The following is a 115,343-nucleotide window of genomic DNA, read 5'->3' as shown; positions in this document are numbered from 1 at the left end:
TTGAAACTTCTGAATACTTGTCACACCGTCTCGATGAAGCCGGCGTACCGCACGTGGTCTTGAACGCCAAGAACCATGCTAAGGAAGCCGATATCGTGGCGAACGCGGGTCAACGTGGCGCCGTTACGATTGCCACCAACATGGCCGGTCGTGGGACTGATATCAAATTAGGACCTGGTGTTAAAGAACTTGGCGGTTTAGCCGTTATTGGGACTGAACGTCATGAATCACGCCGGATTGATAATCAGTTACGGGGCCGTTCAGGTCGTCAAGGTGATCCTGGTATGTCACAATTCTACTTATCCTTGGAAGATGACTTGATGTTGCGGTTCGGTTCCGAACGGATCAAGAGTTTCTTGCAACGGATGAACGTGGAAGATGACGATGCGGTTATCCAATCACGGATGATCACGCGCCAAGTTGAATCAGCGCAGAAACGGGTTGAAGGGAATAACTACGACTCCCGGAAGAACGTTTTGCAATACGATGATGTGATGCGGGCACAACGTGAAGTGATTTACGGTGAACGTCAACAAGTCATCATGGAAGACAAGTCATTGAAACCAGTCATCATGCCAATGATTAAGCGGACCGTTGAACGGACCGTTCAATTACACATGCAGGATCCAAAGAATCCGGATTACGCTGCAATCGTTGACTTTGCACAGTCTGCAATGGTTAAAGAAGACTCCATCAGTGAAGCGGACCTTAAGGGTAAGTCAGCTGAAGAAGTTGAAAAGTACTTGATGGACTTAGTCGACAAGGTTTACGCTGATAAGGCTAAACAATTGTACGACGAAGGCCAGATGTTGGAATTCGAAAAAGTTGTTATTTTACGTGTGGTTGACTCACACTGGACGGATCACATTGATGCCATGGACCAATTACGTCAGTCAATCGGTTTACGTGGTTATGGTCAGTTGAACCCACTGGTTGAATATCAACGTGATGGTTATCAGATGTTTGAAGAAACGGTTGCCGATATCGATTACGATACGACCCGTCTCTTCATGAAGTCTGAAATTCGTCAAAATATCCAACGTTAATTAACGAATAAAGCATTTTAACGAGTCTGAGACTGCGGTCCCGGGCTCGTTTTGCCAATAAATTCTATTATGAAATAAGTTGAAAGAAGGGTTCTTTGTGGAATTAAGTGAATATAAACATCTAATTGAAGAAATGCAAAGTGCCATCGCCGACTTTAGGGGGTCACTTTGACTTAGATGCCCTCAATGAAGGCATCCAGGAAAACGAGGCCCGAATGGCTGAACCTGGGTTTTGGGATGACCAAGCCGCAGCTCAAAAAGTGATCGATGACAATAACGAGCTCAAGGGAAAATACGACGCTTACAAGCAACTTGCAGATGAAGTTGGTGACCTGACCGTTGCCTACGAACTTTTGAATGAGGAACCGGATGCGGACATGCAAGCCGAGTTTGAACGTGATTTTGACAAGGCGCAGCACGACTTACAGCAATACCGGTTAAACTTACTACTCGACGGGCCCTATGACCGTAACAACGCCATTATTGAAATCCATCCTGGCGCTGGTGGAACGGAATCACAGGACTGGGGCGCAATGCTATTACGAATGTATACGCGCTGGGCGGCGAGTCACGAGTTCGGGGTCGAAACGGTCGATTATCAAGCGGGCGACGAAGCTGGAATTAAGAGCGTCACGTTGTTAATCAGTGGGCACAACGCCTACGGTTATTTGCGTTCTGAAAAGGGCGTTCATCGACTCGTGCGGATTTCACCATTCGACGCTGCTGGGCGACGGCATACCTCGTTTGCCAGTGTGGACGTGATGCCTGAATTGGACGACACGGTTGACGTGGAAATTCGGCCAGATGATTTGAAGGTCGATGTTTACCGGGCTAGTGGTGCTGGTGGACAACACGTTAATAAGACTTCGTCGGCGGTGCGAATCACGCATATTCCAACCGGAATCGTTGTCGCCAGTCAGGCACAGCGGTCGCAGTTACAAAACCGACAGACGGCGCTGAACATGTTACGTGCTAAACTTTACGAACGTGAAGAAGAAAAGAAGGCTCAGGAACGGGCTGCAATTCAAGGCAAGCAGATGGATATTGGTTGGGGCTCACAAATTCGCTCCTACGTCTTCCATCCGTATACAATGGTCAAAGATCACCGTACGAATTACGAAACGCATGATGGTCAAGCCGTGATGGACGGGGATTTAGACCCGTTTATCGATGCTTACTTACAGTGGAAATTAGCACAACGTAATCCGCATTAGTTTTGTTGAATACTGGACGTCATGGTAGTTAGTGAAGGCGTTCAGTATTTTTTACTAATTATTATTAATAATATCTTAGTATTAATACATTGATACCAAGACTTTCCCACTGTAAACAATATTGGTCTGGCCCGTTAAAAATGCTATACTAACTTCAGAGTTTAACGTTAGGAGTCACGTGCATGCAGGTATTGAAAGTCTTAGAATTATTTTTTTTACAGCCATTAGTTTGGCTGGGGCTGCTTCGCAGTTATATGACCGCACGTCGGCGGGTCAACTACGAACGGCATCATTATCGAAGTGCGATAAATGCGCAGTTCGTTGAGGTCCGCCACTTTTTAGTGGACGGTGTATTGTTAGGACTTGCGACGAGTATCATCAGCCTCTTACTCGGAATTGTCGTGGCTCCTGTTTGGGTCGTTATTTATGAGCTAATCGCAGTTATTAGTTTGATTGTCGTCCCGTTCGCGTTGCTGCCGGTGACGGTTTTCGGCTTAAGCTGGCTGATTTATTGGCTGTATAGTCCACAGTTAACGATGGTGGGCGGTGCACTGCAACGGTACGGCGTTACAACCACCAGTATGAGCGGTGGTTTACTGATTAACGGGCTTGTCTTATTGGCCGTGATTTTAGCCGTAACGGCGATCTTATTACGTTGGCACCGGAATCAGGGTGATTCACCCGAATTGCAACCAGACCAGCGGGGTAAGCGCATCGTGCGTTATCGGTGGCAACAGTTGCTCGTATTGCCGGTAGCCGTGTTAGTGCCTGGAGACTGGCTACACGCTATGTTTAGCTGGTGGCCCGTTTTTATGGTTGGTCAGCGCTCTTTCAGCTTGATTTTACTGCCACTGCTATTGGGGATGAGCGTTCGGGTGTATAAGCAATTACCAAAGGTGGCGTGGTTACGCTTGGCCAAACGGTACGGTGTTGTTGCGGCCGTTGCGCTGGTGCTTGCCATTGGCGCGCGAATTGCAGCTTTAAGTCCGCAGTGGTTACTTGTTCTCATGGGTGTAGTCGTTGTGTTAACTTGGGGAATCTTAATGCAACACCGTTATCATGACCAGCACCAAGCGTTTCGTTTTTCAGATACGGACCAAGGTGTGCGGGTTATTGGACTGCGCAAACATACTCCGGCGGACAAATTGAATATAGAACTAGGTGACGTTATTTTAGAATGTAACCGTAAACCGGTGCATAATGAGCGTCAGTTTTACGCGGCGTTGCTAGAAAATCCAACCTATGTTCACTTAAAGGTACGTAATTTACAACAAGAATTGATTATTACTGAAACGGCGATTTATAATGGCGCCCCACACGAGTTAGGGATTGTATTATTCACTGATCAGGAGGATTAACGACCATGGATAAGATTTTAGTTGTAGACGATGAGCCAGCAATTGTAACGTTGTTATCATATAACCTCAAACAAGCTGGTTATGAAGTTGTGACGGCGACGGATGGTGCGGCCGCGTTGTCATTGGGGTTAGAACAATCGTTTACGTGCATCTTATTGGATTTAATGTTGCCTAAACTAGACGGCATGGAAGTCACGAAACGGTTGCGGCAAGAAAAAGTGCGAACACCAATTATTATTGTTACTGCTAAAAGTGATGAGTTTGATAAAGTTTTTGGCTTGGAATTAGGGGCTGATGACTATATCACTAAACCATTTTCACCACGGGAAGTGTTGGCGAGAATCAAAGCAGTCATTCGACGCGCAGTTCCAACTGAACCAGCGCCAGTGGCCGTTGCGGCACCAACAAACCGGGCGATTATGGCAGTGGGCAATTTGCAAATTGATCAAAATAAGTACCGGGTCACGCGCAACGGTGAAAATATCAGTTTGACCCCCAAAGAGTTTGAACTGTTAGTTTATTTTGTGGAACGGGAAGGCCGGGTCCTCAGTCGTGATGCGATTTTAAATCACGTTTGGGGTTACGACTACGCGAGTGAGACGCGGATCGTGGATATTCATATTTCACATTTACGTGAAAAGATTGAACTTGATCCTAAAAATCCACGGTTGATCAGAACGGTCCGTGGTTTTGGGTACGAGTTCGTGGGTGATGAACATGCATAATCGTTGGCATCAGTCCATCCGATTATTAACGTTAGAAAACATTTTATTAGTTTTGATGGTGCTGGTAGTTGTCCAGCACTTTTCTCCAATTAATTGGTCGACCGGCGTTGTCGGTGGGCTTCTTTTAGTTTTAGTGCTAGTTGCGGTAGTGGAAACAAGTATCGTTTGGTTCCAGCAGCGTGAACGCCAAAAGACGATTGACCGGATGGAAGCGAAGCTACGGCAGATGAGTAGTCAGCAGTTTCCGCCACATATTTTGTTGCCACAGACAGATCCGTTATACAGCTTGTCGCAGGCGGTCAACCAGTTGGAAAGCTATCAGCGTAGTCAAACTCGGCGAGCGGAATTACAGGAAAAAGAACTGATGATGATCATGCGGTACTTACCGGTAGGGGTCATGGTGATCGATCATCATCGGCAAGTCCAGCTTTCTAATCCGGCGATGAGCGAGTTGTTGCAAGAATCGATTAATACCATTGCGCATACTTATACGAAGGATATTCAGTTGTACGCCTTGACCAAGCTGATTGAAGATACGATTACGACCCACAAAAATCAGCGGGCTTCAATCACCCTTACGCCGGCCCCAAATACGCAGGTGGTTGAAGCGACGACCGTGTATATTCAAAATAGTCGGGCGCACTTTCAAATTGTTTTAATGCTGTACGATATTACGGAAGTTTACATGATTGAACAAATGCAGGATGACTTTGTTAGTAACGCTAGCCACGAATTGAAGACGCCAATTACCGCCATTGCCGGATTTACTGAGACGTTATTGAGTGGTGCAAAGGACGATCCTGAGACCTTGGATCAATTCTTGAAAATCATTGCGGATGAAAGTCAGCGATTGATCGACCTCATCCAAGACGTGTTGTCTTTATCCCGCATTAGGGCTCAGAGCACGACCAAGTTGGTTTTTAAGAAAATTGCTATTCGACCGTTGATTGAGACGGAATTGGCCGTGTCGCAGCAAGCCATTGCGCGGCAGCATTTAACGGTCGATAATCAGGTCAATGGTGACTTTCAAGCGACGGTCGACCAGCGTAAGTTAAGCCAGATCATCAAAAACCTGTTGACTAACGCGATTAAGTATAACCGTGAAGGCGGACACGTCACGGTGAAAACGACGGCGACCGAGAACCACTGGTCACTAACCATAGTGGATACGGGAATTGGAATTAGCGCGGAAGATCAACAACGAATCTTCGAGCGCTTTTATCGGGCGAGTCCTTCCCGCTCACAGCAGGTGGTCAGTGGTACCGGCCTGGGGTTGGCCATTGTTAAAGAGTTGGTGACAGCCATGCACGGTGACATTAGTGTTGCTAGTCAGCGTGGTGTCGGTACGACGATGACGGTCACGCTACCTTTAGACGAAGTTATTTCAAAATAGCCATTACGACGAAAACTTTCTGTCGTAATGGCTATTTTTGTGTCTTCAGCAGGGACTAAATCAAAATATTTTGACATTTACATAATCTTTACAAAACGCATATCAAGCATTTACACAAACTTTGTATTATAGATTTTGAGCAATGGGTAGGAGGTATTTTGTTATGAAAAAAAGTCGGGTCATCCAATTACTAGGACTGATCTTGATTGGCGTCTTAATCGGCCTCGGTTACACCCACCGAGTACGAACGGACGCTGGCGAGTCAATCACCGCAGTTGGTTCCACCGCTTTACAACCATTAGTAGAAGCTGCGGGTGAGCAATATAGTTCCACGCGGACAGGTATTTTTATTAACGTGCAAGGCGGCGGGTCTGGTACCGGCCTTAGTCAAATTCAATCGGATGCCGTCGCAATCGGTAACTCGGATATTTTTGCTGAAGAGCAACCGGGAATCGATGCGCGCAAGCTCAAAGACCATCAAGTTGCGGTCGTTGGGATTGCACCGATCGTCAACCAATCAGTTGGCGTGACTAATTTGACACAACAACAACTCATTCAGATCTTCACGGGAAAAGTTAAAAATTGGCGTGAGGTTGGGGGCAAAAATATCCCCGTTACGTTAATTAACCGCGCACAAGGTTCGGGGACGCGTAAGACGTTTGAAACTTACGCGTTAAAGGGCCAAAAGAGTGCGGATTCACAGGAACAGGATTCATCTGGACTGGCCCGTTCAATCGTTGCTAGTACGCCCGGCGCCATTAGTTACGTCGCATTTTCGTACTTCGACAAGAGTGTTCAAGTCGTAAACGTTGACGGTGTGCAACCGACGGAAGCCAACGTGCGAACGAATCGGTGGCAGATTTGGTCCTATGAACATTTATATACGAGCAACCATCCAAATCAGTTAACAAAAAAATTTATCAATTACATTTTATCAACCGCTGTTCAAAAGAAATTAGTCAAACAGTTAGGTTATATTTCGGTCCATGATATGCAAGTACAGCGGAGTGCGGCCGGTAAAATTTCGTCAGTGAAATGAGGGGGAGCGCATGGATAAAATTCGAGAAAGTTTATTAAAAAAGTCAATTGCGACTAAGATTGAACGGCGGGGCAAAATCATCAGTTTGTTTTGCTTGGCGTTGATCGTTGGGATTGTCTTTTTAATCTTTTACTTTGTAGCATCACGGGGGTTGGCAACCTTCTTCCAAAACCACATCAACTTATGGCAATTCTTAAGTGGGACCCAGTGGAATCCAGGGACTAACGGTACGAATGGTCAGCCAGCGGTCGGGGCACTGCCAATGATTTTAGGATCGTTTCTAATTACGATTCTGTCAGCCTTGATTGCAACGCCGTTCGCAATTGGGACGGCGGTCTTCATGACCGAGATTTCACCTCGGCGGGGGGCTAAAATTTTACGGCCAGTAACGGAATTGTTAGTTGGGATTCCATCCGTTGTTTACGGGTTCATTGGCCTGCAAGTTGTCGTACCGTTCGTGCGCCATACGTTTGGCGGTAGTGGTTACGGGATTTTATCTGGGACGTTCGTCTTGTTCGTTATGATTTTACCGACCGTTACTTCAATGAGCGCTGATGCGTTGAACGCGGTACCCCGGTACTATCGGGAAGCTTCGTTAGCACTGGGTGCGACCCGCTGGCAAACGATTTATAAAGTCGTCTTGCGAGCCGCCATTCCAGGAATGCTAACCGCCATTGTCTTTGGGATGGCCCGGGCTTTTGGGGAAGCCTTGGCCGTTCAAATGGTTATCGGGAACGCAACGCTCTTACCACAAAACTTAGTTTCTCCGGCGTCCACGTTGACTAGTATCTTAACTATGGGAATCGGAAACACGGTCATGGGGTCATTACAAAATAACGCCCTGTGGTCACTGGCAATGATCCTGTTGTTAATGTCATTAGTCTTCAACTTAGTGATCCGCTACATTGGACGAAAGGGGAAATTAAACCATGAACGCTAAACGAGTTGATAAAATTGCGACGGGCATCTTATACGGTGTCGCTGGCCTGGTCGTTATTATCCTAGTGGCGCTATTAGGTTTCATTTTAGTCGAAGGGGTGCCACACATTTCGTGGCACTTCCTAACGTCACCAGCTTTGGCCTTTGAAGCGGGCGGTGGGATTGGCATTCAATTGTTCAACTCCTTTTACCTCCTATTCTTAGCCTTATTGATTTCTTTACCGATTTCGCTAGGTGCGGGGATCTACTTAAATGAATATGCGCCCCAAAATACACTGACGGGCTTGATTCGGACAACGATTGAAATCTTGAGTTCATTGCCTTCCGTTGTCGTTGGGTTATTTGGGTACTTGTTCTTCGTTGTGCAATTCAAACTGGGCTTTTCCATTTTGTCCGGCGCGTTCGCACTGACGGTCTTTAACCTCCCAATTTTGACACGGAGTATTGAAGAAGCGTTGGCCAACATTTCGGATGATCAGCGTGAAGCGGGCTACGCCTTAGGGCTATCGCGGTGGGAAACCGTAACTAAGATCGTTGTGCCGGCTGCGCTACCTAGTATTATTACCGGGGTCGTATTAAGTGCCGGTCGAATCTTTGGGGAAGCCGCGGCGTTAATCTACACTGCGGGTCAAAGTGCCCCTGCGCTAGACTTTAGTGACTGGAATCCTTTCGATATTAGTAGTCCATTAAGTCCACTCCGTCCAGCTGAAACGTTGGCGGTGCACATTTGGAAGATTAACTCTGAAGGAATTATGCCAGATGCTAAGGCCGTTTCAGCTGGTGCATCCGCCGTGCTGATCATTGCGGTACTGCTATTTAATTTCTTAGCACGTTGGCTCGGCAAACGACTCTACAAACATTTAACCGCTGAATAAAGGAGGCCTTTTTGATGGCAGATAACTCAATGACTACGGATCAACGAAATATTATGAAGTTCGATCCTAAAGACCATGAAATTGCGCTTTCGACGGAAGACTTACGGGTATTTTACGGGAAGTCCGAAGCAATTTCTGAAGGCGATTTACAGTTTGAACGTTATAAAATCAGTGCCTTGATTGGTCCATCTGGTTCCGGAAAATCGACTTACTTACGGTCGCTTAACCGGATGAATGACCGGATCGCCACGGTTAAGGGCAAGATTATGTATCGTGGGTTGGATATTAATAGTAATGATATCGATGTTTACGAGATGCGCCGCCACATCGGCATGGTGTTTCAGCGGCCCAATCCGTTTGCTAAATCGATTTATGAAAATATCGCGTTTGCGCTACGGCAGCGTGGCATGAACAAGAAGCAGGATCTAGATGAAATCGTCGAACGGTCCTTGCGCCAGGCCGCCATGTGGGACCAGGTCAAAGATGATTTGAACAAGAGTGCCCTGGCGTTATCAGGTGGTCAACAACAACGGTTATGCATTGCGCGAGCCATTGCAATCAAACCGGACATCTTATTGTTAGATGAACCGGCCAGTGCGTTAGACCCAATCTCAACGAGCCAAGTTGAAGATACCTTATTAGAATTAAAACAAAACTACACGATTATCATCGTGACGCATAATATGCAACAAGCGTCACGGATTAGTGACTATACTGCGTTTTTCAACCTTGGTAAGGTACTCGAATACGCCGAGACTGGTGACATCTTTACCAATCCGCAGGTTGATTTAACCAACGACTATATTTCCGGGAACTTTGGATAAGGAGGGCCGCCATGAGTACGATTTTGAAAACAGAAAACTTACACTTGTTCTATGGTAAGAAAGAGGCCCTCAACGGCATTGATATTGATTTCCAAGAAAAAGGTATTACGGCCTTAATTGGGCCCTCAGGTTGTGGAAAATCAACGTTTTTACGTTGCTTGAACCGGATGAATGATTTGATTCCGGGTGTTACGGTAACGGGAAACGTCGAATTTAACAACACCAATATTTATGCGCCCACGACCGATACTGTTCAATTGCGGAAGGAAATCGGCATGGTGTTTCAACAACCTAACCCGTTTCCGTTCTCAATTTACGAAAATGTCGTGTATGGCTTGCGGTTAGCAGGGGTTCGCGATAAGGAACGCTTAGATGCGGCAGTTGAAAAGAGTTTAAAACAAGCGGCCATTTGGGATGAAGTTAAGGATCGGTTACACCTCAACGCCTTAGCACTCTCTGGTGGTCAGCAGCAACGGGTGTGCATCGCCCGGGTGTTAGCCGTGGAACCAGACATTATCTTGTTAGATGAAGCCACCAGCGCGCTTGACCCGGTATCAAGTCACATGATTGAAATGACGCTATTGAATTTGCGTCACGATTACACTATCATAACTGTTACGCATAATATGCAGCAGGCTTCACGAATTTCTGATCGGACGGCGTTCTTCTTGAATGGTGAACTGATTGAAGTTAACGATACGAAACAGATTTTCATGAATCCGGTTAAACAAGAAACCAATGACTATATTTCAGGACGATTTGGTTAGGAGGATAAACCATGCGACGACTATTTGATGACGAGTTAAATGATATTGACGCTAATTTTACCGAAATGGGTATGATGGTTAGCGAAACGATTGAAAAGGCCGTTAAAGCTTTTATCGATCATGATCGAGATTTGGCCCAAGAAATTATCGACAATGATGCAAAAATCAACCAACGTGAAGTTGAGTTGGAACAAAAATCATTTGAAATGATTGCCCTGTATCAACCCGTGACTTCTGATTTACGGGAAATTGTCACGATTTTGAAGGCTGTATCAGAATTGGAACGGATGGCAGACTATGCCCGCAACATTGCGCACGCAACGATTCGGGTCAAAGGACACGTTCGGGTACCTGAGATCGAAGCCGCACTCTCTGAAATGGGGAACCGGGTTCGGTCAATGGTTGAAGAGATACTGTCCGCCTACGTTAAAAGTGATGACATCGCCGCGCGGAAAGTCGCCGCACGTGACGCTAAGGTTGGCGAGATGTTTGATAAAATCAACGCCAAGGGAATTTCAAAGATGGAACGTCATCCGGAAACGGTGATTGGGTCCACCGACTATTTGAACGTGGCCAGCTACTTGATGCGTATCGGGGCACTGGTCACAAACATTGGTGAATGGATCGTCTATCTAAATACCGGTGAAATTATTGAATTAAATCCGGAAAGCTCCAATCTAGTTTAGTTAATCGTAAATAATCTTTAAAGCCGGTTCGTCTAGTTTGCAACCGGCTTTTACAATTAGTAAGATATAATTAGACTAAACTTATTGAGGTGTCTAATTATGAAAACTAATACTAAAAGAAAATTAACTAAATCGAATAACCGCGTGATCGCCGGAGTACTTGGTGGGATTGCGGAGTATTTAAACTGGAACGCTAACGTTTTACGGGTGCTTTTTGTCTTATTGACCATTGCCTCACACGGTTTTGGGATACTACTCTATCTTGTTTTGATGACCATTATGCCAAGCAAGCCTGAAAATGCCGGGTTCTTTGAACAAATGCGGCGCGCAACTCAGGACGGGGATTCGACTCACTCGCAACCCAAGGGGCGTAAAGAGATTCATAATGTGCACGAAGAAGACGAACCGCGTCACCGCGATTAATGGAGTGATAGACCAGTGGGCTTTTGGAAACGAATTTTAATAAATACAATCTTATTCATTGCCATCGCGGGGTTCTTTCAATCGAGCTTCCACGTGGCAAACGTCTGGATCGCATTGCTAGCAAGCTTTGTATTAGCGATTTTGAACGCAGCGATTAAACCTTTTTTGGTGCTATTGTCACTGCCAATCACGCTGATTACGTTAGGCTTGTTTAGCATTGTGATCAACGGATTCATGCTTCAGATGACGTCATACGTTGTCGGGAAGGCTAACTTTGGGTTTTCCAGTTTTGGAATGGCCGTGTTAGTCTCAATCTTAATGTCACTGGCAAATGTGATTGTATCTAATTTTTTTGCGAAGAGTGGAGTCAATGGTGATTAAAGCGCTTTAAAGTGCTAAGATTAGAAGATAGGAATAATCCGTTTTCAGTCAAAAGTGTGGAGGCTTGAAAAAGTAATGCAATAGCATTACCGGACAATGCCGACCACACTTTTTTAATGACTGAACGACTTAGGAGGGATTTACTTGGCAGAAAGTGTAACCGTTGCCGATTTGGTGAAAAATACACGTTTAGACGTCTACCATGGTGCTGATTTGTTGGCTGATAAGGCTGTTACGACTAGTGATATTTCACGACCGGGACTGGCTTTAACCGGCTACTTCAACTACTATCCGCGTGAACGGGTTCAGTTATTAGGAAAAACTGAAACCGCCTATTCTAAAAATATGAGTCATGATGAACGTTTAATGATCTTTCGTAAAATGTGTCAGTTAACGACCCCAGCGTTTGTTATTTCAACGGGGCTACCAGTTCCAGATGAACTGGTTCAAGCTGGTCAGGAAAATGGTGTGCCCATTTTAGGAACCAAGATGACATCTTCACGGATCTTAAGTAATATGACGAACTACTTAGAAGGCAAACTTGCGGAACGCCAGTCCGTTCACGGCGTACTCGTTGATATTTATGGCTTAGGGGTTTTGATTACCGGTGATTCTGGCGTTGGTAAGAGTGAAACGGCGCTAGAATTGGTTAAACGTGGTCACCGACTGATTGCTGATGATCGGGTCGACGTTTACCAACAGGATGAACAAACGTTGGTCGGTGAAGCACCTAAGATCTTGAATCACTTGCTCGAAATTCGTGGTATTGGGATCATTGATGTGATGAATTTGTTCGGTGCTGGCGCTGTTCGTCAGGATACGGATATTGATCTAATTGTTCACTTAGAGAGTTGGACGCCTGATAAGCAATTTGATAGACTAGGGAATGGAGAACAGTCCCGGAAATTCTTTGACGTTGAAGTTCCGGAAATTTCAATTCCGGTTAAGACTGGGCGTAACTTAGCCATCATTATTGAAGCGGCCGCGATGAACTTCCGGTCCGAAAGTATGGGCTACGATGCCACCAAGGTCTTTGATGACAACTTAAACTCGTTGATTAAAGAAAATTCTGCGCACGATTCTCACAAGTAATAAGGAGATGGCAATAGCGTGAAAACCGTTTTAGGGGCACTCAATCCAATCGCATTACGATTGGGACCAATTGAAGTTCACTGGTATGGGGTAATTATTGCGAGTGCCGTAGTGATTGCGGTTGCGTTAGCAGTACATGAAGGTCAGAAACGTGGGATTCGTCCCGATGACATTTATGACATGATTTTGTGGGCTTTACCATTTACCTTGATTGCTGCACGACTCTATTACGTTGTGTTCCAGTGGTCGTATTACAGTCAAAATCCGGGTGAAATTATTCGGATTTGGGATGGTGGGATTGCGATTTATGGTGGCCTGATTGGGGCGGGCATTGTGGTCGTACTATTCTGCCGATCCCGTTTTGTGCCAGTTTGGTTAATGCTCGATGTCGCGGCACCGACCGTGATTATGGGGCAAGGAATTGGCCGGTGGGGTAACTTTATGAACCAAGAAGCTTTTGGCCGGATCACCAGTCTGAGCTTCTTACAGGGGTTACATTTACCTAACTGGTTGATTGAACAGATGCACATCAATGGTGCTTATCGGCAGCCAACCTTTTTATATGAATCGGTTTGGGATCTTTTAGGCTTTGTGGTCTTAATGACGACCCGCCACCGGACCGGATTATATAAACAAGGCGACGTTTTCTTAACGTATGTCGCTTGGTACTCGTTTGGCCGCTTCTTCACGGAAGGCATGCGAACCGATTCGTTAATGTTGTTTAACGTTATCCGAATCTCGCAGGCGTTATCGGTTGTCCTGTTTATAGGTAGTGTTGGTTTGATTATTTGGCGGCGACGTCATTTAGCCAATGCACGCTGGTACCTCGACGGCTCTGGTCAAAAGGTTGTTACAGAAAAATAGTAGATTAGAGGGTTATTCGAATGACAGAAAAAATTGCGGTTTTAGGTGCGGGCTCTTGGGGCAGCATCTTAGCAAACTTATTGGACGAAAACGGGAATGACGTACGGTTATGGTCAAATTCTGAAGCACAGGCTGCAGAATTAAACGATCACCATACGAATCAACATTACGTTCCAGATTTTCACTATTCAGAATCACTCACAGCATATACTGATTTAGCTGCTGCTTTAGACGGGGTTGCTGCCGTTTTGTTTGTAGTCCCAACTAAGGCAATCCGTAGCGTGGCCCAACAGGTTGCTGCTGTTTTACAACAAACGCATCAAAAGCCAATCATTATTCACGCTAGCAAGGGGCTAGAGTTAGAGACCCACAAGCGTTTGTCACAAGTGTTAGCTGAAGAAATTCCGGCTGACTTACGACAAGCCATCGTTGTCTTATCTGGTCCAAGCCATGCTGAAGAAGTGGCTAAACGCGATATTACGCTGATTACGGCTGCTAGTGAAGATACGAAAGCTGCCACGTTTGTGCAACAGCTGTTCATGAACGATTACTTCCGAATTTACACCAATAATGATGTCATTGGGGTTGAATTAGGCGCTGCTTTGAAGAACATCATTGCCTTAGGCGCAGGGGCGTTACACGGCCTCGGCTACGGTGATGATGCCAAGGCCGCTTTAATGACCCGGGGACTTGCCGAAATTAGTCGTTTAGGGGTCGCGCTAGGGGCGCAACCACTGACCTTTATCGGTTTGTCAGGTGTCGGTGACTTGATCGTAACGGCTACCAGTGTGCATTCACGTAACTGGCGTGCCGGGAACGAACTTGGTTCTGGTCAAGACTTGAAGACGGTTATTGAGACGATGGGAATGGTTATTGAAGGTATCCCATCGACAAAGGCCGCTTACGAATTAGCTCAGCAACAAAGTATTGAAATGCCAATTACTGAAGCCATTTATGATGTATTATATAATAATGCTGACATCAAGCAGGTCATTCCGCAATTGATGCGGCGTGAGGGGAAACCTGAGCTTCAATAAGTTTGGTCGTCAATAGTTAATATTTCACTATTTTAGGAGGATTATCACATGTCAAAAGTTAGAAAAGCCGTTATTCCAGCAGCTGGGTTAGGAACTCGTTTCTTACCAGCCACGAAAGCAATGCCGAAGGAAATGTTACCAATCGTCGACAAACCAACGATTCAGTTCATCGTCGACGAAGCACGCAAATCCGGAATTGAGGATATTGTGATCGTTACTGGAAAAAGTAAGCGAAGTATTGAGGACTACTATGACTCCAATCCTGAGCTTGAAGATAACTTACGTGCTAAGCACAAAGAAGAGATGCTGAAGTTAGTTCAAGAAACTACGGATATTAACTTATACTTTATCCGTCAATCACACCCACGAGGCCTCGGGGATGCCGTATTAACGGCGAAGGCCTTTGTTGGCGACGAACCATTCGTTGTCATGTTAGGTGATGACTTGATGGAAGATAAAGTTCCGTTGACGAAGCAGTTAATGAATAGCTATGATAAGACCCATGCTTCAACGTTAGCCGTTATGAAGGTTCCTCACGAGGAAGTTTCGAAGTATGGTGTCATCAATCCTGAAAGTGAAAAGGAACCCGGCCTGTACAATGTGAACAACTTTGTTGAAAAGCCAAGTCCCGAAGACGCACCTAGTGATTTAGCTATCATTGGTCGTTACTTATTGACACCAGAGATTTTTGATGTTTTGGAACATCAAAAACCTGGTAAGGGTGATGAAATCCAATTAACGGATGCCATCGATACCTTAAACAAGACGCAGCGCGTGTTTGCCCATGAATTTAAGGGGACTCGTCATGATGTTGGTTACAAGTTCGGTTACTTGAAGACCACCATTGAATACGGGTTGACTCATCCAGACGTTAAGGATGATTTACGGGCCTACATTAAAGACTTAGGTTCAAAGCTGACTAAAGAAGACAGCACAACGACTAAGCCAGTTAAAAAGAATACGAAATAATTAATCTGAGGGATCCGCGAGTAACTTTGCGGACCCCTCGTCTTTATCAACGAACTTGCCAAAACAAACTTTTCCGGTGTGTACAAACAACATAGTCGACAAATGTAAATTTTGGGGGTATATTAAGCCACATAGTAATTTAAGTGGAAGGGGTCTTTTAAAATGGCAAAGCGTTACGACGTGATTATTATTGGTGCGGGGCCGGCTGGGATGACCGCCGCCCTCTACGCTTCACGTGCCAATTTATCCGTACTGCTATTAGATCGTGGGATCTATGGCGGCCAAATGAATAATACCGCCGCAATTGAAAATTACCCGGGGTTCAAATCAGTTTTGGGACCGGATCTCGCCAAGGATATGTATGAATCGGCCACTCAGTTTGGGGCTGAATACGCATACGGGAGTGTCGAATCGGTTGAAGATCAAGGCGATATTAAGATCGTTAAAACCGACAGTGATACTTTTGAAACTAAGGCAATTGTCATTGGGACGGGCTCTGAATACCGCAAGTTAGGTGTGCCAGGTGAAGATACCTATGGTGGCCGGGGCGTTTCGTACTGCGCGGTCTGCGATGGGGCGTTCTTCAGAAATAAGCACGTCGTCGTTATCGGTGGCGGTGATTCAGCAATTGAAGAAGGTAGCTACCTGACACAATTGGCTGACAAAGTAACGGTTATTCACCGTCGGGACCAATTACGGGCCCAACAAATTTTACAAGACCGGGCGTTTGCGAACCCGAAGATGGAATTTGTTTGGAACAGCAACGTTACGGAAATTGTCGGTGACGACAAGAAGGTAACGGGCGTTAAAGTCAATAACAATAAAACTGGTGAAGACAGTGAAATTGCCGTTGACGGGGTCTTCATTTACGTGGGGATTAACCCAATTACAAAACCATTCGGTAATCTTGGGATTACGGATGAAAATGGCTGGATTGAAACGAACGACCACATGGAAACGAAAGTTCCTGGAATTTTCGCAGTCGGTGACGTTCGTAAGAAGGATCTTCGTCAAGTTGCAACCGCTGTTGGTGAAGGTGGGACTGCCGGTCAAGGCGTCTACACTTACATTAGTGCGTTAGGCGACAAAGTGAACAACTAAAATAGTTATCAAAAAGGCACTTGGATTAATTCCAAATGCCTTTTTTTGACTGGCTAAATAATTAGCGTTGATAGGGAAACAGGACGAGTTGGTGATTCGTATAAGTTGCTAAGTAAATGTCACTGACCTGGTAGTGCTTGGCGGCTAGCTGGTCATCAAGCCACTGCCGGTCGTGCTGGCTCGTTTCAAGGGCGTCCACGTTGACTTGCCCATCAACAATCATGGGGTACTTAATGGTGTCGTCACCAGCTTGCGTAATGGTCAATTGTCCGTTCTGTTCTAGCACGGCCCGTTTGACGTGGCGAATGTCGGTGATGCCCTCAGTTCGCAAGCGGAAGGTCAAGTCGTTAGCGCTCATGCCATTTCGGAGCGCGGTGGCGACGAGTAACTCCCCGTTTTTGATTAGTAGCTGCGGCTTACCGTCGATGAGTCCCTTCACGTAACGGTTGTGATGCGTTAAGAAGCGTAGGACCAATACGAGAATGGTCCAAATTAAGAGCACTAAGATGTATTGAAGCACGGTGACACTGGTACTATAGATCATGCCACCGACAATGGCCCCTAAAACGTAATTTTGAACTTGATCCAGCGCGCTGATGGGGGCAAGGTTGCTTTTACCGGATAAGTTGATTTGTAAAATAATGGTTAATAGCCCAAGGGCCAGTTTAATGGTAACGTCCCAGTAAGAAAACATTACTTTTCCTCCTTTACGTAGTTGAGTGGTTGCTGAATTGGGGTGGCCGTGGTCAGGGTGTAACTGTTACCATCTGGGTTAATGGTCACGTTATAGATTTGATCCTGAACTTTGATCAGCATTCCGCTACTGACCGTACTGGTGTTGGACCACACCGTCGTTTTTGCGACGCCCTTTTCCTTTGCCACCCGCTGCATGATCTGGGTGACCTGGGATTTTTGAGTGAAACTGGATTGGAGCGTCTGCCATTCGTTAACTTGAATGCCAACCAGTAGTAAAAGGACCAATACCATGATGATAAACAGGTCCCGGTATTTTAAATCGGTTTTATGGCGGTACCAAAGCCAACTTAAGAATGCAATAATTACAATAATGATACTAATAACTGCGAGTTGAAACAGGATATGATTGCTGTTTTGGTGGGCCAAATACCCGTATGAATAAAAAGTCATATTTGCCTCCTTGATAAACATAATTATACCAAGTTAAGACGGTGACTGAACAAAGAGACGCTTGTCAATCCCAGTCCATTCAGCAGATTTTTAATAAAGAAAGGCTTACTGGACAATATTCTTATTAAATTTTACTTTGTCGAGTGGGACAATGTTGTATACTAGTTTTGTAAGCACTAACAAATTAGAATTGGGGATGGTCTCTTTGAGTTGGCAGGATACTTATAATACCTGGAAAAACCAAGCTACACTTGAATCAAGTTTAAAGCAAGAATTGACGGCCATGGCCGGTGATAACGCGGCCTTGGAAGATGCTTTTTATCAACCGATGGAGTTTGGGACGGCAGGGATGCGTGGCGTTCTTGGCCCCGGCATTAATCGGATGAATATTTACACGGTTCGACAAGCTACGGAAGGCTTAGCGCGGTTTATGGACACGCTGCCCGCCGATGTAAAGGAACGTGGTGTAGCCATTAGTTTTGACTCCCGGCATCATTCGAAGGACTTTGCACACGAATCAGCACGGGTCTTAGGGTTGCATGGTATCAAATCGTTCGTATTCGAAAGTTTACGGCCAACCCCAGAACTGTCTTTCACGGTTCGGCATTTACACACCTATGCCGGTATCATGATTACGGCTAGTCATAATCCTAAACAATATAACGGCTATAAGATTTACGGTGAAGATGGGGGCCAAATGCCACCAAAGGAATCGGACTTAATTACGTCGTACATTCGGAAAGTCTCCGATTTATTCGCTATCGAAGTTGCGGATGAAGACCAATTATTAGGGGACCACACGGAAACCATCATTGGTGACGACGTGGATCAAGCTTACTTGGCAAAGGTCAAGGAAGTGACGATTAACCAAAAGCTGGTCGATGAAGTTGGTAAGGACATGAAGCTGGTCTTCACGCCATTACACGGAACGGGCCGGATGTTAGGCGAAAAAGCCTTGAAAAATGCCGGTTTCAAGAACTTCAGCGTGGTTAAAGAACAGGCCGTTGCGGATCCAGAGTTTTCAACGGTTAAGTTCCCGAACCCTGAATTCCCAGAAGCCTTTAAGATGGCCATTGACTTAGGCAAAAAGGAAGACGCTGACGTTTTGATCGCCGTTGACCCTGATGCTGACCGTTTAGGAACTGCGGTTCGACAACCTGACGGTGAATACGTCCTATTGACGGGGAACCAAATTGCGGCTGTCTTATTGCACTACATCTTACAAGCAAACAAAGATGCGGGGACGTTGCCTGACAACGCCGCAGCTGTGAAGTCGATCGTTTCCTCTGAATTTGCGACTAAGATTGCCAAATCTTACGGCGTGCAGATGATCAACGTTTTGACTGGGTTTAAGTACATCGCTGAACAAATCGAACATTTTGAAGCTACCGGCGAACATACTTATATGTTTGGGTTTGAAGAAAGCTACGGCTATTTGATCAAGCCATTCGTTCACGACAAGGATGCCATTCAAACCACGGTACTCTTAGCCGAAGTTGCCGCTTATTACAAGCAACAAGGGAAGAACCTTTACGATGGTTTACAAGATCTCTTTGCAGAATACGGATACTTCCGTGAAAAGACAACCTCTGAAGAGTTTGATGGGGTTGGCGGTAGCGACAAGATTGCCGCTTTGATGACGAAGTTCCGTGAAGAAGCCCCAACCGACTTTGCCGGTTATACGGTTGATTCTACCGAAGACTTCCAGAGCCAAACTGAAACGTTTGCTGATGGGCATACGGCACCAATTGCCTTGCCAGAAGCTAACGTGTTGAAGTACAAGTTGACCGACGGAACGTGGATCGCCATTCGCCCATCTGGGACCGAACCTAAGATTAAGTTCTACATCGGGACACTTGGCAAGAGTCTTGCTGAAGCTAATAATAAGTTGGCCCAGTTTGAGGCTGCTATTCAAGCGTTTATTAAAGAGTAATCGCCGCTAGTCGGCGCACAAAAATGAGCCTTAGGAAATCATCGATTTCTTAAGGCTCATTTTTTGTCTCATTTTGAGTTGATGTCAGTTAAGCTAAGCGTAGTCATTGGGATCAGCGGCTAACGGTTGGTACTGATCCATTGCGGCGTCGCGGTAGTCCCACCATTCATTCTCGTAGCCGATGAAGCCCGCTGCGGTCATCGCCGCGTCTAAAATTTGGTAGTAGTGATCTTGAAGGGGTGTTCTGGGGGCATCCCGGTGTGCGGCTGCCGTAAAATCGTCAAAGGCAGTTGGCATGGGACACTCTTTGCCCTGGGCATCGGTTAGGGTTAAGTCTAACGTGACGCCTTTTTGATGGCTAAAGTTCGGGTTAGGTTTTGCGACAAATTCGGGGTCAGGATAGACGTCAAAAAGGCGCTTTTGCGCACTCACTGGGCGGTAGGCGTCCCAAATTTTGAGGCGGAAGCCCTGGTCCTTGACGAGTTCGCTAGCCCGTGCCAATTTTTGGGCTGTCCCGGTTCGCACAATGGCGGTTGTAAAGTCGTAAACCACCTGATGGGTAAAGTTATTAGTTGTCGCGTAACGGAGCTCAACAATGATATCGGGGTCGAGCTTTTGAATGTTTGTAAACCCCATGGCTTCGGCTTGCATAACATGGCCTCCCTGTCTGTTTGATTAAGCTAATTGTAACGAAGATTCCCGTTATTTGCTGAGAAAGCGAATTCACAAGCTGACAAACTTTAAACTAGCTTTTAATAATTAGCCTTGATATGATGGATAGCGTTGCATAAAATTATTTATATCGGGGTGAAGCCTATGAGTCGGCAAACGAAACGTGCCATTTTTATTTTAGTGTTTAGTGAATTTTTAGTCTGTTTAGGAATTAGTTTAGTGATTCCAGTCATGCCGTTTATTAAGAACGAGCTTCATTTAACGGCGACTGATATGGGAATCATGAACGCGCTATTCGCGTTGGCTCAATTTGTGGCTTCCCCCATTATTGGCCGGGTCTCGGACCGCATTGGCCGCAAGCCAGTTTTGACCGCTGGCCTGATACTTTACATGGTTTCGGAGTTCCTATTTGCCCTGACCAACCAACTGTGGGTCTTTAACGTTTCCCGAATCGTGGGTGGACTCTCCGCTGCAATGGTTGTGCCCACTGCCATGGCGCTAGCGTCGGACATCACGACGAAACGGCAACGGGCCCGTGTGATTGGGTGGTTATCAGCCGCATTTAGTGGGGGCTTGATTTTAGGCCCGGGAATCGGTGGTATTCTAGCCGGAATCAGTTATAAGACGCCATTTTGGGTCGCCGGGGGCTTAGGGTTATTGAGCGCCGTTGTGTTAGTCGTCTTATTGCCGGCGGATCGTGACATTGATCCCGACCGCGAAGACATTGCGGAAAACGCAGCTGAATCCCACCATCCCATGTCACGGGCATTTTGGACATTGCCCATTATCATCCTATTTACAATGATCCTAGTTTCTTCGTTTGGGTTACAAGGATTTGAAAGTATTTATAGTATTTACGTGAACGAAGTCTTTCACTTTAGTTTAAATAACATCGCGTTAGTTTTGACACTCAACGGGTTGATCTCGCTGTTTCTACAAGTGGCGCTGTTTGATACCTTTGTCCAACGCTTTGGTGAACGGCGGGTCATCCGGGTTTGTTTTGCCGCTGCGGCAATCTGCACGATTTGGATTACCCAAGCCCATACCAAACTAGAAGTTATGGTGGCGACGTTAGTCATATTCTCCGCGTTTGACTTGTTACGACCAGCCATTACGACGCTACTAACCAAGGCTAGTGAATCCAATCAGGGATTGATCAACGGCTTGAACATGTCACTGACTAGTGTCGGCAACATTGTTGGGCCGATTATGTCCGGGATGTTATTAGACATGAATTACCATTACCCGTACATTGTTGTGGCCGTTTTCTTGATCGTGTCGTACTTGATGGCCTTCATGTTACGGTTACCGGGAAAATCTAATAAAATTAAACAAGCATAAAGCTAGAAAGATAGGGATTCAGAAAGTCTTAAATGATTTCTGAATCCCTATTTTGTATCCTTAACGCAATCCGGTAGTGCTGCCCGCAATTTGGTTGCGTCCTGAAAGGGCCTTTGTTACACTTAGGCAAAACTAACGGCGTGAAGGATGGTGGCTCATTATGGGAATGCATCAATATTTACAAAGCTTGAGTAACTTAGAAACGATTCAGCGGGCACCGGGGTTCTTTAAGTATCAGAACCATTCCGTGGCAGCCCATTCATTTAAGGTGGCGGAGACCGCCCAGTTTTTAGGCGATGTTGAAGAAAATGCTGGCCAAAAGGTGAACTGGCGCGCCTTGTATGAGAAAGCCCTCAACCATGACTATAACGAACGGTTTATCGGTGACATTAAGACGCCGGTGAAATACGCCACCCCAACACTGCGGACGATGCTGGCGGACGTGGAGCACGAACTTTCCCAAAATTTTGTGCATAATGAAATTCCGGCTGAATTTCAAGCGGCGTACTCCCGGCGGCTATCTGAAGGTAAGGACGACACGTTAGAAGGGCAGATTTTGTCCGTTGCGGATAAGATCGACTTACTGTATGAATCCTTTGGTGAGATTCAAAAGGGTAATCCAGAGCCGGTCTTTACGGATATTTACCGGGAAAGCTTGAAAACGATTGTGGCGTTTAAGCGGATGGCGAGCGTGCAATATTTCTTAAAAGCAGTGTTGCCAGAAATGTTAGCCGAACCGTTTACGAATCAGGATCATTTGCGGGCGCTGACGAGTCAGATTTTAAAGACAGACCAGCAATCCGATTAATGGCGAAAGTATGTTCGATGTGCTAAAATAAATAGCGGTTTTAAAGGGATAGGGAGCACGGCTGCCTATCTTTTTTGAAGTGTGAACTTCTAGTAACGATTATTGTAAATAAAGATGAGTCTCAAAGGAGGAGTCACGTTTGATTGATCGAGTAAATAACAACAAGTTTGACTTAGTTTCGGACTATCAACCAACTGGTGATCAACCCCAAGCTATCCAGCAGTTAACAGCTGGAATTGAAGCGGGGGAAAAAGAACAAGTTTTGATGGGTGCGACCGGGACCGGGAAAACGTTCACGATTTCGAATGTCATTGCCCAAGTTAATAAGCCAACCCTGATTCTTTCACATAACAAGACGTTGGCCGGTCAGCTTTACGGCGAATTTAAAAAGTTTTTCCCGAATAACGCGGTTGAATACTTCGTTAGTTATTACGACTATTATCAACCGGAAGCGTACGTTCCTTCGAGTGATACTTACATTGAAAAAGATTCCGCAATCAACGATGAAATTGATAAACTTCGGCATTCCGCCACTAGTTCCTTACTTGAACGAAACGACGTCATCGTGGTGGCCTCCGTCTCCAGTATTTTTGGTTTAGGGGACCCGACTGAATATAAGAACCACGTCGTTTCATTGCGGGTCGGGATGCAGATTGATCGTAACGACTTATTACGTAAATTAGTAGATATTCAATTTGATCGAAATGACATTGATTTTCAACGGGGCCGGTTCCGAGTTCACGGTGACGTGGTCGAAGTTTTCCCAGCTTCGCGGGATGACCACGCGTTACGGGTCGAGTTCTTTGGCGATGAGATCGACCGGATTCGAGAAATTGATGCGTTGACGGGTGAAGTGGTCGGCGATCGTGATCACGTGGCCATTTTCCCGGCGACCCACTTTATGACAAACGACGCGATTATGGAACACGCGATTAATGGCATCGAAAATGAATTGGATGGCCGTCTCAAGGAATTGACAACGGATGGTAAGTTGCTTGAAGCCCAACGGTTAAAGCAACGGACTACTTATGATATTGAAATGCTTAAAGAAATGGGCTACACCAGCGGGATTGAAAACTATTCACGCTTTATGGATGGGCGCAAACCTGGTGAACCACCGTACACGTTGTTAGACTTCTTCCCCAAGGATTTCTTAATGGTCGTCGATGAATCTCATGTGACGATGCCACAAGTACGCGGGATGTATAACGGTGACCGTGCCCGCAAGCAAATGTTAGTTGATTACGGGTTCCGGTTGCCGAGTGCGCTGGATAACCGGCCGCTAAAGCTTGAAGAAGTGGAACAACACATTAACCAAGTTGTTTACATGTCAGCGACGCCCGGACCATACGAAATGGACCGGACAAAGCACGTGATCCAACAAATTATCCGACCAACCGGTTTGCTAGATCCAACTATCGAAGTGCGCCCAATTATGGGCCAAATCGATGACCTTGTTGGCGAAATCAATAAACGAATTGAACGCGACGAACGGGTCTTTGTGACGACGTTAACTAAGAAAATGTCTGAAGATTTGACGGACTATCTAAAGGATTTAGGAATCAAGGTCCAGTACTTGCATAGTGACATCAAGACTTTGGAGCGGACTAAGATTATCCGGGATCTGCGATTAGGTAAGTTCGACGTGTTAGTCGGAATTAACTTGTTACGTGAAGGAATTGACGTTCCCGAAGTTTCGTTGGTTGCCATTTTGGATGCTGATAAGGAAGGCTTCCTGCGTAATGAACGGTCACTCATTCAAACGATTGGGCGGGCTGCGCGTAATGAACACGGTTCGGTTATTATGTACGCGGAGCACACGACTGATTCGATGCAGGCGGCCATTGACGAAACGGCTCGTCGGCGTAAGATTCAGATGCAGTATAATGAAGACCATCATATTACGCCACGGACGATCAAGAAGGCCATTCCGGAATTGATTGCGTCAACTAAACAGACGGAAGATAGCGGTAAGAAGGACGACTTCTTAGAAACCGACTTTGACGATATGACGCACGAACAACAACTTGATATGATTAGCAAGTTGGAAGAACAAATGAAGACCGCTGCCAAGAAACTCGACTTTGAACAAGCCGCAACTTTGCGTGATACGGTCATGGAATTGAAAGCACAGATCAGCTAGGAGGTCTTTTTTTGGCAAACGATAAGATTATCATCCACGGTGCGCGTGCCCATAATTTAAAGAACATTGACGTGACGATTCCCCGCAACAAGTTAGTGGTTATTACCGGCTTGTCCGGTTCTGGGAAAAGCTCGTTAGCCTTTGATACGCTCTACGCGGAAGGTCAACGGCGCTACGTCGAAAGTTTATCGGCGTATGCCCGCCAATTCTTAGGGCAGATGCAAAAGCCCGACGTGGATTCAATTGACGGGTTAAGCCCGGCAATTTCCATTGATCAAAAGACGACCTCAAAGAACCCGCGGTCAACCGTCGGAACGGTTACCGAAATCAATGATTACTTACGGTTACTGTGGGCACGAGTGGGTCAACCAATCTGTCCAAATGACGGGACGCCGATTGCGAGTCAAACCGTTGAACAAATGGTTGATCGGGTTCAAAAGCTGGCCGAGCGAACAAAGCTACAAATTTTATCACCGATTGTGCGCCAGAAAAAGGGCGAACACAAAAAGGTCTTTGAAAAGATCAAGCGGGAAGGCTTTGTCCGGGTTCGAGTAGACGGTGACATTCGTGACATTAGTGAAGACTTTGATTTAGATAAAAACAAACAACACACGATTGAAATTGTGATTGACCGAATCGTCGTTAAACCCGGCGACCGCTCCCGGTTGTTCGACTCGTTTGAAGCCGCGCTCCGCTTGAGTGGCGGGTACGCCATTGCCGACGTGATTGGCGGCGACCCAATTCTGTTTTCTGAACACTATGCTTGTCCGGTCTGTGGGTTTACCGTGGGGGAACTTGAACCCCGGTTATTCTCATTTAACGCCCCACAAGGCGCCTGCCCAGACTGTGAAGGCTTAGGCGTTAAACTGGAAGTTGATGAAGACTTAGTTGTTCCGGATAAGACGATGACGTTGGCGGAAGGGGCGTTGGCGCCTTGGAACCCAATCAGTTCACAGTATTATCCCGAAATGTTAAAGCAAGCTTGCGAACAGTTAAAGATTCCGTTGGACGTGCCTTACGAAGATTTATCTAAGGCTGACCAACAGACCGTCTTATACGGTTCAGATGGTAAGACGTTCCACTTCCATTATCAAAATGATTTTGGTGGGGTACGGGATGTCGACGCCGTCTTTGAAGGAGTTATCAATAACGTTGACCGGCGTTATCACGAAACGAACAGTGACTTTACCCGTGACGTGATGCGCAAGTACATGACTGAATTAACTTGTCAGACTTGTCATGGTTTTCGATTGAATCGTAAAGCCCTTTCCGTTAAGGTCGGCGGCGAACATATTGGGATGGTTTCCGACTTGGCCATCGGGAAAGAAATCGACTTCTTTAAGGGGTTGAAGTTCTCCGAACAGGACCTAGTCATTGCCCAACCAATTTTAAAAGAAATTAAGGACCGCTTATCCTTCCTGCGTAACGTGGGCTTGGCTTACTTAACGCTCAGCCGTTCAGCACGGACGCTATCCGGTGGGGAGGCGCAACGGATTCGGTTAGCAACCCAAATTGGGTCGAACTTGTCCGGAGTACTTTACATTTTGGATGAACCTTCAATTGGTTTGCACCAACGCGATAACGACCGGTTAATTAGCTCATTGAAAAAGATGCGGGACCTTGGCAATACGTTGATCGTGGTTGAACACGATGAGGACACCATGCGTGCCGCGGATTACCTGATTGACATTGGCCCTGGGGCTGGTGAAAACGGTGGTGAAGTCATGGCTGCCGGAACGCCTAAGCAGGTGGCACGTTCCCGGAAATCGTTGACGGGGCAATACTTGGCTGGCAAACGGTTTATTCCGGTACCGGCCAAGCGTCGGCCTGGAAACGGTAAAAAGATCAAGGTGACTGGCGCCGCTGAAAACAACTTGAAGGACATTACCGTAGACTTTCCACTCGGGGAGTTTGTGGTTGTGACTGGGGTTTCGGGTTCTGGTAAATCGACGTTAGTCAACGATGTGCTCAAACGGGCGTTAGCACAAAAGCTCAATCGTAATTCTGAGAAACCTGGTCAGTATAAGAGCATTAGCGGGGTTAAAAATATTGAACGGCTAGTGAATATTGACCAAAGTCCGATTGGACGGACGCCACGGAGTAATCCGGCGACCTATACCGGGGTCTTTGACAACATCCGTGATCTATTTGCGCAAACTAGCGAGGCTAAGCTACGGGGTTACCAAAAGGGCCGCTTTAGTTTCAACATTAAGGGCGGTCGTTGTGAAGCCTGTCATGGTGACGGAATTTTGAAGATTGAAATGAACTTCTTACCAGACGTCTTTGTACCGTGTGAAGTTTGTCATGGCAAGCAGTATAATTCTGAAACGCTAGAAGTTGAATATAAGGGTAAAAACATTGCCGATGTTTTACAGATGACGGCGTCCGAAGCACTCGCCTTCTTTGAACCAATTCCTAAGATTCGGCGGAAGCTACAGACCTTGGTCGATGTTGGCTTAGGCTACGTTAAACTTGGTCAGTCAGCAACGACCCTTTCCGGTGGCGAAGCCCAACGGATGAAGTTAGCGTCTGAACTGCATAAGCAACAGTCCGGTAAGAACTTCTACATTTTAGATGAACCAACGACTGGGCTGCATAGCGAAGATATTCGGCGCTTGATTGGGGTCTTAAACCGCCTTGTTGATGCGGGTAACACGGTCTTAATTATTGAACATAACTTGGACGTGGTGAAGTCGGCCGACTACTTGATCGATTTAGGACCAGAAGGTGGCGACGGTGGTGGTACCGTCGTGGCAACCGGGACTCCTGAAGAAGTTGCGGAAGAACCAAATAGTTACACGGGTCAGTATTTAAAGCCGGTCCTTGAACGCGACCGGGCACGGGAAGCAGCGGAGACGGCCAAATAATTGACTGAGTGTGCTACACTGAACTTGTAATGTAATTTTAACTAGAGGAGTGTTTTTAATGGCTAAAGTAGAAAGTTTTACGTTAGATCATACCAAAGTTTTAGCACCTTACGTTCGTAAAATTACGGTGGAACATGGTCCTAAGGGCGATGCAATCACTAACTTTGATTTACGGTTAGTTCAACCTAATAAGGCTGCCATCGATACGGCGGGTTTACACACGATTGAACATATGTTGGCCGGGTTATTGCGTGACCGGATGGACGGCGTTATCGACTGTTCACCATTCGGTTGCCGGACTGGTTTCCATTTGATTACCTGGGGTGAACACGACACGGTTGAAGTGGCTAAAGCGTTGAAGTCCTCGTTAGAATTTATTGCGGGTCCCGCTAAGTGGGAAGACGTGCAAGGCACAACCATCGACAGTTGTGGGAACTACAAGGACCACTCCCTATTTTCTGCTAAGGAATGGGCTAAATTGATTCTTTCACAAGGAATTTCATCAGACCCATTCGTCCGTAAAGTGGTTGAATAAGGGTTACTAAAATTAAAATAATAAGTGCGCTACCCAATTTTCAGTGAGTGAGAATTGGGTAGCGCACTTTTTTTGGTTGAGTAGGTTTCTAACCATATGATGCAAAAATTAATGAATAAATGTATAAATATTCGTAAATTAAGTGAATATTTGGAAAATAACGAATATTTTATAAAAATAGTTGCATAACATTAAAACGGGTGGTACGATACTGTCATTGAGAAATACGAAAATAATTATTTACGGAGGGTTATATCAATGGTCGAACAAAACGAAAAAATTATTCTTGCTTATTCTGGTGGATTAGATACATCCGTTGCAATCAGTTGGTTGAAGGACAAGGGCTACGACGTGGTCGCTTGTGGAATCGATGTTGGTGAAGGCAAAGACATGGATGCCATCAAGGACAAGGCTTTAAAGCTTGGCGCCGTTGCGTCTTACATGATTGATGCCAAACAAGAATTTGCTGAAGAATACGCCCTGATTGCCCTCCAAGGACACACGTTGTACGAAGGGGAATACCCATTAGTTTCTGCTTTATCACGGCCATTGATTGCCAAGAAGCTCGTTGACCTTGCTAAAAAGGAACACGCGGTTGCGATTGCGCATGGCTGTACTGGTAAAGGGAACGACCAAGTTCGTTTCGAAGTTGCCATTCACGCGTTGGCACCAGACATTAAGATTGAAGCACCTGTTCGTGACTGGCACTGGTCACGTGAAGAAGAAATTGATTACGCTAAGAAACATAACATTCCCGTACCAATCAACTTGGACAGCCCATACTCAATCGACGAAAACTTATGGGGCCGGGCCAACGAATGCGGCATCTTGGAAGATCCTTGGGAAGGCGCACCAGCTGATGCCTTTGATCGGACTAAGGCGCTAGCTGATACACCGGATACGCCAACAACGTTAGAAATTACGTTTGAAGCGGGGGTTCCAGTTGCCTTGGACGGCGAAGCTATGAACTTGGCCGACTTAATTATTAAATTAGACAAAATCGCTGGCGAACACGGAATTGGTCGGATCGACCACATTGAAAACCGGTTAGTCGGAATTAAATCGCGTGAAGTTTATGAAGCTCCCGCAGCGACCGTCTTATTGAAGGCCCACAAGGATTTGGAAGACTTGACCTTTGAACGGGAATTAGCGCACTTCAAACCAATCATCGAACAAAAATTAGCTGATACGATTTACAACGGCTTATGGTTCTCACCATTGATGGAAGCCATGGTTGCTTTCTTGAAGCAAACGCAACAAGTTGTTAACGGTGTTGTTCGGGTTCAACTCTTTAAAGGAAACGTGATTACGGAAGGCCGGAAGTCACCAAATTCCTTATACGATAAAGACTTAGCAACTTATACTGCGGCAGATTCATTTGATCAACAGGCTGCGGTTGGCTTTATCAAGTTATGGGGCTTACCAACCCAGGTTAATGCTCAAGTTCAGGCCAAGGTTCAAGCTGACGCCAAAGCGAAAATTAACAAGGAACACGCCTAATGAGTACGAAAAAATTATGGGGTGGCCGGTTCACTGAGACCGGTGCCAAGTACGTGGATGATTTTGGTGCGTCAATCGGATTCGATCAGTTGCTAGCTGCTGAAGACATTGCCGGCTCACTTGCACACGTTAAGATGTTAAAGAAGACGGGAATTTTACCTGCCGAAGACGTGGATAAAATTGTAGCGGGGCTTGAAACTTTAGACGAACGCTTAAAGCAGGGTAAGCTGGAATTTTCGACCGTCAACGAAGATATTCACATGAACATTGAATCATTGCTGACGGAAGAAATCGGTCCGGTAGCTGGGAAATTACACACCGCTCGTTCACGGAACGACCAAGTTGCAACGGATTTTCACCTTTACATGAAACACCAGTTGCCGAAGATTCTAGACCGGCTACACGCCCTTGAAGAAGTCTTGGTTGATAAAGCTAGTGAAAACGTCGAGACTGTGATGCCAGGGTACACCCATTTACAACACGCCCAACCAATCTCTTATGCACATTACTTGTTAGCTTATTACCAAATGTTTAAGCGTGATATGGAACGGTTCGAATTCAACATGCAGCATACGGATATTTCACCGTTGGGAGCCGCGGCTTTAGCCGGAACAACTTTCCCAATTGACCGTGAATATAGTGCTAAATTATTGGGTTTCAGTCAGGTCTATCATAATAGCCTGGATGCCGTTTCTGACCGGGACTTTGTCCTAGAATTCTTGAGTAACGCTTCAATTTTGATGATGCATCTATCGCGTTTTTGTGAGGAAATTGTCAGTTGGAGTAGTTATGAATTTAAGTACATTAGCTTAAGCGATCAATTTTCAACTGGGAGTTCAATTATGCCCCAGAAGAAGAACCCGGATATGGCCGAATTAATTCGCGGTAAGTCTGGTCGGGTCTACGGGAACTTAATGGGCTTGTTGACCGTAATGAAGGCTATTCCGTTGGCGTACAACAAAGATTTACAAGAAGACAAGGAAGGTGCCTTTGACACCGTAACGACCTTATTAACGAGCTTACACGTCTTTACGGGGATGCTGGCAACCTTGACCGTTAATGAAGATCGCATGGCACACGCGACGACTAACGATTTCTCAAATGCAACTGAATTGGCCGACTATTTAGCTAATAAGGGGATTCCATTCCGTCAGGCCCATGCAATCGTGGGCAAGCTGGTCCTCGATGGATTGAAGAAGAACCGGCCGTTGCAAGATATTCCATTAAGTGAATACCAAGAAATTTCACCGTTGATTCAAGAAGACGTTTACCATGACTTGGATGCCAAGGTAGCTGTCGAACGGCGGCATTCACTTGGTGGAACTGGTTTCGACCAAATTAAACTAGAATTAAAACGGGCGCAACAACAGCTCGATGCCTATCAATCAGTAAACAAGGACTAGGTAGTGCCCAGTCCGGTTGCCATAGATTTTGATATCAGGGACATTGTTATCAGCGTCAACCGGAATAGATCATAAACAATCGTTTTTAAGCTTTAAATTGATATTGTTTAAATCAAAAAACACCAAGGTGAAGGCATCTTGGTGTTTTCTTGTACTGTCGTGGCGCCAAATTTTAAACCATTGTTAAATCCGCTACAAAAATTGGAAACTCTTTCATCAACTGGTATGATGGAGACAAATAGTATATTGGAGATGTTGCTTATGTTTGACGATCATCGTTGGGGATTCGACTGGACAGAGTTTATGACCGGGGTCGTGTTCCTCGTTGCCGCCTATTTTGTTATGAAACAACCGAAGGCCGCACTGTTGAGTTTGGTCTTCCTATTCGCGATTGCTGCAATTATTAGTGGGATTACCACCATTGCAGGTTATACCAAGTTACGACGTGAAACGGGACTGCGGGCGAACTTTGCCCTGGTTTTTGCCATTATCGATATTTTAGTGGGATTGCTGTTCTTATTCCACGCACCAACGGGTATTTTAGTACTCGGGTACCTCTTTGCATTCTGGTTCTTGATCGACTCCATCGAGCGATTGACAGTTGCATCACACTTGAAGGTCTTCGGAATGGGCTATTACGTCCTTTCATTGATTTTTGATATTATCACGCTGGTATTAGGACTCATGCTATTATTCAGCCCAGTCGTCGCTGCCTTTACGTTTAACGTTTTGGTCAGCTTCTATTTCGCTGTCTTTGGAATCAACGCGATCTTAATTGCGTTTGCACGGCGCAATTAGATTGTTATTTAACTGAATTAACGATGGACAAACATGGGTCAGCTGGTGCTTAAACGTACTGGCTTGGCCCATTGTTTTAGGCATGCCGGCGACTAAAATTGGTCATGACACACCCGGTATGTTATACTACCAACATTATGGACTAAAGGGAGCAAAAACATGGCAGATTCGTTACAATTGGTCATTGTCTCTGGAATGAGTGGCGCTGGTAAGACAGTTGCCGTCCAGAGTTTTGAAGATCTCGGCTATTTCTGTATTGATAATATGCCGCCAGCCTTATTACCGAAATTCTCAGAATTAGTAGAAGAGTCTGGTAAGATTGAAAAAGTTGCCCTGGTGATTGATTTACGATCACGCGCTTTTTACGATGAAATTATGGATATGTTAGCAAATGTCGATAATACTGACTTTGTCTCGACTAAGATTTTGTTCTTAGATGCTTCTAACGAAGAGTTAGTCTCACGTTACAAGGAAACCCGGCGTTCCCACCCATTAGCGATGGAGGGGCGGGTTATGGACGGCGTTCGTAAGGAACGCGAACTCTTAGCACCGTTAAAAGACCGCGCGTCTTACGTAATTGATACGTCGTCACTGACGCCGCGTGAATTGCGTGAATCTATTTTTGATAAATTTGAAACGAGTCCCGATGAAACGTTCCACATTGAGATGTTATCCTTCGGGTTTAAATATGGTTTACCGATTGATGCAGATATTGTCATGGATGTCCGGTTCTTACCTAACCCATACTATGTGCCGGAGTTAAAGCACCACACCGGGTTGGAAAAGCCGGTTTCTGACTACGTGATGAATCAACCGGCAACGGAGAAATTCTACCAGCAATTCCTCGGAATGCTGGAGAGCATCATGCCTGGCTACGAAGCGGAGGGCAAAACGAGCTTGACGATTGCGATTGGCTGTACCGGTGGACAACACCGTTCGGTCGCCTTGGCTCAACGAATCGGTGAAGCCTTAGCTAAGAACTATAAGGTTCACATTAGCCACCGCGATATAGAAAAACGAAAGGAAACAGTTAATCGCTCATGAGAAAATATACGTTTAAAACTCAGCGACCAAAAATCGTCGTGATTGGCGGGGGAACTGGTTTACCAGTTGTCCTAAACGGTTTGCGTAAGCAAGCCGTTGACATCACGGCGATCGTGACGGTTGCTGATGATGGTGGGTCGTCCGGAATTATTCGGAATTACGTCAACGTTGTGCCACCTGGCGACATTCGAAACGTCATGGTTGCTTTGTCGAATTTACCACACATTTACAAAGACATTTTTCAGTACCGTTTTCAAGGTGATGACCAATTCTTTGCGGGACACGCAATTGGTAATTTGATCATCGCAGCGTTGACTGAAATGAAGTCCGGGGTGTTTGACGCGGTCCAAGAACTGTCGAGAATGATGCAAGTGGATGGCCACGTCTACCCAGCAGCTAACGAAGCTTTGACATTACACGGCAGATTTAAGGATGGCGCGGAGTTGGTTGGTGAAGCTGAAATTACGGCTGCTCATAAGTCACTGCAAAAGGTGTGGGTCACGGATAAGAACGGCGACGAGCCGACCGCCGTGCAACCAGTCATTGACGCCATCATGGAAGCGGACCAAATCGTACTTGGCCCCGGGAGCTTGTTTACAAGCATTTTACCTAACCTGATGATTAATAATATTGGGCGGGCGGTGTGCGCAACCGATGCCGAAGTTGTTTATATTTGTAATATTATGACGCAAAAAGGCGAAACCGATAATTTCTCGGACGCCGATCACGTGCGGGTCTTGAACCGGCACCTCGGAGAGAACTTTATTAACACCGTGTTAGTAAATACGGAAAAAGTTCCCGCTGATTACATGGATTTCCATAAATTTAACGAAGTTTCACGCCAAGTTAGTCACGATTTTCGTGGCTTACGGGACCAAAATTGCAAGGTGATCTCCTCGAACTTTTTAAAGTTGAGAGACAACGGTGCCTTTCATGATGGTGATCAGGTGGTCGCGGAACTGATGAATTTAGTTGGTCATTCCGATATTTTAAGATAGGGGGACCTGCGAATGTCATACGCCAGTGAAGTTAAGAAAGAACTTACCAACCTTACTGTCCATCGCGAGAATGCCAAAGCTGAACTGATGGCATTGATTCGAATGAATGGAACGATTAGCTTGGCCAATCACCATTTTATTTTGAATATTCAAACCGAAAATCCGGCCATCGCGCGGCGTATTTACCGGTTGCTCAAACAATTTTACGATGTTGCGAGTGAACTCATTGTTCGTCGTAAAATGAAACTCAATAAAAATAACTTGTACATTGTTCGCCTAAAAACGGGGACCGACATGGTGCTTGCTGATTTAGGGATTTTAAAGGACTATCAAATTGTGGAAGTTGCGCCAACGGAAGTCTTGACCGACGATGCGGCGGTTCGCTCGTATTTGCGGGGGGCCTTTTTAGCGGGCGGTTCCGTCAATAATCCGGAAACGTCACGTTATCATTTGGAGATCTATTCCCTGTATGAAGAACATAACCGGATGATTTCGGAAATGATGAATCAGTACGGACTGAATTCACGGACGACTGATCGTCGGGGTGGTTTTATCACCTATATCAAGGAAGCTGAAAAGATTGCTGACTTTTTATCGCTGATTGGTGCGACGACTGGCATGTTGAAGTTCGAAGATGTCCGGATTATGCGCGATATGCGTAATTCGGTTAACCGGTTAGTGAACTGTGAAAATGCGAATATGGATAAGGTGGCCAACGCATCTAGTAAGCAAATTGAAAATATTTTGTTGATCGACGAGACGGTTGGACTGAAACAATTACCACCAAAGTTACAGGAAGTGGCCGTAACGCGTTTGGAACACCGTGAAGTGAGTTTGAAAGAGTTGGGGACCCTTGTTCCCGGGGGCCCAATCTCGAAGTCGGGGATTAATCACCGGCTGCGGAAAATCAATCAATTCGCGGAACAGTTACAAAAAGACGCTTAACTAGAAAAAATGCTGTGACTACCAAGGGTAGTGCAGCATTTTTGATTAGAAAATGAATTTTTGATGATAAAATTGCTTGACAAAAGTAAGTGGCTAAATCTATACTGTACACATCTTATGAAATCGGAGAGACGTAATCATGCAAAAGTCAGCTAACCAACAAATGATGATGTGCTGCCCATGTTGTGAACCTAACAACATGGTTATTTGCGTTGAATTACAAGCGTCTCTAGTGCATCAAAACTAACGGCATTGAGCTCAAAACGTTATTTTTGAAACGCCTGCTTGGAATCTGACGAGATTCTAAGTGGGCGCTTTTTGTTTCCGGTCAAATTAAGGGTCAGTAAGTTGAATATATAAAAAGGGGCGAAAAAGAATGAAAAAGCGATCAGTGTTAACGGTTATCTTTAGTTTATTGTTAGTGACGGTGTTAGCGGCCTGTGGCAAGCAGAGTGGTCAAAGTACGGGCAGCGGAAAGTACGCCAGTAATCAAGTTCTAAATTTGTCTTATCCAAGTTCACTTGACTCAATTGATATTTCCAACATGTCCGGTTATGGCAGTACCGGGAATATTTTTGAAAGCTTATACCGCTTGGGCAAGAACGGTAGTATCACACCGGGCTTAGCTAAGGCGACGAAGGTTTCTAAAGACGGGAAGACCTATACCTTTACGATTCGGGATGCTAAGTGGAGCGATGGTTCCAAGATTACAGCACAGGATTTTGTTTATTCATGGAAACGTACGGTGACACCAGCCACTAAGTCGCAATACGCTTACTTATTCTCAGGTGTTCAGAATGCTGACGCAATCGTCGCTGGTAAGAAGTCGCCAAGCACGCTTGGCGTAAAGGCTGAGGGCCAGCACACGTTTATCGTCACTTTAGAGAAACCAATTAGTTACTTTAAGAAACTAATGACTTACCCACTATTTGGACCGATCAGTGAAAAAGCGGTTAAGAAGTGGGGAAGCAAATACGCGACGAAAGCTCAGTACATGCTTTACAGTGGGCCGTTTAAGTTAACCGGTTGGACGGGGACTAATAACAAGTGGCAGTTCGTTAAGAATGACCAGTACTGGGACAAAAAAGCCGTTCATTTACAAAAGATCAATTACACGGTCAATGAAAGTACAACCACCACGTTGAACCTATTCCAAGAGAAAAAATTGGATTTAACGCAGTTAGCTAGTGAACAGGTTAAGAATATGAAGAGTAACAGTGATTACACGACTTATCCATATTCCATCACCGCATTCTTGGTTTATAACTTTAATGATAGCAACGCCACGGTTAAAAAGGCGTTAAATAACGAAAAGATTCGTCAGGCCATCTCACTATCAATCAACCGGAATACGTTAGTTAAAAACGTGATTGGGGATGCCTCGACCACGTCCAAGACGTTCGTCCCAAAGGATTTAGCTAATGATCCTAAGAGTGGTAAAGACTTCTCGGATGAATCAGTCGTAAAGGATTCGACGTCTTACGATACTGCGTTAGCCAAGCAGTTATGGCAACAAGGGTTGAAAGAGACCGGATTGAAGAAGTTAACGTTACACATGTTAACGTCGAACGACGAACCTAACAAGCCGATTTCGCAGTATCTGAAGTCCGCGTTAGAAAAGAATTTGAGCGGTTTGACGGTCGATTTATCCAACATTCCAGCCAAGGTTGCTCAGAGCCGGGCCCAATCAGGTAACTTTGATATTTACCTAAGTGGTTGGGGTGCTGACTTTAACGACCCAATTTCACACTTGCAAATTATGACGTCGAACAGTGGCTATAACTACGGAAAGTACAACAGTTCAACGTATAATGCATTAGTGAAAAAGGCGCAGAATCAGGATGCGAATAACACGAATGCCCGTTGGCAAGATATGCTTCAGGCGGAACGGACGATTATGCAGGATCAAGGGATTACACCGCTCTATCAAACGGTTTATTCCTACTTGCAAAATCCGAAGGTCAAAGGGATTATTCACAACACTGCCGGCACTCAGTGGAATTATAAGTATGCGTACGTCGCCCAGTAAGTTGACGACTTACTGAGTGGGCACGGCAACGTATAAACTTTATGAGTGTCTTGTTGAAACGCTGACTTACAAGATGCGCTACTAAATGAAAAAGGATTTGAGGCCGTCGTCTCAAATCCTTTTTTGTTAATCTTGAATCCCGTTGACAACGAATTGAATCGCCCGGTGCTGACTGGCGGCAATCACGTTTTGAGCAACGATGGTCGCCATACCATCGCGTGCTTCGACGGTTGCGTTACCTAAATGTGGTGTTAGTAGTACGTTTGCCATTGATTTTAATGCTGGTTCGACGTTAGGCTCGTGTTCGTAGACGTCGAGTGCGGCACCCGCGATCTGTTTAGTTTGCAGCGCGGTAACTAGGGCAGTCTCATCAACGATTGGTCCGCGGGTGGCGTTAATGAGGTAAGCGCTTGGTTTCATGTGCTCAAAGGCAGTTGCGTTAATCAGATGGGTTGTATTTTTATTCAGTGGCAAGTGTAAGGAGACCACGTCCGATTGTGCAAGTAAATCTTCCAATGAGACGTAAGTCGCCCCCAACTGAGTTTCAACGCTGATTGGTAAGCGGTGGTGCTGGGTATAAAGAATTGGCATATCAAAAGCGTGCATGCGTTTGGCAACTTCACGACCAATTTGGCCCATGCCAACAATGCCGAGTGTCTTAGCTTGTAGGTTGTGACCTAAGAAGAAAAGTGGCGCCCAGCCCGCAAAACCAGCGGTGCGCATCAAGTGGTCACCCTCCGCAATTCGGTGGGCCAACCCAATGATAAGTCCGGCTGTCGATTCAGCGGTCGCCACCGATGAGACCCCGGGGGTGTTGGTGACTGGAATTCCTAGGGTGGCAGCGTGAGCCGTATCCACGTTGTTAGTCCCCGCGCCGAAGTTGGCGATTAACTTTAAATGGGGTGCGTGGTCTAAAATATCACGGTCAACAGTAGTTGAGAGTGGGGTGATGAGATAATCCGCATCGGCGACGTTAGCTTTCAAGGTGGCGTGATCAATCAGCTGCGTGCCCTGATACGTTTCGATTTGGAGCGCTGTTTGTTCTAGCAGTGCGGTCGCCTTAGCTGGCAGCTGACCGGCAATATAAACTTTGGTCATTAATAACAGTCCTTTTTAGTTATGATAATGTTAGTATGCGGCACTCGGTAGGTGGATACAAGTAGTGTTGAACGACAAAAAAACTGAACCAGCCTGAGCTAGTTCAGTTTAAAAATCGATTATTTTAAGTTGTTGTTTTCCATGATATCATCGATCAAACCGTAATCCTTGGCTTCTTGAGCCGTTAGATAGTTATCACGTTCCGTATCGTGGTTCAACTTTTCAACGGATTGACCGGCGTTGTCGGCTAAAATCTGGTTGATCTTCTTACGAGTCTTCAAGATTTCTTCGGCCACGATTTCAATTTCCGTTTGTTGACCTTGAGCACCACCGGATGGTTGGTGAATCAAGATTTCGGAGTTAGGTAAAGCAAAACGCTTGCCCTTTGTCCCAGACGAAGCCAAGACACTGGCCATTGAAGCAGCCATTCCCATAACGATCGTTTGAACGTCAGATTTGATGAAGTTCATCGTGTCATAGATAGCTAAGCCGGCAGTGACAACCCCACCTGGAGAGTTGATATAAAGGTAGATGTCTTTACCTGAATCTTGGGCATCTAAGAATAGTAATTGGGCAATGATGGCGTTAGCCATGTTGTCTTCAATTGGACCGGAAAGCATGATGATACGGTCTTTTAGTAGTCGTGAATAGATGTCATAGGCGCGTTCGCCGCGTGATGACTGTTCGATAACTGTCGGAACTGGATACATAACTGTTAGCCTCCTAAAGTTTCAATATAATGATTAGCTACTTGCTAATATAAATGTAGTTTACCGCTAAGGTCAGTAAAGGTCAAAAGAAAAACCTCAAAATCAAAATACCGTTTTACTGCCCAACGTGGTATACTTAGGTTTCTATCATATACGGCTAGAGATCGGGCGGACCCGGTCTCTTTTTTCGCGCGCTTTTACGTGGGCCGGCTTGATAGCTTACCTAAACCATAGCATAGCTAAATCCCCGCTGATATTCAAGTTGGGGCGCTTAAATATTAGGTGAACGCACCAGGTAGCAGACTTGTGGTTCGTTTAAAAGTTCGTTACTATATGAAAGTGGAAGCGGTATCGTTTAAAAAATGATATTTGGGTATAAAAAAAGCTGAGATATAATCTCAGCTAAGCTATGCGCCCGGAGGGAATCGAACCCCCATTTCAAGAACCGGAATCTTACGTGCGATCCATTACACTACGGGCGCCTAAACAACATATTATAGTTTAGCGGATTATGGATAAAAACACAAGGGTTTTAAATAAAAATTTATTTGGGAGGAATTATTTATGGCACTAGGCCAAGGCTTTCACCAGCAACAACGGCAATCACAAAAACTAGCCATGACTCAGCGGTTGCAGCAGTCGATTCAGATGTTGCAGTTCAACGTTGAGGAATTACGAGACTTTCTCACCCAAAAAGCCCTCGAAAACCCACTAATTGACGTCGACACTAACTGGAATGCAAACCACGCTGGGTTGGATGCAGCAAAAAACGTCACGGCTAAAAATGATTTTATTGAGCGGGTCTCAACAACTAATCAACACTCATTATTTGAATACTTATTAGATCAGATTCATTTGACGATGCGTGATACGCCCTTGCGAAAGATCGTCTTATACTTAATAGAATACGTTGATGTGAACGGGTACTTACGAATTGATGAAGCGCAAGCAAAGCAAGAGACTGGGGCATCGTCGATCGAACTACTCGACGCAGTAACGTTATTGCAGCAACTTGATCCACCGGGTGTTGGGGCACGCAGTTTGCAAGAAGCCCTGATGCTGCAAACGGAGAATGACGACCACGCGCCAAATTTAGCGTACATTATATTAGAAGAAAACTTTGAAGCTTTTGTTAATCGACACTGGGAACAGATTGCTAAACGTTACGGTGTCGGGCTAGCTGATATCTCGAGTGTTTATGACTACGTGCGGACTCTTAGTCCAGTGCCGGGGACGGCGGTTGGTCAAGAAACGACCGGTTATATTTTTCCAGACCTAGTTGTTACTAATCGTGATGGTCAATTGGCACTTCGAACAGCATCCATGGCGCAGCCGATTGTTAAGTTCCAGAGCAACTATTATCAACAAATGAGTCGCCACGGTGATCAGCAAGTCACGGAGTACCTTAAAGAAAAGAAATCTGAATATGAATGGATTGCAAGTAGCCTTGAACAACGTGAGTCGACTATCTTTCGGGTAGGGAGTGCGATCGTTGAACGCCAGGCTGATTTCTTTTTGGAACGGAGTACGGAATTAAAACCACTACTATTGCGGGACGTTGCACAGCAATTACAAGTCCATGAATCGACAATTAGTAGAAGTATTAATGGAAAGTACATTCAAACGGACTTTGGAATGTTTGAACTTAAACGTTTCTTTACCAAGGCGGTCACCAAGCGTCCCACTGACGGCCAACTAGTGTCAGCAGATAACGTTCAGCACCGAATTATTGCGCTGGTTGAACAGGAAAATAAAGAAAAACCGCTTTCAGACCAGAAAATAGTTCAGATTCTTAAGGCGGAAAATGTCGAACTTTCCCGGCGGACAGTCGCCAAATATCGGGAAAATCTTAACATTCCGTCATCATCTAAACGAAAACAGTACTTAAAGACCGAATAATAGCAATTACCTGTATTTAGACCAATCGGTTCTAACGAGTGACGCTGTTTAATTTGCAACGGCTAACCGAACCTGTTATAATTCTTGTTGTGGTAAGAGAGGTATGCAACATCGATTTCGTAGTAAATTTGAGTTGTGTGCTTTGTTTTTTGAAGTCTTTGGGTCGTTATTCGACATAGCTGGACTAGATCCGTCCCACTAGAGAGCAGGTTGGATGCCATGCATTCAGATATTCAATGGATTGAGGCAATTGCCCCAGATATGGTGGACATGCTGAGTCGTCGTTACTTGGTATTGCGTACCATTAATTGGATGGCCCCAGTTGGACGTCGGTTGTTAGCACAAACTTTAGACGTCAGCGAGCGGACGTTGCGAACTGAAACGGATACCTTACGCAAACTTGATTTGATTATGACAAGCAAGTCGGGGATGCAGGTGACGCAGCAGGGACAAGACGTTTTACTCGGACTGAGTCAGTTTATGGATGAGCTGATGGGGATTCGCCAAAAGGAACGACAGTTAGCACAACGTTTTAACATTAAACGGTGCATCATCGTTTCCGGCGACTCCGATCGACAGTTGAAAGTTATTGGGACCATGGGCGAAGAAGTGAATCAGTTATTACAGCAGTTGTTGCCAGAAGGTAAGAACATCGTTGCCGTAATGGGTGGTCACACCATGGAGCACGTTGCAAATCACTTAACTAATCGCTTAGCGAACAAGCGTGATTTGTTATTCGTGCCCGCACGTGGCGGTGTTGGTGAGTCGGTTGCGATTCAAGCTAACACGATTGCGTCACAGATGGCACAACACACTGGAGGAAAATTCCGGTCACTGTTTGTACCAGAACAGGTCAGTGAACGAACTTATGAACCGCTCCTTAAGGAACCTAGTATCCAAGAGGTGTTGGCGATTATTCGGCAAGCAAACGTTGTGGTCCATAGCATTGGCGATGCCACTGCGATGGCTCACCGGCGGAATATGTCGGAAGATCAGATAAAGGTGTTACATGGTCGCCATGCGATCGGTGAAGCCTTTGGTTACTTCTTTGATCAAGAGGGTAACGTGGTCTACCGGATTCCGCGGATTGGCTTGCAAATCGGAGAACTGGCCGATCGGGAGATTATACTCGCAATTGCGGGAGGTGCTTCTAAGGCAACCGCGATTGAGGCGTATATGAAGAACATCGCACCTAAGCAGACGTGTTTAATCACGGATGAAGGTGCAGCAAACTTGATTTTAAAGAAGTAATCTTCTATATTGAAGTTGCTTTTTAAAATAAAAATATTTTTATTTCCACAAGGAGGAAATTCTAGTATGTCTGTAAAAATTGGTATTAATGGTTTCGGACGTATCGGTCGTTTAGCATTCCGTCGTATTTTAGAACTTGGTGCAAAGTCAAGTGATATCGAAGTTGTTGCTATTAACGATTTAACTTCACCTGCATTGTTGGCTCATCTTTTGAAGTATGATTCAACTCATGGTACTTTGGACGCTGACGTTTCAGCAACCGATGATTCAATCATCGTTAACGGTAAGAAATACCGTGTTTATGCTGAACCTAAAGCACAAAATATTCCTTGGGTTAAGAATGATGGCGTTGACTTCGTCCTCGAATGTACTGGTTTCTACACTTCAAAGGCTAAGTCACAAGCTCACTTGGACGCCGGTGCTAAGCGTGTATTGATCTCTGCACCAGCTGGTTCAGACTTGAAGACTATCGTTTACAACGTTAACGATGACATCTTAAACTCAGATGACCGTATCGTTTCCGCTGGTTCATGTACTACTAACTGCCTTGCACCATTAGCATTCTTTGAAAACAAAGAATTCGGTATCAAGGTTGGTACTATGACTACGATCCATGCTTACACTTCAACTCAAATGTTGCTTGACGGCCCTGTTCGTGGTGGTAACTTCCGTGCTGCCCGCGCTGCCGGTGTAAACACTATTCCTCATTCAACTGGTGCTGCTAAAGCTCTTGGCTTAGTTATCCCAGAATTACAAGGTAAGTTACAAGGCCATGCACAACGTGTTGGTGTTGTTGACGGTTCATTAACTGAATTAGTTGCTATCTTAGACAAGAAAGTTACTGCTGACGAAGTTAACGCTGCTATCAAGAAGCATACTGAAGGTAACGAATCATTCGGTTACAACGATGACGAAATCGTTTCATCTGATGTTATCGGTACTACTTTCGGTTCAATCTTCGATCCTACCCAAACTGAAGTTACTTCCGATGGTGAAAACCAATTGGTTAAGACTGTTGCTTGGTACGATAACGAATACGGCTTCACTTGCCAAATGGTACGTACTTTATTGAAGTTCGCTACTCTCTAATATTTGATTAGATAGTCAGGACTTTAAAACCGCATACGGTTTTTGACGGCGGGGGGAGGCAAACTCCTCTTGCCGTTTTTTTATTAGTATTCACGAATTTTAGGAGGATTTAACATTGGCTAAATTAATCGTTTCAGATTTAGATGTTAAAGATAAAAAAGTTTTAATTCGTGTCGACTTTAATGTTCCTATTAAAGACGGCAAGATCGGTGATGACAACCGGATCGTTGCTGCTTTACCAACAATCAAATATGTCATCGAACATGATGGTAAAGCCATCTTGTTCTCACATTTAGGTCGGATTAAGAGTGAAGACGATAAGAAGGGCTTGAGCTTACGTCCAGTTGCTGAACGTCTCTCAAACTTATTGAACAAGCCTGTTACCTTCGTACCTGTTACTGAAGGTGAACAACTTGAAACGGCTATCAACAACATGAACGACGGTGACGTCTTAGTTGTTGAAAACACTCGTTTCGAAGACGTTGTTAACGGCGAACAAGTTAAGCGCGAATCAGGTAACGATCCTGAATTAGGCAAGTACTGGGCTTCACTTGGTGACGTTTACGTCAACGATGCCTTTGGTACTGCTCACCGTAAGCATGCTTCTAACGTTGGGATTGCTTCAAACATGGACAAAGTTGCTGCTGGTTTCTTAATGGAAAAGGAAATCAAGTTCTTAGGCGACGCCGTTGACAATCCTAAACACCCATTCGTTGCCATCTTAGGTGGGGCTAAAGTTTCCGACAAAATCGGTGTTATCGATCATTTAATCAGCAAAGCTGACAAGATCATCATCGGTGGTGGGATGACTTATACTTTCTATGCTGCTAAAGGCATGGGTATTGGTAACTCACTTGTTGAAAAAGACAAGATTGATTTAGCTAAGTCAATCATCGAAAAGGCCGGCGACAAGTTGGTCTTACCTAGTGACTCCGTTGTTGCTGAAAAGTTTGACAACGATGTTGCGCACAAGGTTGTTGATGGTGCCATTCCTGATGGTTACATGGCCTTAGACATCGGTCCTAAGTCTATTCAAGAATTCAAGGATGTCTTGAAGGATGCTAAGACGGTTGTATGGAACGGACCTATGGGTGTGTTCGAAATGAGCAACTACGCCAAGGGTACGCTTGAAGTCGGTGAATTCTTAGGAACTTTAACTGACGCAACGACTATCGTTGGTGGTGGTGACTCTACTGCCGCTGTTAAGCAACTTGGCGTTGGCGACAAGTTAACCCACATCTCTACTGGTGGCGGTGCTTCACTTGAATACCTTGAAGGTAAGGAATTACCTGGTATTGCTTCTATTTCTAACAAATAATTCTGTTCTCCGAAAGGAAGGTTTATCGTGCGTACACCTATTATTGCCGGTAACTGGAAAATGAACAAAACTGCTAGCGAAGCTTTAGCTTTCGTTAACGCAGTTAAGGATCAATTACCAGATCCATCAAAAGTTGAATCAGTTGTTGCTGCTCCAGCCCTTTTCTTACAAGAAATGGTCGAAGCTGCTAAGGGTTCTAACTTAAAGATTGCTGCTGAAAATGCTTACTTTGAAGATGCTGGTGCCTTTACTGGTGAAACTTCACCAGCTGCATTAGCTGACTTGGGTATTGACTACGTTGTGATTGGTCACTCAGAACGTCGTGGCTATTTCCACGAAACTGACGAAGACATCAACAAGAAAGCTCACGCAATCTTCAAGAACAACATGTTACCAATCATCTGCTGTGGTGAAACGTTAGAACAACGTGAAGCCGGCGAAGCAGAATCATGGGTTTCAGGCCAAATCAAGGCTGCTTTGAAGGGCTTATCTGCTGACCAAGTTAGTTCATTAGTTATTGCTTATGAACCAATCTGGGCTATCGGTACTGGTAAGACTGCTTCTAGCGACCAAGCTGAAGAAATTTGTGCCGTAGTACGTAAGACTGTTGCCGGTCTGTACTCACAAGAAGTTGCTGACAAAGTTCGTATTCAATACGGTGGTAGTGTAAAGCCTGCTAACGTTGTTGACTTAATGAGCAAAGCTGATATCGATGGTGGCTTAGTCGGTGGTGCTTCAATGGAACCAAAATCATTCTTAGAACTTGTAAACTACCAAAATAACTAATTAGTTATTGCAAGTTGGATTGCAAACTTCTACAATAAATGTGAACCAAAATTAGCAAAATTTAAGGAGAGAAATTAATGTCTATTATTACAGATATTTATGCTCGCGAAGTCTTAGACTCACGTGGTAACCCAACTGTTGAAGTTGAACTCTATACTGAAACCGGCGCATTTGGCCGTGGTATCGTTCCTTCAGGTGCCTCAACTGGTGAACACGAAGCCGTTGAATTACGTGATGGCGACAAGAGCCGTTACATGGGCAAAGGTGTTACTAAAGCCGTTGACAACGTTAACAAAATTATTGCTAAGGAAATCGTTGGTTACGATGTAACTGATCAACGTGCCATTGACCAAGCAATGATCAAATTAGATGGTACTCCTAACAAAGCTAAGTTAGGTGCTAACGCTATCTTAGGTGTTTCAATTGCCGCTGCACGTGCTGCTGCTGACGAACTTGAAATGCCATTATATAACTACCTTGGCGGTTTCAACGCCCACGTCTTACCTACTCCAATGATGAACGTTATCAATGGTGGGGCACACGCTAACAACGACGTTGACTTCCAAGAATTCATGATCATGCCTGTTGGTGCTTCTTCAGTTAAAGAAGCCGTTCGTATGGGTTCAGAAACTTTCCACAACTTGAAAGCTATCTTGAACGAACGCGGATACTCAACGGCCGTTGGTGATGAAGGTGGTTTTGCACCTGACTTGAAGAACAACGAAGAACCATTCGAAATCTTGGTTGAAGCTATCGAACGTGCCGGCTACAAGCCTGGTAAAGATATCGCAATCGCCTTCGACTGTGCTGCTTCTGAATTCTACAACACCGAAACTGGCAAGTACGACTTAAAGGGTGAAGGCGAAAATGGGAAATCATTTACTGCCGAAGAATTCGTTGACTTACTTGACAGCATCGTTGACAAGTACCCAATCGTTTCCATCGAAGATCCTTTGGATGAAAACAACTGGGAAGACTGGCAGATGGCCACTGAAAAGCTTGGTAAGAAAGTTCAAATCGTTGGTGACGACTTATTCGTTACGAACACTGACTACCTTAACAAGGGGATCAAGATGGGCGTTGCCAACTCTATCTTAATCAAAGTTAACCAAATCGGTACTTTAACTGAAACTGTTGAAGCTATCGAAATGGCTAAACAAGCTGGCTACTCTGCAGTTGTTTCTCACCGTTCTGGTGAAACTGAAGACACAACCATTGCTGACTTAGTTGTCGCAATGAACGCTGGCCAAATCAAGACTGGTTCAATGAGCCGTACTGAACGGATTGCTAAATACAACCAATTAATGCGGATTGAAGACCAACTTGAAAGCACTTCAGAATACAAAGGTATCCACGGCTTCTACAACTTAAGTGAAGCTGCTCGTGATGCAATTACTAACAAGTAATTAGTTTCTGAGTTCTTACGAAAACGTCGCTCATTGAGCGGCGTTTTTGTTTTACATAGCGTTTTAGCTTGTCAAGTATACGGACAGAAATATTGGTTGAACCATTAAAAGCCGTTACGAACCGGGTGCACGTGGTAAAATAAAAGTACGAGTTTTTAAAGGGGCCTTGAAATGGATTATTTTGAAACGCAGATCAACCAATGGGCAGATTGGGAAGCGGTCCGCAACAACGCAACAATCTTTGCACCATTAATCAAACAAATTTATTCTAGTGAAAATGAAATGTATAAATCACCAGAAACGGTGGCGGACGAGACGGCGGCTGTCTTTTCAGTTGGTTTAACGCAGATTGTTATTTTTCCGCCTAGTCACGTGATGCCTACCGCTCGTGAACGGTACCAAACGGAACGGTTTAGCTTAACGCGAATGAAGCGGCTCAAAGTAACGGCTCCTGAAATGCGCCACGCGGGCTTTATTTTTGATGCCTATCAGTTTTACTATGTCATTTATCAACCGTTAGCGGGGGTCTGCTTGGCTGATTTTGCGACCACGGCCGAACCATTAGCTAAATCGACGCTGGGGCGTCAAATTGGGACGGCATTGAATCAGATCAATGGAGAAACCGGAAGTTTTAATCATATTGATGCCCGTAAAGAAGCTGATGCAGCTGACTGGACAATTTTGGGATCAGATTTTAAGGCTGAACGGGAAGCCTTGCTAGACCAACACCCGGTCGCAACGACCGATTTTGTTCACGGTCAGTTAACGGGCACTAACTTAGTTGTTACGAGTGGTCAAGTAGGCTTTCAACATTTCGTCGATGCGCGTCAAGCACCCCGGCAAACGGAACTCGTACCACTGATTTTTGACGCTTTTCAAGGTGATTCAGATTTCTTAACCGGCTTAAAGGCAACGCTCAGTTCGGCTGATTTAGCACTGGATCTAATGCTTGGATTGCTCTGGCGTGCAGATGGGCCAGCTTATATCCAGCAATTAATGGGAAGTAAGCCAGTGACGTTGGCAACCGTGCAAGCAGCCGTTACGACGTTAGTCACTCATCACGATTAAGGAGGGAATGCAACGTGCAAAAACAGCCGAAAAGTGGTAAGCGCCATCTCGATTTTACCCGCTTAGGTGCAATTGGGCGGGGACTGCTAGTGGGGCTGCTATCTGGAATAGTCGTTAGTATCTTTCGCTTTTGCATCGAATACGGTCTAAAGTTTGTCCAGTGGGTCTACGGCCAAATTCATCAGACGCCTGGGTTGATCATTCCCTGGTTAGTCGTCAGTGTTGTTGTGGCCGTCTTTGTTGGTTTACTGGTTAAGCAGTCCCCAGATATTAAAGGGTCTGGGATTCCGCAAGTTGAGGGACAGTTAGCTGGTGAATTGGACTACGCCTGGTGGCCAGTGTTATGGCGTAAGTTTGTCGGTGGTATTTTAGGAATTGGTTCTGGCCTGTTTCTAGGACGGGAAGGCCCGTCAATTCAGCTGGGTGCTACTATTGGTCAAGGCGTTGCTGGAAAGTTAAAGCAAACCGGTGCTGATCGGCGTTCACTAATTGCCGGCGGTGCAGCGGCTGGCTTGTCCGCTGCCTTCAACGCACCGATTGCTAGTACGTTATTCGTGCTGGAAGAAGTTTATCATAACTTTTCGCCGATTATTTGGACGACCGCGCTAGCCAGTGCGATTGCTAGTAACTTTGTTTCTTTAAACTTCTTTGGGCTAGTGCCAGTTTTACACATTCCCTATGGGCAGAATTTACCACTCAGTCAATATGGTAATTTGATTGGCTTGGGAGTTTTTCTGGGAGTCTTTGGTTACCTTTATCAAAACGTCACGTTAACGATGCCGTCATGGTATGCCAAACTCCGGATTCCTAGTTGGTTAGACGGCTTGGTGCCATTTTTACTAGTAATTCCGATTGGATTATTATGGCCCCAATTACTAGGCGGCGGTAACGCGGTGATTTTGAACATTGCCTCGGTGACCCCCGCACTGCTTGGGTTAATTGGCATCTTCGTATTGCGATTCGTTTTTTCAACGATCTCATACGGGTCCGGATTACCCGGTGGTATCTTTTTACCAATCTTGTCGCTCGGTGCAATCTTGGGTGCGATTTATGCGCAGGCCATGGTTGGCCTAGGGTGGATGCCGGCGAGTTTCGTGCCAAACTTTATCATCTTTGCGATGGCGGGCTACTTTGCCGGGATTGGGAAAGCCCCGTTCACGGCCATTCTACTAATTACGGAAATGGTTGGAACGTTGCACCACTTGATGCCGTTAGCAGTCGTTTCCATGACCGCCTTTCTCGTGGTGGACCTACTAGGTGGCGCTCCGATTTATGAAGCTCTCCTAGAAAAACTGATTCGGCCCCGGTTGCCAGAACATTGTGGGATTCAGGACCGCTTAGAAGTCCCAGTGTTTGAAGGTTCTAAATTGGAAGGCCACCAAGTGCGTGATTTTAAATGGCCGGAAGAATCGTTATTAATCGCTGTTCGACGTGGAGAACGGCAAGTGATTCCCCATGGTGATACGTTGATGCGGGCTGGCGATACGTTGATTATTTTGACGGATCGTAACAATCGGGCTTGGGTCAACCATCAAATTAAGCATTTAAGCGAGGTAACACCCTGAGTGGTTTGAAAACGAAGGATTTCTGGCTAAGACTGGAAAAATGAAGCTAAATATGTTAAATTGTTATAGACATAGCGGACTCTTTTAGGAGGCACTTTTATTGTATAACTTACTGATGACGTTAATATTGATCGTTTCCGTTGTGATTATCATTGCGGTAATGATGCAACCATCCAAAACAAATGATGCCATGTCTTCATTAACTGGTGGTGCAGATGATTTATTTGCAAAGCAAAAGCCACGTGGTTTTGAAGCCTTTATGCAAAAAGTGACCGTCGTACTCGGAATTCTATTCTTTGTATTGGCGCTAGCTTTAGTATGGTACTCATCGAAGTAATTGACCGTCCTCCTGTGATTTCAGGAGGCTTTTTTTTAAGGTAGGTGTAAATGTGTTTAAACAGCCAACCCCTTTTTTCTTTGAACACGGCGACCAAGTGGTCATTTTGTTGCACGCCTATTCGGGTAGTGCGAATGATGTCCGGATGCTAGGGCGGGCCTTGGAACGGGCCAATTATACCGTTTATGCGCCACAGTTTACTGGTCACGCGACGGACGACCCCCGTGATATTTTGACGCAAGGCTCACCAGAACAATGGTGGCGTGATACGCAACAAGCAATATCATTTATTCGTCAAAAAGGCTATACTAAAATTAGTATCTTTGGGCTATCGTTAGGTGGCATTTTTGCTACCGCAGCGTTGGAACGTGATCCCTTGTTATTAGGTGGCGGCACGTTTAGCTCACCTTTATTACCAGGAGATAAAAGTAACGTTGCCGCAATGTTTGTTAAAATGAGTCGTGCACGGTTGGTTAAGGGCTCGTTTACGCCTGATGAACAACGTGCGATTTTAGCAGTCATTCCGGCGCAGGTTACCCAGCAGTTGCAGGCGATAGAGCTGTTTACAGCAACGAAAGTGACGGCGCATTTACACCAGCTCCAACGGCCATTTTTTATTGGTCAAGGTGGGCGAGATGAGTTGATCGATGCGGAAGTTGCGCGGCAGCTTCGGGCTCAGTTGACTGCTCAAGGATTGCCAGTGGACTTTCACTGGTACGCCGATAGTGGGCACGTGATTACGGTCAATTCTGCGCACCATCAGCTCGAACAAGATGTCTTAACGTATTTAAAAACTATATTTAATAAATGAGGTAAATAATGTCAGAAGCAAACTTACAAGAACAAATCCTGACTTTTTTGCAAGCTCATCCCGACCGCAGTTATAGCGTCGAACAATTAACGGATGAGTTGCATTTTACAGGTGCAACCGCCTTTACATTTTTAGTAAAGGAACTTGCGAATATGGAACGTAAAAAGTTGGTCAGCACCGATGATCACGATCACTTTAAGATCGTTCAAGAGACCAAGACCGTTGAAGGTTCCTTCCACGGTAATGACAAGGGCTTTGGTTTCGTGCGTTACGATCCAGATCTGCCCGACATCTACATCAATCCTGACAACACCATGTTCGCCTTCACGGGTGACGACGTTGCGGTTGAGATTATTCGGCCAGCCAAGCCGGGTTCTGATCGTGGGCCTGAAGGCAAAATCACCAGCATTGTGAAGCGGAATTATTCACAAATCGTTGGGGCGTTTAAGCCGTCGACGGATACGCCTGGATTTATTGGGACCGTTGAAATTAAGGAAAAGAAGCTTTCCAAATATCAATTACTAGTCACTGAACAAGGCCTTCACCCAACTGAAGGTGAAGTAATTATTGCTGAAGTGTCTGCCTATCCTGATGCTCAGCACCCAACGCGTATCGTCGGAATTGCTAAACAGGTCATTGGGAGTGTTGATGATCCTGGGATGGACGTCTTACAAGTGGTCTACCAACACGACGTACCATCAGTTTTCCCAGAAGAGGTCACTGATGAAGCCAACCGGATCCCAGACTACGTGACTGAAGAAGATAAAAAGGGTCGCGTGGATATCACCGACCAGCCGTTAGTGACGATTGATGGCGCCGAATCCAAAGACTTGGATGACGCCGTGGTGGCTTGGAAGTTAGATAATGGGAACTACCATTTAGGCGTTCACATTGCTGACGTTAGTCATTACGTTACTGAAAACTCTGAACTCGATCGCGAAGCTTACAAGCGCGGGACGTCAGTTTATTTGACTGACCGCGTTGTCCCAATGTTGCCACGGCGTTTATCGAACGGAATCTGTTCATTGAACCCGGACGTTGAACGTTTGGCAATGAGTTGTGAAATGGAAATCACGCCAGATGGCGAAATCATCAACCATAAAATTTTCCAGAGTGTGATCAAGTCACACGCCCGGATGACTTATGATGCGGTTAACCAGATTTTGGAAGCTCACGATCCTAAGACCCGTGAAAAGTACGCGGACCTCGTCGACATGTTCGACGTTATGGGCGACTTGCACCGAGTTTTATACAAGCATCGTCGGCACCGTGGTGCAATCGATTTTGATGACAATGAAGCGAAGATCATCGTGGACGAAACCGGTCACCCAATTGACATTCAATTGCGTGTACGGGGCTTAGCCGAACGGATGATTGAAAGTTTCATGTTAGCAGCCAATGAAACGGTTGCTAAGCACTACAGCTTACTCAAGGTACCGTTTATCTACCGGGTGCACGAAACGCCTGATAGTGACCGGATGCACAGCTTCTTCGAATTTGTAACGACCTTTGGGGTTAACGTCACGGGTTCATCTAAAGACGTTAAGCCAAAGATGTTGCAAGACGTTTTGAAGAAGGTTGCGGGTAAACCGGAAGAAGCCATGGTTTCCGTAATGATGTTGCGGAGCATGAAGCAGGCGCGTTATGCGGACCAATCCTTAGGTCACTTTGGGTTAGCCGCACCATACTACACCCACTTTACGTCACCAATTCGGCGTTATCCGGATATGATGGTGCACCGTTTGATTCGGCATTACGCTGAAAACGGCACTGGCGACGAAGCGCGTGCGAAGTATCAAGATAACTTACCAACGATTGCTGAAACGACTTCAGATCACGAACGTCGGGGGATTGCGACGGAACGGGACGTTGACTCCATGAAGAAGGCCGAATACATGGCTGACCACGTGGGCGAACGTTTCGATGCTGTCATCGACTCCGTTATGAAGTTTGGGTTGTTCGTTGAGTTGGAAAACACCGTTGAAGGGCTAGTCCACATTAGTGTGATGGACGATGATTACTACGAGTACGTTGAACAACAACTCGCCTTAGTCGGTCGCAAGACGAAGCGGACGTTCCGGATTGGACAACCAGTTAAGGTTCAATTGATGCGGGTCGACAAAGATCAGCGTGAAATTGACTTTAAGCTATTGAATCCAGAAGAAGCGCCTAAGACGGACTTATTACCAAAGCGGGAACACCATGATAATTATCGTGGAAACAACCGTCGCGGTGGTAACGGCAGCTATAACCGCAACAATAATAATCGTAATGGCAATGGTAACGGCGGCAATCGCAACGGTGGGAACCATAGTAATGGTAATCACCGCAATGGGAATAGTAACAACCGCAATAACCATCGCAGCAATAATAACAATAGTAATAACAGCCACCGTCGGTCAAACAACGATAACCGGCGTTAAGCTAAAAAAGTAAGGGGATGTGAGGCTGATGGCCAAACAACACGGTAAGCACCCGGATACCGCCCTCGCTCAAAACCGGAAGGCCCGGCACGACTACGCTGTTGAGGATACCTATGAAGCAGGGATTGCTTTGACGGGGACCGAAATCAAGTCAGTCCGTGATCGTCGGGTTAATTTGAAGGACGGCTTTGTCCAGATTCGCAATGGCGAAGCTTGGATGATGAATGTGCATATTAGTCCGTTTGCTGAGGGGAACCGCTTCAATGTTGACCCTTTGCGTAACCGCAAATTACTGCTCCATAAAAAGGAAATCAGTAAAATTGGGGAAGCAACTCAGACAAAGGGAATTACCGTAATTCCGTTGAAAATGTATCTCAAGCACGGCTTTGCTAAAGTCCTGATTGGGGTTGCGCATGGGAAACGGGAATACGATAAGCGTCAAGATATTAAGAAGCGTGAACAACAACGACAAATTGATCGCGTCATGAAACACTACTAATATTTTTAAAAAGTCACTCACTTTGTGGGTGGCTTTTTTAGGTTGGGTTACATTACTTCAGCAGACTATGCCATTTTAGGTTGATTATTCAGCGCTAACTTAAGAAAATAAAGTGAAGTAATTGTTCGTTTGGGGATACTTAAGGCCTTATATGAGCATCTTCATAATTCAAGTTGGCGAAATAATGCGGGTTTTACTTGGAAAATTAAAAAGATGCAATATCAGGTCGAATTCTTCGTAATCTTTTCTAAGTAATGCAATTTACTTAATAAAATTAAGAAAAGTCAGAATGATACCGCAAACATTAAAATTAAATTATAATATTATTATAGTTTGAGTTGGTGGTAACGAATGATTTATGTTATATTTTATGACATACCAATCCGGTAGAATGAATTAGGAGGTCTCACAATTGATGAAAAAATGGCAAGTTGCAATTGTCATGTTGTTAGCGGCACTGGGTAGCTGGTTTACAGTTGGCACTCAGGCGCAGGCGAAAACGTACACGATTGCGACAGATACTACCTTTGCGCCGTTTGAATTTCAGGCCAAAGGCGGTAAGTATAAAGGGATCGATATTGATATTTTGAATGCGATCTCGAAAAAAGAAAATATCAATTATAAGTTAAAAGCAATTAGCTTCGGGGCCGCCGTTCAGCAGCTAAGTGCCAACCAGGTTGACGGTGTGATTGCTGGGATGAATATCACGCCTGAACGGAAGAAGACGTTTGACTTTTCAAATGCCTACTACACTTCCGGGGTCGTTATGGCCGTAGCTAAGGATAGTAAGATCAAGCAGTTTAGCCAGTTAAAAGGTAAGACTGTCGCACTAAAGACCGGGACGGCTGGGGCGACTTACGCAAAGTCCATCCAAAACAAGTACGGGTTTAAGATTAAGTATTTCAATGATTCTAATAATATGTATAACGATGTTAAGGTTGGTAACTCAGCCGCTTGTTTTGAAGATTACCCCGTTATGTCTTACGGCATCAAAAACGGCATTGCGCTGAAGATCGTTTCTAAGCAATACGAAGCCGGTGATTACGGTTTTGCCGTTAAAAAGGGTAAGAACGCTAAGTTGTTGAAGAAGTTCAACGCCGGTTTAAAAGCCATCAAAGCGGATGGGCAATATAAGAAAATTGTCGATAAATATTTACATTCTAGTGAATCATCATTGACCGGTGAAACGGCCAGCAGTCGGACCTTTATTGGACTGTTTACCCAAAACTTAGGAACCATTGGTAGTGGGTTATGGATGACCTTGGAATTAACGGTTATTTCTATTATTTTAGCAACTGTTATGGGCTTGGCCCTCGGTGTTCTGGGTGTTATGCCGGGTAAAGTTGGTCCTGCCATTTCAAGTACGATTATCTATATTTTCCGGGGGATGCCACTAATGGTGTTGGCGTTCTTCATCTACATCGGGTTCCCAGACTTAATTGGGCACGGGTTTAAGATTCCAGCGTTCATTGCCGGGATGATAACCTTGATGCTTAACGAAGGGGCTTATACCGGCGCCTTCGTTAAGGGGGGCTTTCAAGCCGTTGATGATGGTCAGATGGAAGCGGCCCGTTCGTTAGGGCTACCGTATTGGACTGCCATGCGTAAAGTTATTATGCCGCAAGGGATTCGGATCATGATTCCGTCATTTATCAACCAATTCATTATTACGTTGAAGGATACTTCAATCCTTTCCGTTATCGGGATCGTTGAATTAACCCAAACGGGGACGTTGATCATTGCACGGAACTTCGAAGGGTTTAAGATTTGGCTCATGATTGCGATTATCTACCTTGTAATTATCACGTTATTAACTTGGCTTTCAAACTGGGTTCAAAGGAGGATCAACTAAGTATGGCTAAAGTGATCGTCAAAGATTTACACAAAAGCTACGGCGACAACGAAGTTTTAAAAGGGCTTAACTTAGAAGTCCAAGATAACGAAGTGGTTTGTATGATTGGCCCGTCTGGTTCAGGGAAAAGTACCTTCCTACGTTGTTTAAACGATTTGGAAATTCCAACCCAGGGTCAAGTCGTCATTAGTGGTTATGACTTGTCAGACAAAGGCACGAATATCAATTTAGTTCGTGAAAATATTGGGATGGTGTTCCAACATTTTAACTTGTTCCCGCATTTATCGGTCTTACAAAACATTACGTTGGCGCCGGTCCAGTTAAACAAGGAATCGAAAGTGGAAGCTGAAAAAACAGCACGTGACTTATTAGCCACGGTTGGGCTGTCAGACAAAGCGGACGCGATGCCTAAATCCTTATCTGGTGGGCAAAAGCAACGGGTTGCGATTGCCCGGGCCTTAGCAATGCATCCAAGCATCATGCTATTTGACGAACCAACCTCCGCTTTGGACCCTGAAATGGTCGGCGATGTGTTGGACGTTATGAAAAAGTTAGCTGCAAAAGGGATGACTATGATCGTGGTTACCCATGAAATGGGATTCGCAAAGGAAGTTGCGGACCGCGTCGTTTTCATGGCAGATGGTTTGATTCAAGAGAGTGGCAAACCAGATGATTTATTCGATCACCCGAAGAGTCCACGGTTACAAGACTTCTTAGAAAAAGTAATTAATGTGTAAAAAGCATATCAAAAAAACGTCGACCAACATTGGCCGACGTTTTTTAGTTTTGCGGTAATTTGTGATGAAGCGTATAGTTGCTTTCCCCAAAGTTGATTTGGAGTCCGTCACTTGATAACGCTGATGAACGGGAACGATTCGTTGGTTTTTGCCAGTGGTCGAGAATCGCTGCGATACAAATACACAGTGGTTCCGTGGAATGTTCAGTAATGGTTAACTCAAACGCTTCGCCATTACTGGTGACAACTGGGCGCATTGTCATGACCAATTCGGTCCCGTGATAAACGCGGTACGTTTCTGAATTGAGACTTCCCATAATAATCCAGCGGAGCTTCCGCACGTAGATCATTTCATGCCAAAAGCCCAGTGTTTTACTGATGGAGCCGACGTTTTGACGATTATAATACAACTCAAACTTTGGTAATAGTCCGAGTGTGGTCTGTCGGATTTCAGCAAGTAGTTCGCCACGGATAGCGTAGAGACTAAGCGCGTCCTGACGCCGTCCCCAGCGACCTACGAGTAAGTAGTGAGACTGGTTATGTTCATCACGAACGACCCGTGCGCCCTTGGCAAAGCTATTGCGGCTGAAATATAATTTACGCATTTTCAACCCTCGTTTCCCGGTGAACTATTGTTGCGCGAGCACTTCCAAAATAGCCTTACCAACCCCGTCATTGACGTTGGTATCGGTCACCCGACTGGCTAACTGTTTCACTTCATTGGTTCCGTTACCCATTGCGTAGCTGATCCCAGCAACTTTGAGCATCGAAACGTCATTGTTATTGTCGCCAATGGCCATTACGTCGGTCATTGGGGTGTTGAGCATGTTGGCATAGCGTTCAACGGCAATCCCTTTTTGGGCGTTGATATTGTTGATTTCAATATTAGACCGCGAAGACGAAGTGATCTTTAAGGATGAGTGCTTAGCTAATAATTCATCGCTTAATGGCTTGAGCTTAGCGGGCCCTTCCTGACTAAACGTAATGATTTTCATGACGTGCTTGGTCGGGTCGTTCAGTAATTCGTCGTAATTATCGACGTAGTTAATATCCATCAATTCAAGGCGGGCCGACGCTAAGGTCACGGCAATCTTAAACGACGTATCCGGATTTAAATTGGTCAGTAGGTGGGCAATTTGTTCGATTCGCTTGGCTTTATTATTCGAGTAAATACCATCATTACCAACCACTTCAAAATAGTAGCCCCGTGAAATTAACGTGTGAAAAATAGCCCGTGAAACGGTCTTAGTAATGGGAACCATGTCGAGCATTTTACCAGAAGCATCGTAAACTTCTGCGCCATTTAACGTAATTAAAGGAGCGGTAATTCCTTGAGCGGCCATGAGTGGTTGAGCTTCAGAGTAGCGACGGCCAGTGGAAACGATGAAGTGGACGCCTTGCTGCTGCGCTTGACGGATAGCATCGGCATTAAAATCCGAAACGGTCATTTCGTTGTTTAATAACGTGCCGTCCATGTCAGAAGCGATAATCGAAATCATGTTGTCACATCCTTAGTTGTCTTAATAGTTACATTTTAACATGTTTAGGAGTGAATTCAGAATTATTATCATTACCGGTTTTTAGTATGCTACAATAATGTAGAGGTGTTAAGGATGAAAGCGTTTATTCATACGGACTGGTGGGACATTTTGGAGCCCCAATTTGAGGAGCCTTATTACCAGCAGCTGCACGAATTTTTAAAAGAAGAATATCGGACGAAAAATATTCATCCGGATATGTATAATATTTTTCAAGCCTTTGAATGGACGCCGTTTGCCGACACAAAGGTCGTTATCTTAGGCCAGGACCCGTATCACGGTCCCAATCAGGCACACGGATTGAGCTTTTCCGTTTTGCCCGGGGTTGCGGTACCCCCATCGCTGGTCAATATATATAAAGAATTACAGGATGACGTTGGCTGTACGCCAGTCAATCATGGTTATCTAGAGAGTTGGGCTAAACAGGGCGTTTTACTATTGAACTCGGTCCTTACGGTTCAAAATGGCATTGCCTTTTCACATGCCAATAAAGGCTGGGAACAATTGACGGATTATGCAATTCATCAATTATCTGAACGGCCAACACCGGTAGTCTTCATTCTCTGGGGTAAAGCAGCTCGTTCCAAAATTAAGCTGATCAATACGGAAACGAACGTGGTGTTACAAGCACCACATCCAAGCCCGCTGTCCGCTTACCGGGGCTTCTTTGGTTCCAAACCATTTTCTAAGACTAACATTGCGTTAGAATCATTTGGCGAACAGCCCATTAATTGGCAACTTCCAGAACACGTCAGTATAAAAAATTAATTTTTTATTGGAGGGTCATTTCATGGATCTATTTACATCATTGGCACAAAAAATTACTGGTAAAGATCAAACCATTGTTTTCCCCGAAGGTACGGAACCCCGGATCGTCGGTGCTGCGGCACGGCTTGCTGCGGATGGATTAGTTAAACCAATTGTTTTAGGCGCTACGGACAAAGTCCAGGCGGTTGCTAAGGATTTGAAAGCCGACCTTAGCGGTGTTCAAGTGTTAGACCCAGCTACATATCCAGCCGCTGACAAGCAGGCGATGTTGGATTCATTGGTAGAGCGGCGCAAGGGTAAGAATACCCCTGAACAAGCGGCCAAGATGCTTGAAGATGAAAATTATTTTGGAACGATGCTCGTTTATATGGGCAAAGCTGACGGGATGGTGTCTGGTGCCGTTCATCCAACCGGTGACACGGTGCGCCCAGCCTTACAAATTATTAAGACTAAGCCCGGTTCACACCGGATTTCTGGTGCGTTCATCATGCAAAAAGGTGACGAACGCTACGTCTTTGCGGACTGTGCCATTAACATTGACCCAGATGCAGATACGTTAGCCGAAATTGCGACGCAAAGTGCTCACACCGCTGAAATCTTCGACATTGACCCAAAGGTTGCAATGTTGAGCTTTTCAACCAAGGGTTCGGCTAAGGGTGACATGGTCACCAAGGTTCAAGAAGCAACTGCGAAGGCCCAAGCGGCTGAACCAGATTTAGCTATCGATGGTGAACTTCAATTTGACGCTGCCTTTGTTGAAAAGGTTGGCTTACAAAAAGCGCCCGGTTCAAAAGTTGCCGGTCACGCCAACGTCTTTGTATTCCCAGAACTACAGTCCGGGAACATTGGCTACAAGATTGCCCAACGTTTCGGTGGTTTTGAAGCGGTCGGCCCAATTTTGCAAGGCTTGAACAAACCGGTCTCCGATTTATCGCGGGGTGCCAGTGAAGAAGACGTCTACAAAGTTGCCATTATTACGGCGGCGCAAGGATTAGCATAGCCAAATTAAGTAAGAGTAATTTTAAAACGGGGGAACTTCAGGACTTGTACTTTGAAGTTTCGCCCGTTTTTTTTATAATGAAAACAGTATGTTAAATGAGGAGATGGACATTTTATGAATTCGATGACGGTAACGTCCCCGGAAGAAACGATGCAACTGGGTGAACAGATTGGTCAGTTAGTGCAGCCAGGTGATCTAATTTTATTGGATGGTGACCTGGGCGCGGGCAAAACAACCTTTACAAAGGGGTTAGCTAAGAGTTTGGGAATTCCCAATAACGTTAAAAGTCCAACCTTCACCCTGATTCGCGAGTATCATCAGGGACGTTTGCCACTGTATCATATGGATGTCTATCGTTTAGAAGACGGCGGCGCGGAAGATTTAGGACTGGATGAATATTTTGATGGTGACGGTGTGAGCGTTGTGGAATGGTCTGAATTTATTGCTGATCTTTTGCCGACAACGTATTTGCGAATTGCGCTGGAACGCAACGGTGCCACTGATGATGGTCGCACGATTACGTTAACGCCGCACGGGGCGCGCTATGATCAGCTTGTGAGCCAGTTGAAAGGGTGAGCAACCATGGCAGAGGAAGTTGTGGATGTCCGACCAGCAGTGCCAAGTGACGCTGCTAAGTTGTTACAATTATTGAAGCACCTGTCCCATGAATCAAACACCTTTACGGCGGATGAGGGCTTAGGTGCCATTAGTGAGCAGGAAGAACGGCAACAAATTGAGCAAATTACCCGGACTACGACCAACATGATTTTCGTTGCGGTCTTAGATCAGCGCTTAATTGGTGTTGGGACGGTCCAAGCGACGGAAGGTTTGGTTGTTACTGAGGGCGAGATTGGGGTCGCCGTACTTAAAGAATTTTGGGGGATGGGGCTTGGTGCCGCGTTAGTCGAAGAGTTGATTAATTGGGCGCAGGATTTCAGTACTTTAAAGCGACTTGTTTTGACGGTGCAACTCCGCAATGGCCGCGCTATCTCTTTGTACGAACACCTAGGATTCGAGAAGAGCACGCCGAAACCGTACGACGTGCTCGATCCAACGGGTGAAAAAGTCCCCGCCATCGACATGGTATTGCCGGTCTAGATCGTCTTTTAGGTATAACTGATTTTATAAAAAAACGTGTGTCAAATCGCAAATAATCGCAGTTTGACACACGTTTTTAAGTTAGTCGCTTCGGCGGACAGAACCGTCTCCCTTAGCAAACCAAGGCTGTCCGGCGCAGCGGCTAATTTGGAAATAATGACTATAGTTATTCTAGTATTGATAGTAATTTCATACGCTTTAATCGTTTAGCCTTGGACGCGTACGAACGGTTTAAGCTGTTCAGTACCGAACTGCTGAGCTTCAGTTAACAAGATGTTAGCGCAGGCTAAGCTGTCGTCCAAGGCGTTGTGGTGGTGTTGAAGCTCGATATTGAGCGCATCACACATCGTGTCTAATTTGTGGTTTGGGAGTTCAGGGTAGAAACGTTTACTCGTTTTGACCGTATCCATGGACAGGTACTCCGGCGCGCCAATACCGTAGTGCGCCAGTGTTTGGCGAAGTACGCCAGTATCGAACGGCGCGTTGTGAGCGATCACCAACCGGTCCCGTTGGAAAAACGGCGCGATGTGGTCCCATACTTCTGGAAACTTGGGGGCCGAAGCAACGTCAGTTTCGTGAATTCCGTGGATTTGGACGTTCCGCCAGAAAAAGTCACTTTCAGGCTTGATCAGGGTGTAAAATTCATCCGTGACCTGACTATTGCGGACAATCGTAAGCGCTAGGGAACAAGCACTGTCCCGCTTGGCATTCGCAGTTTCAAAATCCATTGCGACAAAGTTCAAAGGTGCCACCACCGTTTCTAAAGAATTAAGTTAATCCTACTAAGGGATTGGTTGAATTTCAAGTTTGCGATTCGATTATAGGCGAATATCTAATTCAACGGGACAGTGGTCGGAACCATAGACGTCGTTTAAGATGCGCGCGTTTAGTAACCGGTCCTCAAGTTGGTTTGACGTGATGAAGTAATCGATCCGCCACCCCGAATTATTATCACGTGCGTGGAACCGGTAGCTCCACCAAGAATAAATTTCAGTTTGGTCCGGGTAAAAGTGCCGGAAAGTATCGGTGTAGCCGTTCGCCAACAGACGATCGAACTTACCGCGTTCTTCATCGGTGAAACCAGCGCTGTGATGATTACTCCGCCAGTTCTTTAAATCAATGTTTTCGTGAGCGACGTTGAGGTCCCCGCAGAAAATCAAGGGCTTCTTCGCGCTTAAACTATTGATGTAGGTTAAAAAGGCGTCTTCCCAGCTTTGCCGGTATTCGAGGCGTTTAAGCTCACCACCGGAATTAGGGGTGTAGCACGTTAAAACGTAGTAGTCGGGGTATTCCAGTGTGATGACCCGGCCTTCCGTATCGTGTTCGGGAACGCCGATACCGTACGTGACATTTAGTGGTTCACGTTTGGTGAAAATTGCGGTACCTGAGTAGCCTTTGCGTTCAGCGTAGTTCCAATATTGGTGGTAACCGGGGAGGTCGAGGTCAATTTGGCCCGCCTGTAATTTGGTTTCCTGAACGCAGAAAAAATCGGCGTCTAACTGGTTAAAAGCGTCGACGAAGCCGTGCTTAACGGCGGCTCGGAGACCGTTAACATTCCAAGAAATAAGTTTCAAGAGCGATTCAGACCTTTCGTAAAGAAATTGTGGACGTTATGAAGTCCGTAATATATTTATTGTACCGCATTTGCGGGATGAAAATGGAGGAACAGACATGCTAAAAATTGGGGTTATTGGTTTAGGAAACATCGCACAGAAAGCGTATTTACCAGTATTCGCTGGTATGCAAGATCAATATGAATTTCACTTAACGACCCGTAACCCGGAGAAGCGGGAGAAGTTAGCGGCTAAGTACGGGTTTCAAAATACGCACGCTAACTTGGATGAACTGATTGCGGTTCACCCGGCGGCCGTCTTCGTGCATACGCCAACGACGACCCACGCGCCCATTATTCGGCAACTCTTAGAAAACGGGATCAACGTGTACGTCGATAAACCGGTTGCGACTGATTTGCAGGATGTTCAAGCGTTGTACGATCTTGCTGCGAGTCGCCACCTGATGCTGACCTGCGGGTTTAACCGCCGTTTTGCACCGCTTAATCAACAACTCAAGGCGTTACCTGATAAACAGATGATCACGGTTGAAAAAGTTCGCACCACGGGCGGCCAAGATCCAGAGACTGCGGTGTTTGATTTGATGATCCACGCGGTTGATACTGGCCTATTCTTGTTGGATGAACCGTTGGCGGCTACGGATGGTCGCATTTTGCAGACGGAGACGGGTGCCTTAGGACAGGGGTATCTCACTGCGCAGACGAGTCGCGAACAGCTCCAAGTCGTCACGAATATGTATGGTGGCGTTAACCTTGAACAGGCGACGGTTCAGACAATTCACGGCCGGGCTACGGTTAATGATTTAAGTACTTTGACGCAGTATCAGACGGCACAAACGCAAACAACGGCTTTTCCTGACTGGGAGCCAACGTTGGAAAAACGCGGCTTTGCACCCCTGATTCGGGCGTTTCTGACTGCGGTTACTACCCACGGCGTTAACCCGGTTGACCCAACGTCTGCCATTACTAGTCACGCGGTGTGTCGTCATTTATTAAGCCGTTAAAAAGTGCTAAAATTAGATATTGACTGGCGCAATTGGTGGTGTATCTGATGACCGCCAGCGCAGTCTTAAATTTAAATAATTATTAAATGAAACATGAAAGGAACTTCCACCATGACCAAAGATGTCTTGGCCACTTTTCCAGCCATTGAAATTAAAAAGAATGAAGCCCTTAGTCACTATACGAACACTAAAACTGGCGGTCCCGCTGATTACGTTGCGTTTCCAAAGTCCATCAGTGAAGCAAAGGCGCTGATCGAATATGCCAATGCCGAAAGCATGCCACTAACGGTGATTGGAAACGCCAGTAATTTGATCGTTAAAGATGGCGGTATCCGTGGCTTGACCATGATTCTTACTAAGATGAACCAGATTCATGCGAGTGAGAATCACGTGGTAGCCGAAGCTGGTGCGGCGATGATTGAAACGACCAAGGTCGCGTGTCACGCTAGCCTTTCAGGGCTCGAATTCGCCGCTGGAATTCCGGGAAGTGTCGGTGGCGCGATCTTTATGAATGCCGGTGCTTACGGTGGTGAAATTAGCGAAGTCGTTGAAGAAATAACTGTTTTGACGCGCGAAGGCCAGTTGAAGACTTTATCCAATGCTGACTTGGACTTCGGGTACCGTCACAGTACGGTTCAGGATTACGATGATACGGTCGTTACCGCAACGTTTGCCTTAACGCCGGGCAAGCAAGATACGATTCAAGCCCAGATGGACAAGTTAAATACGCTACGGGCGGCTAAACAACCCTTAGAATGGCCCTCTTGCGGGAGTGTCTTCAAGCGCCCAACCGGGTACTTTACGGGTAAACTGATTCACGATGCCGGGTTACAGGGGCATCGTATCGGTGGCGCCGAAGTGTCAAAGAAGCACGCGGGCTTTATTATTAACGTGGACCACGCAACTGCTACGGACTATATGGATATGATCCATTACGTTCAAAAGGTTGTTTTTGAGAAGTTTGGTGTCCATCTTCAAACCGAAGTTCGGATTATTGGAGAAGACGTCACGAAGTAAGTTTTTGTCAATTGAACAAGGGGGGCAACCACGTGCCGATTATAGAATTAGTGATTTTATTGGCATGTTTAGTGCTGCTGTCGAACGTGTTGAGCCACTATCTAGTCGCAATCCCGGTCAGTTTAATTCAAGTCGGGCTGGGTCTAGGAGTGGCTTTATTGCTAAATATACAGGTTAACCTGCAAACGGATTGGTTCATGCTGGTCTTCATTGCACCGATGCTGTATAACGACGGCCGCCAATTTCCAAAACAAGAATTATGGGAACTACGCGGGGCGATTTTTGCCAATGCAATCGTACTCGTCTTTATTACAACGATTTTAGGCGGATTTTTAATTCACGTTTTAATTCCGTCGATTCCGCTAGCTGTTAGTATTGCGTTGGCCGCCATCTTGTCGCCAACCGATCCAGTGGCGGTCCAGTCGATTTCAGAAGGGGTCAAGCTCCCGAAAGAAATCTTGCATTTAGTTAGTGGTGAAAGTTTGATCAACGATGCCAGCGGGCTGATTGGCTTTAAGTACGCATTAGCAGCGGCCGTCACTGGCAGTTTTGTTTTGAGTCAAGCCGTGGGCGACTTTTTCTACATTAGTTTAGTGGGACTAGCCGTGGGATTAGCGTTAATTACGTTGATTCAGGTCGTACGCGATATTTTACGGCGTGAAGGAATCAACGATACGGTCTTTAACGTCGTTTTACAGATTTTAACGCCGTTCGCCATTTACTTTGTCGCTGAAGAATGGTTTCACGCTTCCGGCGTGGTCGCCGTCGTTGCGGCGGGCGTTTTGTCGCACATCCAAAACTCGCATGCCGACGAAGACACACCGGAATTACGGTTAGTTACCGAAAAAGTGTGGAACGTTATCGTTTACTTATTGAACGGAATCGTCTTCTTAATCTTAGGAATTGAACTGCCCGTCGCGACTCAAGCAACGATCAAAGGGTCACACACCAACACGTTCCACGCCATTTTTGACGTGTTGATCGTGTGGGCGATTTTACTTTTGATCCGGGTCGCGTGGACCTACGTTTACATGTTGTTTAACTGGTTACGAGATCATAACAAATCGAAGCCGAGTCTTCGGATCGCCACTTTGTCTGGGTTATCCGGGGTTCGGGGCGCCATCACGATGGCCGGGGTCTTTACGATTCCAACGGTGATTGCGAGTGGCGGGGCGTTTCCTGAACGGGCCTTAGTGCTGTTCATTGCGGCCGGCGTGATCATCGTGAGTCTGGTGGCTGCCGCCGGAATCTTACCGTTAATGGCTTCCCGCTCATTACCATTCATGACGCGGGGGTCTAGTTTAGATGACGACGATGCGGTGTTGGCAAACGGCCCTGATGAGCCGGATGAGGACGCGGGTGATCAGCCGGACCAAATTGGTTATAAGCAAGCCCGAATCTACGTTTTACAGTTGGCAGTTCAAAACATTGAAGAACACCGCCGACCTGAAAATCAACGCGCGGCTTATGATTTGATCCTTGACCAACAGTTTCAGATTCGCCGCTTAGAGGTGGCATCGCAAACCGCTGATCAGTTAGCCCCTATGCTGACTGATGAGATGCAATTACGATTAGTCGCTTTGACTGGTGAACGTCAGGCCGTCGAAGAAATGCTAGCTAATAAAGAAACGTCGAAGTTGGCGGCACAGGCTTACTTACGGCGAATCGATCACCGTGAACAACGGTTAGAGCGGGCGACGCATCGTGCGGGTCTCCCAACGTTGCGGTCACTACGTGTGCTGGTATACCGCTGGATGCAAGATTTACGCCTCTGGTTATCGCCAGCGGATAGTGACAAATTACGTGCTGAACAGTTAGAGATTCAGCGGGTCGCGTCCAAGGCGGCCATCAAAGCGCTGTCTCAATATTTAAAGCAGACGACCGTCGATGAACAACAATTTGATCGGCAGGCCTTGTATCACCTGATCGTTCATTATCGTAATCGAATCGAAAGTGCGAAAGCGGATCATAGTTTGTCACGGGCAGATTATGAGCGCCAGCTGCAAACCTTGCGCATTAAAAGTTTGGGTGCTGAACGTGCGGGCGTTCAACACTTGTTAGAGAGTGGCCGGATCAATTTACGGACGGCTGCCAAGTTACGTCAATTCATCAATTATTCCGAAAACCTGTTAATGCTTAACGACATTGATGCTAACGATGAATAATTACATTAAAATGTTGTAAAAGAGTAGTTCTAGGTTATAATGATGTAGAGTAGTGTTAATAGTAAATGGTTATGCCTGCCAATTAATCATGGGCTTTAAAGAACTGTTTTAGGAAAGAATTTGCGGGGGGACGTAACATGACTGAATCAGAGATCCACGAACAATTCGTGGAGACTTACATGCACATTTTGAAATATATTGGGGACTTTGTGTCGGTACCAACTCGGCCGTACAAGATAACATTTGAAGCTTATATCGTCATGCGTATGATTGCGACTAGTGAAGAACCGTTAACGTTGGTTAAAATTGCCAATCGACAACGGGTTTCGCGAAGCGCCATCGCCCGTCAAATCAACGTACTATTAGACTTAAAGTATATCGATCAGACGACTAACGCTCATGATCGCCGTATCAAGTATCTATCACTGACACCAACCGGCTCCCGCGTTGAGCAATCAATCACGGCGGCATCGGACGAACGGTTTCACCAATGGATGCAAGTTTACGGGGAAAAGCGTGCGGGCGATACCTTACGCTATATCACGGACGCTGAGAAAAAGGCGACTAAACTAGGCTTTAGCGGCTTCAGCGGGTTACACGATAAGCGTGGCCGGCATGCTGAGTATACCGATCCAAAGGTAAATAACTAAGTCAATTTAAAATAGCAAGTGCTTTGCCAGGATGGCAGAGCACTTGCTATTTTTGATTAGTCGTAACGCTGGTAAAGCGCCACGTTGCGTATATTAATAGTTGTAAGCACCACATAATCAGTACGAATGCGAGCATCTTAGGGGACCACATGTCGACTAATTGATCCACGATGTACTGGGGTGTAATTAGTAGGTAAATCGAATGCAAGCGTAAGAAACGGCCGACGTAAACGCCGATGCCTGCAAACAGGAAGAGGACCACGCTAATGAGCTCGCGACTAACTGGTAATTTAGTGAGGTGTAGTCGGCGAGTACATTCCTGTGCGACTTGGTCAACACCCCAAGTTCCAACAATGATGGAGACCATCATCGGTCCAATGAGGTAGGCAAATTCACGCCACATTTCAAGGTTGAACCGCAACATGCCATTGACGCCGTATGGGTGTAGCAGACTGAGATGGAATAAGTCCGTCATCAGGTACGGGGCGTTGGGATAGAATAGTAACCAAATGACGCCGAGCACCCAGAAGGTCCAGTTACTTCGCCGCTTGGTTAGCCAAAAGCTGAGTTCAATCGGCACGTAGGCCAAGACAGTATTCAACAGTAAGAAGCGAAAAGAGTTATGCAATTCAAGCGCTGCAAAACCGATAAAGGTCCAGTAAACTAACCGAATCAGCCAGCGCTGAGTTCTAGTCATTTGATCACCACGCTTTCAACATTAATTTTAACAGAAATATTAAATAAACTATATTAAATAACTACCGAATTAATATTAATTCAAAATATAATCGAATTCCCGTTCTTGTTTGAAATCAGGCAACGTGAGGGGGAACGCCGTGCTATAATGTGAAAGTAAATAATTTTCATAAGGAGGAGGATCATGAACTTCAACTGGAGCGCTTTATTGACAGTGCAAAACTTTGTCCGGCTCCTTGACATTCTTGCGGTCTGGTTTGTGATTTATGAGTTGATCGTATTGCTGCGGGGAACCAAGGCCGTTCAACTCTTCCGGGGAATCGTTGTTATTGCGATCGTTAAGGCTGTGAGTGTGTTTATCGGCCTTGATACGGTTTCATGGATCATGGACCAAATCATTAATTGGGCCGTTATTGCAATCGTCATTATTTTCCAGCCCGAAATTCGACGAGGGTTGGAGCATTTAGGGCGTGGCTCGATTTTTATGCGTGGCAAGCGTCAAAATGAAGACGAAGAACGGATGATTACCGAATTGGATAAAGCCATTCAGTACATGGCTAAGCGTCGAATTGGGGCCCTGATGTCCATTAAGTTGGACACTGGGTTGGAAGATTATATTGAGACTGGGATTGCCCTTGATGCAGATATCACCGGCGAATTACTGATCAACATTTTTATCCCGAATACCCCGCTACATGACGGGGCGGTGATTATCCAAGATAATCAAATTAAGGTGGCTGCAGCTTATTTACCGTTATCGGAAAGTAATCTCATTCCCAAAGAATTAGGAACGCGTCACCGGGCTGCCGTGGGTATTAGTGAAGTAACGGATGCCTTGACGATCGTTATTTCTGAGGAGACTGGTGAGGTTTCGCTCACGAAGGATAACGAATTGATGCGGGGGATGACGCGTGAAAATTATTTGCGTTATTTCCGTCAAGTCTTGCTTACACCAGAAGATCAAACTCATCAAAATGCGATTCAAAATTGGTTTGCACGCATTTTCGGAGGGGGTCCTCGTAAATGAAAAAATTCATGGATAGTGCCTGGGCAATGCGCCTGTTAGCGTTAGTTTGTGCCTTAGTTCTATTTGCATACGTTAACTCACTAAAGTCTTCTCATAATACGAGTATTTTAACAAATAGCTCGTCTAAGACCACGTTAACTTCGAATCGAAAAGTGACCATTAATGCGCCACTGGAACTAAACGTCAACAGCACCAAGTACTTTGTGACCGGCTACCCAGAAAACGTTAAAGTAACGATCGAGGGGCCGGCAGCGTTGGTGACGACGACTGCGAACACCCAGAATTTTAAGGTGTACGCCAATTTATCTGATTTGTCAGTAGGACGTCACAGCGTTAAAGTTCAAGTTGATGGGCTTAATAAGGAACTTAGCTATTCGTTGAATCAGAAATATATCCATATTAATATTCAACCCCGACGAACGGCGACGTATAAAGTCCGCGCTGACTTTAACAAGTCAAACGTTGCGGCGGGATATGAAGCTGGGACTGCTCGGTTAGGCACTTCGTCCGTTAAAGTGACGGGGGCCGTTAGTGAGGTTAGCCGCGTTGCGAAGGTCGTTGCGGTCGTGAATACCGTGAAGAATTTGCAAAAGTCGGTGAACCAACAGGCGATGATTGAAGCCTTAGATGCTAATGGACAGACGTTAAATGTTGTCTTAACGCCATCGACGACTTCGGTTTATATTCCAATCAAGCAGGCGGCGACAACGAAAGATGTGCCGGTTGACTTGAAAGCCAGTGGTAAGACGTCGGCGGACACCAGCTATTCGTTCTCAACGGATACGAAGTCGGTGACCGTCACGGGAACTAAGGCGGCGCTGGCTAAGTTGTCGTCGTTACCGGTTGATGTCGATGTCTCAGACGTGACGTCGAATACGGAAAAGACGGTCAAAGTTTCAACGGACGATGAAGATGATATTTCGTCGGTTAGTCCGACATCCATTAAAGTTAAAATTACAGTTAAAAGTAACTGATTATTCTGAAATGAGGTAAATTAACAATGAAATATTTTGGTACTGATGGGGTTCGTGGGATTGCAAACTCAGGTTTGACTCCTGAATTAGCTTTTCGTTTAGGTCGTGCTGGCGGTTACGTGTTAACCGAACACGCTGAAAACAAGGAAACCCAACCACGGGTTCTAGTTGCCCGTGATACACGGATTTCTGGGCAGATGTTAGAAGAAGCGTTAGTTGCTGGACTATTATCCGCTGGGATTGAAGTATTGCGCTTAGGCGTGATTACAACGCCCGGAGTAGCTTACTTAGTTCGGATTCAAGACGCCGATGCCGGGGTCATGATTTCTGCATCCCACAACCCGGTTGAAGATAACGGGATTAAATTCTTTGGTGGTGACGGCTTTAAGTTGTCAGACGCGAAGGAAGAAGAAATTGAAGCGTTACTTGAACAACCAACTGATGATTTGCCACGGCCAGCTGCCGAAGGGTTGGGAACGGTTGCCGACTTCCCAGAAGGTAACTTGAAGTATTCTCAATTCTTGGAACAAACTATTCCAGACGACTTGAGCGGGATTCATTTGGCCGTTGACGGTGCGAACGGCTCAACGAGTAATTTAGTTTCACGGATCTTTGCTGATTTAAACGTGGACTTTGAAACGATGGCGACTTCACCAGACGGTTTAAACATCAACAAGGGCGTGGGTTCAACCCATCCCGAAGCTTTATCGAAGTTCGTTGTTGAAAAGGGCGCCCAAGTTGGGTTGGCTTTTGACGGTGACGGTGACCGGTGTATCGCAGTTGATGAATTAGGAAACATTATCGATGGCGATAAGATCATGTATATTTGTGGGAAGTTCCTCAGCGAACGCGGCAAGTTGAAGAAGGATACCGTTGTGACGACTGTAATGAGTAACATCGGTTTATACAAAGCCTTAGAGACTGCCGGTTTACACAGTGAAAAGACCCAAGTTGGGGACCGTTACGTGGTTGAAGAAATGTTGAAAGACGGCTTTAACCTTGGTGGCGAACAATCTGGTCACGTGGTCTTCCTTGATTTCAATACGACCGGTGACGGGATGTTAACTGGGATCCAACTCTTACACGTGATGAAAGAAACTGGTAAGAAGTTATCTGAATTAGCTGGAGAAGTAACCACTTATCCACAAAAATTAGTTAACGTTAAGGTCCAAGATAAGAAGGCTGCTTTGAACAACGAAAAGATTCAAAGCATCATCAAAGAAGTCGAAACGGAAATGGCCGGTGAAGGTCGCGTCTTAGTTCGGCCTTCAGGGACCCAAGATCTACTCCGTGTTATGGCAGAAGCCAAAACCGAAGAATTAGTTAGCGCTTACGTTGACCGTATCGTTGACGTGGTTAAAACCGAAGTTGGGGTTGACTAGTTACTTGGTAGAAATCCATTAAATCATAAAAATTGCCGCCTGACAGAATGCTGTTGGGCGGCAATTTTTTAGTATCAGCTAAAGATTGAAGGCTGAATTTAGACTTTTCAACCTTTAGGTCAGTTAGAACGTGTTCGGGGATGGCGGTACCAACCAATCCCCAGAGCAATGAGGGTCAGGCAGAGTCCGATGACTGTCAGGATAATTGCCTCTTGTTCATCGGTTTGCGGCAACCGATGCAGGTTAGCGGCTGCTAATCCCCGTGACCGAACGTTAGCAAGCTGGGTCGCGCGAACCGGGTCATTGGCGGCTTGTGCTTGTTGAATGTGGCGGTCGAGCGTTTTTAGCGCTGGACTCGCGCTGCTTTGGCTAGTCGGTTGAGCCAATGTCTGCGTCAGAGCAGTGTCAAGCTGTTCAACTGCTGGGTCGTCGCTAACCGGCGTCAAGGTAGCTGGTTGATCCGGCACTTTGATTGTCGTGGTGCTTTGGGTTCGCTTAGTTGGCGCGTCTAAAATTTTATCCGCTGTTTTTGACTCAGTTTCTTTTACAACCGTTTCTTTTCCTTGAGTTGATTCGTCTGGTTCTTTAGTCGTTTCTTTTTCCGGGGCAGGTGTTTCCGGTGTTACTAAGTCTTCTTTTTCGGGATCGGGTTCAGTGGCAGTTTCTTTGTCTTCATCTTCAGGATCGGGTTCAGTGGCAGTTTCTTTGTCTTCATCTTCAGGATCGGGTTCAGTAACGGTTTCTTTGTCCTCATCTTCAGGATCGGGTTCAGCAATGATGTCTTCGTCTTCTTCCTCGGGATCGGGTTCAGTAATGATGTCTTCGTCTTCTTCTTCAGGTTCCTGCTCGTTACCTGAATTGTCTTGTAAGTCCCACCGATGGCTTTCGGCTTGGATCAAAACGTTGTTGGCAATTAGGTTACCATCCATATTTTGATTAGCCACTAAATTTCCGTGTGGGAGTAAGACACTCCCTTGTGAAGTAGCGTTGACGGTCAGGGTTCCCGTCACGGCTTGCTGACCGTTGTGGAAATTCCAAAGTAAGTGGTTATCGCCAAAGTCGTCAGCGTCCTTATTACTTCGCTCCGTCCCATCTTGGTAGATGATTTTGATAGGACTATTCACAACGTAGTCCGCGGCGCCGGTATCAACGTTGAAGATGACGGTGGGACCGTTGGGGGTGTCTGATAAACCTTCGATAATCAGTGGTCGTGATAAGCTGAGTACTTCTGGCGTTAAGTTGATTACGATTTGACCATTTACGGAGCCCAGTTTTGACACGTCGATGACCCGGTTGTTTTCATCCGTAAAGTCAGCGTTGCTAAACTGCGCCTGCGGGGACGTTTGACTGAGCGTGAGGTTTAGCTGAGATAAGGCTGCAAACTCGGCGTCAAAATCAAGGTAGACTTGACCAGGTTGATCCTGATAAACCTCATCCGCAACTAAGTGGCCAATATGGACGTTGCTAATTAGGGGCCGTTTTGGGTCACTGATGTCGATGGGGATGGTTTCACCAAAAATCACTTTATTACAGCGAGTTGGCCCTGCGGAAACGAAACAACTTCCGGTAATCATTTTGATGTTTTGCAAGTAGGTAATATCGCGGTCCAGCAACTCGAGTTTATTAGTTGTTCCGAAGTCAACGTGCCCAGTTAGTGTTTGGACGGCCAAGTTACCCGCGGTGTGCGTTTTAAGTTCCGCTGCCCGGGCAAAGATGTGAAATTGCGACGCAACGCCTAAAACGTTTTGTAAGTTGGGGTGGTCCTCATAGACCGTACCGCCACTTTGAATGGTCGGTTGTTCAGTCGCTGATGGTTGTACTTGTTCGGTTGCGGGCTGTTCAGAACTGTCAGTGGCCAGTACGGTGGCTGGCATTAAGCTGATTCCGCTAGCAAAGGCGAACGTCGCTACCAAGATTCGGAAGACGTGCCGAGCTGCAGTCCAGTAGTTTTGCTGAAGTTGTCGTTGCATGTCAATACACCTCGCTTGTTGGGTGGGCATCTAACTACAGGGTATCATTAAAGTATGGGGTAAAACCGCCTTTCTATCAGAAGGAGTGTGAACGTGTGTGATTACATTCACATATCTTATCAGCCCAATCATATATAAGCACTGTTTAAATGTCAATATTAATGATAACTATTAGTTTTAATTCATGAATAATCTCCATGTTAATTGATAACAATTACTTTTTAAAAATAAATAGGATTATATTTTTATGTTTATATGTAATAACCTAGATGTGAAATAGGAAGCTTATCGGTTGCGAGCGTCTGTTTAAACCGTAGACAAATATCAGAAATTTGTTGAAGTAGCTACCAGCCTTGAAATATAAGTAATTTAATTGGTATATGGATAAACTAACGTGTATACCAATGCAAATTATTGTTGACAATTATCCCTTACAAAGTTAAAGTTAACTTGTTTCTAGGAAATATACCAATGGGAGGATAGACTAGACCAATTTTCAATTGGTTCAATTGGAATAGCGCCAGGACTTTAGGTTTTAAAGTTGACGAGGATGACGTTTATCGACAATCGACGGGTGACGTCAGGGACTGCACTCTACAGGGTAATTACAAAAACCAGTTGTGAGACTGATGACAGATATTTTACCCACGCAGCTAGAAACAATTCAAAACAGTAAAGGAAGATTATTTTATGTGTGGAATTGTTGGAGTTACCGGTAAAGACAGCGCAGTATCAATTTTATTGAATGGTTTGGAAAAACTAGAATATCGTGGTTACGATTCAGCTGGTATTTATGTTAATGACCAGGACGGCCATGATTACTTAGTTAAGGAAAAGGGCCGGATTGACGACTTGCGCAAAGAAGTCGGGGCCAACGTACACGGTTCAACTGGTATTGGTCACACCCGGTGGGCAACGCATGGTGCACCAAGTGTTGCAAACGCGCATCCCCAAGTTTCAGCGGATGGCCGTTTCTACTTGGTTCATAACGGTGTGATCGAAAACTTCCAAGATTTGAAGAGTCAGTACTTAAGTGACGTTACTTTCAAGTCTCAAACGGATACCGAAGTTATCGTGCAATTGGTTGACCGCTTCGTCACCAAGGAAAACTTATCCACGCTGGATGCCTTCCGCAAGACATTAGGCTTGTTAGGCCGTTCATCATACGGATTCTTGTTGATGGATAAGGAAGATCCTGATACGTTGTACGTGGCTAAAAATAAGAGCCCGTTGCTAATTGGGGTTGGCAAGGGCTTCAACGTTGTCTGCTCAGACAGTTTAGCTATGCTTGACCAAACGAAGGATTACATGGAATTACACGATGGGGAAATCGTTGTGGTTAAGCCAGACGAAATCAAGATCACAAACCAACAGGGTCAATCCGTTGAACGGGACACGTTCCACGTTGATATTGATGCTGCTCAAGCAGATAAGGGTACTTATCCCTTCTATATGTTGAAAGAAATTGATGAACAACCAAACGTGATGCGTAAGTTGTCACAAGTTTATTTGAATGATGACGGCCAACCAATCATTAACCAAGAACTCTTGGATGCCATTAAAGCAGCTGATCGGTTATACATCGTGGCAGCCGGAACGAGTTACCACGCTGGTTTAGTCGGTGCGAAGTTATTTGAATCCTTAGCTAACGTGCCAACTGAAGTTCACGTTTCATCCGAATTTGCCTACAACCAACCATTGTTGTCAGATCATCCGTTCTTTATCTTCTTGACTCAGTCCGGTGAAACTGCCGACAGTCGGGAAGTCTTACTGAACGTTAACGAACAGAAATTCCCAAGCTTGACGATTACCAACGTGCCTAACTCAACGTTGTCACGTGAAGCAACCTACACGTTGTTGCTACATGCGGGTCCTGAAATCGCGGTAGCCTCAACGAAGGCTTATACGGCTCAGATTGCTTTGGAAGCTATTTTGGCTAAAGCGTTAGGTGATGCCGACAACCAATCAGCAGCAAAAGACTTTAACGTTAAGAAGCAGCTGGCCTTGGTTGCTAACGGGATGCAAGGGTTAGTTGACGAGAAGAAGTCCTTCGAAGCCATTGCTAAGGCCGATTTATTGCATACGCCAAACGCGTTCTACATTGGCCGGGGCTTAGACTACGCGGTTTCATTGGAAACGGCGTTGAAGTTGAAGGAAATCTCATACGTTCAGGCGGAAGGATTTGCTTCTGGTGAATTAAAGCATGGGACGATTGCGTTAATCGAAAAGGATACCCCAGTTATTGGGATCATTACGCAAGCCAACACTGCAGCGTTGACGCGGTCAAACTTACAAGAAGTTGCCGCTCGGGGTGCCAAGACGATTACGATCGTGAGTGAAGGCTTGGCTAAAGATGGTGATACAATCGTGTTACCAGCCGTAGACGAACGGTTGACGGCATTACTTAGTGTTGTGCCTGGTCAATTACTTGCCTACTACACGAGTCTTACCAAGGGGTTAGACGTGGATAAGCCACGGAACCTTGCCAAGAGTGTCACGGTTGAATAAGCTTAGAATGTAAGTGTTCGAAAAAGTGCTTCTTAGAAACTTAACGGTTTCTGGAAGCACTTTTTCTAGTTTTAGGTGATGGTCATTTTTTGTCATCGCGCGAAAACGAGTATAATAAAGATTATCTATCACGGGAAGGTCCCGGGATAAGTGATAATGAGGGGGAACTTTTCGTGTCCATTAAGTTAATTGCGACCGATCTCAATGGCACCTTGCTGCGTGCCGACCAAAGCTTTGACCAGGCGCGTTTTAAACGGGTCCTTAACGGTTTAAAACGGTTAAATATCCCACTGGTGTTGTCTTCTGGAAACCAGTATGCGCACTTACAACAGCTGTTTGCGGATGTCCTCGCAGATAACCTTGTCATGGTGGCGGAAAATGGTGCGTCGATCTATGCGCGGGGTCAGCAAATTTTTGATGGTAGTTTGACCGCTGAGCAGCAGCATCATTTTGTGACTGTCGATCGGTTCCAGGACTTATTCAAACACGCTTATTTGATTTTAGTCGGTAGCCACGGTTCCTATACGGAAAATGGTGCGCCCGAAAAGTTAGTGGCGATGGCACGTCAATTTTATGATCATTTACAGTTAGTCGAAAATCTGGATACGGTGGACGATCGTATTAAGAAGATCAGTGTGTCGACAATGCCAGCCGCGGCCGCAACGTTAGTTGAACAACTCAACGCGTACTTTGATGGCCAACTGCGCGCACATGACAGCGGGTACGGTGTGGTCGATCTTGTGGGACAACACGTTGGCAAATTACCAGCAATTCAGTTTTTAGCCCAACGCTGGGGGTTAAATGCTGATGAGGTGATGGCGTTTGGCGACGGGGCCAATGACGTGCCGTTGCTTAAATACGCAACGCACAGTTATGCCATGGTCAACGCGCCGGCGGAAGTGCAGGCGGTGGCCAATCACGTGACTGCGCTGGATAACGAACACGCCGGGGTGCTTGCAACTATTGAAGAACTAGTCTTGGGAAAAACAAATTAATCCAGCTATTAAGTCGATATCAAGTGGTTCTAGTGAACGAATGGGGAATATCCATCCGTCAACTAGAACCACTTTTTTTAGTCAGTTTCTTTTCGTTAGGCCGAAAAAGCGATAAATTTCAAGCAAATTGGGGGAAATGGGTCAGCGTTTCAGTTTGACTGTGGTTAAATTAACTGATGAGAGCAGGTTAGTGAAAAACGAACTATTGCTAGTAAAAACATTGCATAGCCTTAACGGTAACCGTTGACAATGGGGGAACTTGTTTTGAGACAACGCTGGTCATGAGTTGGAAAGATTGATTGCAAGGCTTTGAGTGGGGGCTAAAATGAACATGTTTAAGGCGGAATGGAAGTACCTAATTAAGCACAAGTTGATGCTAATGGTCATTATCGTAATTGGGTTTATTCCGTCCATTTACGCGGTGACCTTTTTGAAATCAATGTGGGACCCGTACGGTAAGCTTCAGGATTTACCGGTAGCGGTGGTCAATCATGATCAGGCCGTTACGTCGCAAGGACAACATCTAAATGTTGGTCACCAGTTAACTGAAAATTTAAAGCAATCTGATGGCATGGATTTCAAACCGGTCAAGTCAACGGCGGTGGCAAAACGTGGTTTGAGGAATGGCAAATACTACATGGTCGTCACTATCCCGCAAAACTTTTCACATAATGCCACGACTTTAATGGCAAAACGCCCTCAGAAGATGGTCTTACACTACGAAACGAGTGCTGGGCATAATTTTACGGCGTCAAAAATGACGGCGTCAGCGGCTCAAAGCGCCGCCGCCAGTGTCTCAGAACAAATCACTAAAACGTATGCAAAGACGTTATTCAATAGTTTGAAACAACTCGGAACGGGGATGCGGACGGCTGGTAAAAATAATCAAAAGCTTGCCCAGGGGAGTCAGCAAGCGAAGCAGGCCAATCAAAAACTCACAACGGGCTTGAATACCTTGGCCAAAAGTACCCTGACTTTAAATAACGGCGCGCAGACGCTTAATCAGGGCTTAGATCAGTACATGACGGGGGTGGCCCAAGTTAGGAGTGGTAGCCAGCAAGTGACGACCGGACTGGATACCCTACTCAGTAACAGCCAACAATTAGCGAGTGGTGTTCAAGGCTTAAATGAGGGCGGGCAGCAGTTGGCTAGCGGTGTTCAAACCTATACGACGGGCGTCCAAACGTTGAATCGCGGGATGCAAGCGTACGTTGGCGGTGTCACTAGTGTTAATCAAGGGGCACAACGGCTCCAAGCGGGGCTGACCACTTTGAATCAAAAGACTGGCACGCTTCAAAGCGGTAGTGCGCAGTTAGTGTCGGCCAGTTCAGATTTAACGACTGGTCTGCAGGCTTTAAGCGCGGGCAGTGGTGACTTAGCGACCAGCTTGGCAGCGGCTTCCAAGGGCTTGGCGGGGACTAGTTCGCAGCGGGCTGCGTTAACTGACCAACTGGAAAGATTGGCGACAATCGTGACTCAGAATAATAGCAGTTCTGAGCAGTTGACCCAAGTTAAAGCGGCGAGTGACCAGTTGCAGACGGCTTTAACCACGTTACAAAGCGACCAAGATAACGCGCAGGCCACGTTGCAAGCGAAGGTGGCCGCGGCCGCGGATGCCCAAAAATTAACCGCAACGCAAAAAAACGCCATGGTGGCGGCCGTCAGCGCTAGTCCAGTAATTTCGACTAAGGCGCTTACCGATGCGACAACCCAACTGGCAACCGTGTTAGCGCGTGTTCAGAGCAGTCCAGCGAGTGCCGTAAACCAACAACTGGCCGCCATTAAGCAAACGGTGACCGCAATGGGAGATGGACAACAGCAGTTAGCAACCGGACTTGCAGGGATGACCACGGGTGCGCAGACCTTAACGACTAAGCTACAAGCAGCGGTTAGTGGAATGGCTGCCTTAAATAATGGTCTCACGGCGTTACAAAGCGCAACGCCGGCATTCGCAAGTGGCATCACCCAGTTGCGTAACGGGGCCGGGACGCTTGCGAATGGCACGGCCCAATTAACGGCAACCGGCACGCAGTTAACGGCTGGTGCGCAGGCACTTGACGCTTCCGGTGGTCAGTTGAACCATGGCGCGGCCAGTTTGAGTTCCGGGATTGCCACGCTCAACGGTAAGGTCCCCAGTTTGACAAGTGGGGTCGCTCAATTGGCGAGTGGGTCACAACAGGTCACCGGTGGTTTACAAACCTTAAATGATAAGGGGAATCAGTTAACGACGGGTGCTGGTTTACTGACTAACGGTACGACCCAGTTAGCTGGTGGCAGTCAGCAGTTGGCCAGCGGGTCGCAACAGTTAGGTATTGGTTTGACAAAAGTCGCGGCGGGTAATCAGACGTTGGCCACTAAGTTAACGCAGGCCGGACGACGGGCTAAGGTTGATCCGACTAAGCTGACCTATGACCAGGTCGCTAAGCCAACTACGACGAGCCACACTGAGCGGGACCGCGCTAAAAATAACGGGACCGGGATGGCGCCGTACATGATGTCGGTCTCACTATTCGTTGGTGCACTGGCCTTCAATATGATGTTTGACACGTATACACCGCGCCGTTATCCGCGCACTGGCGCTGGGTGGTGGCTAAGCAAGGCGTCCGTCTTAGATGGTTTTGCGCTTTTTGAGAGTTTGCTAATTGTGACCTTTTTGATGGTGATCGACGGGTTAGCGCCAATCCACATGTGGGCGACGTTTGGCATGGTGCTATGTATCGCGTTAGCCTTTATGAGTATCGTGTACTGGCTAAACCTTGTTTTAGGAAAAGTCGGCTCGTTTTTCAGCATGATCTTACTCGTTTTACAACTAGGTGGTTCGGGTGGGACTTACCCGATTGAATTATCGAACAGTTTCTTCCAGGCCATTCACCCGTGGTTACCCATGACGTACGCGGTGAATGGGTTGCGGGAAGTGCTGATGATTGGAAATACGGCGGTGCCCGAAATGATCATCCTATTCCTGATAGCGGTGATCTTTTCAGGGCTCTGCATGCTATTCTTTGCGCGCCGGCGTGGCCGGTTACAGCGGATTGATTTTGATGAACAGGTTGTTGCGGAATCCGAGTCGGACCAGGAAGAACCTGAATCAGCTGACCAGTCAGAAAAAAAGCAGTAGACCAATAAACCAGTAAGTCCCGCACAGTTCATGGCCGTGCGGGACTTACTGGTTTATTTTAGACCGTTAAACGTCGTAGATATTTGAGAATTGGTAGGCGGTCTGATAAGTGATTGGAACGTTTGGTTCAATGATGATGCTCCCAAATTCACGGTGGTGAATCGCGTCGGGTAAAACTTGGGGCTGTAATGAAAGCCCTAGTTGTGAGCGCATTGGTTTACCGCCATTTAGCCGGTAACGGTCGTCGCGGTAGTTGGTAGCACTGGAGACCACGATTGCGGGTGCATTCGTGCGGAGCGTGACTTTACGCCCGCTGACCCGATCAAATAGTTCAACCTGAGGATACGGCGTCTTGTTTAAGACGAAGCCGTGGCGCAGGCCGCCCTTAATTTTGGCAATTTGGGGACCGATTTCAGTTGGTTCCCGGAAATCAAACGGACTGTCCGTGACCCACGGGAGTTTACCAGTTGGGATGTTGTGTTTATTGAGCGCAGCGTATTCATCGGCATTGATTTTAAGGATGTCATGGTTAATTAAGCTTTCGGCGTTGCCGCTTAAATTGAAGTAGGTGTGGTTGGTTGGGTTAAAGAGGGTTTCCTTATCACTTTTACCCGTATAACTAATCGTAAACTTACCATTATTGTCTAAGATAAAGTCGGCGGTGATGGTCATCGTCCCGGGATAGCCGTTTTCGCCATCGAGGGTAATGTATTGCATGACGAGGCCGACTTGTTCACTAGTCTGGAGTTTCCGTTCCAAGAACCAGGGTTCGAACGCAATCTGGGGCATGTTACCGCCGTTCAAATGGTTTTCCCCAGCGTTTTGAGTCAATTCATAATTGCGCCACTTGGCATTCTTGATCACGCCGGCGACCCGGGCGATGGTGGCACCAAAAAATGACTGGTAGGTAATGTAGTCTTCGCCTTCGTCAAAACCTAAGACAACGTTTGCATAATTGCCGTCTTTATCGTGTGTCTTGATAGCCGTGACCGTGGCGCCCCAGTCCATCACCGTGACACTCATGTGGTGATTGTTCACTAATGTGTAATAGTTGATACCGTTTGCTTGATGTTCGATTATTTTCATACGCTCATCCACTCCAATGCATGCCTAACAATTAACTTGTTAACTTAAGTATATTTCATTAGCCGTGATAAAGCGAACGTTTGCCCGGCAAACGAACGAATAAGTCAGTATAATTGTGTGATAAATCACAAATGAAATCAGACTTAATTTTGACTTAAGCTTGTACGGTCTTGCTTGACGCTTTTTGACTTCTCTAGTACCATATAGCAGTTAGTTATGCTCGAGTATTAGTATATAAATCGCAGAATATATAGGAAGTATCAAAATGACAGCTGATTATAAAATTAAGGTTCAAAATGTGACCAAGGAGTTTGACCTATTCAAAACTCGTTCTGATCAATTAAAAGCGTTCTTCTCGATTTCTAACCGGCCAATCCCAGAATTCTGGGCGTTAAAGGGAATTTCACTTGAAGTGGAACCGGGCGAAACGCTGGGATTAATCGGGGTTAATGGTTCTGGTAAATCCACTTTGTCTAACATTATTTCTGGGGTGATTCCACAAACGACCGGTGTGGTTGACGTGCGTGGGGATACTTCGATCGTCGCTATCAATTCAGGACTACGGGGCCAATTGACCGGGATGGAAAACATCCGGCTCAAGGCGTTGATGATGGGGATGACAAATCATGAAATTGACTCGATGTTAGACGACATCATTGCCTTTGCTGACATTGGCGACTTCGTTTATCAACCAGTCAAAAGTTATTCTTCCGGGATGAAGTCACGGTTAGGGTTCGCAATTGCGGTCCATATCAATCCAGATATTTTGATTATTGACGAAGCGCTATCCGTTGGTGATGATACCTTCTATCAAAAGTGTGTGGAAAAGATTCAACAATTCAAAGAAGCCGGCAAGACGATCATCTTTGTCAGCCATTCATTGAAGCAAATTGAAATGATGTGTGACCGGGTCGCTTGGATCCAGTACGGTGATTTGAAACAAATCGGGTCAACCGCAGAAGTGGTCGGCGAATACCGGAAGTTTATCAAGTGGTTCAAAGCACTCTCGAAAAAAGATAAGAAAAAGTATCAAAACGAAGCTAAGAAAAAACAAAAGGCGTTTGATATTGAAGCGTACGAGAAACAAGTCGTGGCTGAACGGCAACAAGAAAATGCTGAAGATCACCACGTTGCCAGGGAAGTCCACAAGGATTTTTATGGCAGTGTGATTTCAGAAACCATGTCTTGGGGCAACCGAATCCTGACGACGGTGGTTGGGGTTGCAGTGGTGTTCTTAATGCTAGTCAACGTTTCGGGACACTCATTGACGAGTGTGGTTCAGCACCCGTCACATATTTGGCACCCAACGACGACGCTCAAGGGGCCGGGCGTCACCAAGTCCGTTAAATAAACAAAGCAACCTTAATCAACTGGATTTATCCAGATGACTAAGGTTGCTTTTTAGTTAGTTTTTAGTGGATGCGCGGTCAGTCATTAACTGAACGACGCGGTCGCTAGCCGTTCCTTTTTCCCACGACGTAAACTTGGTTTGAAAGGCACGCATTTTAGCTGTGTATTCGGGGTAAGCCCCGTCGGCTAAGAAACGTTGAATCGCTGTTAAAAATTCTGGTTCCGTTGTTACGATGGGGCCGGGAACTTCTTGGTAGTCGAAGTAAAACCCACGGATATCATCTTGGTAGTGCGCTAGGTCGTACGGATAAAATAACATCGGCCGATCCAAGATGGCAAAGTCAAACATCACGGATGAATAGTCTGTGATTAACAGGTCACTAATCAAGTAGAGGTCGTCAATGTCTTCGCTCACGCAGAGGCGGACTTGGTCTTCAAAGCCAGTAATGTCGATCGACTCAGCAACCAAGTAGTGGGGCCGGATGATGAGCACGTCGTCGGGTCCCAATTGCTTGGTCAGTTCACTCAAACGGAAGGGTAGGTCCATCTTGTACATGCCTTTGCGAATGAAGAAATCGTCACGCCAAGTTGGTGCGTACAAAATCACGCGTCCGTCCTGATGACCAACGATTCGTTGCTTGATCTTGCGGATGGTGTCGGTATCGTGAGCGTGCTTAACGAGCCGGTCGTTACGGGGGTAGCCGTAGTCTAAAAACTGGTGTTGAAAGTTGAACGCCCGCTTAAAAATAGCTTGTGAAAATTGGTTAGGACTAATTAGGTAGTCCCAGCGCCGGCTCTCGCTAGAGAAATTGTGGCGATACTTTTCCGTATCGATTCCCGGCATCGTCACATTTGCAATATCGATACCCAAGCGTTTCAGCGGGGTGCCGTGCCACGTCTGAATGTAGATGGTTCCGCGATTTTTCTTTAACCAGTACGGCATGCGGGCGTTAAAGACCCAAAAATTTGCCACGGGGGCAATTGTCAGCCATTTAGCGGAAAACCGTGAGACGAAGGTGATTTGCGGAAAATCCTGACGAGCCTGTTCGATGAAGCGGTGTTTAACGCCCCAAACGAGTCGCCAATCGGGATGGGCTTTTTGTAACGCTTCATAGATTGATAACGGGTTATCGGTGGGCAACTTGCCGTTAAATGCTTCGAATAAAACGAGATGCTTTTTTACCGGAGCAACGGTGGCAATCAGGTTGAATAGCCGGCGGTAGACCTGACTAATAATTTGCTTAAGTGACATTGAACTAGATCCTCACAACAATTCTATTTATTTTGGAAATTTAAGTCGTGCTTAATTTTGGTCGTAGAAATTTCGGGTGTCCGCGGCAGGTAAATGACTTCGGCGTTAGTCTGTTCACCGACGAAGTCGAATTTACCTTTCCAGTCATCTCCCATGACAAACTTGTCAATTTGGTAGAAATTGATGTCGTTTACTTTTTGATCCCAAGAGTTTTCAGGAATCACTAAGTCGACGTAGCGAATTGCTTCCAATAGCGCTTTACGTTTTTCGTAGGAGAAGTAAGCCTTCTTTTGCTTGCTTTCCCAGTTAAACTCGTCGGTGGAGAGGGCGACAATCAGATAGTCGCCCAGGGCCTTAGCACGTTTCAACAATTCAATGTGGCCATAATGTAATAAATCAAAGGTACCATACGTAATTACACGTTTCATATGAAAAAATCCTGCTATGCAAAATATAGAGAAATATAGAAAATCATTGCTGATTTCCACATTTAGAAAGATTACATATTTCCTTTCTTGTTTTTTGCTTGCTACCGTTATAACACCAGTATTCTGATATTCCACTAGGGAGTAATCGCATTGACCAACTATGACAGCTTAAGGGCTTAGCCAGCCCCGTTTAGTTTTTATTTTTAGATTAAAGCTAGTAAATTAGCAACGGCATTTTCATCACGATTGAGCACCGCACCACAACTATAACAAACATACTCATTATGTTTAGTACGGTGCCTTTCATTACCTTGTAATGTGATTTTATCGTCACCAACTTTGATATGACCACACTTTGAACAGCGTTGTGTTGAGGGATACCCTTGGTCTGCTAGAATCAGCTCTTTACCGTACCAGTCGCATTTATAAGTTAGTATCTGCCGAAAATAGCCAAACATTGACCGTTGCAAACCTTTAGAAGCAACGTGGCTCATCTGCATAGCTTTGACGGATAAGTCTTCAATCACGATTTTGTCGTAATTATTGACGAGTTTCGTCGTAAACTTTTGCATGATATCATGTTGGATCTTGACAACTTTGCGATAATCACGCTGCAATTTGGCTCTCATTGCAACGTAACGACTTCCTTTAGTTGCTTTTTTGCCGTTCACAACTCGCTTATGAGCTAACTGCTTTTGGTAAAACTTGATGCGCTGATACAACTTACGTAACCGTTTCGGCAAGGTATTAACAACGCCAGCCGTGTAATTTAAATGGCCAACGTTCACGTCAACAGCTGAATTATCACCAGTTTGTGGCTTGTTATCAAGCTCAACTTCAAAGGGAAGACTGGCCCAGTATTTCCCATTTTCACGGTAAATGCTGACCACCTTCAGTACGCCTGACAAGTCAGAGTGTTTACTAATCCTGATGTCATACCAATCTTTGATATCATGTGGTTTGTCCAATCGAAGTTTGCCAGCGACAATTTTAGCCCGGTCGGTTTTAAAACCTTGACGCGCAGCCTTTTTCGACTTGAACGCCGGTTTACCCCAGTCAGGCTGTGACTTATCAAAGAAGTTCTGCCAAGCCTGACCTAAGTCAGTAACCGCCAATTGTAAGGTACGTGCTGATAACGCATATTGCCAATCAGCTTTATTCGCAACTAGTTCATTGCGAACTGAATAAGCACTGGGACGGGGACTACTTGAATCAAGCGTATATAAGTCATACATGTCATTCCAAGTAGCCAGCCCCTCATTCCAGCAGTATCGCCGATAATCACAAAGGCTATCGAGCACCTTTTTCATGTGACGATTAGGATAAAGTCTTACTTTTTGTGTTCGAATCACCAGCATCATCACCACCCAAATTAGTGTTGTCTTTTCACTTCTCATTATAATTTAGGTAACTATTGATGTCAGTGATTTGATCATCGAGAATGATTTTTTTGGTATCAATAAGACTGATTTAGTTGGGCAAGATAAAATGCGAATTTTCACTTTTTACAACGGACAAACTGTGATGGATTATCACTAGATTTAATCATTACCAAGCTCGCCACCTCCATATTTTCTCTCTATGGGGAGCTTGATAATTTTTCTACGTAAGTTCTACATTTTTCTATGTTTTAGTTAATGATTGCTTCTTCCTATTTTATGCCAAAAGTTAGTTAATAATGCTGGACAGAATCACGTCTATTATAGCATGAAATTGACACTGGTCATGGGGACAGTACGGCGGATTTGGCGTTTCAGAAGTTAAAGCGGTTAACGACCGCGCGTGAAAAATAATACAGTTCAATAAGGATTTAAATATTGTTCAACGTCCTTATGAAAAGGTAAAAAATTAAAATCCTAATTGACCTTGAGCGAATATATGGTACTATGAATGGTATTAAATTAACGATAGTCACGTCTAGGAGATATTATGAAAAAAGTAATCACTTACGGAACATTTGATTTATTACACAAAGGTCATATTCGCTTATTAAAGCGGGCTAAAGCATTGGGTGACCACTTAACAGTTTGTGTTTCTACGGATGAATTTAATGCCATTAAAGGCAAAAAAGCTTACACGTCGTTTGAAGATCGTAAGTACATTTTAGAAGCAATCCGTTACGTTGACGAAGTGATTCCAGAACAAGGCTGGGATCAAAAAATCAAGGATGTGCAAGATCACGATATCGATACCTTTGTGATGGGTGATGACTGGGAAGGTAAGTTCGACTTCCTAAAGGATTATTGCGAAGTAATCTACTTACCGCGTACTGAAGGCATTTCGACCACTAAAATCAAGCATGATTTGGGAATGCAAGTCGATGCTGATTAAAATTTAATTTGTTACAATGAGCAACGAAAGATGATCAGGGGTTTCGTTGCCACGTTGCGCTATTAACGGGGAGGAGTCTCCCTTGTTAGTGGCGCTTTTTTTGTTACGATATAAGTTTATTTTTGATGGGGGATGTCGGAATGAAACCAGTGATTTTTTTAGTAACGGCGTTAACCGATGTTAAACAAGATGGTTTTAGCGTCAAGCTACGGGCGTTACTTGAACAGCAAGTTCCCGTACAAATCTTATTTGCGGACTTAAACTTTTTAGAACGGGCCACCTTTGACCAATTATTGGCCACCTTGGCCGTTACTAACCCAGCGTTAGTGACGGTTACCGACCTGTTTGATATCTTTGCTAATGATCAGGGGAGTCCGTTATCTGAACGGACGCGAATGCGGGTTGATCATACTAATTTGACGGTCCGCCGTCACACGTCCGCAACGGAAACCGTCGTGCGATATTTGTACGATGACCAGTTGTTAGAAGAGCAACATTTTACGGCCGACCAGCAACTGAGTTATCAAAACTTTTATCAGGATAATTTACTGACACAGGTTGTTTTTTGGGGAAAGCAACAACGTCCGGTAACTATTAGCAATTTTCAAGCGGAAGCTTTGAAGGAAACTTTATTATTGAACGCTCAGGGTGAATTAGTTTACCGGTTTATGCGCGAAGAACAGCCTGTCCAAAAAATCTTCAATGGCAAGGACGCAGCGACTTTACAAGTTGCGGACCCTGCCACACCCCAGTCTGAAGCTTTACCTAGTAAAAAGTCCCGTGAGCCGGCGGGGACGTTAACCGTGCGCAATGAACAGGCAACGATTTTTAAAGTCATGGATTACGTCGATGCGACTGACTTCAACGGCATTTATGATTTTTATCGCTATGCCCTGAAACGGTTAGGCGCTGCGGATGCTAGACTCTACGTGAGTGTCAGTCAAAACGTTGAAATGTCTGCAGTCTTGCCTAATCAGTTGATTTTTAACTATTAGAAGGGGTGATCTTGATGCGAGCAATTTTATCAGAGGTCCATTCACATGGTAATCAACAGTCGTTGACGCTTGAATTAATCGACGTCCCTTTTGTGGTGAACGACCTAGCAATGATTTTTATGGAAAACAATGCTAAAGCGTCACGGCTTGTGCCGATTAAACGGCGGGAACATCATCACGTGGTCGACGTGACGATTGCGGTGCCGGCGTTTATTTTTGAGCAGGATAATCAGCGCGAGTTTTCATGGGCCATGTACTTAACATTTAACGTTGATACTAAGCACTACCTCTTGGAAGTTGAAAGTGAATACGTTTCTGATCGGCACCAATTAACGCTGGATAGTTATTTTCAATTTAACGCGGACAGTCAAAATCACGCGTTATTTGAGATTCATACGGGTCAAAATCCAGATGAGTTTGTGGTCAACAGTATCAACCTGACAAAGGACGGGCTGACGGTTACGGGGCTTAATACGATCAATGATCAGCCGCTTGAAAATCAGTGCTTACTGCTAGAAAATGCAGCGACTGCAACGGTGACTGAGTACGAGATAGCGACAGAATTGTTGCGGGGACTATTTTCAGTAACGGTACCCATCGCTGATTTGACAGCGGCGGGGCCCTACAATCTTTACGTCGAATACGATTATCATTCTCAACACGTGCGTCAGCGCTTAGTTTTAGACCGTGAGTTGACGGGTCAAAGTGGGGCGCAGGCTTTGCCGAGTGGCCGAATTGGGCGGCTTGAACGAGTGGCTGACGGGCGGCTTCAGGTTCAAACCGACGCCCCGGTATCCTTGAAACGAAAAGTCGTTGCGCTAGGAAGTAAGGCAGAGCGTGTCAAGGCGGGGTTACACCAGCTGCACGAGAAACTAAGCAATCGCTACATGCGGTGGCTATTCAAGCAGGGACACCGACCGTTTGCCGCCACAACGATTATTTTTGAAAGCTTCGGCGGACGGCAGATCAGTGATAGTCCGTTGGCGATTTACCAGATGTTCAAGCAATTATATCCGGGATTCCACTTTGTCTGGTCCGTTGAGCGGGAGTTAGTGCCCTATTGTAAGGCCAATCACATTGCGTACGTTGTTCGCCGGACGGCGCGGTGGGCGCGAACGTTGGAGAAAGCCCAGTATTGGATTAGCAATGCGCGCTTTCCGGCCTGGGTCAAAAAGCCCAAGTACGTCACTTACATTCAGACGTGGCACGGCACGCCACTGAAAAAGTTGGGCTTAGATATTGAAAATGTCATGATGCCGGGAACGACTACTGAGGCCTATCACCGCAACTTTGTTCAAGAAGCCAACCGGTGGGACGCCCTGGTTAGCCCCAATGATTATTCGACGCAAATTTTCCGGTCGGCCTTTGGATTTAATAATCAAATCCTGAAGGTGGGGTATCCGCGCAACGATGAATTGATCAATGCGACCCCGGTGGATATTACAGCGCTGAAACAGAAGCTAAAGATTCCGTTGGATAAAAAAGTTGTCATGTACGCGCCAACTTATCGTGATAATCAGTTTGTGGAAAAGGGAAAGTATACCTTTGAGCTACCATTTAGCTTGGCTGATTTTAAGCAACGCTTTGGTGAAGATACCGTTTTGATCTTACGGATGCACTACTTAATTTCAAACGCCCTCGACGTTTCAGAATACAGCGACTTCGTCTATGATCTGTCGAGTTATCCTAATATCTCAGACTTGTACTTAGTTTCAGACCTACTGATTACGGATTATTCCAGCGTGTTTTTTGATTACGCCTACTTGAAGCGGCCAATCTTATTTTACCCGTATGATTATCAGCTGTATCAGGGTGAGCTACGCGGGTTTTACTTGGATTATGAGCACGACTTGCCAGGAACGATTGCGCATAACGAAGCCGAGCTGTTGGTAAATATTAGAAACGGCTTGCGGCAACCGGATATGAGTCAAAATGCGAAGTTTCAGGCATTTTATGAACGCTTTTGTGCAATTGACGATGGGCAGGCAGCCATTAAGGTGGTCCGTTACGTCATGCATCAGATTGAGGCTAATCAGTAAATTAAAATAATTGATTGTTTGAAAATAAAATTACTTTTAGCCACTGAGTGATCGTACCCGTTGAAAAAGGCACTAACTTTAAAATTAGATGATTTAATAAAGTGAATGTACTAACTAAGCCACGGGATTATCCGGGTCCCAAACCGCTGCAGTGGTAATCAAGTAGTCGTTTTAAACTTGTGAATGATAAAACGATATTAAATTCAGACAATTTATCTATTTATTTTGACAGGCTGTTGACAACGCTTACATTTTCGCTTATCCTTAGTTTGTAAGGTATTTAGTTACCTTCTAATCAATTCTCTTTCTCTCTTATGCCGACCACTATCTTTGGATAGTGGTTTTTTTATTGGAAAAATTGTCACAAGGTAGGAACAGGTTAAGGCATGACTAATCGCATCTTCCGTCGTCCAGGTTTAGTTTTTGACAGCTTCCGGGTGCCCCGTTATACTAAAATCTGAAGTGAGGGATTAGTTTGAAAAATCATGAAGTGTTAGATCTTATCCAAGAAATCACCCGTAATGATGGGACTTCTTACATGGAAATTGGCAATATGCTGATGAATGGGCGGGCCGAGCTGGCTGCTGAACGTGGCTTTATCAAGGAAGTTCGGATTTTACAATTAAATATTCCCCATTCAACCCACGTTGCGAAGTACGAAGCGTACGTGAATGAGACATTCACGATTCCAGACGAATCAATGGATCACTGGGATGAATGGACTAAAACCCCTGAAATGCAGGAAGAAGTTAATTTAATTTTAAAGGAAAACCACATTGGGTAATCCAGGTCGGATTTGTTAAACATCAGTCGTTACTGGTGTTTTTTATTTTCCGGCTCAGCGTGATAAACCTAAGTGATTGTTCGGCCTATCAAGAGAAAGGGACCTGTGATTGAAGAACCAACTATTACAATTTATTCAGAACCACTTTCAAACGCGCTTTCGGTTCCGAAATGCGTTTGAATCACAATTAACGATCAGTATTTTAACCCGGTTGATTTTAGAACATTCGGAAAGCTTACTACTGACCCGGCAAGATGTGGAACGACTAACGGGGTGTTCGTTGGACGACCCGGCGCTGCAACGCGAATATTTTCCTCAGCGCGCGATTACCTTATTGGAAACGGCGTTGGACGAGTTGACGAGCTTAAGTATCGTGGTGCCGCATCCTGAAGGGCGGGTACGTTACCCGCTCTTTCGCAGTGTTCAGATTGATCAGGTTTGCGAGCGCATCGTGTTCAATCTCAACTTGGATGTATTACCCCAACTGACCGATTGGGCGCACGAATTGAACCGTAAACAGGAGGAACAGAAATGAGCTTAAGTGTTACAGAAACGTTAAATGCATACCGGACCCAGCGCGCGTTTACGACGCAACCGGTGACCGATGACAGCTTTCATCAGATTATTGCGACGGCACAACAAATGCCAACGAGTCAATACTTACAGGCCTATAGCCTGATTGAAATTACCAAGCCAGAAATCCGGGCGAAGTTAGCTGAAATTATCACGATGCCAACAGTCAGTGAAAATGGCCGGTTGTTGGTGGTTGTAGCCGATCAGCATCGTAATGCTAGCTTAGCTCCAGGAACGGCTGCTAAACGGGCATTGACCGAATTTGACCGTTTTGCGGGAAGTATCGAGGACGCTACTTTGATGACGGCAGCGATGGTGATGGTTGCGGAGAGCCAAGGACTAGGAAGCGTCGTACTTGGCTCCATCAATAACGATACGCAAGCGGTGATTGACTTATTACACTTGCCAACATTAACTTTGCCGGTATTTGGGTTGCAACTGGGTTATCCAGAGGTGCGACCAGAGAAAAAGCCACGCTTAGCTTTACCGGCCATTCTCTTTAAGGACCAGTATCAGGAACCAACTAGTTATCAACGGGCGTTAACGGAATTTGATCAGCAGTTGCATGCTTATTACCAAGGACGGACGAGTCACGCACGGGATGAAAGCTTGGCCCACATGACCAACGAAGCGTTAGGTTCAGCGGCTAAACGGCACCGGTTTTTACAAATTGTCCGGCGGCAGGGATTCTTACCTGAATTGGACGATTAAGTTAAAGGGCTGTCCGCCACACCATGATGTTTTTACCTTATTCGCTTTGCTGGACAGAACCGGCGTCGCTGAGTATGGCCTGATTATCTCAAAGTAACTTTTTGAATTAATCAGGAATGACCGTACTAATTAATCGTGACTAGTTTCATTAGTCTGATTATTGAAAAAACAGGATTTAATTCCAATTTGTAATTTTTAGTCAAAAATAACGAACGAGTAACTGCGCTGATGGTAGCAGTACTCGTTCGTTATTTTTTGATAATTAGACTTAATGATGATTATTTTTCATAAGGATCGTGTTTGAACAGTTGTGCCGCTTTAACGGCCGTTTGCCAGCCCGTGTAGAGGTTGTCGCGTTCTGCAGCACTCATTTTAGGCTTGAAGACGTCACCGGTTTGGTGGATCGACTTGATTTCATCGAGGTCTTTCCAATAACCCACGGCCAAGCCGGCAAGGAAGGCGGCCCCAAGAGCAGTCGTCTCTAAATCCGCTGCCCGGTGAATCTGGACGTCTGAAATATCAGCCTGGAATTGCATCAGCCAATCGTTGCGGGTCGCACCGCCGTCGACCATTAAAATCGGCATGGCAATGTCGGCATCTTGCTTCATCGTGTCGATAACGTCGCGTGATTGGTAGGCTAATGACTGCAGGGTGGCTTTAACGAAGTCCGCCCTAGTGGAACCGCGGGTCAGTCCAAAGACGGCTCCGCGGGCGTCAGAATCCCAATACGGTGCGCCAAGTCCGGTAAAGGCTGGTACAACGTAGATTTCATTATGGTTGTGTGATTGCTTGGCAAGCGTCTCCGATTCCGGCGCGGATTTGACTAGTTGCATCCCGTCGCGTAGCCATTGAATTGCGGAACCCGCAACGAAAATCGAACCTTCCAGCGCATAACTCACGTGACCGTCAATGCCGTAAGCAATCGTGGTCAGCAGGTTATGGTCGGACAGTTGCGGTTGTTCGCCAAGGTTCATGACGGTAAAGGCACCGGTACCGTAAGTGTTTTTGACCATGCCGGGTTCAAAGGCCATTTGCCCAAATAGCGCGGCCTGTTGGTCACCAGCCATCCCGCTGATTGGGACTTGGCAGTTATAGAATAGGTAATCCTTAGTGGTTCCGTAAATTTCTGAATTAGACCGCACTGTTGGTAACATGACCTTGGGGATGTTTAAGAGGTCCAAAATCGTTTGGTCCCATTGTAAGTCGTGAATGTTAAACAGCATCGTTCGGCTTGCATTGGTGTAGTCGGTGACGTGGGTCGTTCCTCCGGTCAGCTTCCAAACGAGCCACGTGTCGATTGTTCCGAATAAGAGCTCGCCACGCTCAGCCCGTGCTTGGGCACCGTCAACGTGGTCAAGGATCCAACGAATCTTCGTGGCGGAGAAATAGGCGTCGGTGACGAGCCCAGTTCGCTGGTGGATCATCTCACCGGCACCGTTTTCAACTAGTTGGTCGGCAAGGGGCGCAGTCTGGCGTGATTGCCAAACAATCGCGTTATAAATGGGTTGTCCGGTTTCTTTGTCCCAGACGACGGTGGTTTCCCGTTGGTTAGTGATCCCGATGGCCTTGATTTGACCAGGCAAGACGCCGGATTCGATTAAAACGTCGGCAATGGTGCTAGAGACTGCGTTCCAAATTTCATTTGCATTATGTTCGACCCAGCCGGGCTGGGGAAAGTATTGGGGAAACTCGCGTTGTGAGTCAGCGAGTTTTTGGCCCGCGTGGTTAAAGATGATGGCCCGGGTACTGGTGGTGCCTTCATCAATGGCCATGATATATTCGGCAGGCATATTCAATTCCTCCAAAAATTATTTTTTTAACGAAAGTATTATGAATTGATACTAGCACGCCTACCGGATTTTGTGAATAAATATAAGTAATTTAATAAATCCTTGATAAGGATGGGTGACACGATAAATCATTTGGATTTAACTATACCAATTTGTTGAAATGGGAGTGAAAGCTTAAGGATGATTTTATGATAAAAGGTTGTTCAAATGGTTCGTAACCTAATCAAACGTAAATGTGAGAATGTTTTGATAAATAGACCAATCCGAATATAATTAGGATTCAATTTAGTAATTCTAATTTATAGGGGGTCCCGACATGCAAAAAACACGGTTCTTTTTAAAAGGTTCTGTCGCTGAAAATGTTTGGCTCAACCGGCAAGCACAGCGTGGGTATCAATTAACGGCTGTCAAAGGTATGACGTACCATTTCAAGGCCGTTGCGCATGCAGAAAAGGTATTAGCGGAATACTTACCCACCAAGACATTAACGGCGATGACCGACGTTTTTCACCCGCTGACGAGTTTCACGTTTCGTAACGGGAAGATGGCGGTGGCTTACTCACCGGTTCAACCGGCGCAGCGAATCGTCAGTGATGATAACCATTATCGCTTGGCCGTTTATCGACGTGCGCGGGAAGTTGCTCTGAATTGGATGAATGGCTGGGTCGTCGGTATTTGGCTCTTAATGTGTGTGGAGGTAGTGGCGACGACGCGGTTGACGGCAACGCCGATGCTAACGAACTTATTACTAGGATCGTTTGGCGTTGGTGCGGGACTGATCGTCGCCGCAATCGTTATTTGTGGGGTGGCGGCAGCTCGTTTTCACGGGCAGGTACGGCGATTGATTCGGGTTACCGGTGAAGATAAAGAAGCGTGGAAACCAACGATGCACGTGATCTTCAAGCACCAAAAGCAGGTTCCGGATACTGACGTGTGGGCCGATTTAGGATTGTGGCAACTGACCATGCAAAATCAGAAGGGAGAATACTACTATAATTTGCAAACGTATCTAAGCGAAGGAGAAATTAGAAACGCGATTGCAAAAATTATAAAACAAAAAGATTTTTCTGTGATGTCATGGCTTGGACTCTATCCGTTATAGGGATAGTCAGTTTATTAATTATGTGGAAATAATTTGAAAAAATTACGAAAAAGCTTGTAATTATGTTCAAAAGCGTGTATAAATACAGTCATAAGTTATTGCCCGGTAGTTCAGCGGTAGAATAATTGACTGTTAATCAAGAGGTCGCTGGTTCGATCCCAGCCCGGGCAGTTAGTGTCGTATAGTGGTAAAGCGGTATCTCATAGAGATACCGCTTTTGTCCGTTACGATTCTAAGGTAATTGTTAGGATAAAAATGGTCAAATAATCGTCACAAATAAATCAAGAAAAAAGTCCTGACAAACCTTGACTATTCTTGACTAATCTCGTATACTTACTATATAAAAGTAAGTGATAAAGTAACTTACTGTAAACTTAGGAGGAATTCATCGTGACAGTAAACTTATATTATTCAACATCCAGCAAGTCAAGCCGTAGTGCGCGTGCATGGTTGGTTGCAAACAACATTACTTTCAATGAACGCGATATTATTGCTAACCCTCTGGATCGCGATGAATTGAAACAAATCCTCCGGCTCACTGAAAATGGCTTCGAGGACATTGTTTCAACGCGTTCTAAGGCTTTCAAAGCACTGCACATTGACTTGTCTGACCTTGGCTTTAACCAATTGTTAGATTTATTAGTCGAAAAACCACAACTACTAAAGCGGCCAATCATTTATGATGGACGTCGTTTACAAATCGGCTACAACGAAGAAGATATTCGGGCATTCTTGCCACGTTCAGTGCGTAAGTCAGAATTACGCGAAATTCAACAAAAATTATACGATGACGACCAACAGGCAGTTGGGTAATCACCGTTAACGTGGGTGTCACTGTTATTTATAACGGTGGCACTTTTTTGTTGGTCTGAAATTTAAGCAAAATGGTTGGTTAAAGGTGAAACATTGCGTACAATATAATAGAAAAATACGAATTGAGAGTTAAAGGAGTTTTTGACATGAGTGAACAAGATCAAGTTGCGTGGGCGATTCAAGCCTTGAAGGATTTGCGTGCGGATGGTAACCAATACACCATTGACGGCATCATTAAGGTCCTTAGTGACCAACAGGCCGAAATTGAAAGTTTGCAGGGCTCGATGGAAGGACAATTATGGAGTCCAACTAGTTGGCATCAGGATCAAGCCGCACAACGCCAAGCTAAAAAAGAGCAATAATAGTAGCGATAGCTATTCCTAAGTATCCGCTTCGTCGGGTAGCCCTGGTGTGCTATGGGGGACGGTCCCAGCCGAAGTACGGTCTGCGACCTCGCTTCAAAGCCGACAACCCACGTCTTTGAAGCGCCCCGCAAGATTGGCGCAAAAGTCACCCGCCAATCTTGCCGACACAGCACACCAAGGCTACCCGACTGCGCTCAAAACAAACTAGTTTGTTTGAGTCTCAGGATACTGATACAGCCGTGATTTTAATTTATTAACTAAAGTTTGAAAAGCAAAAATGATTACTAATTAACTGATATAGCAACGTTAGCACCAATAAAATTGGTTGAGTTTTCCGTTTCCGGTCGTTACCAAGCATGGTTAGGTTGTTTTAAAGCAATCTTAGCGTAGCTGGCAGAGCCAGTGGGCCGTGTCGACACTGTTAGCTGGCGTTTTTTGCCAGGTTACAGTGCGGGGCGACTTGAAAGACTCGTTCTTTGAGGCTTTCAAGCGAGGCGGAAGACCGTTCTTTGTCTGCAGCCGACCCCATGGCCCACTGGCTCTGCCGGCGAAGCGCCGAAGATAGCTAAATTTTTCGGTAAGTCGTGCCATGGCAACGATTGAACTGGTTCTAGCACTTTCAATCTTTAGTTATTAATACAACCAAAAAATCTTCCTACAAGGCAGTTAGCCTTGTGGGAAGATTTTTTTAGTAACGAATTTAGTCCGCTGGCGCAGTTTGCTTCTTGTGAGCGGCTAGCTGGGTCAGGTGCTCGAACAGGATGCCTTCGCGCAACCCGTTTTGTGAGAAAATCATCCGATCGGAGTCTAAAAACCGCATGAGGGTGATGGCGGGAATCATGCCGCCGACAATAATATCGGCGCGATCCTTAGCCAGACCAGGGACTTCAGCTCGCTGAGCAGCGTCCTTGCCTAAGACTTCGTCAAAGGTCTCGTAGATTGCGGTGTCCCGCAGCCGGTAACCGTGAATGTCTTCAAAGTTTAAAAAGTCGTTTTTGCGCCGGTTGATCTTTGCCAAGGTGCGGTTGCTCCCGCCGAGACAAACCAAGGGAAGGTTTAACCCGTTGCGCAGCCACCAGACACTGTTAAACAGTTTATCCACAAAAGTCATCGTTTTAAAGAGCTCGTTAGCTGCGACCTTATCGCGCAAGTCGAACTTTTCTGATAGACTGACGGCCCCAATCGGCAAACTGATCAATTCCTTGGCTTGGCCGTTAATGATCAAGACGAGTTCACAACTACCGCCGCCCGTGTCGACCATCACACAGTTGGTCGTTGGTAGGGTGTTAACGACGCCCAGGTAATCATAATAGGCTTCGGTCGTCCCGGGAATAACATCGATGTCTAATCCGAGTTCGTTTTTGACTTGTTTCAAGAACTTCTTTTGGTTGCTAGCTTTACGCGTAGCTGCGGTCGCAACCGCGGTCAACGTTAAGTTGGGTAACTCGTCGTATACGGATTTAAATGATTTTAGTGCCGTCAGGGTACGTTCGATGGCGGCCGGCTGTAAAGTTGGCACCTCCCCGACACTTTCATTTTCGGATAGGCGCACCATTTCCTTGAGCCGGTGGGTTACGGCGTAACTACCATCCGGTTGGATCTGGGTAATCGTCATCCGACATGAGTTTGATCCGAGATCGATGACGGCAAAATTTTCCATACTACTCTTCCTCTCCGTTTAAGGGATTAGGTTCATTCTTAGGACTCATCATTGGAATGAATTGGTGACTGTTACTAGTACGTTGCGCTTCACTGTGGTCAGCTTGCGCTTCTTGTTCGGCTTCGTGAATGAAGTGGTCTTGAGAATCCAACATTTCTAAGCCCCGACCGTCAACTTTCGTGTAAGTGTTATCGGCTTGCAGTACCCGGGTCTTAACGTTGTCTTGCCACATCGTTTCAAAAATGGCCATGGCGCGCCGGCTGATTTCTGGCTGAAGCAGTGGGAAGAGTAATTCAACCCGCCGGTTAAGGTTCCGCGTCATCATGTCCGCGCTTGATAGGTAGATCTGTGGTTCGCCATCATTACTGAAATAGTAGATTCGGCTATGCTCCAACAGACGACCAATGATCGAATGCACTTCAATGTTATCAGAAACGCCCTTAATGCCCGTCTTTAAGCAGCAAATGCCTCGAATAATCAGCTGAACCTTAACGCCCGCATGGGATGCTTCGTAGAGCTTACTGATAATTTGCGGGTCGGACAGCGAGTTCATCTTCATCCGAACTAGCGACGGCTTGCCCGCTTTTGCGATGGCAATTTCATCATCAAGCTTTTCGTTGATAAAGTCGCGAATGCCGTCTGGTGAAATGTGTAGTTTGTGGAAATAAGGGGGTTCCGAATAGCCGGAAAGCATGTTGAAAATGTTGGAGGCGTCGATGCCCATGTCGGTATCAGCCGTGAACAGGCCCATGTCCGTGTAGAAGTGGGCGGTTACGTCGTTATAGTTCCCGGTCCCCATGTGCATGTAGCGTTTAATACCTTCATTTTCACGCCGAACGACTAAGGCTAACTTACAGTGCGTCTTTAGTCCAATTAAACCGTAGATGACGTGGCAGCCCATTTCTTCAAGCTTCTTGGCCCAGTGGACGTTGTTCTCTTCGTCAAACCGGGCTTTCACTTCGACTAGGACGGTCACTTGTTTGCCATTTTGTGCGGCTTGCCCGAGGTATTTGATAATCGGCGAATCCGCAGAAACCCGGTAAAGGGTCATCTTGATGGCCAAAACGTCGTGGTCTTCGGCGGCTTCGTGAATGAAGTCGACCACCGGTTTGAAGTCATCGTACGGATACTGCATCAAAACGTCGTGTTGCTTGATGATGTCAAAAATCGAGTGTTCTTGATAAACGGCCGGATAGTTTGCGTGGTACTTCGGGTAATTTAAGTCTTCGTGACCACTGACGGCCTTAACGAGTTTCGATAGAAAAGTTAAGTTCAACGGCCCGTTAATGACGTACAGCGCGCTTTCCTCGATGCCCAAAGCTTTAGATAGACGGGTCCGTTGGTGTTTACTCATGCTCTTTTCAACTTCTAGGCGCATGACTTTGCCCCGTTCACGCATCTTCAGTTGTTTTTGGACTTCCTTTAAGAGGTCGGACGTGTCTTCCTCGGCAACGTCTAAGTCCAAGTCGCGCATGACGCGGTAGGCACTGGTCTCTTTGACGGTGTAGTTGATGAAGAGTGACCCGACGAAAGCCTTGATAATATCTTCAATTAAGATGAATTGGTTAGGCTTACCCGGTAACGTTACGACCCGTGGGAAAACGTCGGGCACTTGAACCGTTGCAAATTTGCGATCCTTTTTATCGCCGTTTTTATAAATTCGTAACGCAATGTTGAGCGTGTTATTCCCAATGAATGGAAATGGTCGGGATGAGTCGTCGGCCATCGGCGTTAACGCTGGGTAAAGCTCATCGTCGAAGTAATTTTTAACAAAAGTGTGTTGCGCTTCGGACAAGTCGGCCATCTGTAAAAGGTGAATGTCGTGTTGTTCTAACAATGGTAACAGTGAGCGGTTCAACGTGTTGTATTGGCGCTTGACCATCTCGTGGGCCGTATCGCTGATGGCCTTCACTTGTTGTTCTGGCGACATGCCGGCAGGGTCGGGCTTGCTGTAGTTAACGGACATTAATTTACGGAGTGAGGCGACCCGGACGGTAAAGAATTCGTCGAGGTTGCTTTGGGTGATACCCAAGAAGCGAACGCGTTCTAGTAACGGGTTGTCCTTGTCGCGGGCTTCGTCCAATACTCGGTAGTTAAAATCGAGCCAGCTTAATTCACGGTTCGTATAATATTCTTCCTTGTGATAATTCATTTTTAACGTACCCCCCGAAGTTTAATAACTGGTGTTAGGCCGAAGACCTCCTTGAAGAATTCGGCTTTTTGCGCGAATACCCAATTCTCTAAAAACAGATCGTCGTGGGAGAAACAGGTAATAATGACGCGTGGATTTTTAATGGAGACTGAAATTTTACTGATCTTTTGTTTGCGACCGTCGTCCAACGCATCAGCAATTCGCAAGATAGCGGATAGCTTGGATACGAGCACGCGTTGTTGAAGCGTCATGTGTTCGAAGTGCTTTAAGTCTTTCGACGGGGTCTGGGCGCTGTGATAGCGGGAGATCATCGCAATCATTTTCTTTTCGTCGTCGGTCAGACCAGTGAGCTCAGTCGCACGTAAAATGTAATCCGAGTGCATGTAATGCTGGTGCGGATCGATGTAGCTTCCGACGTCGTGGACGATGGAGGCCACTTGTAGTAGTAGCCGGTCCCGCTTATCTAAGTGGTGGAGGGGCTTTAGCTGATCAAATAAGTGAAGGGAGAACTTCGTGACGAGGTCGCGGTGTTTCGGTTCAACGTTATAACGGTCAGCGATGTTTTTCGCTGCGGTAATGATTTGATCGTTGAAGTTATATTTTTTATAACCTAATTTAACCGCTTCTTGAATAATGAGGCCGTCTAAAACGGTTACGTTCCCCAACCAAATCTTCTGGGCGTTGGTGAGCTGAAGCAATTCGTTGATCAGTAAGAGTTCGGGCACGATTAAGCGCACGTCTTCTTCGTCCACTTCGTATTTGTCCATTAAATACTGATCAGACGCGTCGATAACGTCATCGTAGAGGGCTTGAAAATCAGCCTTGCTGAGTTCTTCGACACCGGCCTTAGATTGTTGTTGACGGAAGAGGGTGGCAAACGGAGCGACCCCCAACATCACCACGTTACTAGGTTCTTCCCGGCGACCGGGTAAGAAGCGTCCAAAGTCCGCAATTTGGCTTGAGATGTAGTCGTCTAGGACTTCAACGTAGTTTGGAACGCTAGATTGTAAATCTTCTAGCACCTCGGAAATCCGGACGGGTCCTAAGCGGAGACTACGAGAGAAGGCGAAGTTGCCCTGATCGTAATGGGAAATACCGACGCTTCCGGAATTGATCCCTAGTAAGTAGGTCGGTTCTTCAATCATCTGCTTAAAGCGTGGAAAGTGAACTGCAACGGCGGCTGAGCGTAAGTAGGTCTCCTGACTACTGGAGAGCCAGGAAATTTTGAGGCCGGTCCGAACTAGTAGCTGATCTTGGACGTAGTCGGCATTGTTGGCAGTGGATAATGACCATGATCCCCATAATCGATAGTCTTCCACGCCATAATCATTCATGATTTGGACAAAACCGGTCAGTGCGGACGCTGCCTCTTCGACTGAATCGTAGTTGATCGTGTGTTGATCGTAGATGTCTTCACCTAAAGCCACGTCGGAACGCACCCGTTCGACCTGTTTTAGGGTCCGTAAGTTAACGATTGAAAGCTCAATGTTTTGAACATTGATCATCATGATACCAAATAATTTTGCTGCCATTTAGATCCCCCATTTAAATGTTTTGATACCTTGTAAACGCGATGTCTAGTGAAATAATTCTTTTAATCTTAACACACGTTTAACAAGGGTGAAACGACGACTGAGTAGTTCATAATAATGTAAAGTAGCCAAAAAGGCTGGATACCAAAAAAGGCGTAGTCCGGCGGTTACGAGAACGCCTGAACCACGCTAGTTAAAACTATAAGATTTCGTGATTGTTAATAATCAGTTTGTTCAGATGTTTTTCAACTCGTTGATCGGTCGGTGGTAGTTGGAGATAGTCACCGTACATCCGGGTCAGAATCTGATCGTAAGCCCGGGGAATTTTAACCTGTAAATCTTCAAATGGCGCTGATTCCAATTCCGTAAGTTCTTGATAGGATAAGATTTCTTTATCGTAATCGTACTGCGAAGCGAGGTTTTTGTACGTCCGCGAATCAGATTGTTCGTATAAGCGCATATAACCTTCACGATCTTGTTTGTGGCCGTTGACTTCGGCTAACTGTTGCGGCGTCCGCTTCGTTAACAAATTACGAAGGGGCGTTTTGACGAAGTTATAGTTCAACCGCAGTAAAATCGCAGCGTCTTCCAAACGAAAGTGCATCATTTGGGAACGACGGAGGGCTTCGTCATCAGGAATCTTGTCGAAGGGAAAGATATCGACGAAGACGCCTTTAAACGCGTTATTGACGTTATTCTTTTCTTCAATATAAGTATTAACGTCAAGTAGCTTCATATAACTGAGACCGTAATCGGGATCACTAGCCCCCGTTTGTAAGAAGTATTGATCTGGATCAAGGTAGCGGTTCGCAACCGCGATAAAGCGCTGGTATTCACTGCGACGCATGCCGATGTCAATATCGTCGTCCCACGGGATGAAGCCGTGGTGCCGGATTGCGCCCAACAGTGAGCCACCAATTAAAAAGTAGTCGATTTTTTCGGTGTCACAAATGTTAATGACAGTTTGCATCAAGCGTAATTCGACTTGGTGCAAGGGTGTGAGGACCATGCAATCATCTCCTTTAGTAAGCGTTTCATCTACTATTATCATACTCCTTTGTCCGCTTGAAATGTTAGGCAGGATGCCTTACATGTCTAAAAAACGACAAAAGCTGGGCTGATATCAGTAAATTAGTTAAAGACGTGTTATATTTAGATAAAAGTCAGTGGGGTGACTGTAATATCATGAAAAATGTCGATTTGAGTAAATTATTAAATAGTTATTTTGAAGCGTATCAGGATGCCACTAAGAATATGGCGGACTTGGTGGCGTGGCCGTTGAGTCAAAATAAACTTTCGTTTGAGCAGTTTTTAATTTTGCGACGGATTACCGATAGTGACCAAGTGACATTAAACGATATTGCTGTTCAGCGGCAAGTGACGCGCAGTGCGATTTCGCGGCAAGTCAAAGCCCTGTTGACGCAGCACTACGTTTTTCAGGTGCCAGATCCGCAAGACCGCCGGCGACTCTATTTGCATTTGACTGAACGCGGACAACAGGTCGAAAATATTGTCAATCAAGCCATTACGAAACATTTTGATACATGGGTCAACCAGTTAGGTGCTGAGCAGATTGATCAGGTTTTAAAGATGATGGAAGGTTTTTGTCAGCAAGTTGCACAACTGGGCAAGAACCAAGACCAGCAACGACCAATCGCACACTAAAAAATCCGGAAAACATGGGGAGCAGTCCCCACGTTTTTCCGGATTTTTTTAGTGCTTAAAGAAGTTACAGTAAACACCCTCGCAAGCTTCTAAAAACATCCCGATGGCCATTATGTACATCGCAACCATGTTATTCATGGTAAAAACGAAGTAGAGTAAAACGGCGTATAAGATGAGAAAAAAGATGGCACTAAACTTGGAACTTGCCATATTGATCACGCTCCCCAGACAATTTTTGTAAATTATCCCTTACACCAACTCCATTCTAACGCTGCCAATTTAAATTGAAAGTGGAAAGTAAATCACAATAAAATTATTTAGTGTTCGGATATTGCTTTTAATTAAGAACAATGTTAGGATTAATTCTGTTATACAGAGCAGAAACACGAACGTTTACAATTGTGCTATTTCTATTATTTAAAATATTTGGAGGAAAACATGAATAAAATTGCAACGTATTTTAATTTTTCAGAATTGAAAACGTCCATGCGAACGGAAGTATTGGCCGGGTTAACGACCTTTGTCTCGATGGCTTACATCCTATTTGTTAATCCGAGTGTTCTTGGTGCTTCTGGAATGGATAAAGGGGCGGTGTTTACCGCGACTGCTTTAGCTTCCGCGCTAGGGTGTCTGATGATGGGGCTACTTGCGAAGTACCCAATCGCCATCGCGCCTGGGCTAGGCGTCAACGCCTTCTTTACTTACTCCGTTGTTATTGGGATGGGTGTGAAATGGCAGACGGCCTTAGCAGGGGTCTTCGTTGCCGGGTTAATCTTCATGTTGATCACCATCTTTAAGTTACGTGAAATGATCATTGATGCGATTCCGCGGGATATGAAATTAGCGATTTCTGCCGGAATTGGGTTCTTTATCGCTTTTATCGGGTTACACGGCGGTGGTTTGATCGTTGCGAATAAGTCGACGGTCGTTGGTTTAGGTTCATTGACGGTTGGGACGACTTGGTTAACCATCTTCGGGTTGATCGTCACGTTAATCTTGATGAGTCGTAAAGTTCCGGGTGGGATTTTCATCGGGATGGTCTTGACGTCCATCTTAGGATTGGTCACTGGTTTAATTAAGATGCCATCGACGGTGGTTTCCGCTGCGCCTTCATTAAAACCAACCTTTGGGGTCGCGCTGACTCACATTGGGGACATCAATTCATTACAATTAATTATCGTTGTCTTAACGTTCTTGTTGGTGACCTTCTTTGATACGGCTGGTACGCTGGTCGGATTGGCTGAACAAGCTGGTTTTATGCGTAATAACAAGATGCCACGGGTTGGGAAGGCGTTGATGGCTGACTCAACTTCCATGTTAGTTGGTTCCGTCTTGGGGACTTCACCAACTTCCGCGTACGTTGAATCTTCTGCCGGGATTGCGGTAGGGGGACGTTCCGGGATGAGTGCCGTTGTAACGGGAATTCTCTTCTTGTTTGGGCTATTCTTCTCACCATTATTGAACGTTGTGACGAGCCAAGTCACCGCACCGGCATTAATCATCGTTGGGGTGCTCATGGCCGAATCATTAAAGCAAATTAACTGGGAACGGTTTGAAATTGCCGTACCCGCATTCTTAACCGTGATTGGGATGCCGTTGACTTACAGTATCTCTGATGGGATCGCGTTAGGGTTTATCACTTACGTTATTACGATGGTCGCAACTAAGCATGGTAAGGAAGTCCATCCACTCATGTACGTGCTCTTCTTTATCTTTATCATCTACCTTTGGATATTAAACGTCTGATGTTTCAATGAAACGTTGACAATAAAAAAACGGTCATCAACTGAATTCAGCTGGTGACCGTTTTACTTTAGTCAAATTTCAAAAGACTACTTATTAAAGCTACCGTCTTCAACGTCCTTGATAAATTGTTTCAAGTGGTCGAAGTAGACCGGTGCGTTGTCGATCATGTGGTGGTGACCACCATTAGGCGTAGTGACTAACCGTGAATTTGGAATGTCGCGGGCCATCCGCCGTGCGGAGTCGAGTGGCATCGTTTCGTGTTCACCAAAGGTCAATAACGTTGGAACCTTGATGTTATGAATCTGGTCACGAACGTCCCATTCCTTAAGCTTCCCAGTGATGACGAATTCGTTATCGCCTTGGAAAGCGTTATAAACGGGTTTGGCCGTCGTGTCAATCAAATGACGAATTGACGTTGGCTGTTTACGGTCAACGTAGCCGGCATTTAAGACGTCCACGTATTTTTGGTATTGCGCATCGTCCCAATTGCCTTCCGCTTCTTTTTGCTTCATGTAGGCCACTGCATCGGCGGGAAGGGCGTCTTCACGAACTTTATTAACGTGCGTGACGTATTCTTCGATATTGTCGACCATGCTGGAGATAATGGCACCCTTTAAATGTTGACCATACTTGAGCGCGTACATCATGGTTAAGGCACCGCCCCATGATTGACCAATAAGGTAGAAGTTATCAAGGCCAAGCTTTTGCCGAACTTCTTCAACTTCATCGAGGAAGTAATCGTAAGTCAGGTATTTTTTGGCAATTTCAGGATCTGAATAGTCGGGCTGATCAGAGTACCAAGAACCTAACTGATCATACATGGAAACTTGAACGCCTAAGTCGGATAATTCATCACCGAAATTTTCCCAGTATTCGTGGTTACCACCTGGGCCACCGTGCAAGCAAAGTAATTGAATGTCGCCTTCACCCTGGGTATTGGTCCATAAATGGTAACCGTTATCCAGTGTGATGATCGTCGTTCCCTGTTTCAAATGATCACCTAATTTCTAAATATTTTAATCATTATCTTACCACTGATAGCGGATGACGGTCAAAAGAGGGGGTGGTATCTCATCAATAGTTGCGTGATAATAGATAACTGTGATTTATAGTATTAACGAATTAATGAAATATAGATTATGTAAAGGGGGCTGACAATTTCTGAAAAATAGTCTTGTTAAGTAGGCCAGATAAAGATTAAGGTTTGAGATGGCTTTGGCTTGACAACCGCTTACATTTTCAGGAATAATAGCTAAACTGATATTAGCAGAAAAATGTAATATTACATTTTTTCTATTCAATTGCGGTTAGTTAACCAATATGAAATAATGGGTTAACTAATGAGAAAAAGGTGAGATTGAGATGGCTAACCAGACCGAAGTATTACGGTTACTGATGGCTACGGCTCCAGATTACTGTTCTGGGGATCGGTTGGCTAGTGAACTAGCTATTAGTCGGACAGCCGTTTGGAAGGTGGTTCAGGGTTTACAAACGGCTGGTTATTCAATTGAAAGCCGGCATGGATTGGGTTATCGCTACGTTGAAAATAATCAATTGAGCGTGGCAGGCATTAAGAATGGTCTCAAATTATCACCAGTAGTTCAGTTAAACGTGTTACCATCAGTTGATTCGACCAATGCTTACCTGAAGCGGATGGCGACCCGAACACCACTAGTTGAACCGGTGGTCGTGGTTGCGGATACGCAAACGGCGGGGTATGGGCGTTCCGGACGGACGTTTTATTCACCAGGGCAAACGGGAATTTATCTTAGCATCGGATTGCCAGTCACGGCGAGTCAGCCGCTAAACGCGGGCTTGTTGACGACGAGTACGGCAGTTGTCGTTGCACAAACGTTACAGCAATTATTCAATGTTTCCGTAGAACTCAAGTGGGTGAACGACGTTTTAGTCAATCATCATAAAGTTGTTGGGATTATGTCGGAAGGCATTACTAATCTGGAAACTGGCCAGATCTCAACGGTAGTGGTCGGCATGGGAATTAACTTGACGACGGCGGCGTTTCCGACGGCGATTCAAAAGAAGGCGGGCGCTGTTTTGACACATCAAACGGCAATCACCAGGAATCAAGTCGTACGCACGTTGTTGCAGACTTTTTTTGATGGTTACCCGACGTACCGGACGGGCGATTTTATGCCAACTTACCGCAAGTTATCGATGGTGATCAACCAGCGGGTGGTTTTGAAAAGCGGCGTACAAACCTACGATGGCGTTGTTGAAGATATTGATCAAAATGGGGCCTTAGTGGTGCGGTTACCCGATGGTCGAACGCAACACTTCAGCAGTGGCGAGATTACAAAAGTTAACTTGTTAACGGGTCAGTATCATGGTTAAACGGGCAGAATGCGCAGATGAGTTGTTTTTGTAAGCTGAGGTAACTAATTCAGCTTAAATTGGTTATGGTTTAAATATCTCAACGGTATACCGCTGTGTACTGTTTTGCTTATTTTTATGAGTGGGTGTATGTCCTTAGATAACGGGCATAGATGGGGCAAGTGTTCAAACTACTCAATGAATACAACGGTTAATAAAAATAATTAAAAAAGAGATAATTATACTAGTCAGGTCTGTTATTGGCAGATTATAGTGGAAGCATTGGATACCAACGGGTACGTCGGTAAAGAAGAAATAGTTCAAGGGGTAATTAGAAAATGAGTGAAAATTTACGGAGAGTTAACATGAGCCGGACAATGACAAGAATGAACCGGCATCGAATGCGTCCTCGCCGTTACATCACCGGCTTTGATGGTATTCGAACATTGGCGGTTATTGGGGTTATCGTTTATCATTTAATGCCGGCGTCATTACAAGGTGGGTACTTAGGGGTACCAATCTTCTTCGTGGTCTCCGGGTACTTAATTACGGATATTTTATTACAAGACTGGTTGAATTACGGTCACGTGCGAATCGGCCGATTCTTAGGACACCGAATGCGGCGACTGTATCCGGCGTTTGTGACGATGTTACTAGGAACGACGGCCTACATTACGTTGTTTCAGCGTTCGTTGTTGAGCAACATTCGCGCGACCGTTGTGACCAATCTATTGTACGTGTATAACTGGTTTGAAATTGGCCATGGGCAGAGTTACTTTGACCGTTTTAACGGCGAATCACCATTTACCCATTTATGGTCATTATCGATTGAAGGTCAGTATTATCTTTTCTGGCCACTGATCATTGGACTATTAATGCTCATTTTCAAGAAACGCTCACGAATCTTTTGGTTCATGCTTGCGATGGCGGGAATTTCCGCGGTCGCCATGGCGTTGTTATACGATCCAGCCAATACGAACCGGGTTTACTACGGGACTGATACCCGGATGTTTGCCATCTTGATTGGTTCTGGCCTGGCCTTCGTTTGGCCGTCACGAGAATTGTCACCAGACATTGGTCATAGTAATCAGCTGACCTTGGATATCTTGGGCGGCGTCTCACTGGTCGTCTTAATCTGGATGTTTTTCCAGATGGCAGGGACGTCGGCATTCACTTATCGTGGCGGGATGTTACTATTCACCATCGTTTCAGCCGTGTTGGTTGCGACGGTTGCGCACCCCGGAAGCCACATGAACCGGTTATTGACTAATCCCGTATTTACCTATATTGGACAACGTAGTTACGGGATTTACCTGTATCAATTTCCAGTCATGATTTTCTATGAAACTAAAGTGAAAAACATCGGGGACCATCCCTTAGTCAACAGCTTAATTGAAGTTGCGTTAATTTTGTTGGTAACGGAACTAAGCTATCGCTTTATTGAAGATCCAATGCGTCATTACGATTACAGTCGCTTATGGACAGACTTCACTAACTTCTTGCGGGCACCTAAGTTCAACCGGGTTACTGGAACGATTACCGGGCTAACCATTATCCTATTCGTGATTACGGCAGTTGGGTTTGTGCAACAGCCAAGTAAATCAGCCGCAACGCAAAAAACGGACTTACAAAAGACTATTGATAAGAACACTAAAAATGCTAGCAAGAAAAACGCGGCCGCTTTGAAACGGCAAAAAGCCGCTGCTAAGGCCGCTAAGATTAAGACTGAACAGATGAAGACCAAAGCGGCGCTCGCCAAGTTATCCCCGAAACAGAAAAAGGTTGCTAAGGAATATAACTTGAAGCCACAAGTTGTCTTAGCCATGGGGACTACGGATTTGACCGCCATTGGTGATTCGGTGTTATTAGACGTTTCACCGGATCTGCAAGACGTTATTCCAGGTGCGGTTGTTCAAGGAAAGGTTGGTCGCCAAATCACGGACGTACCACCAATCATCAGTTCCCTTAAGCAACAAGGGCAGTTAGCACATAACGTTTTGATCAACATTGGGACGAACGGGACCATTACGAACGGCCAAGCGGAACAAGTGGTCAACATGATTGGCAAAGACCACCAGATTTTCTGGGTAACGGCCCACGTCCCAACTCAAAGTTGGCAACATCAGGTTAACACCCAGATCAAGAAGACGGCTGCGAACCATCCTAATGTTCACGTTGTGGATTGGTACAAGAAGGCGTTGAACCAGTCCGATTGGTTTGCTTCTGATAATGTCCATCCCAACACAGCTGGGAACCGCAAATTGACCAAGTTGATTGCCAATGAAATTGCATCGGTTAACAACTAAGGATTGCGTGCATAAAATAGATACATCAAACACCACCAGGTAACCTGATTAGGCTGCTTGGCGGTGTTTTATTTTGTTATTAAAGGCTGAAAGTACTAGAACTAGTTTAATCGCTACCCTGTTACTGTTTATCGCTAAAAAGGCAACAATTTTCGACGCTGCGCCAGCGGAACCAGTGGGCCATGGGGTCGGCTATAGACAAAGAACGGTCTTTCGCCTCGCTTGAAAGCCTCAAAGAACGAGTCTTTCAAGTCGCCCCGCACTGTAACCTGGCAAACAACGCCAGCTAACAGCGCCGACACGGCCCACTGGTTCTGCTGGCTACGCTAGGATTGTTTAAAAACCAACCCAGCGTAGCTTTCGGACGTCCAAAAGTGGGAAGCTTAATGAATCTATTGGTGTTAATGTTGCTATATCAATAAAATATTTGTTATCTGAGTCAACCTACAATCATTTGCCAGTAATAACACTAAAAACCCAGTGTTTTAGTGAAGTCAGGCAGGATTGGTGTGCTGTGGCGGCAATATTAGCCGGGGCCATTGGCTAATATTGCGGAGCGATTCAAAGACGTGGTTTGTCGGCTTGGAATCGAGGATCCCAGACCGCATTGTGGCTGGGACCGTCTCCCATAGCACACCGGTTCTGTCTGACGAAACGGCATGGTTAACTCAGTTAAAGGCTCGACAAAAAACGGTTGAGGATTTGATTCCTCAACCGTTTTTGTATGCGCTAGTTTTCGTCGATTGATTTGACCGGGATGTGCAATTGAATATCATTTAAGTTCAATGAATATTGTAAGTCCTGGTTACCGCGAATGGTCATCTTCATGTCGGTGCCATAGATGACTAAGCCAACTTGGTGCCCTTTGAGTAGGTGGTGGAAAATTGGCTGTAGATCAAGTTCAAAGTCGTAAAATTCGTTTGGCTGAATGGCTTCTGCGTGCCACGGGTGATGCCGATTTTGTAAGTTTAAGTGCCCCTTCGTAATCATTTTGAAAGGGGTTGCGGGTGCGAGCTTGAAGTCCTTTAAATCGTCTTCGCGCCAGTGGAACCCGAGATCGAGCGCTTTAGCGGCAATCATTTGTGGACTGACCGTTAACCGCTTGGCTTCACCAAAGTCGATCAGCATGAAGCTCAACATCCCAAAGTTTTTATTGACGGCGACGGATCCCTGAACGTGCGGACGACCGACAAGTAACTGGTCGCTAGGTGCCTGCCACGACTTGAATAGTAGTCGGTGGTCGTACAGTGGATTCGTCTTGGACTCGCTCAATAAGTCGGTTTGCCAAGCGTTCAAATCTTGTTGATAATGTTTGAATAGCTTGTCAGGCAACTTATCCGTGAAGTGGGCCGCACGTTGGTCAACGGGGTGATCAGCGGGAACGAGTTCTTTATATTGAACTTTGAAATCGAGTGACTGGGTGCTGTCTTGCCACCAATTATCGTAGCCGTGCCAAGTTTCAGCCTTAGTGTTGTCTTGCACTAAAACGTTTGGCAACAACGATTCAGCGTGATTGTCCAAGCCATAGAGTTCATGACTCAGCCAGAGGTTCATCATGTCGGTGAAGTCGAGTGACTGTAAGTTGTTGATGTAAATATGTTGTCCCTGATGCAAGATCAGTTTCTTGGTTACGGGAACTTTTTGAAGCTTATCCCAGAGGTTGGCAACGTTACGTGGCTTAACGTTCCAGTCGTTTAAACCGTGGACCATGACGATGTCAGCCTTGATTTTATCAACGTTCTTAAGGTAATTTCGCTCGTCCCAGTAGCGGTTATAGTTTCCAGTATCGCGGTCTTGGTCCTTGGTTAACTCGGCAAGCTTCTCGTCAAATTTAGATTGAATCCGATGAGCGTCGCCGGATTTTAGACTCCGTGAAAAGACTTCAGCGGCTAAAACGTCGGTATCTTCTCCTTGGAAGGTGTCCGGTGCCACAACGAGTCCGTTGTCACGGTAGTAATCGTACCAGCTGGAAATGGCGGCTTCTGAGATAATCGTCTTCAACCCATCGACACCGGTAGTGGCTGCGGCGGTCGCCAGCGTTCCTAGGTATGATCGGCCAGTCATCGCAACTGAACCGTTCGTCCACCAAGCTTTGATGGCAACGTCCGCGTCACGGTTAGTGAAGGCGTGACGTTTGCCAGTTAACCATTCGATGATGGCGACCGTTGACGTGGTTTCATCGATGTCACCAGTTGGCGCTAAGCCATCGGAGTCGACGGAACCGATCCCAGCAGCGTAAACGACGGCAAACCCGCGGGCTAAGAAGTAGTCGTTTAACGTATACGACTTTTCGCGGCCAAACGTTTCTTCGGCGTCGTCACTGGTCGTCTTAACCGGTCGTTCTGCCGGTAAATCTGGTGTCTGAGGTTGGTATTCAACGTCTTCATAAGTGTTAGTGTCAGGTGTTTTCGCGGTCAGCGGCACGTCGACGTTGTGCATTTGCGCCTCGCCAGCGTGGTCGTTGATACCTTGGTTATAAGGGCTAGCCGTATATAGGACCGGTACCTTCAACCCAGTGGCCGTCTCGGCCGGCCGCAAAATTTCGACCTTTAATAAGTCCCGTTTGCCGTCGTGGTCGGTATCTAAGGGGGCTTCAACGTAGACGACGTCGCGGATCAAGTCGTTCGTATTAAAGACGGCTTGCGCTTTGCCATTGAAAAACAAGGGCTTTTGTTCGTTAGGCAACTGGTAAAACGGCACAAAGTAGCCCCGTGCCGTTAACGCCTCAATCAACGTTTGACCGTTGTTCCCACGGGTATTTAAGAGCAAGTACCACGCGTAGTATAGGGATTCACGATCAAATGCGCTGTCGGCCACCATTGGGAGGTGGATGTCGCGCATTGCGAGCAGGGGATCAGCTAAGTCAAAGTCCTGCCCCGGTAAAAAGCCCAGCAGTTGGAGGCCAACGTTGTAAAAGACCTGGTTGTTAACGACGGTCGCGTTTTCTAACCATTCGTTCAAGTTGAGTTGGCTCGTCGCCATCAGGTTGGCAAACTTATGCTTGAGACCACTAGTCGTTTTGACTTCTGGAAAGCTCTCGGCCAACAGTGCCCGATAAACGGCCGGAACCGTGGTTAGGCTGGTCATTGCTGGTGTGATGAAATGAATTTTAGTGAGTTCCGCGATGGCCGCTTCTGAATCAGTCGGCACGATCGCAAATTGATTATTTATCATAGCAAACGTCCTCTAAAAGTTTAATTTACCTAACATTATACCGCTATTTCGCTGTGTGCAAACGCTTCTAAGGGACGGTCGAGTAAGTTTATGGTACTTTGATAGCTAAAGATAACTAACTTAGTGTGGGAGGGTGAACTTGATGGAGAAATTTCCAATTCTGTACACGACCCGGGCGATTAATGAAGATGGCCTGCAAGGGCGGGCTTACGTTCCAGACGGGCTAGCAGTACCGGTCGCTAGTCCGCTCAAAGACGTTCCCGGGACGAACCCGGAGCAACTGTTAGGCCTAGCGCTCAGCACGTGTCTGAACGCAACGCTAGCCGCCATTGAAGGCGAGCACAATCAACCGCATCAGAGTCGAGTCGTGACAACGGTCAGCATGAGCCGGGATCGTTTTGGCTATCAGTTCTTTGTGGATGCCCAAGTAACGATTCCAGAAGTTGATCCAGCCACGGCGAGTCACTGGTTGGCGTTAGCGGAACAGCGCTGTCCAGTTGCTAAGCTGCTTGGTGGGTCGACGAGCGTTAAGATTCACCTGTAAGCATTGATTAAACAAAAGATAGCGTATCAGAAATGCTTAAATGATTTCTGATACGCTATCTTTTGTTGTACATTTTCTAGATTAGTCTTCTGGGTGCAAGTGTTGCTTGATTTTTGCTGGTAGCGGCATGTGACAGTGGTGATTTTGCGCTACGGTCGAGACCTTTTCAACCTGCTGTAGGGCCAGCTGCTTGGTCTTTTCGCGTTCGATTTTTAGTTGCTTACTGAGCGCAAGCGTCTTATAAAAGCCGTGGGCAGCAACAACTACGGGAACGATGTGTAGTGCGGTCAATGCGGGAATCAGCCAAGGATCCTTTTCTAGAATCGTTAAAAATTGTTCGTGATGCGTACTAACATCGTTATGGATCATTTTAGGCGTTAACATCATGATCACCATCCTTTATTATTACCCACATCATACCTTAAAGTGGAACCGCTGTCATCGGGAACGGTTGATGGACACAAGTATTTGACTAAAAAAGCGGGCCTGAGAAAATTCTCAGACCCGTCATTGTAATTAGTATGGCACGTGGCAGTATCTAACTCCCACGCGACCTTAGCGTAGTGCCGTTAAGGTAAGAATGCAATTAATTGACTGCTTTATTTGGATTCAGCGTGGCCCATCTTGCTGTGACGGATGCCATAGCTGAAGTAGATGATTAGGCCGAGTACGAACCAAACTAACGATGCGACCCACGTTTCTAGGGAAAGCTGCGTCATCATGAAGAGACAGAGTAAACCAGAAACGATTGGCAGAACGGGGTAGAATGGCACCCGGAAGCCCTTGATCTGGTTCAACTTTGGATTCCGCCGCAATAGGATGATCCCAAAGGAAACGAAGGTAAAGGCAATCAATGTCCCGATGTTAACTAAGTTGGCCAGTTGTCCTAACGGAATGAAGCCACCTAAAATTGAGATGACGATGGTCACGGTCAGCATGGCGTACTTAGGCGCGTGGTGCTTGTCGATTTTACCTAAGAAGCTAGGAAGTAGACCGTCCCGGCCAATTGAGTAGAGTAACCGCGAGCTACTGTAAATCATTGTCACCATCATGGTGAACATCCCAGCTAAGGCCCCGATTGAGACAATCCCGGCAACAAAGTTTTGATGAACGAGTTGCAAGGCGAAGGTCACCGCGTCATCAACGTTGAGTAGCTTATATGAAACCATCCCGGTCAAAACGCCTGATACTAAGATGTAGAAAATTGTGCAGACGACCAAGGTCCCGATAATCCCAATCGGCATGTTGCGCTTGGCGTTTTTAACTTCGGCAGCTGATGAGGAAACGGCGTCAAATCCAAGGTAGGCGAAGAAGACCACCGCTGCCCCTTGGAAAATCCCTGAAACGCCAAACGGTGCGAATGGTGTCCAGTTGCTTGGTTTAACATAGAATGACCCAACGAGTAAGAAAATAACAATAATAGCAAGTTTTACGGCCACAATGATGTTGTTCAAACGAACGGACGTCTTCAAGCCTTCGTCGATGATCCAGGCAATCGCGCAGACGATTAAGATGGCCACTAAATTAACGTAGGTACCGTGTGCCGGGTCAAATGAACCGGTGATGGCTTTCGGCAATTTTAAGCCGAAGCCGGCGATAAACGAGTTAAAGTAAGCGGCCCAACCGACGGCCACCGCTGCGACAGCCAGGACGTATTCCAAGACGAGGGCCCAGCCGATGATCCAGCCGACCATTTCGCCGTAAACAATGTTACCGTACGAATAGGCGGAACCAGCGATGGGTAAGACCGATGCAAACTCGGCGTAACACATCGCGGCCACTGCACAGACGATGGCGGCAATGACGAAGGATAAAATAATTCCCGGACCAGCCTTAGTTGCGGCAACGGTCCCGGGAAGAATGAAGATCCCGGTCCCAATCACCGCGCCAATCCCGAGCGCAATCAAATCAACGGCGCTTAGGGTTCGCTCAAATTGACTATCTTTTTGTAAATAGCGCTCCAAGTTTTCCTTTTGGAAGATGCGCTGACGAATCCCCATAGAATGAACCACCTTTTTTTAGTTATTATTAACAGTCTTTTGTCAAAATTGACAATTTACTATGATAATATGATACCGTGAATAATAATTAAAAGTCAATTAGAATCTGGTTTTAATTATTAAGAACTTAGTCACTTTAACTGCTTGTGTTTTTGAACGCACCCGTGAGCGATGGGGTTACAGTCGCAAGGGATTCTGCTAGAATAATGAAAGGCTGAAAGTTAACTTGGATCACAGCTATTTTTTATCATTAGTCATGACCGGAGTTATTCAGCGCATCACTGTACATAGTTTGAAGAATGTAACGCTCTTAAAGGAGGAATTATTTTGGCATCAATTTTAGTGGCGGAAGACTTATCAGCGGTCGGCGGCATTTCGTTAAGTGCCGCGCTGCCCGTTTTAACGGCGATGCAGTACGACGTCGCCGCGTTACCAACGAGCCTACTTTCGACGCATACTAGCGGCTATGGGCGTCCGGCCGTTGTTGACTTATCAAGTTGGCTCCCCGCCGTGTTCAAACACTGGACGCAGGCCCAATTAAAATTTGACCAGGCTTTGATCGGGTACGTCGGTTCGGTCGAACTTTGCGGACTACTGACCGATTACTTGACCAACCAAAACTTGGATCTATTAGTCGTTGATCCGGTGCTTGGCGACTTAGGTAAACTTTATAGTGGTTTTGATCAGACCTACGTTGGTGCGATGCGGACGTTGATTAAATCGGCGGACGTCATTTTACCGAACGTGACGGAGGCCAGCTTATTGACGGACTTACCATATCAGCGCCACCCAGAATTAAAACCAACGTTAACGGCGTTGCAACGGTTATTGAAGCCGGGCGCCCACGCTGTCATCACGGATGTTGAACGTGACGACCACATTGGTTGCGCTTGGTTGGATGAGCGGGGCGATGTTCAGTACGTGGGACAGCCGCGCCTGCCGGGACATTACAACGGGACTGGTGACACGTTAGCGGCGGCCATTGCCGGTTTGTTGGGGCGAGGCTTTTCTCTGACGCGAAGCTTGGAACTCGCCAATCAGTGGCTCAACTTAGCGGTTGCCGAGACCTTGGACCAGCGTCGAACGGATGAGCGCCAAGGGGTTGCTTTGGGCCAGTTGTTACGGGCAATTTTGGCCTTAAATTAACGGCATATCATGTTATACTGAGTCGTAGTTGAAAAACTTAGGAGGAAGTAATCATTAACTAAAACATAGAAAAATGCAGAACTATGTAGAACAGAATACCAAGTTCTCCCACAGAGAGTAAATATGGAGGTGGCGAGCTTGGCAATGATTAAATCTAACGATAAGTCATCACAGTTCGTACGCTGTAAAAAGTGAAAACTTTCACTGCATCTTACCCGACCTAATCAGTCTTATTGATGCCAAAG

At 45.8% G+C, this 115,343-nt stretch carries 100 protein-coding genes and 2 tRNA genes (1 of these 102 only partly in view); 76 read left to right on the top strand and 26 right to left on the bottom strand.

Features of this window, described 5'->3' with window-relative positions:
• The 18 genes from secA to trxB all read left to right on the top strand — a co-directional run.
• Nucleotides 1-1,046, top strand: the final stretch of a protein-coding gene (gene secA / locus IV64_RS08675) for a preprotein translocase subunit SecA (protein WP_057706854.1). Its footprint begins 1,315 nt before the window's first position; the window shows 1,046 of its 2,361 coding nt (coding positions 1,316-2,361); its start codon lies beyond the left edge, outside the window; its stop codon occupies nt 1,044-1,046.
• Between the two features lie 97 nt (nt 1,047-1,143).
• Nucleotides 1,144-2,260 (top strand): peptide chain release factor 2 gene (gene prfB / locus IV64_RS08670; RefSeq protein WP_157061110.1). Its coding sequence is split into 2 segments (ribosomal slippage): nt 1,144-1,215 and nt 1,217-2,260, totalling 1,116 coding nucleotides; the frame shifts between segments, so codons are not numbered across the junction.
• A gap of 182 nt (nt 2,261-2,442) precedes the next feature.
• The gene (locus tag IV64_RS08665) at nt 2,443-3,618 is read left to right on the top strand and encodes a PDZ domain-containing protein (RefSeq protein ID WP_057706852.1); all 1,176 of its coding nucleotides are present in this window, start codon (nt 2,443-2,445) and stop codon (nt 3,616-3,618) included.
• A gap of 5 nt (nt 3,619-3,623) precedes the next feature.
• Nucleotides 3,624-4,343 carry a response regulator transcription factor gene (locus IV64_RS08660; protein ID WP_057706851.1) on the top strand — a complete coding sequence of 240 codons (720 nt, stop codon included), beginning with the start codon at nt 3,624-3,626 and terminating at the stop codon, nt 4,341-4,343.
• Nucleotides 4,336-5,736 (top strand): two-component system histidine kinase PnpS, encoded by a 1,401-nt coding sequence (pnpS, locus tag IV64_RS08655; protein WP_057706949.1) that lies wholly within the window; start codon nt 4,336-4,338, stop codon nt 5,734-5,736. The genes IV64_RS08660 and pnpS overlap by 8 nt, the downstream gene beginning before the upstream one ends.
• A gap of 163 nt (nt 5,737-5,899) precedes the next feature.
• Nucleotides 5,900-6,775 carry a phosphate ABC transporter substrate-binding protein PstS family protein gene (locus IV64_RS08650; protein WP_057706850.1) on the top strand — a complete coding sequence of 292 codons (876 nt, stop codon included), beginning with the start codon at nt 5,900-5,902 and terminating at the stop codon, nt 6,773-6,775.
• 10 nt (nt 6,776-6,785) lie between these two features.
• Nucleotides 6,786-7,715 carry a phosphate ABC transporter permease subunit PstC gene (gene pstC / locus IV64_RS08645; RefSeq protein ID WP_057706849.1) on the top strand — a complete coding sequence of 310 codons (930 nt, stop codon included), beginning with the start codon at nt 6,786-6,788 and terminating at the stop codon, nt 7,713-7,715.
• Entirely contained in the window at nt 7,705-8,589 is an 885-nt protein-coding gene (pstA, locus tag IV64_RS08640; RefSeq protein WP_057706848.1) for a phosphate ABC transporter permease PstA, read from the top strand. The genes pstC and pstA overlap by 11 nt, the downstream gene beginning before the upstream one ends.
• 14 nt (nt 8,590-8,603) lie before the next feature.
• Complete coding sequence (gene pstB / locus IV64_RS08635; protein ID WP_057706847.1) at nt 8,604-9,413, top strand: phosphate ABC transporter ATP-binding protein PstB; 810 nt, start codon at nt 8,604-8,606, stop codon at nt 9,411-9,413.
• Between the two features lie 11 nt (nt 9,414-9,424).
• A complete protein-coding gene (gene pstB, locus IV64_RS08630; RefSeq protein WP_057706846.1) occupies nt 9,425-10,180 on the top strand; it encodes a phosphate ABC transporter ATP-binding protein PstB in 756 nt (251 codons plus the stop codon).
• Between the two features lie 11 nt (nt 10,181-10,191).
• Nucleotides 10,192-10,866, top strand: coding sequence for a phosphate signaling complex protein PhoU (phoU, locus tag IV64_RS08625; RefSeq protein ID WP_057706845.1), 675 nt, complete (start codon nt 10,192-10,194; stop codon nt 10,864-10,866).
• 99 nt (nt 10,867-10,965) lie between these two features.
• Nucleotides 10,966-11,289, top strand: coding sequence for a PspC domain-containing protein (locus IV64_RS08620; protein ID WP_057706844.1), 324 nt, complete (start codon nt 10,966-10,968; stop codon nt 11,287-11,289).
• 15 nt (nt 11,290-11,304) lie between these two features.
• The gene (locus IV64_RS08615) at nt 11,305-11,670 is read left to right on the top strand and encodes a phage holin family protein (protein WP_057706843.1); all 366 of its coding nucleotides are present in this window, start codon (nt 11,305-11,307) and stop codon (nt 11,668-11,670) included.
• 144 nt (nt 11,671-11,814) lie between these two features.
• The gene (gene hprK, locus IV64_RS08610; RefSeq protein WP_057706842.1) at nt 11,815-12,762 is read left to right on the top strand and encodes an HPr(Ser) kinase/phosphatase; all 948 of its coding nucleotides are present in this window, start codon (nt 11,815-11,817) and stop codon (nt 12,760-12,762) included.
• Between the two features lie 18 nt (nt 12,763-12,780).
• Complete coding sequence (lgt, locus tag IV64_RS08605; protein WP_057706841.1) at nt 12,781-13,626, top strand: prolipoprotein diacylglyceryl transferase; 846 nt, start codon at nt 12,781-12,783, stop codon at nt 13,624-13,626.
• Nucleotides 13,627-13,646: 20 nt separating this feature from the next.
• Nucleotides 13,647-14,663 carry an NAD(P)H-dependent glycerol-3-phosphate dehydrogenase gene (locus tag IV64_RS08600; protein ID WP_057706840.1) on the top strand — a complete coding sequence of 339 codons (1,017 nt, stop codon included), beginning with the start codon at nt 13,647-13,649 and terminating at the stop codon, nt 14,661-14,663.
• Nucleotides 14,664-14,711: 48 nt separating this feature from the next.
• Nucleotides 14,712-15,632, top strand: a complete 921-nt coding sequence (gene galU / locus IV64_RS08595; RefSeq protein ID WP_057706839.1) for a UTP--glucose-1-phosphate uridylyltransferase GalU — start codon at nt 14,712-14,714, stop codon at nt 15,630-15,632.
• A gap of 162 nt (nt 15,633-15,794) precedes the next feature.
• Entirely contained in the window at nt 15,795-16,733 is a 939-nt protein-coding gene (trxB, locus tag IV64_RS08590) for a thioredoxin-disulfide reductase (RefSeq protein ID WP_057706838.1), read from the top strand.
• A 61-nt stretch (nt 16,734-16,794) separates the two neighbouring features.
• Here trxB and IV64_RS08585 read toward each other — a convergent pair whose 3' ends face one another.
• Nucleotides 16,795-17,427: a DUF421 domain-containing protein gene (locus IV64_RS08585; RefSeq protein ID WP_057706837.1), complete on the bottom strand. Its 633-nt coding sequence runs from the start codon at nt 17,425-17,427 to the stop codon at nt 16,795-16,797.
• A complete protein-coding gene (locus IV64_RS08580; RefSeq protein WP_057706836.1) occupies nt 17,427-17,879 on the bottom strand; it encodes a DUF3290 domain-containing protein in 453 nt (150 codons plus the stop codon). The genes IV64_RS08585 and IV64_RS08580 overlap by 1 nt, the downstream gene beginning before the upstream one ends.
• Nucleotides 17,880-18,084: 205 nt before the next feature.
• Between IV64_RS08580 and IV64_RS08575 the strand changes: the two genes are divergently transcribed.
• Nucleotides 18,085-19,812 carry a phospho-sugar mutase gene (locus IV64_RS08575; RefSeq protein ID WP_057706835.1) on the top strand — a complete coding sequence of 576 codons (1,728 nt, stop codon included), beginning with the start codon at nt 18,085-18,087 and terminating at the stop codon, nt 19,810-19,812.
• A 93-nt stretch (nt 19,813-19,905) separates the two neighbouring features.
• Here the strand turns inward: IV64_RS08575 and IV64_RS08570 are convergent, their stop codons facing one another.
• The gene (locus tag IV64_RS08570; protein WP_057706834.1) at nt 19,906-20,463 is read right to left on the bottom strand and encodes a M15 family metallopeptidase; all 558 of its coding nucleotides are present in this window, start codon (nt 20,461-20,463) and stop codon (nt 19,906-19,908) included.
• A gap of 165 nt (nt 20,464-20,628) precedes the next feature.
• On the opposite strand from IV64_RS08570, the gene IV64_RS08565 reads away from it, so the two are divergent.
• The 12 genes from IV64_RS08565 (at nt 20,629) to IV64_RS08510 (ending at nt 36,895) form a co-directional block, all read left to right on the top strand.
• Nucleotides 20,629-21,825 (top strand): MFS transporter, encoded by a 1,197-nt coding sequence (locus tag IV64_RS08565; RefSeq protein ID WP_057706833.1) that lies wholly within the window; start codon nt 20,629-20,631, stop codon nt 21,823-21,825.
• Between the two features lie 160 nt (nt 21,826-21,985).
• Nucleotides 21,986-22,633 carry an HD domain-containing protein gene (locus tag IV64_RS08560; RefSeq protein ID WP_057706832.1) on the top strand — a complete coding sequence of 216 codons (648 nt, stop codon included), beginning with the start codon at nt 21,986-21,988 and terminating at the stop codon, nt 22,631-22,633.
• 139 nt (nt 22,634-22,772) lie between these two features.
• Nucleotides 22,773-24,776, top strand: a complete 2,004-nt coding sequence (gene uvrB / locus IV64_RS08555) for an excinuclease ABC subunit UvrB (protein WP_057706831.1) — start codon at nt 22,773-22,775, stop codon at nt 24,774-24,776.
• 11 nt (nt 24,777-24,787) lie between these two features.
• On the top strand, nt 24,788-27,643 hold the full coding sequence (uvrA, locus tag IV64_RS08550; RefSeq protein WP_057706830.1) for an excinuclease ABC subunit UvrA: 2,856 nt from the start codon (nt 24,788-24,790) through the stop codon (nt 27,641-27,643).
• Between the two features lie 58 nt (nt 27,644-27,701).
• Nucleotides 27,702-28,178, top strand: a complete 477-nt coding sequence (locus tag IV64_RS08545) for an S-ribosylhomocysteine lyase (protein ID WP_057706829.1) — start codon at nt 27,702-27,704, stop codon at nt 28,176-28,178.
• Between the two features lie 258 nt (nt 28,179-28,436).
• Nucleotides 28,437-29,678, top strand: coding sequence for an argininosuccinate synthase (locus IV64_RS08540; RefSeq protein ID WP_057706828.1), 1,242 nt, complete (start codon nt 28,437-28,439; stop codon nt 29,676-29,678).
• Nucleotides 29,678-31,081 carry an argininosuccinate lyase gene (gene argH / locus IV64_RS08535; RefSeq protein ID WP_057706827.1) on the top strand — a complete coding sequence of 468 codons (1,404 nt, stop codon included), beginning with the start codon at nt 29,678-29,680 and terminating at the stop codon, nt 31,079-31,081. Before IV64_RS08540 ends, argH begins: the two co-directional genes overlap by 1 nt.
• Nucleotides 31,082-31,342: 261 nt before the next feature.
• A complete protein-coding gene (locus tag IV64_RS08530) occupies nt 31,343-31,879 on the top strand; it encodes an HdeD family acid-resistance protein (RefSeq protein WP_057706826.1) in 537 nt (178 codons plus the stop codon).
• A 159-nt stretch (nt 31,880-32,038) separates the two neighbouring features.
• Entirely contained in the window at nt 32,039-32,923 is an 885-nt protein-coding gene (gene rapZ, locus IV64_RS08525; protein WP_057706825.1) for an RNase adapter RapZ, read from the top strand.
• A complete protein-coding gene (locus IV64_RS08520; protein WP_057706824.1) occupies nt 32,920-33,921 on the top strand; it encodes a gluconeogenesis factor YvcK family protein in 1,002 nt (333 codons plus the stop codon). Before rapZ ends, IV64_RS08520 begins: the two co-directional genes overlap by 4 nt.
• Before the next feature lie 12 nt (nt 33,922-33,933).
• On the top strand, nt 33,934-34,866 hold the full coding sequence (whiA, locus tag IV64_RS08515) for a DNA-binding protein WhiA (protein WP_057706823.1): 933 nt from the start codon (nt 33,934-33,936) through the stop codon (nt 34,864-34,866).
• Between the two features lie 376 nt (nt 34,867-35,242).
• Nucleotides 35,243-36,895, top strand: coding sequence for a peptide ABC transporter substrate-binding protein (locus IV64_RS08510; RefSeq protein ID WP_057706822.1), 1,653 nt, complete (start codon nt 35,243-35,245; stop codon nt 36,893-36,895).
• Between the two features lie 126 nt (nt 36,896-37,021).
• On the opposite strand, the gene IV64_RS08505 is transcribed toward IV64_RS08510, so the two are convergent.
• From IV64_RS08505 to IV64_RS08495, 3 genes are all read right to left on the bottom strand, one after another.
• Nucleotides 37,022-37,993: a 2-hydroxyacid dehydrogenase family protein gene (locus IV64_RS08505; protein ID WP_057706821.1), complete on the bottom strand. Its 972-nt coding sequence runs from the start codon at nt 37,991-37,993 to the stop codon at nt 37,022-37,024.
• 119 nt (nt 37,994-38,112) lie between these two features.
• A complete protein-coding gene (gene clpP, locus IV64_RS08500; RefSeq protein WP_057706820.1) occupies nt 38,113-38,703 on the bottom strand; it encodes an ATP-dependent Clp endopeptidase proteolytic subunit ClpP in 591 nt (196 codons plus the stop codon).
• A 410-nt stretch (nt 38,704-39,113) separates the two neighbouring features.
• Nucleotides 39,114-39,185, bottom strand: a tRNA-Arg gene (locus tag IV64_RS08495).
• Nucleotides 39,186-39,267: 82 nt separating this feature from the next.
• Between IV64_RS08495 and rpoN the strand changes: the two genes are divergently transcribed.
• The 14 genes from rpoN to IV64_RS08425 all read left to right on the top strand — a co-directional run bounded on the left by rpoN (nt 39,268) and on the right by IV64_RS08425 (nt 55,744).
• Entirely contained in the window at nt 39,268-40,602 is a 1,335-nt protein-coding gene (gene rpoN, locus IV64_RS08490) for an RNA polymerase factor sigma-54 (RefSeq protein WP_057706819.1), read from the top strand.
• A gap of 219 nt (nt 40,603-40,821) precedes the next feature.
• Entirely contained in the window at nt 40,822-41,853 is a 1,032-nt protein-coding gene (locus IV64_RS08485; protein WP_057706818.1) for a sugar-binding transcriptional regulator, read from the top strand.
• Nucleotides 41,854-41,919: 66 nt separating this feature from the next.
• Complete coding sequence (gene gap, locus IV64_RS08480; protein ID WP_057706817.1) at nt 41,920-42,942, top strand: type I glyceraldehyde-3-phosphate dehydrogenase; 1,023 nt, start codon at nt 41,920-41,922, stop codon at nt 42,940-42,942.
• Nucleotides 42,943-43,057: 115 nt separating this feature from the next.
• Nucleotides 43,058-44,260, top strand: a complete 1,203-nt coding sequence (locus IV64_RS08475) for a phosphoglycerate kinase (protein ID WP_057706816.1) — start codon at nt 43,058-43,060, stop codon at nt 44,258-44,260.
• 27 nt (nt 44,261-44,287) lie between these two features.
• The gene (tpiA, locus tag IV64_RS08470) at nt 44,288-45,046 is read left to right on the top strand and encodes a triose-phosphate isomerase (RefSeq protein ID WP_057706815.1); all 759 of its coding nucleotides are present in this window, start codon (nt 44,288-44,290) and stop codon (nt 45,044-45,046) included.
• 77 nt (nt 45,047-45,123) lie between these two features.
• Nucleotides 45,124-46,452, top strand: a complete 1,329-nt coding sequence (eno, locus tag IV64_RS08465; RefSeq protein WP_057706814.1) for a phosphopyruvate hydratase — start codon at nt 45,124-45,126, stop codon at nt 46,450-46,452.
• Between the two features lie 171 nt (nt 46,453-46,623).
• Complete coding sequence (locus IV64_RS08460; protein ID WP_057706813.1) at nt 46,624-47,520, top strand: hypothetical protein; 897 nt, start codon at nt 46,624-46,626, stop codon at nt 47,518-47,520.
• 14 nt (nt 47,521-47,534) lie between these two features.
• Entirely contained in the window at nt 47,535-49,085 is a 1,551-nt protein-coding gene (locus IV64_RS08455) for a ClC family H(+)/Cl(-) exchange transporter (RefSeq protein ID WP_057706812.1), read from the top strand.
• A 100-nt stretch (nt 49,086-49,185) separates the two neighbouring features.
• A complete protein-coding gene (gene secG / locus IV64_RS08450; protein WP_057706811.1) occupies nt 49,186-49,422 on the top strand; it encodes a preprotein translocase subunit SecG in 237 nt (78 codons plus the stop codon).
• Between the two features lie 52 nt (nt 49,423-49,474).
• Nucleotides 49,475-50,233 (top strand): alpha/beta hydrolase, encoded by a 759-nt coding sequence (locus IV64_RS08445; RefSeq protein WP_057706810.1) that lies wholly within the window; start codon nt 49,475-49,477, stop codon nt 50,231-50,233.
• Nucleotides 50,234-50,241: 8 nt separating this feature from the next.
• On the top strand, nt 50,242-52,656 hold the full coding sequence (rnr, locus tag IV64_RS08440; protein WP_057706809.1) for a ribonuclease R: 2,415 nt from the start codon (nt 50,242-50,244) through the stop codon (nt 52,654-52,656).
• 28 nt (nt 52,657-52,684) lie between these two features.
• A complete protein-coding gene (gene smpB, locus IV64_RS08435; RefSeq protein ID WP_057706808.1) occupies nt 52,685-53,155 on the top strand; it encodes an SsrA-binding protein SmpB in 471 nt (156 codons plus the stop codon).
• Nucleotides 53,156-53,570: 415 nt separating this feature from the next.
• Entirely contained in the window at nt 53,571-55,007 is a 1,437-nt protein-coding gene (locus tag IV64_RS08430) for an amino acid ABC transporter substrate-binding protein/permease (protein WP_057706807.1), read from the top strand.
• Nucleotides 55,008-55,009: 2 nt separating this feature from the next.
• On the top strand, nt 55,010-55,744 hold the full coding sequence (locus tag IV64_RS08425; RefSeq protein ID WP_057706806.1) for an amino acid ABC transporter ATP-binding protein: 735 nt from the start codon (nt 55,010-55,012) through the stop codon (nt 55,742-55,744).
• Nucleotides 55,745-55,787: 43 nt separating this feature from the next.
• Here IV64_RS08425 and IV64_RS08420 read toward each other — a convergent pair whose 3' ends face one another.
• Nucleotides 55,788-56,348 (bottom strand): LURP-one-related/scramblase family protein, encoded by a 561-nt coding sequence (locus IV64_RS08420; RefSeq protein ID WP_057706805.1) that lies wholly within the window; start codon nt 56,346-56,348, stop codon nt 55,788-55,790.
• Nucleotides 56,349-56,372: 24 nt separating this feature from the next.
• Nucleotides 56,373-57,242: a Cof-type HAD-IIB family hydrolase gene (locus tag IV64_RS08415; RefSeq protein ID WP_057706804.1), complete on the bottom strand. Its 870-nt coding sequence runs from the start codon at nt 57,240-57,242 to the stop codon at nt 56,373-56,375.
• Nucleotides 57,243-57,356: 114 nt separating this feature from the next.
• On the opposite strand from IV64_RS08415, the gene IV64_RS08410 reads away from it, so the two are divergent.
• The 4 genes from IV64_RS08410 to IV64_RS08395 all read left to right on the top strand — a co-directional run bounded on the left by IV64_RS08410 (nt 57,357) and on the right by IV64_RS08395 (nt 60,147).
• Nucleotides 57,357-58,049 (top strand): uracil-DNA glycosylase, encoded by a 693-nt coding sequence (locus IV64_RS08410; protein ID WP_057706803.1) that lies wholly within the window; start codon nt 57,357-57,359, stop codon nt 58,047-58,049.
• 22 nt (nt 58,050-58,071) lie between these two features.
• A complete protein-coding gene (gene pta, locus IV64_RS08405) occupies nt 58,072-59,049 on the top strand; it encodes a phosphate acetyltransferase (protein WP_057706802.1) in 978 nt (325 codons plus the stop codon).
• A 114-nt stretch (nt 59,050-59,163) separates the two neighbouring features.
• Nucleotides 59,164-59,625, top strand: a complete 462-nt coding sequence (gene tsaE, locus IV64_RS08400) for a tRNA (adenosine(37)-N6)-threonylcarbamoyltransferase complex ATPase subunit type 1 TsaE (protein WP_057706801.1) — start codon at nt 59,164-59,166, stop codon at nt 59,623-59,625.
• A gap of 6 nt (nt 59,626-59,631) precedes the next feature.
• Nucleotides 59,632-60,147 (top strand): GNAT family N-acetyltransferase, encoded by a 516-nt coding sequence (locus IV64_RS08395; RefSeq protein WP_057706800.1) that lies wholly within the window; start codon nt 59,632-59,634, stop codon nt 60,145-60,147.
• A gap of 206 nt (nt 60,148-60,353) precedes the next feature.
• On the opposite strand, the gene IV64_RS08390 is transcribed toward IV64_RS08395, so the two are convergent.
• Together IV64_RS08390 and IV64_RS08385 are read right to left on the bottom strand one after the other, a co-directional pair.
• A complete protein-coding gene (locus IV64_RS08390; RefSeq protein WP_057706799.1) occupies nt 60,354-60,890 on the bottom strand; it encodes a 3'-5' exonuclease in 537 nt (178 codons plus the stop codon).
• A 75-nt stretch (nt 60,891-60,965) separates the two neighbouring features.
• Nucleotides 60,966-61,721, bottom strand: coding sequence for an exodeoxyribonuclease III (locus IV64_RS08385; protein ID WP_057706798.1), 756 nt, complete (start codon nt 61,719-61,721; stop codon nt 60,966-60,968).
• Nucleotides 61,722-61,818: 97 nt separating this feature from the next.
• Here IV64_RS08385 and IV64_RS08380 point away from each other — a divergent pair, with 97 nt between their 5' ends.
• From IV64_RS08380 to IV64_RS08365, 4 genes are all read left to right on the top strand, one after another.
• The gene (locus IV64_RS08380; protein WP_057706797.1) at nt 61,819-62,721 is read left to right on the top strand and encodes a Gfo/Idh/MocA family protein; all 903 of its coding nucleotides are present in this window, start codon (nt 61,819-61,821) and stop codon (nt 62,719-62,721) included.
• A gap of 111 nt (nt 62,722-62,832) precedes the next feature.
• Nucleotides 62,833-63,738: a UDP-N-acetylmuramate dehydrogenase gene (gene murB / locus IV64_RS08375; protein WP_057706796.1), complete on the top strand. Its 906-nt coding sequence runs from the start codon at nt 62,833-62,835 to the stop codon at nt 63,736-63,738.
• A gap of 32 nt (nt 63,739-63,770) precedes the next feature.
• Nucleotides 63,771-65,903 (top strand): cation:proton antiporter, encoded by a 2,133-nt coding sequence (locus IV64_RS08370; protein ID WP_057706795.1) that lies wholly within the window; start codon nt 63,771-63,773, stop codon nt 65,901-65,903.
• 137 nt (nt 65,904-66,040) lie between these two features.
• The gene (locus IV64_RS08365) at nt 66,041-66,553 is read left to right on the top strand and encodes a MarR family winged helix-turn-helix transcriptional regulator (protein ID WP_057706794.1); all 513 of its coding nucleotides are present in this window, start codon (nt 66,041-66,043) and stop codon (nt 66,551-66,553) included.
• Between the two features lie 46 nt (nt 66,554-66,599).
• Here the strand turns inward: IV64_RS08365 and IV64_RS08360 are convergent, their stop codons facing one another.
• Entirely contained in the window at nt 66,600-67,250 is a 651-nt protein-coding gene (locus IV64_RS08360; RefSeq protein WP_057706793.1) for a DUF1361 domain-containing protein, read from the bottom strand.
• Between the two features lie 183 nt (nt 67,251-67,433).
• Here IV64_RS08360 and cdaA point away from each other — a divergent pair, with 183 nt between their 5' ends.
• Genes cdaA through glmM form a run of 3 tightly spaced genes read left to right on the top strand, consistent with a single transcriptional unit; the run spans nt 67,434 to nt 70,632 of the window.
• A complete protein-coding gene (gene cdaA, locus IV64_RS08355) occupies nt 67,434-68,276 on the top strand; it encodes a diadenylate cyclase CdaA (protein ID WP_057706792.1) in 843 nt (280 codons plus the stop codon).
• The gene (locus tag IV64_RS08350) at nt 68,273-69,250 is read left to right on the top strand and encodes a CdaR family protein (protein ID WP_057706791.1); all 978 of its coding nucleotides are present in this window, start codon (nt 68,273-68,275) and stop codon (nt 69,248-69,250) included. Before cdaA ends, IV64_RS08350 begins: the two co-directional genes overlap by 4 nt.
• Nucleotides 69,251-69,276: 26 nt before the next feature.
• A complete protein-coding gene (gene glmM / locus IV64_RS08345; protein WP_057706790.1) occupies nt 69,277-70,632 on the top strand; it encodes a phosphoglucosamine mutase in 1,356 nt (451 codons plus the stop codon).
• 119 nt (nt 70,633-70,751) lie between these two features.
• Here the strand turns inward: glmM and IV64_RS08340 are convergent, their stop codons facing one another.
• Complete coding sequence (locus tag IV64_RS08340; protein WP_057706789.1) at nt 70,752-72,602, bottom strand: collagen-binding domain-containing protein; 1,851 nt, start codon at nt 72,600-72,602, stop codon at nt 70,752-70,754.
• A gap of 690 nt (nt 72,603-73,292) precedes the next feature.
• Here IV64_RS08340 and glmS point away from each other — a divergent pair.
• The 3 genes from glmS (at nt 73,293) to IV64_RS08325 (ending at nt 79,223) form a co-directional block, all read left to right on the top strand.
• Nucleotides 73,293-75,110 (top strand): glutamine--fructose-6-phosphate transaminase (isomerizing), encoded by a 1,818-nt coding sequence (gene glmS / locus IV64_RS08335; RefSeq protein WP_057706788.1) that lies wholly within the window; start codon nt 73,293-73,295, stop codon nt 75,108-75,110.
• Between the two features lie 173 nt (nt 75,111-75,283).
• Nucleotides 75,284-76,105, top strand: a complete 822-nt coding sequence (locus IV64_RS08330; RefSeq protein ID WP_057706787.1) for a Cof-type HAD-IIB family hydrolase — start codon at nt 75,284-75,286, stop codon at nt 76,103-76,105.
• Between the two features lie 325 nt (nt 76,106-76,430).
• On the top strand, nt 76,431-79,223 hold the full coding sequence (locus tag IV64_RS08325) for a YhgE/Pip domain-containing protein (RefSeq protein ID WP_237757321.1): 2,793 nt from the start codon (nt 76,431-76,433) through the stop codon (nt 79,221-79,223).
• Nucleotides 79,224-79,289: 66 nt separating this feature from the next.
• Here IV64_RS08325 and IV64_RS08320 read toward each other — a convergent pair whose 3' ends face one another.
• Nucleotides 79,290-80,309 carry an aldose epimerase family protein gene (locus IV64_RS08320; RefSeq protein WP_057706786.1) on the bottom strand — a complete coding sequence of 340 codons (1,020 nt, stop codon included), beginning with the start codon at nt 80,307-80,309 and terminating at the stop codon, nt 79,290-79,292.
• A gap of 265 nt (nt 80,310-80,574) precedes the next feature.
• On the opposite strand from IV64_RS08320, the gene IV64_RS08315 reads away from it, so the two are divergent.
• Entirely contained in the window at nt 80,575-81,660 is a 1,086-nt protein-coding gene (locus tag IV64_RS08315) for an ABC transporter ATP-binding protein (protein ID WP_057706785.1), read from the top strand.
• 54 nt (nt 81,661-81,714) lie between these two features.
• On the opposite strand, the gene IV64_RS08310 is transcribed toward IV64_RS08315, so the two are convergent.
• The 3 genes from IV64_RS08310 to IV64_RS08300 form a co-directional block, all read right to left on the bottom strand.
• Nucleotides 81,715-82,911 carry a CDP-glycerol glycerophosphotransferase family protein gene (locus tag IV64_RS08310; RefSeq protein ID WP_057706784.1) on the bottom strand — a complete coding sequence of 399 codons (1,197 nt, stop codon included), beginning with the start codon at nt 82,909-82,911 and terminating at the stop codon, nt 81,715-81,717.
• Nucleotides 82,912-82,934: 23 nt separating this feature from the next.
• Complete coding sequence (tagD, locus tag IV64_RS08305) at nt 82,935-83,339, bottom strand: glycerol-3-phosphate cytidylyltransferase (RefSeq protein WP_057706783.1); 405 nt, start codon at nt 83,337-83,339, stop codon at nt 82,935-82,937.
• A 203-nt stretch (nt 83,340-83,542) separates the two neighbouring features.
• Nucleotides 83,543-84,697, bottom strand: a complete 1,155-nt coding sequence (locus IV64_RS08300; protein ID WP_237757320.1) for an RNA-guided endonuclease InsQ/TnpB family protein — start codon at nt 84,695-84,697, stop codon at nt 83,543-83,545.
• A 571-nt stretch (nt 84,698-85,268) separates the two neighbouring features.
• On the opposite strand from IV64_RS08300, the gene tagD (IV64_RS08295) reads away from it, so the two are divergent.
• The 6 genes from tagD (IV64_RS08295) (at nt 85,269) to IV64_RS08270 (ending at nt 90,772) form a co-directional block, all read left to right on the top strand.
• Nucleotides 85,269-85,670, top strand: coding sequence for a glycerol-3-phosphate cytidylyltransferase (tagD, locus tag IV64_RS08295; protein WP_057706781.1), 402 nt, complete (start codon nt 85,269-85,271; stop codon nt 85,668-85,670).
• Between the two features lie 140 nt (nt 85,671-85,810).
• Entirely contained in the window at nt 85,811-86,665 is an 855-nt protein-coding gene (locus tag IV64_RS08290; RefSeq protein WP_057706780.1) for a hypothetical protein, read from the top strand.
• A 14-nt stretch (nt 86,666-86,679) separates the two neighbouring features.
• Nucleotides 86,680-88,704 carry a CDP-glycerol glycerophosphotransferase family protein gene (locus IV64_RS08285; RefSeq protein ID WP_057706779.1) on the top strand — a complete coding sequence of 675 codons (2,025 nt, stop codon included), beginning with the start codon at nt 86,680-86,682 and terminating at the stop codon, nt 88,702-88,704.
• A 475-nt stretch (nt 88,705-89,179) separates the two neighbouring features.
• Complete coding sequence (locus IV64_RS08280; protein WP_057706778.1) at nt 89,180-89,488, top strand: hypothetical protein; 309 nt, start codon at nt 89,180-89,182, stop codon at nt 89,486-89,488.
• 109 nt (nt 89,489-89,597) lie between these two features.
• Nucleotides 89,598-90,023, top strand: coding sequence for a hypothetical protein (locus IV64_RS08275; RefSeq protein WP_057706777.1), 426 nt, complete (start codon nt 89,598-89,600; stop codon nt 90,021-90,023).
• Nucleotides 90,020-90,772, top strand: a complete 753-nt coding sequence (locus IV64_RS08270) for a nitroreductase family protein (protein WP_057706776.1) — start codon at nt 90,020-90,022, stop codon at nt 90,770-90,772. Before IV64_RS08275 ends, IV64_RS08270 begins: the two co-directional genes overlap by 4 nt.
• A 278-nt stretch (nt 90,773-91,050) precedes the next feature.
• On the opposite strand, the gene glpK is transcribed toward IV64_RS08270, so the two are convergent.
• Nucleotides 91,051-92,562 (bottom strand): glycerol kinase GlpK, encoded by a 1,512-nt coding sequence (gene glpK, locus IV64_RS08265; protein WP_057706775.1) that lies wholly within the window; start codon nt 92,560-92,562, stop codon nt 91,051-91,053.
• 316 nt (nt 92,563-92,878) lie between these two features.
• Between glpK and IV64_RS08260 the strand changes: the two genes are divergently transcribed.
• From IV64_RS08260 to IV64_RS08245, 4 genes are all read left to right on the top strand, one after another.
• The gene (locus IV64_RS08260) at nt 92,879-93,664 is read left to right on the top strand and encodes a DUF2812 domain-containing protein (RefSeq protein WP_057706774.1); all 786 of its coding nucleotides are present in this window, start codon (nt 92,879-92,881) and stop codon (nt 93,662-93,664) included.
• Nucleotides 93,665-93,763: 99 nt separating this feature from the next.
• Nucleotides 93,764-93,835 (top strand) — tRNA-Asn (locus IV64_RS08255).
• A 219-nt stretch (nt 93,836-94,054) separates the two neighbouring features.
• The gene (locus tag IV64_RS08250; protein ID WP_057706773.1) at nt 94,055-94,477 is read left to right on the top strand and encodes a Spx/MgsR family RNA polymerase-binding regulatory protein; all 423 of its coding nucleotides are present in this window, start codon (nt 94,055-94,057) and stop codon (nt 94,475-94,477) included.
• A gap of 146 nt (nt 94,478-94,623) precedes the next feature.
• Nucleotides 94,624-94,839 carry a hypothetical protein gene (locus IV64_RS08245; RefSeq protein WP_057706772.1) on the top strand — a complete coding sequence of 72 codons (216 nt, stop codon included), beginning with the start codon at nt 94,624-94,626 and terminating at the stop codon, nt 94,837-94,839.
• A 703-nt stretch (nt 94,840-95,542) separates the two neighbouring features.
• On the opposite strand, the gene ppx is transcribed toward IV64_RS08245, so the two are convergent.
• The 4 genes from ppx to IV64_RS08225 form a co-directional block, all read right to left on the bottom strand.
• Nucleotides 95,543-96,502, bottom strand: coding sequence for an exopolyphosphatase (gene ppx / locus IV64_RS08240; protein ID WP_057706771.1), 960 nt, complete (start codon nt 96,500-96,502; stop codon nt 95,543-95,545).
• 1 nt (nt 96,503) lies between these two features.
• Nucleotides 96,504-98,654, bottom strand: a complete 2,151-nt coding sequence (locus IV64_RS08235) for an RNA degradosome polyphosphate kinase (RefSeq protein WP_057706770.1) — start codon at nt 98,652-98,654, stop codon at nt 96,504-96,506.
• Nucleotides 98,655-98,656: 2 nt separating this feature from the next.
• The gene (locus tag IV64_RS08230) at nt 98,657-100,186 is read right to left on the bottom strand and encodes a Ppx/GppA phosphatase family protein (protein WP_057706769.1); all 1,530 of its coding nucleotides are present in this window, start codon (nt 100,184-100,186) and stop codon (nt 98,657-98,659) included.
• Between the two features lie 199 nt (nt 100,187-100,385).
• Nucleotides 100,386-101,195, bottom strand: coding sequence for a LicD family protein (locus IV64_RS08225; protein ID WP_057706768.1), 810 nt, complete (start codon nt 101,193-101,195; stop codon nt 100,386-100,388).
• Between the two features lie 176 nt (nt 101,196-101,371).
• Between IV64_RS08225 and IV64_RS08220 the strand changes: the two genes are divergently transcribed.
• Nucleotides 101,372-101,851: a MarR family winged helix-turn-helix transcriptional regulator gene (locus IV64_RS08220; RefSeq protein WP_057706767.1), complete on the top strand. Its 480-nt coding sequence runs from the start codon at nt 101,372-101,374 to the stop codon at nt 101,849-101,851.
• Nucleotides 101,852-101,899: 48 nt separating this feature from the next.
• Here IV64_RS08220 and IV64_RS14560 read toward each other — a convergent pair whose 3' ends face one another.
• Complete coding sequence (locus IV64_RS14560) at nt 101,900-102,061, bottom strand: hypothetical protein (RefSeq protein ID WP_157061108.1); 162 nt, start codon at nt 102,059-102,061, stop codon at nt 101,900-101,902.
• A 228-nt stretch (nt 102,062-102,289) separates the two neighbouring features.
• Here IV64_RS14560 and IV64_RS08215 point away from each other — a divergent pair, with 228 nt between their 5' ends.
• Complete coding sequence (locus IV64_RS08215) at nt 102,290-103,597, top strand: NCS2 family permease (protein WP_057706766.1); 1,308 nt, start codon at nt 102,290-102,292, stop codon at nt 103,595-103,597.
• Nucleotides 103,598-103,683: 86 nt separating this feature from the next.
• Here IV64_RS08215 and IV64_RS08210 read toward each other — a convergent pair whose 3' ends face one another.
• Entirely contained in the window at nt 103,684-104,589 is a 906-nt protein-coding gene (locus IV64_RS08210) for a proline-specific peptidase family protein (protein WP_057706765.1), read from the bottom strand.
• Between the two features lie 370 nt (nt 104,590-104,959).
• Between IV64_RS08210 and IV64_RS08205 the strand changes: the two genes are divergently transcribed.
• Together IV64_RS08205 and IV64_RS08200 are read left to right on the top strand one after the other, a co-directional pair.
• Nucleotides 104,960-105,949, top strand: coding sequence for a biotin--[acetyl-CoA-carboxylase] ligase (locus tag IV64_RS08205; protein WP_057706764.1), 990 nt, complete (start codon nt 104,960-104,962; stop codon nt 105,947-105,949).
• Nucleotides 105,950-106,266: 317 nt separating this feature from the next.
• Entirely contained in the window at nt 106,267-108,234 is a 1,968-nt protein-coding gene (locus tag IV64_RS08200) for an acyltransferase family protein (RefSeq protein ID WP_083491611.1), read from the top strand.
• Between the two features lie 729 nt (nt 108,235-108,963).
• Here IV64_RS08200 and IV64_RS08195 read toward each other — a convergent pair.
• Nucleotides 108,964-111,408 carry a Xaa-Pro dipeptidyl-peptidase gene (locus tag IV64_RS08195; RefSeq protein WP_057706763.1) on the bottom strand — a complete coding sequence of 815 codons (2,445 nt, stop codon included), beginning with the start codon at nt 111,406-111,408 and terminating at the stop codon, nt 108,964-108,966.
• A 142-nt stretch (nt 111,409-111,550) separates the two neighbouring features.
• Here IV64_RS08195 and IV64_RS08190 point away from each other — a divergent pair, with 142 nt between their 5' ends.
• Nucleotides 111,551-111,952 (top strand): OsmC family protein, encoded by a 402-nt coding sequence (locus IV64_RS08190; RefSeq protein WP_057706762.1) that lies wholly within the window; start codon nt 111,551-111,553, stop codon nt 111,950-111,952.
• Between the two features lie 81 nt (nt 111,953-112,033).
• Here IV64_RS08190 and IV64_RS08185 read toward each other — a convergent pair whose 3' ends face one another.
• Both IV64_RS08185 and IV64_RS08180 read right to left on the bottom strand, forming a co-directional pair.
• On the bottom strand, nt 112,034-112,336 hold the full coding sequence (locus IV64_RS08185; RefSeq protein WP_057706761.1) for a hypothetical protein: 303 nt from the start codon (nt 112,334-112,336) through the stop codon (nt 112,034-112,036).
• Between the two features lie 215 nt (nt 112,337-112,551).
• Nucleotides 112,552-113,952 (bottom strand): amino acid permease, encoded by a 1,401-nt coding sequence (locus IV64_RS08180; RefSeq protein ID WP_057706760.1) that lies wholly within the window; start codon nt 113,950-113,952, stop codon nt 112,552-112,554.
• A gap of 327 nt (nt 113,953-114,279) precedes the next feature.
• On the opposite strand from IV64_RS08180, the gene IV64_RS08175 reads away from it, so the two are divergent.
• Entirely contained in the window at nt 114,280-115,098 is an 819-nt protein-coding gene (locus tag IV64_RS08175) for a PfkB family carbohydrate kinase (protein WP_057706759.1), read from the top strand.
• Nucleotides 115,099-115,343: the final 245 nt, after the last annotated feature.

Origin of the sequence: Lactiplantibacillus xiangfangensis (genome assembly GCF_001438845.1) — a bacterium.
GTDB classification, from domain to species: domain Bacteria; phylum Bacillota; class Bacilli; order Lactobacillales; family Lactobacillaceae; genus Lactiplantibacillus; species Lactiplantibacillus xiangfangensis.
This window is presented reverse-complemented; position numbering and strand designations above follow the sequence as displayed.

Bases quoted from the DNA above. Each gene is read 5' to 3' on its own strand.
- IV64_RS08665 (WP_057706852.1), top strand. From the start codon at position 2,443: ATGCAGGTATTGAAAGTCTTAGAATTATTTTTTTTACAGCCATTAGTT.
- IV64_RS08660 (WP_057706851.1), top strand. From the start codon at position 3,624: ATGGATAAGATTTTAGTTGTAGACGATGAGCCAGCAATTGTAACGTTG.
- pnpS (WP_057706949.1), top strand. From the start codon at position 4,336: ATGCATAATCGTTGGCATCAGTCCATCCGATTATTAACGTTAGAAAAC.
- IV64_RS08650 (WP_057706850.1), top strand. From the start codon at position 5,900: ATGAAAAAAAGTCGGGTCATCCAATTACTAGGACTGATCTTGATTGGC.
- pstC (WP_057706849.1), top strand. From the start codon at position 6,786: ATGGATAAAATTCGAGAAAGTTTATTAAAAAAGTCAATTGCGACTAAG.
- pstA (WP_057706848.1), top strand. From the start codon at position 7,705: ATGAACGCTAAACGAGTTGATAAAATTGCGACGGGCATCTTATACGGT.
- pstB (WP_057706847.1), top strand. From the start codon at position 8,604: ATGGCAGATAACTCAATGACTACGGATCAACGAAATATTATGAAGTTC.
- pstB (WP_057706846.1), top strand. From the start codon at position 9,425: ATGAGTACGATTTTGAAAACAGAAAACTTACACTTGTTCTATGGTAAG.
- phoU (WP_057706845.1), top strand. From the start codon at position 10,192: ATGCGACGACTATTTGATGACGAGTTAAATGATATTGACGCTAATTTT.
- IV64_RS08620 (WP_057706844.1), top strand. From the start codon at position 10,966: ATGAAAACTAATACTAAAAGAAAATTAACTAAATCGAATAACCGCGTG.
- IV64_RS08600 (WP_057706840.1), top strand. From the start codon at position 13,647: ATGACAGAAAAAATTGCGGTTTTAGGTGCGGGCTCTTGGGGCAGCATC.
- galU (WP_057706839.1), top strand. From the start codon at position 14,712: ATGTCAAAAGTTAGAAAAGCCGTTATTCCAGCAGCTGGGTTAGGAACT.
- trxB (WP_057706838.1), top strand. From the start codon at position 15,795: ATGGCAAAGCGTTACGACGTGATTATTATTGGTGCGGGGCCGGCTGGG.
- IV64_RS08585 (WP_057706837.1), bottom strand. From the start codon at position 17,427: ATGTTTTCTTACTGGGACGTTACCATTAAACTGGCCCTTGGGCTATTA.
- IV64_RS08580 (WP_057706836.1), bottom strand. From the start codon at position 17,879: ATGACTTTTTATTCATACGGGTATTTGGCCCACCAAAACAGCAATCAT.
- IV64_RS08570 (WP_057706834.1), bottom strand. From the start codon at position 20,463: ATGCAAGCCGAAGCCATGGGGTTTACAAACATTCAAAAGCTCGACCCC.
- IV64_RS08565 (WP_057706833.1), top strand. From the start codon at position 20,629: ATGAGTCGGCAAACGAAACGTGCCATTTTTATTTTAGTGTTTAGTGAA.
- IV64_RS08560 (WP_057706832.1), top strand. From the start codon at position 21,986: ATGGGAATGCATCAATATTTACAAAGCTTGAGTAACTTAGAAACGATT.
- IV64_RS08545 (WP_057706829.1), top strand. From the start codon at position 27,702: ATGGCTAAAGTAGAAAGTTTTACGTTAGATCATACCAAAGTTTTAGCA.
- IV64_RS08540 (WP_057706828.1), top strand. From the start codon at position 28,437: ATGGTCGAACAAAACGAAAAAATTATTCTTGCTTATTCTGGTGGATTA.
- argH (WP_057706827.1), top strand. From the start codon at position 29,678: ATGAGTACGAAAAAATTATGGGGTGGCCGGTTCACTGAGACCGGTGCC.
- IV64_RS08530 (WP_057706826.1), top strand. From the start codon at position 31,343: ATGTTTGACGATCATCGTTGGGGATTCGACTGGACAGAGTTTATGACC.
- rapZ (WP_057706825.1), top strand. From the start codon at position 32,039: ATGGCAGATTCGTTACAATTGGTCATTGTCTCTGGAATGAGTGGCGCT.
- IV64_RS08520 (WP_057706824.1), top strand. From the start codon at position 32,920: ATGAGAAAATATACGTTTAAAACTCAGCGACCAAAAATCGTCGTGATT.
- whiA (WP_057706823.1), top strand. From the start codon at position 33,934: ATGTCATACGCCAGTGAAGTTAAGAAAGAACTTACCAACCTTACTGTC.
- IV64_RS08510 (WP_057706822.1), top strand. From the start codon at position 35,243: ATGAAAAAGCGATCAGTGTTAACGGTTATCTTTAGTTTATTGTTAGTG.
- IV64_RS08505 (WP_057706821.1), bottom strand. From the start codon at position 37,993: ATGACCAAAGTTTATATTGCCGGTCAGCTGCCAGCTAAGGCGACCGCA.
- clpP (WP_057706820.1), bottom strand. From the start codon at position 38,703: ATGTATCCAGTTCCGACAGTTATCGAACAGTCATCACGCGGCGAACGC.
- rpoN (WP_057706819.1), top strand. From the start codon at position 39,268: ATGGCACTAGGCCAAGGCTTTCACCAGCAACAACGGCAATCACAAAAA.
- IV64_RS08485 (WP_057706818.1), top strand. From the start codon at position 40,822: ATGCATTCAGATATTCAATGGATTGAGGCAATTGCCCCAGATATGGTG.
- gap (WP_057706817.1), top strand. From the start codon at position 41,920: ATGTCTGTAAAAATTGGTATTAATGGTTTCGGACGTATCGGTCGTTTA.
- eno (WP_057706814.1), top strand. From the start codon at position 45,124: ATGTCTATTATTACAGATATTTATGCTCGCGAAGTCTTAGACTCACGT.
- IV64_RS08460 (WP_057706813.1), top strand. From the start codon at position 46,624: ATGGATTATTTTGAAACGCAGATCAACCAATGGGCAGATTGGGAAGCG.
- rnr (WP_057706809.1), top strand. From the start codon at position 50,242: ATGTCAGAAGCAAACTTACAAGAACAAATCCTGACTTTTTTGCAAGCT.
- smpB (WP_057706808.1), top strand. From the start codon at position 52,685: ATGGCCAAACAACACGGTAAGCACCCGGATACCGCCCTCGCTCAAAAC.
- IV64_RS08430 (WP_057706807.1), top strand. From the start codon at position 53,571: ATGAAAAAATGGCAAGTTGCAATTGTCATGTTGTTAGCGGCACTGGGT.
- IV64_RS08425 (WP_057706806.1), top strand. From the start codon at position 55,010: ATGGCTAAAGTGATCGTCAAAGATTTACACAAAAGCTACGGCGACAAC.
- IV64_RS08420 (WP_057706805.1), bottom strand. From the start codon at position 56,348: ATGCGTAAATTATATTTCAGCCGCAATAGCTTTGCCAAGGGCGCACGG.
- IV64_RS08415 (WP_057706804.1), bottom strand. From the start codon at position 57,242: ATGATTTCGATTATCGCTTCTGACATGGACGGCACGTTATTAAACAAC.
- IV64_RS08410 (WP_057706803.1), top strand. From the start codon at position 57,357: ATGAAAGCGTTTATTCATACGGACTGGTGGGACATTTTGGAGCCCCAA.
- pta (WP_057706802.1), top strand. From the start codon at position 58,072: ATGGATCTATTTACATCATTGGCACAAAAAATTACTGGTAAAGATCAA.
- tsaE (WP_057706801.1), top strand. From the start codon at position 59,164: ATGAATTCGATGACGGTAACGTCCCCGGAAGAAACGATGCAACTGGGT.
- IV64_RS08395 (WP_057706800.1), top strand. From the start codon at position 59,632: ATGGCAGAGGAAGTTGTGGATGTCCGACCAGCAGTGCCAAGTGACGCT.
- IV64_RS08380 (WP_057706797.1), top strand. From the start codon at position 61,819: ATGCTAAAAATTGGGGTTATTGGTTTAGGAAACATCGCACAGAAAGCG.
- murB (WP_057706796.1), top strand. From the start codon at position 62,833: ATGACCAAAGATGTCTTGGCCACTTTTCCAGCCATTGAAATTAAAAAG.
- IV64_RS08365 (WP_057706794.1), top strand. From the start codon at position 66,041: ATGACTGAATCAGAGATCCACGAACAATTCGTGGAGACTTACATGCAC.
- IV64_RS08360 (WP_057706793.1), bottom strand. From the start codon at position 67,250: ATGACTAGAACTCAGCGCTGGCTGATTCGGTTAGTTTACTGGACCTTT.
- cdaA (WP_057706792.1), top strand. From the start codon at position 67,434: ATGAACTTCAACTGGAGCGCTTTATTGACAGTGCAAAACTTTGTCCGG.
- IV64_RS08350 (WP_057706791.1), top strand. From the start codon at position 68,273: ATGAAAAAATTCATGGATAGTGCCTGGGCAATGCGCCTGTTAGCGTTA.
- glmM (WP_057706790.1), top strand. From the start codon at position 69,277: ATGAAATATTTTGGTACTGATGGGGTTCGTGGGATTGCAAACTCAGGT.
- IV64_RS08340 (WP_057706789.1), bottom strand. From the start codon at position 72,602: ATGCAACGACAACTTCAGCAAAACTACTGGACTGCAGCTCGGCACGTC.
- glmS (WP_057706788.1), top strand. From the start codon at position 73,293: ATGTGTGGAATTGTTGGAGTTACCGGTAAAGACAGCGCAGTATCAATT.
- IV64_RS08325 (WP_237757321.1), top strand. From the start codon at position 76,431: ATGAACATGTTTAAGGCGGAATGGAAGTACCTAATTAAGCACAAGTTG.
- IV64_RS08320 (WP_057706786.1), bottom strand. From the start codon at position 80,309: ATGAAAATAATCGAACATCAAGCAAACGGTATCAACTATTACACATTA.
- IV64_RS08315 (WP_057706785.1), top strand. From the start codon at position 80,575: ATGACAGCTGATTATAAAATTAAGGTTCAAAATGTGACCAAGGAGTTT.
- IV64_RS08310 (WP_057706784.1), bottom strand. From the start codon at position 82,911: ATGTCACTTAAGCAAATTATTAGTCAGGTCTACCGCCGGCTATTCAAC.
- tagD (WP_057706783.1), bottom strand. From the start codon at position 83,339: ATGAAACGTGTAATTACGTATGGTACCTTTGATTTATTACATTATGGC.
- IV64_RS08300 (WP_237757320.1), bottom strand. From the start codon at position 84,697: ATGCTGGTGATTCGAACACAAAAAGTAAGACTTTATCCTAATCGTCAC.
- tagD (WP_057706781.1), top strand. From the start codon at position 85,269: ATGAAAAAAGTAATCACTTACGGAACATTTGATTTATTACACAAAGGT.
- IV64_RS08290 (WP_057706780.1), top strand. From the start codon at position 85,811: ATGAAACCAGTGATTTTTTTAGTAACGGCGTTAACCGATGTTAAACAA.
- IV64_RS08285 (WP_057706779.1), top strand. From the start codon at position 86,680: ATGCGAGCAATTTTATCAGAGGTCCATTCACATGGTAATCAACAGTCG.
- IV64_RS08270 (WP_057706776.1), top strand. From the start codon at position 90,020: ATGAGCTTAAGTGTTACAGAAACGTTAAATGCATACCGGACCCAGCGC.
- glpK (WP_057706775.1), bottom strand. From the start codon at position 92,562: ATGCCTGCCGAATATATCATGGCCATTGATGAAGGCACCACCAGTACC.
- IV64_RS08260 (WP_057706774.1), top strand. From the start codon at position 92,879: ATGCAAAAAACACGGTTCTTTTTAAAAGGTTCTGTCGCTGAAAATGTT.
- IV64_RS08245 (WP_057706772.1), top strand. From the start codon at position 94,624: ATGAGTGAACAAGATCAAGTTGCGTGGGCGATTCAAGCCTTGAAGGAT.
- ppx (WP_057706771.1), bottom strand. From the start codon at position 96,502: ATGGAAAATTTTGCCGTCATCGATCTCGGATCAAACTCATGTCGGATG.
- IV64_RS08235 (WP_057706770.1), bottom strand. From the start codon at position 98,654: ATGAATTATCACAAGGAAGAATATTATACGAACCGTGAATTAAGCTGG.
- IV64_RS08230 (WP_057706769.1), bottom strand. From the start codon at position 100,186: ATGGCAGCAAAATTATTTGGTATCATGATGATCAATGTTCAAAACATT.
- IV64_RS08225 (WP_057706768.1), bottom strand. From the start codon at position 101,195: ATGGTCCTCACACCCTTGCACCAAGTCGAATTACGCTTGATGCAAACT.
- IV64_RS08220 (WP_057706767.1), top strand. From the start codon at position 101,372: ATGAAAAATGTCGATTTGAGTAAATTATTAAATAGTTATTTTGAAGCG.
- IV64_RS14560 (WP_157061108.1), bottom strand. From the start codon at position 102,061: ATGGCAAGTTCCAAGTTTAGTGCCATCTTTTTTCTCATCTTATACGCC.
- IV64_RS08215 (WP_057706766.1), top strand. From the start codon at position 102,290: ATGAATAAAATTGCAACGTATTTTAATTTTTCAGAATTGAAAACGTCC.
- IV64_RS08205 (WP_057706764.1), top strand. From the start codon at position 104,960: ATGGCTAACCAGACCGAAGTATTACGGTTACTGATGGCTACGGCTCCA.
- IV64_RS08200 (WP_083491611.1), top strand. From the start codon at position 106,267: ATGAGTGAAAATTTACGGAGAGTTAACATGAGCCGGACAATGACAAGA.
- IV64_RS08195 (WP_057706763.1), bottom strand. From the start codon at position 111,408: ATGATAAATAATCAATTTGCGATCGTGCCGACTGATTCAGAAGCGGCC.
- IV64_RS08190 (WP_057706762.1), top strand. From the start codon at position 111,551: ATGGAGAAATTTCCAATTCTGTACACGACCCGGGCGATTAATGAAGAT.
- IV64_RS08185 (WP_057706761.1), bottom strand. From the start codon at position 112,336: ATGTTAACGCCTAAAATGATCCATAACGATGTTAGTACGCATCACGAA.
- IV64_RS08180 (WP_057706760.1), bottom strand. From the start codon at position 113,952: ATGGGGATTCGTCAGCGCATCTTCCAAAAGGAAAACTTGGAGCGCTAT.